The sequence below is a fragment of the Patiriisocius hiemis genome, assembly GCF_031846325.1.
GTDB classification, from domain to species: domain Bacteria; phylum Bacteroidota; class Bacteroidia; order Flavobacteriales; family Flavobacteriaceae; genus Patiriisocius_A; species Patiriisocius_A hiemis.
Genome location: NZ_JAVRHZ010000008.1, coordinates 57,672 through 172,564, shown reverse-complemented (window position 1 = coordinate 172,564; position 114,893 = coordinate 57,672). Strand labels below are relative to the sequence as shown.

Annotated in this window: 108 protein-coding genes and 1 other RNA gene (1 of these 109 only partly in view); 60 read left to right on the top strand and 49 right to left on the bottom strand. The window is 32.4% G+C overall.

Annotated elements, in window-relative coordinates:
- The first annotated feature begins 115 nt into the window (after positions 1-115).
- On the top strand, positions 116-742 hold the full coding sequence (gene trhA, locus RM538_RS12475; protein WP_311333775.1) for a PAQR family membrane homeostasis protein TrhA: 627 nt from the start codon (positions 116-118) through the stop codon (positions 740-742).
- Here trhA and RM538_RS12470 read toward each other — a convergent pair.
- Both RM538_RS12470 and RM538_RS12465 read right to left on the bottom strand, forming a co-directional pair.
- Entirely contained in the window at positions 739-1,407 is a 669-nt protein-coding gene (locus RM538_RS12470) for a ZIP family metal transporter (RefSeq protein ID WP_311333774.1), read from the bottom strand. The two genes, trhA and RM538_RS12470, sit on opposite strands and share 4 nt — an antisense overlap.
- Entirely contained in the window at positions 1,407-2,138 is a 732-nt protein-coding gene (locus tag RM538_RS12465; protein WP_311333773.1) for a class I SAM-dependent methyltransferase, read from the bottom strand. The genes RM538_RS12470 and RM538_RS12465 overlap by 1 nt, the downstream gene beginning before the upstream one ends.
- Before the next feature lie 91 nt (positions 2,139-2,229).
- On the opposite strand from RM538_RS12465, the gene RM538_RS12460 reads away from it, so the two are divergent.
- The gene (locus RM538_RS12460; protein WP_311333772.1) at positions 2,230-3,387 is read left to right on the top strand and encodes a THUMP domain-containing class I SAM-dependent RNA methyltransferase; all 1,158 of its coding nucleotides are present in this window, start codon (positions 2,230-2,232) and stop codon (positions 3,385-3,387) included.
- 11 nt (positions 3,388-3,398) lie between these two features.
- Here RM538_RS12460 and RM538_RS12455 read toward each other — a convergent pair whose 3' ends face one another.
- Genes RM538_RS12455 through rlmD form a run of 3 tightly spaced genes read right to left on the bottom strand, consistent with a single transcriptional unit; the run spans position 3,399 to position 6,014 of the window.
- A complete protein-coding gene (locus tag RM538_RS12455; RefSeq protein ID WP_311333771.1) occupies positions 3,399-4,037 on the bottom strand; it encodes a DUF6048 family protein in 639 nt (212 codons plus the stop codon).
- A 25-nt stretch (positions 4,038-4,062) separates the two neighbouring features.
- Positions 4,063-4,554 carry a DUF6452 family protein gene (locus tag RM538_RS12450; protein WP_311333770.1) on the bottom strand — a complete coding sequence of 164 codons (492 nt, stop codon included), beginning with the start codon at positions 4,552-4,554 and terminating at the stop codon, positions 4,063-4,065.
- A gap of 8 nt (positions 4,555-4,562) precedes the next feature.
- Positions 4,563-6,014, bottom strand: coding sequence for a 23S rRNA (uracil(1939)-C(5))-methyltransferase RlmD (rlmD, locus tag RM538_RS12445; RefSeq protein ID WP_311333769.1), 1,452 nt, complete (start codon positions 6,012-6,014; stop codon positions 4,563-4,565).
- A gap of 200 nt (positions 6,015-6,214) precedes the next feature.
- Here rlmD and rocD point away from each other — a divergent pair, with 200 nt between their 5' ends.
- The gene (gene rocD / locus RM538_RS12440) at positions 6,215-7,495 is read left to right on the top strand and encodes an ornithine--oxo-acid transaminase (RefSeq protein ID WP_311333768.1); all 1,281 of its coding nucleotides are present in this window, start codon (positions 6,215-6,217) and stop codon (positions 7,493-7,495) included.
- A gap of 157 nt (positions 7,496-7,652) precedes the next feature.
- On the top strand, positions 7,653-8,627 hold the full coding sequence (locus tag RM538_RS12435; RefSeq protein WP_311333767.1) for a S1 family peptidase: 975 nt from the start codon (positions 7,653-7,655) through the stop codon (positions 8,625-8,627).
- Positions 8,628-8,701: 74 nt separating this feature from the next.
- On the opposite strand, the gene fumC is transcribed toward RM538_RS12435, so the two are convergent.
- On the bottom strand, positions 8,702-10,087 hold the full coding sequence (gene fumC / locus RM538_RS12430; RefSeq protein WP_311333766.1) for a class II fumarate hydratase: 1,386 nt from the start codon (positions 10,085-10,087) through the stop codon (positions 8,702-8,704).
- A 214-nt stretch (positions 10,088-10,301) separates the two neighbouring features.
- On the opposite strand from fumC, the gene RM538_RS12425 reads away from it, so the two are divergent.
- The gene (locus RM538_RS12425; protein WP_311333765.1) at positions 10,302-10,475 is read left to right on the top strand and encodes a hypothetical protein; all 174 of its coding nucleotides are present in this window, start codon (positions 10,302-10,304) and stop codon (positions 10,473-10,475) included.
- Between the two features lie 38 nt (positions 10,476-10,513).
- Here RM538_RS12425 and RM538_RS12420 read toward each other — a convergent pair whose 3' ends face one another.
- Positions 10,514-11,734 (bottom strand): LETM1-related biofilm-associated protein, encoded by a 1,221-nt coding sequence (locus RM538_RS12420; protein WP_311333764.1) that lies wholly within the window; start codon positions 11,732-11,734, stop codon positions 10,514-10,516.
- 150 nt (positions 11,735-11,884) lie between these two features.
- Here RM538_RS12420 and RM538_RS12415 point away from each other — a divergent pair, with 150 nt between their 5' ends.
- The 4 genes from RM538_RS12415 to RM538_RS12400 all read left to right on the top strand — a co-directional run bounded on the left by RM538_RS12415 (position 11,885) and on the right by RM538_RS12400 (position 15,368).
- Positions 11,885-12,595: a DUF4331 family protein gene (locus tag RM538_RS12415; RefSeq protein WP_311333763.1), complete on the top strand. Its 711-nt coding sequence runs from the start codon at positions 11,885-11,887 to the stop codon at positions 12,593-12,595.
- A 28-nt stretch (positions 12,596-12,623) separates the two neighbouring features.
- Positions 12,624-13,229, top strand: a complete 606-nt coding sequence (locus RM538_RS12410) for a DUF4331 family protein (RefSeq protein ID WP_311333762.1) — start codon at positions 12,624-12,626, stop codon at positions 13,227-13,229.
- Between the two features lie 64 nt (positions 13,230-13,293).
- On the top strand, positions 13,294-14,580 hold the full coding sequence (locus tag RM538_RS12405) for a tetratricopeptide repeat protein (protein ID WP_311333761.1): 1,287 nt from the start codon (positions 13,294-13,296) through the stop codon (positions 14,578-14,580).
- A 101-nt stretch (positions 14,581-14,681) separates the two neighbouring features.
- Entirely contained in the window at positions 14,682-15,368 is a 687-nt protein-coding gene (locus RM538_RS12400) for a DUF4331 family protein (RefSeq protein WP_311333760.1), read from the top strand.
- Positions 15,369-15,455: 87 nt separating this feature from the next.
- Here RM538_RS12400 and RM538_RS12395 read toward each other — a convergent pair whose 3' ends face one another.
- Positions 15,456-15,731, bottom strand: coding sequence for a type B 50S ribosomal protein L31 (locus RM538_RS12395; RefSeq protein ID WP_311333759.1), 276 nt, complete (start codon positions 15,729-15,731; stop codon positions 15,456-15,458).
- A gap of 227 nt (positions 15,732-15,958) precedes the next feature.
- Between RM538_RS12395 and RM538_RS12390 the strand changes: the two genes are divergently transcribed.
- The 7 genes from RM538_RS12390 to RM538_RS12360 all read left to right on the top strand — a co-directional run bounded on the left by RM538_RS12390 (position 15,959) and on the right by RM538_RS12360 (position 23,171).
- Positions 15,959-16,489: a DUF4199 domain-containing protein gene (locus RM538_RS12390; RefSeq protein WP_311333758.1), complete on the top strand. Its 531-nt coding sequence runs from the start codon at positions 15,959-15,961 to the stop codon at positions 16,487-16,489.
- Positions 16,490-16,501: 12 nt separating this feature from the next.
- Entirely contained in the window at positions 16,502-17,455 is a 954-nt protein-coding gene (locus tag RM538_RS12385; protein ID WP_311333757.1) for a glycosyltransferase family 2 protein, read from the top strand.
- Between the two features lie 40 nt (positions 17,456-17,495).
- On the top strand, positions 17,496-19,208 hold the full coding sequence (locus RM538_RS12380; RefSeq protein WP_311333756.1) for a phospho-sugar mutase: 1,713 nt from the start codon (positions 17,496-17,498) through the stop codon (positions 19,206-19,208).
- Complete coding sequence (locus RM538_RS12375) at positions 19,209-21,035, top strand: ABC transporter ATP-binding protein (RefSeq protein ID WP_311333755.1); 1,827 nt, start codon at positions 19,209-19,211, stop codon at positions 21,033-21,035.
- A 606-nt stretch (positions 21,036-21,641) separates the two neighbouring features.
- A complete protein-coding gene (locus RM538_RS12370; protein WP_311333754.1) occupies positions 21,642-22,196 on the top strand; it encodes an RNA polymerase sigma factor in 555 nt (184 codons plus the stop codon).
- Positions 22,197-22,237: 41 nt separating this feature from the next.
- Complete coding sequence (locus RM538_RS12365) at positions 22,238-22,732, top strand: hypothetical protein (protein WP_311333753.1); 495 nt, start codon at positions 22,238-22,240, stop codon at positions 22,730-22,732.
- A 1-nt stretch (position 22,733) separates the two neighbouring features.
- Positions 22,734-23,171 (top strand): sensor of ECF-type sigma factor, encoded by a 438-nt coding sequence (locus RM538_RS12360; RefSeq protein ID WP_311333752.1) that lies wholly within the window; start codon positions 22,734-22,736, stop codon positions 23,169-23,171.
- Between the two features lie 22 nt (positions 23,172-23,193).
- Here RM538_RS12360 and RM538_RS12355 read toward each other — a convergent pair whose 3' ends face one another.
- Positions 23,194-24,234, bottom strand: a complete 1,041-nt coding sequence (locus tag RM538_RS12355; protein WP_311333751.1) for a WD40/YVTN/BNR-like repeat-containing protein — start codon at positions 24,232-24,234, stop codon at positions 23,194-23,196.
- A 74-nt stretch (positions 24,235-24,308) separates the two neighbouring features.
- Here RM538_RS12355 and RM538_RS12350 point away from each other — a divergent pair, with 74 nt between their 5' ends.
- The 5 genes from RM538_RS12350 to RM538_RS12330 all read left to right on the top strand — a co-directional run bounded on the left by RM538_RS12350 (position 24,309) and on the right by RM538_RS12330 (position 34,854).
- A complete protein-coding gene (locus RM538_RS12350; protein ID WP_311333750.1) occupies positions 24,309-25,520 on the top strand; it encodes an RsmB/NOP family class I SAM-dependent RNA methyltransferase in 1,212 nt (403 codons plus the stop codon).
- 5 nt (positions 25,521-25,525) lie between these two features.
- Positions 25,526-26,566, top strand: a complete 1,041-nt coding sequence (locus RM538_RS12345) for an endonuclease (protein ID WP_311333749.1) — start codon at positions 25,526-25,528, stop codon at positions 26,564-26,566.
- 116 nt (positions 26,567-26,682) lie between these two features.
- Positions 26,683-30,357, top strand: coding sequence for a phosphoribosylformylglycinamidine synthase (gene purL / locus RM538_RS12340; protein WP_311333748.1), 3,675 nt, complete (start codon positions 26,683-26,685; stop codon positions 30,355-30,357).
- Between the two features lie 195 nt (positions 30,358-30,552).
- Positions 30,553-32,946 carry a M14 family metallopeptidase gene (locus RM538_RS12335; protein WP_311333747.1) on the top strand — a complete coding sequence of 798 codons (2,394 nt, stop codon included), beginning with the start codon at positions 30,553-30,555 and terminating at the stop codon, positions 32,944-32,946.
- Positions 32,947-33,069: 123 nt separating this feature from the next.
- Entirely contained in the window at positions 33,070-34,854 is a 1,785-nt protein-coding gene (locus RM538_RS12330; protein WP_311333746.1) for an AMP-dependent synthetase/ligase, read from the top strand.
- 294 nt (positions 34,855-35,148) lie between these two features.
- On the opposite strand, the gene RM538_RS12325 is transcribed toward RM538_RS12330, so the two are convergent.
- Positions 35,149-36,024 carry a T9SS type A sorting domain-containing protein gene (locus tag RM538_RS12325; protein ID WP_311333745.1) on the bottom strand — a complete coding sequence of 292 codons (876 nt, stop codon included), beginning with the start codon at positions 36,022-36,024 and terminating at the stop codon, positions 35,149-35,151.
- Between the two features lie 162 nt (positions 36,025-36,186).
- Between RM538_RS12325 and RM538_RS12320 the strand changes: the two genes are divergently transcribed.
- From RM538_RS12320 to RM538_RS12305, 4 genes are all read left to right on the top strand, one after another.
- Positions 36,187-39,606, top strand: coding sequence for a methylmalonyl-CoA mutase family protein (locus tag RM538_RS12320; protein WP_311333744.1), 3,420 nt, complete (start codon positions 36,187-36,189; stop codon positions 39,604-39,606).
- Positions 39,607-39,837: 231 nt separating this feature from the next.
- Positions 39,838-41,550 carry a reverse transcriptase domain-containing protein gene (locus tag RM538_RS12315; protein WP_311333743.1) on the top strand — a complete coding sequence of 571 codons (1,713 nt, stop codon included), beginning with the start codon at positions 39,838-39,840 and terminating at the stop codon, positions 41,548-41,550.
- The gene (locus tag RM538_RS12310; protein ID WP_311333742.1) at positions 41,551-42,669 is read left to right on the top strand and encodes a helix-turn-helix transcriptional regulator; all 1,119 of its coding nucleotides are present in this window, start codon (positions 41,551-41,553) and stop codon (positions 42,667-42,669) included.
- 94 nt (positions 42,670-42,763) lie between these two features.
- Positions 42,764-44,311, top strand: coding sequence for an alanine/glycine:cation symporter family protein (locus RM538_RS12305; protein ID WP_311333741.1), 1,548 nt, complete (start codon positions 42,764-42,766; stop codon positions 44,309-44,311).
- Here the strand turns inward: RM538_RS12305 and RM538_RS12300 are convergent.
- Entirely contained in the window at positions 44,300-44,695 is a 396-nt protein-coding gene (locus RM538_RS12300) for a hypothetical protein (protein WP_311333740.1), read from the bottom strand. The genes RM538_RS12305 and RM538_RS12300 overlap by 12 nt on opposite strands.
- Positions 44,696-44,828: 133 nt before the next feature.
- Between RM538_RS12300 and RM538_RS12295 the strand changes: the two genes are divergently transcribed.
- On the top strand, positions 44,829-45,269 hold the full coding sequence (locus RM538_RS12295; protein ID WP_311333739.1) for an Lrp/AsnC family transcriptional regulator: 441 nt from the start codon (positions 44,829-44,831) through the stop codon (positions 45,267-45,269).
- Here RM538_RS12295 and RM538_RS12290 read toward each other — a convergent pair.
- The 4 genes from RM538_RS12290 to RM538_RS12275 form a co-directional block, all read right to left on the bottom strand.
- On the bottom strand, positions 45,266-46,045 hold the full coding sequence (locus tag RM538_RS12290) for a DJ-1/PfpI family protein (RefSeq protein ID WP_311333738.1): 780 nt from the start codon (positions 46,043-46,045) through the stop codon (positions 45,266-45,268). The two genes, RM538_RS12295 and RM538_RS12290, sit on opposite strands and share 4 nt — an antisense overlap.
- Before the next feature lie 10 nt (positions 46,046-46,055).
- Entirely contained in the window at positions 46,056-47,276 is a 1,221-nt protein-coding gene (locus RM538_RS12285; RefSeq protein WP_311333737.1) for an MFS transporter, read from the bottom strand.
- A gap of 215 nt (positions 47,277-47,491) precedes the next feature.
- The gene (crcB, locus tag RM538_RS12280) at positions 47,492-47,863 is read right to left on the bottom strand and encodes a fluoride efflux transporter CrcB (protein ID WP_311333736.1); all 372 of its coding nucleotides are present in this window, start codon (positions 47,861-47,863) and stop codon (positions 47,492-47,494) included.
- A 1-nt stretch (position 47,864) separates the two neighbouring features.
- Positions 47,865-48,932: an SRPBCC family protein gene (locus RM538_RS12275; protein WP_311333735.1), complete on the bottom strand. Its 1,068-nt coding sequence runs from the start codon at positions 48,930-48,932 to the stop codon at positions 47,865-47,867.
- Positions 48,933-49,019: 87 nt separating this feature from the next.
- Between RM538_RS12275 and RM538_RS12270 the strand changes: the two genes are divergently transcribed.
- Positions 49,020-51,059: a dipeptidyl-peptidase 3 family protein gene (locus tag RM538_RS12270; protein ID WP_311333734.1), complete on the top strand. Its 2,040-nt coding sequence runs from the start codon at positions 49,020-49,022 to the stop codon at positions 51,057-51,059.
- A 71-nt stretch (positions 51,060-51,130) separates the two neighbouring features.
- On the opposite strand, the gene RM538_RS12265 is transcribed toward RM538_RS12270, so the two are convergent.
- The 11 genes from RM538_RS12265 to RM538_RS12215 form a co-directional block, all read right to left on the bottom strand.
- A complete protein-coding gene (locus tag RM538_RS12265; RefSeq protein WP_311333733.1) occupies positions 51,131-51,556 on the bottom strand; it encodes a lipocalin-like domain-containing protein in 426 nt (141 codons plus the stop codon).
- Positions 51,557-51,567: 11 nt separating this feature from the next.
- Positions 51,568-52,176, bottom strand: coding sequence for a hypothetical protein (locus tag RM538_RS12260; protein ID WP_311333732.1), 609 nt, complete (start codon positions 52,174-52,176; stop codon positions 51,568-51,570).
- A gap of 174 nt (positions 52,177-52,350) precedes the next feature.
- Positions 52,351-53,040 carry a hypothetical protein gene (locus RM538_RS12255; RefSeq protein WP_311333731.1) on the bottom strand — a complete coding sequence of 230 codons (690 nt, stop codon included), beginning with the start codon at positions 53,038-53,040 and terminating at the stop codon, positions 52,351-52,353.
- Positions 53,041-53,118: 78 nt separating this feature from the next.
- Positions 53,119-53,670 carry a hypothetical protein gene (locus RM538_RS12250; RefSeq protein ID WP_311333730.1) on the bottom strand — a complete coding sequence of 184 codons (552 nt, stop codon included), beginning with the start codon at positions 53,668-53,670 and terminating at the stop codon, positions 53,119-53,121.
- 73 nt (positions 53,671-53,743) lie between these two features.
- A complete protein-coding gene (locus RM538_RS12245; protein WP_311333729.1) occupies positions 53,744-54,130 on the bottom strand; it encodes a LuxR C-terminal-related transcriptional regulator in 387 nt (128 codons plus the stop codon).
- Positions 54,131-54,203: 73 nt separating this feature from the next.
- Entirely contained in the window at positions 54,204-54,887 is a 684-nt protein-coding gene (locus RM538_RS12240) for a hypothetical protein (protein WP_311333728.1), read from the bottom strand.
- Between the two features lie 15 nt (positions 54,888-54,902).
- Positions 54,903-55,529, bottom strand: coding sequence for a response regulator transcription factor (locus RM538_RS12235; RefSeq protein WP_311333727.1), 627 nt, complete (start codon positions 55,527-55,529; stop codon positions 54,903-54,905).
- On the bottom strand, positions 55,526-57,397 hold the full coding sequence (locus RM538_RS12230; RefSeq protein WP_311333726.1) for a tetratricopeptide repeat-containing sensor histidine kinase: 1,872 nt from the start codon (positions 57,395-57,397) through the stop codon (positions 55,526-55,528). The genes RM538_RS12235 and RM538_RS12230 overlap by 4 nt, the downstream gene beginning before the upstream one ends.
- 2 nt (positions 57,398-57,399) lie before the next feature.
- A complete protein-coding gene (locus RM538_RS12225) occupies positions 57,400-59,121 on the bottom strand; it encodes a sensor histidine kinase (RefSeq protein ID WP_311333725.1) in 1,722 nt (573 codons plus the stop codon).
- A gap of 28 nt (positions 59,122-59,149) precedes the next feature.
- A complete protein-coding gene (locus RM538_RS12220) occupies positions 59,150-59,854 on the bottom strand; it encodes a hypothetical protein (protein WP_311333724.1) in 705 nt (234 codons plus the stop codon).
- A 228-nt stretch (positions 59,855-60,082) separates the two neighbouring features.
- Positions 60,083-60,271 carry a hypothetical protein gene (locus RM538_RS12215; protein ID WP_311333723.1) on the bottom strand — a complete coding sequence of 63 codons (189 nt, stop codon included), beginning with the start codon at positions 60,269-60,271 and terminating at the stop codon, positions 60,083-60,085.
- 78 nt (positions 60,272-60,349) lie between these two features.
- Between RM538_RS12215 and RM538_RS12210 the strand changes: the two genes are divergently transcribed.
- On the top strand, positions 60,350-60,736 hold the full coding sequence (locus RM538_RS12210) for a pyrophosphohydrolase domain-containing protein (protein ID WP_311333722.1): 387 nt from the start codon (positions 60,350-60,352) through the stop codon (positions 60,734-60,736).
- 22 nt (positions 60,737-60,758) lie between these two features.
- On the opposite strand, the gene RM538_RS12205 is transcribed toward RM538_RS12210, so the two are convergent.
- A complete protein-coding gene (locus tag RM538_RS12205) occupies positions 60,759-61,832 on the bottom strand; it encodes a branched-chain amino acid aminotransferase (protein ID WP_311333721.1) in 1,074 nt (357 codons plus the stop codon).
- Between the two features lie 108 nt (positions 61,833-61,940).
- Between RM538_RS12205 and RM538_RS12200 the strand changes: the two genes are divergently transcribed.
- The 3 genes from RM538_RS12200 (at position 61,941) to RM538_RS12190 (ending at position 64,182) form a co-directional block, all read left to right on the top strand.
- Entirely contained in the window at positions 61,941-62,456 is a 516-nt protein-coding gene (locus RM538_RS12200) for a DUF4920 domain-containing protein (RefSeq protein WP_311333720.1), read from the top strand.
- 2 nt (positions 62,457-62,458) lie between these two features.
- Positions 62,459-63,127: a tRNA (5-methylaminomethyl-2-thiouridine)(34)-methyltransferase MnmC2 gene (mnmC2, locus tag RM538_RS12195; RefSeq protein ID WP_311333719.1), complete on the top strand. Its 669-nt coding sequence runs from the start codon at positions 62,459-62,461 to the stop codon at positions 63,125-63,127.
- Positions 63,128-63,279: 152 nt separating this feature from the next.
- Complete coding sequence (locus tag RM538_RS12190) at positions 63,280-64,182, top strand: TIGR01777 family oxidoreductase (RefSeq protein WP_311333718.1); 903 nt, start codon at positions 63,280-63,282, stop codon at positions 64,180-64,182.
- A gap of 49 nt (positions 64,183-64,231) precedes the next feature.
- On the opposite strand, the gene RM538_RS12185 is transcribed toward RM538_RS12190, so the two are convergent.
- Positions 64,232-64,900 (bottom strand): YceI family protein, encoded by a 669-nt coding sequence (locus RM538_RS12185; RefSeq protein WP_311333717.1) that lies wholly within the window; start codon positions 64,898-64,900, stop codon positions 64,232-64,234.
- 155 nt (positions 64,901-65,055) lie between these two features.
- Between RM538_RS12185 and RM538_RS12180 the strand changes: the two genes are divergently transcribed.
- The 9 genes from RM538_RS12180 to RM538_RS12140 all read left to right on the top strand — a co-directional run bounded on the left by RM538_RS12180 (position 65,056) and on the right by RM538_RS12140 (position 74,591).
- Entirely contained in the window at positions 65,056-65,622 is a 567-nt protein-coding gene (locus RM538_RS12180) for a nucleotide exchange factor GrpE (protein ID WP_311333716.1), read from the top strand.
- 26 nt (positions 65,623-65,648) lie between these two features.
- Positions 65,649-66,770: a molecular chaperone DnaJ gene (gene dnaJ, locus RM538_RS12175; RefSeq protein ID WP_311333715.1), complete on the top strand. Its 1,122-nt coding sequence runs from the start codon at positions 65,649-65,651 to the stop codon at positions 66,768-66,770.
- Positions 66,771-67,009: 239 nt separating this feature from the next.
- On the top strand, positions 67,010-67,936 hold the full coding sequence (locus RM538_RS12170) for an ABC transporter ATP-binding protein (RefSeq protein WP_311333714.1): 927 nt from the start codon (positions 67,010-67,012) through the stop codon (positions 67,934-67,936).
- 10 nt (positions 67,937-67,946) lie between these two features.
- Positions 67,947-69,257, top strand: coding sequence for an ABC transporter permease (locus tag RM538_RS12165; protein WP_311333713.1), 1,311 nt, complete (start codon positions 67,947-67,949; stop codon positions 69,255-69,257).
- 1 nt (position 69,258) lies between these two features.
- Positions 69,259-70,182, top strand: coding sequence for a mechanosensitive ion channel family protein (locus RM538_RS12160; protein ID WP_311333776.1), 924 nt, complete (start codon positions 69,259-69,261; stop codon positions 70,180-70,182).
- Between the two features lie 13 nt (positions 70,183-70,195).
- Positions 70,196-71,083 carry a DUF6268 family outer membrane beta-barrel protein gene (locus RM538_RS12155; RefSeq protein WP_311333712.1) on the top strand — a complete coding sequence of 296 codons (888 nt, stop codon included), beginning with the start codon at positions 70,196-70,198 and terminating at the stop codon, positions 71,081-71,083.
- A 1-nt stretch (position 71,084) separates the two neighbouring features.
- Positions 71,085-72,248: a sigma-54-dependent transcriptional regulator gene (locus tag RM538_RS12150; RefSeq protein ID WP_311333711.1), complete on the top strand. Its 1,164-nt coding sequence runs from the start codon at positions 71,085-71,087 to the stop codon at positions 72,246-72,248.
- Positions 72,249-72,254: 6 nt separating this feature from the next.
- The gene (locus RM538_RS12145) at positions 72,255-73,133 is read left to right on the top strand and encodes a PPK2 family polyphosphate kinase (protein WP_311333710.1); all 879 of its coding nucleotides are present in this window, start codon (positions 72,255-72,257) and stop codon (positions 73,131-73,133) included.
- Positions 73,134-73,178: 45 nt separating this feature from the next.
- Positions 73,179-74,591 (top strand): M20/M25/M40 family metallo-hydrolase, encoded by a 1,413-nt coding sequence (locus RM538_RS12140; protein WP_311333709.1) that lies wholly within the window; start codon positions 73,179-73,181, stop codon positions 74,589-74,591.
- Positions 74,592-74,620: 29 nt separating this feature from the next.
- Here RM538_RS12140 and RM538_RS12135 read toward each other — a convergent pair whose 3' ends face one another.
- From RM538_RS12135 to RM538_RS12125, 3 genes are read right to left on the bottom strand one after another with little or no spacing between them, the layout of a single operon-like run.
- Positions 74,621-75,415, bottom strand: coding sequence for a DUF1853 family protein (locus RM538_RS12135; protein ID WP_311333708.1), 795 nt, complete (start codon positions 75,413-75,415; stop codon positions 74,621-74,623).
- A 4-nt stretch (positions 75,416-75,419) separates the two neighbouring features.
- Positions 75,420-75,758, bottom strand: a complete 339-nt coding sequence (locus RM538_RS12130; RefSeq protein WP_311333707.1) for a hypothetical protein — start codon at positions 75,756-75,758, stop codon at positions 75,420-75,422.
- The gene (locus RM538_RS12125; protein WP_311333706.1) at positions 75,755-76,210 is read right to left on the bottom strand and encodes a DUF1801 domain-containing protein; all 456 of its coding nucleotides are present in this window, start codon (positions 76,208-76,210) and stop codon (positions 75,755-75,757) included. Before RM538_RS12125 ends, RM538_RS12130 begins: the two co-directional genes overlap by 4 nt.
- Before the next feature lie 120 nt (positions 76,211-76,330).
- On the opposite strand from RM538_RS12125, the gene RM538_RS12120 reads away from it, so the two are divergent.
- The 3 genes from RM538_RS12120 to RM538_RS12110 are packed head-to-tail and all read left to right on the top strand — an operon-like array spanning position 76,331 to position 78,503.
- A complete protein-coding gene (locus RM538_RS12120; RefSeq protein ID WP_311333705.1) occupies positions 76,331-77,704 on the top strand; it encodes an MATE family efflux transporter in 1,374 nt (457 codons plus the stop codon).
- A gap of 3 nt (positions 77,705-77,707) precedes the next feature.
- Positions 77,708-77,938, top strand: a complete 231-nt coding sequence (locus RM538_RS12115; protein ID WP_311333704.1) for a DUF8828 family protein — start codon at positions 77,708-77,710, stop codon at positions 77,936-77,938.
- Positions 77,931-78,503 (top strand): phosphatase PAP2 family protein, encoded by a 573-nt coding sequence (locus RM538_RS12110; RefSeq protein WP_311333703.1) that lies wholly within the window; start codon positions 77,931-77,933, stop codon positions 78,501-78,503. The genes RM538_RS12115 and RM538_RS12110 overlap by 8 nt, the downstream gene beginning before the upstream one ends.
- Here the strand turns inward: RM538_RS12110 and RM538_RS12105 are convergent.
- The 3 genes from RM538_RS12105 to RM538_RS12095 are packed head-to-tail and all read right to left on the bottom strand — an operon-like array spanning position 78,490 to position 81,459.
- Positions 78,490-80,127, bottom strand: coding sequence for an ArnT family glycosyltransferase (locus RM538_RS12105; protein ID WP_311333702.1), 1,638 nt, complete (start codon positions 80,125-80,127; stop codon positions 78,490-78,492). The genes RM538_RS12110 and RM538_RS12105 overlap by 14 nt on opposite strands.
- On the bottom strand, positions 80,108-80,752 hold the full coding sequence (locus tag RM538_RS12100) for a lipid-A-disaccharide synthase N-terminal domain-containing protein (RefSeq protein ID WP_311333701.1): 645 nt from the start codon (positions 80,750-80,752) through the stop codon (positions 80,108-80,110). The genes RM538_RS12105 and RM538_RS12100 overlap by 20 nt, the downstream gene beginning before the upstream one ends.
- Positions 80,749-81,459, bottom strand: coding sequence for a glycosyltransferase family 2 protein (locus tag RM538_RS12095; RefSeq protein ID WP_311333700.1), 711 nt, complete (start codon positions 81,457-81,459; stop codon positions 80,749-80,751). Before RM538_RS12095 ends, RM538_RS12100 begins: the two co-directional genes overlap by 4 nt.
- Positions 81,460-81,568: 109 nt before the next feature.
- Between RM538_RS12095 and RM538_RS12090 the strand changes: the two genes are divergently transcribed.
- A complete protein-coding gene (locus RM538_RS12090) occupies positions 81,569-82,513 on the top strand; it encodes an NAD-dependent epimerase/dehydratase family protein (RefSeq protein ID WP_311333699.1) in 945 nt (314 codons plus the stop codon).
- Here RM538_RS12090 and meaB read toward each other — a convergent pair.
- Complete coding sequence (gene meaB / locus RM538_RS12085; RefSeq protein WP_311333698.1) at positions 82,499-83,575, bottom strand: methylmalonyl Co-A mutase-associated GTPase MeaB; 1,077 nt, start codon at positions 83,573-83,575, stop codon at positions 82,499-82,501. The two genes, RM538_RS12090 and meaB, sit on opposite strands and share 15 nt — an antisense overlap.
- A gap of 91 nt (positions 83,576-83,666) precedes the next feature.
- Between meaB and RM538_RS12080 the strand changes: the two genes are divergently transcribed.
- Positions 83,667-84,095 (top strand): Ohr family peroxiredoxin, encoded by a 429-nt coding sequence (locus RM538_RS12080; protein WP_311333697.1) that lies wholly within the window; start codon positions 83,667-83,669, stop codon positions 84,093-84,095.
- A gap of 221 nt (positions 84,096-84,316) precedes the next feature.
- Here the strand turns inward: RM538_RS12080 and acs are convergent, their stop codons facing one another.
- Both acs and ssrA read right to left on the bottom strand, forming a co-directional pair.
- The gene (gene acs, locus RM538_RS12075; RefSeq protein ID WP_311333696.1) at positions 84,317-86,227 is read right to left on the bottom strand and encodes an acetate--CoA ligase; all 1,911 of its coding nucleotides are present in this window, start codon (positions 86,225-86,227) and stop codon (positions 84,317-84,319) included.
- A 272-nt stretch (positions 86,228-86,499) separates the two neighbouring features.
- Positions 86,500-86,899, bottom strand: a transfer-messenger RNA (tmRNA) gene (gene ssrA, locus RM538_RS12070).
- A gap of 315 nt (positions 86,900-87,214) precedes the next feature.
- Here ssrA and RM538_RS12065 point away from each other — a divergent pair.
- Together RM538_RS12065 and RM538_RS12060 are read left to right on the top strand one after the other, a co-directional pair.
- Positions 87,215-87,424 (top strand): hypervirulence associated TUDOR domain-containing protein, encoded by a 210-nt coding sequence (locus tag RM538_RS12065; protein WP_311333695.1) that lies wholly within the window; start codon positions 87,215-87,217, stop codon positions 87,422-87,424.
- Between the two features lie 59 nt (positions 87,425-87,483).
- Positions 87,484-88,689, top strand: coding sequence for an NAD(P)-dependent oxidoreductase (locus RM538_RS12060; protein ID WP_311333694.1), 1,206 nt, complete (start codon positions 87,484-87,486; stop codon positions 88,687-88,689).
- Positions 88,690-88,774: 85 nt separating this feature from the next.
- On the opposite strand, the gene RM538_RS12055 is transcribed toward RM538_RS12060, so the two are convergent.
- The 8 genes from RM538_RS12055 to RM538_RS12020 form a co-directional block, all read right to left on the bottom strand.
- Entirely contained in the window at positions 88,775-89,356 is a 582-nt protein-coding gene (locus RM538_RS12055) for a hypothetical protein (protein ID WP_311333693.1), read from the bottom strand.
- Between the two features lie 202 nt (positions 89,357-89,558).
- Positions 89,559-91,529, bottom strand: a complete 1,971-nt coding sequence (locus RM538_RS12050) for a DUF3858 domain-containing protein (protein WP_311333692.1) — start codon at positions 91,527-91,529, stop codon at positions 89,559-89,561.
- 11 nt (positions 91,530-91,540) lie between these two features.
- On the bottom strand, positions 91,541-92,212 hold the full coding sequence (locus RM538_RS12045; protein ID WP_311333691.1) for a DUF1361 domain-containing protein: 672 nt from the start codon (positions 92,210-92,212) through the stop codon (positions 91,541-91,543).
- Positions 92,200-92,553 (bottom strand): ribosomal maturation YjgA family protein, encoded by a 354-nt coding sequence (locus tag RM538_RS12040; RefSeq protein ID WP_311333690.1) that lies wholly within the window; start codon positions 92,551-92,553, stop codon positions 92,200-92,202. The genes RM538_RS12045 and RM538_RS12040 overlap by 13 nt, the downstream gene beginning before the upstream one ends.
- 70 nt (positions 92,554-92,623) lie before the next feature.
- Positions 92,624-93,970 (bottom strand): cell envelope integrity protein CreD, encoded by a 1,347-nt coding sequence (gene creD / locus RM538_RS12035; protein ID WP_311333689.1) that lies wholly within the window; start codon positions 93,968-93,970, stop codon positions 92,624-92,626.
- Positions 93,951-94,499, bottom strand: coding sequence for a hypothetical protein (locus RM538_RS12030; protein WP_311333688.1), 549 nt, complete (start codon positions 94,497-94,499; stop codon positions 93,951-93,953). Before RM538_RS12030 ends, creD begins: the two co-directional genes overlap by 20 nt.
- A gap of 43 nt (positions 94,500-94,542) precedes the next feature.
- Positions 94,543-94,839 carry a winged helix-turn-helix domain-containing protein gene (locus tag RM538_RS12025; RefSeq protein WP_311333687.1) on the bottom strand — a complete coding sequence of 99 codons (297 nt, stop codon included), beginning with the start codon at positions 94,837-94,839 and terminating at the stop codon, positions 94,543-94,545.
- Between the two features lie 5 nt (positions 94,840-94,844).
- Positions 94,845-95,450: a hypothetical protein gene (locus tag RM538_RS12020; RefSeq protein ID WP_311333686.1), complete on the bottom strand. Its 606-nt coding sequence runs from the start codon at positions 95,448-95,450 to the stop codon at positions 94,845-94,847.
- 282 nt (positions 95,451-95,732) lie between these two features.
- On the opposite strand from RM538_RS12020, the gene RM538_RS12015 reads away from it, so the two are divergent.
- Positions 95,733-96,092 (top strand): DUF1801 domain-containing protein, encoded by a 360-nt coding sequence (locus RM538_RS12015; RefSeq protein WP_311333685.1) that lies wholly within the window; start codon positions 95,733-95,735, stop codon positions 96,090-96,092.
- On the opposite strand, the gene kdsA is transcribed toward RM538_RS12015, so the two are convergent.
- Entirely contained in the window at positions 96,082-96,900 is an 819-nt protein-coding gene (gene kdsA, locus RM538_RS12010; RefSeq protein ID WP_311333684.1) for a 3-deoxy-8-phosphooctulonate synthase, read from the bottom strand. The genes RM538_RS12015 and kdsA overlap by 11 nt on opposite strands.
- 180 nt (positions 96,901-97,080) lie before the next feature.
- On the opposite strand from kdsA, the gene typA reads away from it, so the two are divergent.
- From typA to RM538_RS11980, 6 genes are all read left to right on the top strand, one after another.
- A complete protein-coding gene (typA, locus tag RM538_RS12005; RefSeq protein WP_311333683.1) occupies positions 97,081-98,874 on the top strand; it encodes a translational GTPase TypA in 1,794 nt (597 codons plus the stop codon).
- A 101-nt stretch (positions 98,875-98,975) separates the two neighbouring features.
- The gene (locus tag RM538_RS12000) at positions 98,976-99,185 is read left to right on the top strand and encodes a hypothetical protein (RefSeq protein ID WP_311333682.1); all 210 of its coding nucleotides are present in this window, start codon (positions 98,976-98,978) and stop codon (positions 99,183-99,185) included.
- Positions 99,169-100,572 carry a class I SAM-dependent methyltransferase gene (locus RM538_RS11995; RefSeq protein ID WP_311333681.1) on the top strand — a complete coding sequence of 468 codons (1,404 nt, stop codon included), beginning with the start codon at positions 99,169-99,171 and terminating at the stop codon, positions 100,570-100,572. Before RM538_RS12000 ends, RM538_RS11995 begins: the two co-directional genes overlap by 17 nt.
- Positions 100,553-102,040 (top strand): sulfatase-like hydrolase/transferase, encoded by a 1,488-nt coding sequence (locus RM538_RS11990; protein ID WP_311333680.1) that lies wholly within the window; start codon positions 100,553-100,555, stop codon positions 102,038-102,040. Before RM538_RS11995 ends, RM538_RS11990 begins: the two co-directional genes overlap by 20 nt.
- Positions 102,041-102,042: 2 nt before the next feature.
- Entirely contained in the window at positions 102,043-103,569 is a 1,527-nt protein-coding gene (locus tag RM538_RS11985) for a hypothetical protein (RefSeq protein ID WP_311333679.1), read from the top strand.
- A 1-nt stretch (position 103,570) separates the two neighbouring features.
- Entirely contained in the window at positions 103,571-105,031 is a 1,461-nt protein-coding gene (locus tag RM538_RS11980) for a sulfatase-like hydrolase/transferase (protein ID WP_311333678.1), read from the top strand.
- Between the two features lie 2 nt (positions 105,032-105,033).
- Here the strand turns inward: RM538_RS11980 and RM538_RS11975 are convergent, their stop codons facing one another.
- Positions 105,034-106,179 carry a glycosyltransferase family 2 protein gene (locus RM538_RS11975; RefSeq protein WP_311333677.1) on the bottom strand — a complete coding sequence of 382 codons (1,146 nt, stop codon included), beginning with the start codon at positions 106,177-106,179 and terminating at the stop codon, positions 105,034-105,036.
- Between the two features lie 747 nt (positions 106,180-106,926).
- Here RM538_RS11975 and RM538_RS11970 point away from each other — a divergent pair.
- The 6 genes from RM538_RS11970 to RM538_RS11945 all read left to right on the top strand — a co-directional run bounded on the left by RM538_RS11970 (position 106,927) and on the right by RM538_RS11945 (position 113,095).
- On the top strand, positions 106,927-107,211 hold the full coding sequence (locus RM538_RS11970) for a hypothetical protein (RefSeq protein ID WP_311333676.1): 285 nt from the start codon (positions 106,927-106,929) through the stop codon (positions 107,209-107,211).
- 537 nt (positions 107,212-107,748) lie between these two features.
- Positions 107,749-108,483, top strand: coding sequence for a GNAT family N-acetyltransferase (locus RM538_RS11965; protein ID WP_311333675.1), 735 nt, complete (start codon positions 107,749-107,751; stop codon positions 108,481-108,483).
- Positions 108,480-109,580 carry a DegT/DnrJ/EryC1/StrS family aminotransferase gene (locus RM538_RS11960; RefSeq protein ID WP_311333674.1) on the top strand — a complete coding sequence of 367 codons (1,101 nt, stop codon included), beginning with the start codon at positions 108,480-108,482 and terminating at the stop codon, positions 109,578-109,580. The genes RM538_RS11965 and RM538_RS11960 overlap by 4 nt, the downstream gene beginning before the upstream one ends.
- On the top strand, positions 109,581-110,864 hold the full coding sequence (locus tag RM538_RS11955; RefSeq protein ID WP_311333673.1) for an O-antigen translocase: 1,284 nt from the start codon (positions 109,581-109,583) through the stop codon (positions 110,862-110,864).
- A complete protein-coding gene (locus RM538_RS11950; RefSeq protein WP_311333672.1) occupies positions 110,865-112,343 on the top strand; it encodes an oligosaccharide flippase family protein in 1,479 nt (492 codons plus the stop codon).
- Between the two features lie 2 nt (positions 112,344-112,345).
- On the top strand, positions 112,346-113,095 hold the full coding sequence (locus RM538_RS11945) for an acyltransferase (RefSeq protein WP_311333671.1): 750 nt from the start codon (positions 112,346-112,348) through the stop codon (positions 113,093-113,095).
- 4 nt (positions 113,096-113,099) lie between these two features.
- Here RM538_RS11945 and RM538_RS11940 read toward each other — a convergent pair whose 3' ends face one another.
- Together RM538_RS11940 and RM538_RS11935 are read right to left on the bottom strand one after the other, a co-directional pair.
- Entirely contained in the window at positions 113,100-113,588 is a 489-nt protein-coding gene (locus RM538_RS11940; RefSeq protein ID WP_311333670.1) for a DapH/DapD/GlmU-related protein, read from the bottom strand.
- A gap of 77 nt (positions 113,589-113,665) precedes the next feature.
- On the bottom strand, positions 113,666-114,893 hold the 3' portion of the coding sequence (locus RM538_RS11935) for an HTTM domain-containing protein (protein WP_311333669.1). It continues 113 nt past the right edge of the window; the window shows 1,228 of its 1,341 coding nt (coding positions 114-1,341); its start codon lies beyond the right edge, outside the window; its stop codon occupies positions 113,666-113,668.

Below are 114,893 nucleotides of genomic sequence, written 5' to 3'. Positions count from 1 at the left end.
GCAATAAATGCAATAACGATGGTAACGATATCCTTTTTATACAATAGCTTTGTATAAAAAGATACAAGTGTACAGCGTGACTTTTTTGTAGAACAAAAAAGATTGCCCAAATGGTATGAGTGAACAAACAGAAAGAGAAGAAAAATTAAATGTAGTTACACATTCTATTGGTTTTGTGTTATCTGTTATTGGTTTTGTATTATTATTTGTCTACATGAAGCTGAATACTTTTGAAAGTATTCTTGCCATTGTATTATATGGTAGTTCATTAACAACCTTGTACTTATCTTCTTCTTTATATCATTATCAAAAAGATCCTATAAAGAAATTACTGTTTAGAAAGTTAGACCATATTAGTATTTATCTTTTAATAGCGGGCACTTATTCTCCAGTTTTGTTGTTAGCGTTGCAAGATTCTTTAGGCTGGACTCTATTTTATGTAGTGTGGGGTATTGCCATAGTTGGCAGTATTTTAAAAATATTTTTTACTGGGAGGTTTGAAATACTATCCCTTCTGTTTTACCTTGTTATGGGATGGTTAATTGTATTTGACTTTTCAGCGTTAAAGGCTACTGTTCCCATTGAAGCAATCTATCTTTTAATTGCTGGGGGATTGGCTTATACTGTAGGAATTGTATTTTATGCTATTGAAAAAATTCCTTTTAATCATGTGATTTGGCATCTCTTTGTATTAGCGGGAAGTATATTTCACTACTTATTTATACTACTTTATATTATCTAAATAAAGTATGCAATAACAGCGGCTATTATAACAGCTGTCATTTTTGAAAAATTAAAGCTATGATTTTTTGAACTTTCAAATAGAATTGTGGTGGATACATGTAAAAAGATCCCTATCACAATAGCATTAATTTCTTGTTGATATCTTGAAAGTGATGATGTTTCTGAAGTAATCCAACTCCCAAGGGGTGTCATTAAAGCAAAAAGAAATAAAAATAATATTGTAGTTGTACTACTAAAAGCAGCTCTTTTAAAAAATAATGAGAGAATAATAGCAATTGGGATTTTATGAACTATTACCCCCCAAAGCATTGCGTCATGACCCGTTATAGGGTGTCCCTCTAGAAGCGCGTGAATAGAAAGACTAATAAAAAGTAACCATGGAAATGCTTTTTTTTCTGAATGAATATGAACATGCCCATGTTCTGCTCCTTTTGAAAAGAAATCTAAGATAATTTGTAATAGAATTCCTCCCATAATAAACAAGCCAATCTTTTTCGATGGAGTTGTAAATACCTCAGGAAGTAATTCGAACAAAGTGGTAGAAAGTAAAAATGAACCACTAAATGCTAAGAGTATAGGTAAAAAAGCCGGTTCTTTTGTTTTTATAGATACGGCTATTATATACCCTATTAAAACGCTTGCTATTAATAATATATAAACCATTACTTAAAAATAAGGATTAATCTTTGAGAAGTATCTTCGTTATAATTTGACAAATCATAACTACCCAAAATATATTTTAAATCTATTGAAGCCTTTTTAAAATACTCTTTAAAATCACTTAAAGTAAGTGCTTTTACTTTTTCTTGAAAAGTATAGTGCTTTCCATGATCTTCAAACTGTATAGTTTTAACTATGTAGCCATTTTGTAATTTTTTTGTGATATTAAATGTAATTCCCTCTACTACTTTTTTTTCTTCAGGAATTAATGTCTTCTTTACATACTCAGTATTTAAAAAATCAATAACTCCATAACCATGCGGCTTTAATTGTTGTTTAATTGCTTTTATAGTTCTGTAGTTGTCTTCTTCACTTTCAAAATAACCAAAACTAGTAAACAAGTTAAATACAGCATCAAAAGTTTTGTTCATGGGAATACACATATCGTGTACTTTAAAATGAAGTGTTTTATTTTCAAATTGTTTTGCAAATAAAATGTTAGAAGGTGATAAATCTGCACCTAAAACATTGTAGCCTATTTCATTAAGGTACTTTGAGTGCCTTCCTCGACCGCAAGCAAGGTCTAAAATTTCTGCATTGGGCTCAAGTTTAAGAAAAGCCGTCAATTTTTTCATAAAAGTAGCGGCTTCATTATAGTCCCTATCCTTATAAAGGATGTGATAATACGGAGTGTCAAACCAAGAAGTAAACCAATGTTGGTTATCTTTTTGCATAGAGGTTCTTTTAAGGTGCTAAAATACTTTATTTTTGTTCCATCTAAAGAAAGATACCTTTAAAAAAACCTTCATATTTACAGAGATTCTAATGGGAAAAAACTTTAAAATGCTTGCTAAAACCCTTTATGGGCTTGAAGAACTCTTAGCACAAGAACTTAGACAATTAGGAGCTTCTAATATTGAAATAGGAACAAGAAATGTTTCTTTTGAAGGGGATACTGGGTTTATGTATAAGGTAAACCTGTGTAGCAGGACAGCTATTAAAGTTTTAAAACCAATTACCGGTTTTAATATTTTTACTGAAGAAGATTTATATAAAAAAATATATCAAATTCCGTGGGAGGAGTATATGGATGCTAACGGATCTCTTGCTGTAGATGCAACTGTATATTCTAAATACTTTACCCATTCTCAATACATTGCTTTAAAGACTAAGGATGCTATTGTCGACCGATTTAGAGATAAAGAGGGAGAGCGCCCTAATGTAGATTTAGACCATCCTACCCTTCGAATTAATATTCATATTGACAGAAATATTTGCACAGTTTCTCTAGATAGTTCTGGGCAATCTTTACATAAGCGTGGATATAAAATAGAAAATACAATTGCTCCCATTAATGAAGTCTTAGCAGCTGGAATTATTATGCTTTCTGGATGGTCTGGACAATGCGACTTTATGGATCCTATGTGTGGAGGAGGAACAATATTAACTGAAGCTGCTATGATAGCCTGTAATATCCCGCCTAATTTAAACAGAGATGAGTTTGGTTTTGAAACTTGGCCAGATTTTGATGTTGATTTATATGAGGTTATTGAGGATGCAGCCTTAAAAAAGGTTAAAGATTTTCATTTTAAAATCTACGGAAGTGATACAGATGGGTTTGCGGTTAGAAAAGCAAAGGAAAATATTAAAAATGCTAACCTTTCTGAATTCATAGAAATTAAGGAACAAGACTTCTTCTCTTCTGAAAAAGAAACGGGGCGTCAATTGCATATGGTGTTTAACCCACCGTACGATGAACGAATTTCAGTTGAAGATATTGAAGCTTTTTACAGTAATATAGGAAACACTTTAAAAAGAGGTTATGCTGGAACAAATGCTTGGATGATTACCAGTAATATGGAAGCGCTAAAACATGTTGGACTAAGGCCCTCAAGAAAAATTAAACTCTACAATGGTAAGCTTGAAAGTAAGCTAGTACGCTATGAAATGTATGAAGGAAGTAGAAAGTTTAGTAAACAATAAATAGATTAGCGTTACTTTTTAAAAATAGGTATTAAATACGAAATTGTATATCCGTATCCAGCGCCAAACTCAGAGAAGTCATTAGTACTGTTAAATCCTGGAATAAAAAGGTTACCAAAATTATTAGGCACATCTTCACTAATTTTTCGTTTTAACTGCAAATTGATGGATAGGTATAAATTATTTAATACTTCGGTTTTAATACCTACTTGGAGCTCAGCCCAACTACCAGTTAAGCCGCTAAATTCTTGATTAATTTCTCTTTCGGTAGGAAAGAAAACTTGATTGTTAGTGTAAACCGTGTACGATTCTAATTCTTGCGTGAATGTTGAAAATCCATAACGGAGTCCAATAAAAATGGCGTTGTTTAATCCAAACCAGTTATTGTAAGCATTATAGTCAGCTCCTAATTTTATATAACTTCCAGTAGTATTAGCTTTGAGATTTTCTTCATCAAAGTCTTTATCTTCAGTACCTATTTCCCCAGCGATATAAAAGGCATCACTAATCCTAAAATCACCTAGAATTTCGAAACCAGTATATCCTTCTTCAGCAAAGGTTCTAACAGGTTTTGCTAGGTCAACCCCAAGCCTTAATCCATACTTTGTTTTTTGGTCAATAGTATCGGTTGCTTGTTCTTGTTGTGCCATTGTTGAAATTGACACACCAATTATACTAATGAAAAATAGTAAAATGTGCTTCAATTTCATTTTCAACAGTTGTTTTTTCTTCATTAAAATCTATAATCCAATCATCGGTATCTTCATCACTTCTAGTTGCTTCTAGATTGCTGTAAATGCTTTTAAAAGCACAGGCTCTGTTTACGTAAATATCTTCGGTATTATATGTAAAGGTAAGTGCATCAATAATTTCTTCGGTCTCACTTCCTGTGTTAATAGTAAAGAGGTAGCGAGTGTTTACATTCCCAGCACGTAACGGAATTGCAATTGAATCTGTACTTACCGAATTAATAACAAGAGTCTCATCGTCGTCTGAAGTTTGAACAGTAAGATTAGGCACCTGTTTTGCAAGGGTAGGGCTAGCAAAGTCTTTAAAAACAATAATCAAGAGCGGTGTAGTAGCAGTATTTGGGTCACAAATATCATCTCTGGTACAACCATTAAGGACTATAAGAAGACTAGCTAATAAAAGAAATTTTCTGGTCATGAACCCTGTTATTTTTCTAGTAATACTACGGTTTCTATGTGAGCCGTATGTGGAAATTGATCTACTAAACTAAACTTTTTAATCTTATATCCAGCAAGGTATAATTGCTCTACATCTCTGGCTTGTGTCGCTGGATTGCAAGATACATAAACTAAACGTTCTGCTTCTAGGCTTATTATTTTTTTTAGTGTTTTTGGTGCTATTCCAGCACGTGCAGGATCTAGGATAATGGTTTTAATATTGTTTTGATATTGTGGATAATCTGATAAAAATTTACCTACATCTGCTGCATAAAATTCAAGCCCTTCAATAGTATTTAGTGAAGCATTCTTTTTTGCATCTTCTATAGCCGAAGCTACAATATCAACCCCAATAATTTTTACATTTTCAGCTTTACTAGCTACAATTTGACCTATAGTTCCTGTGCCACAAAATAAATCTAATACTACAGAATTATCTATAGTTTCTTTTTTCTCTAAGGCATAGTCTGCAACTTTTGAGTAGAGCTTTTCTGCACATTTAGGATTTGTTTGAAAAAAGCTCTTCATGCTTATTTCAAACTGTAGTCCTAAAAGGTGTTCTACAATTTTGTCTTCTCCATAAACCAAATTAATACTTCCAGAGGTTGCAATAGTTCTATCACCTATTTCATCATTAATAGTATGCAGTAACCCTGCTACTCGTTCTCCAAAAAGTTGTACTAGATATTGAGCAAATTTATTTAAATCGAATTCTGGTAAGTCATACGATGTAGTTACTAGGTTGAACAATAACTTGTTAGAGTGATATGACTTCCTAACTACTAAGTACCTAAAAAAACCTTCTTTTTTGGGTGCATGCCAAGGAGCTAATCCGGTTTCTTCGCAATATTTTCGGATATTTTTTAAGTTGTTTTCAACTTCGGCATCAAATAGACCAGAGTCTTTTTCTAAGTTATCTCCCATCCACCAAGTACCTCTTCTTTTAAAACCTAGGGTAAACTCATCTACATCGGTTTTTTGCTTTCTGTCATATCCAATAGCGGAGAAACCATATTCCATTTTATTTCGGTAATAGAATGTATTGGGAGATTTTACAAAAGCATCAAATTTTGAAGCAATATCTTCCACTTTCCCTATCCTTTTAAAAAGCTCTAAGGTGCTCTCTTTTTTGTAGTGGTGTTGTTTTTCAATAGGTAATGCAATATAAGGGGCACCAGGAATATCTTGATAATCGACAGCGATTTCATCTTCAGAAGGCTGTAAGACATCAATAAGTTTGCATTCGGCATATTTTTTACTCGACTTTTTTACTTGCGCTTTTACCAATTGACCGGGTAGCGTATTAGGAACAAAAATGACAAACTCGCCTTCTTCATTTCTAATACGACCTATGCCTTTTCCTCCATAAGCATAATCTTCAATTAAGATTTCTATAATTTGACCTCGTTTTACAAAACGATTGCGTTCTCTTCTAGGCATAAAAATTTTTAAGATGTAAAGATACTTTGCTTATAAACAATTGCCAAGATTTTTGTAATTTGCAGACTTCTAGGGATGATTTCTCTCCCACGCTGCTTTTTCAGGGCTTCACCATAACTTCAAAATGGGTACGCAGAGTCTAAGAAAAAATAAAGGTAATGAAGGAATGGACATTTTATTCACATTAAAATTATTTTAAAATGGCTGTTTTAGACCAATTAACTTCGCAACAAGCGATAGATTTAGAAAACAAGTATGGTGCACATAATTACCATCCACTACCTGTAGTATTAAGTAGGGGAGAAGGTGTGCATGTTTGGGATGTAGAAGGAAAACAATATTACGATTTCCTCTCTGCATATTCTGCAGTAAATCAAGGACATTGTCATCCTAAAATTGTTAATGCGATGACCAAGCAAGCACAAACCTTATCTCTTACCTCAAGAGCGTTTTATAACGATATGCTTGGTAAGTATGAGAAGTATGCAAGTGAGTATTTTAATTTTGATAAGCTGCTGCCTATGAATACAGGTGCCGAAGCTGTTGAAACGGCACTTAAAATTTGTAGAAGATGGGCGTATGAGGAAAAAGGAATAGAAGAAAATGACGCACAAATTATTGTTTGTGAAAATAACTTTCATGGAAGAACAACTACCATTATTTCTTTCTCAAATGATGCTGTTGCTAGAAAGAATTTTGGTCCTTACACACAAGGTTTTATTAAAATTGAGTACGACAATCTTGCTGCGTTGCAAAACACTCTAGAAAAGAACGATAATATAGCTGGGTTTTTAGTAGAACCTATACAAGGGGAGGCTGGGGTTTATGTTCCTTCTGAAGGATATTTAAAAGCTGCAAAAGCCTTATGTGAAAAACATAATGTGCTTTTTATTGCAGACGAAGTACAAACTGGAATTGCTAGAACTGGACGTTTATTGGCTACCTGCGGAAACTGTAGCTGTGCTGATAAAAGTTGTAGCGGAACACCAGATGTAAAACCAGATATTTTAATTTTAGGAAAAGCGATGAGCGGTGGTGCTTATCCTGTAAGTGCTGTATTGGCAAACGACCCGATTATGAATGTTATCACACCAGGTTCACATGGTTCTACCTTTGGCGGTAACCCTATTGCAGCAGCCGTTGCAATGGCAGCGTTAGATGTGGTAAAAGAAGAAGAGTTAGCAGAAAATGCATACCAACTTGGAGAGTTGTTTAGAGAAGAGATGAATAAATACATAGAAAACTCTAATATAGTAAATCTTGTACGTGGTAAAGGGTTGCTTAATGCCATTGTGATAAATGATGATGAAGAAAGTGAAACGGCTTGGAACATTTGTATGCGATTACGTGATAATGGTCTATTGGCAAAACCAACGCATGGAAACATTATCCGTTTTGCACCACCTTTGGTTATGACTAAAGAGCAATTACTAGACTGTGTGTCTATTATTATAAAGACATTGCAGGAGTTTGAGAATTAACTGTCATTACGAGGAGTTTACGACGAAGTAATCTCTCTAAGATACTAAGAACAAAAAAGCGACCCATGGGTCGCTTTTTTAGATTTATGATTAAATTAATTACTTTTATTAAGACTACTTTTTGTGCTAAAATATTTTAATGAACAGAATATAAGAAATGATATTTGACATTTTAAAGCTTAAGTTTAAAGATTATCCTTTTTTTGCTGAGTTGGCTTTGAATTTTTTCACCTGCTTACCTCCTGACGAAAAAATTTATCTTGATATTGAAGAAGTTCTAAGGGGTAGGAAAGATAGATACTCTGCAATTTACTCCTTAAACGATTTTATGTATTACTGTTTTGAGAAAAACTATTGCAAAGGTGGGTTTCCAGGCGGTGTTGCAGATAAGATTGTTAATAGACTTGTTGAAGTTTCTGTCTTAACAAAATATAACGATTTAATTAAAGAAAATAGAGAAGAAAAATACATTGCAACTAATTATGAATACCTTCAATTTTTAAAACAAAATAAACTTTTAAAAAATTTATTTTTTGGATTTAACTATATAATAGATGAATATAAATATGCAGTTCCTATAATTGAGATTAAGTTGCCAGATAAATCAATTTCTTCTGGAACTGGATTTATTATTTCTTACAATAATGATTTTTTTGTTATTACTAATCGACACGTTGTAAGTAGTGCAATAGAGATTAAAGTATTAATTGAAGATGTTGAAATTAATTTTGACACTTTTATTTTAAGTGATGACGCTGATATTGCTATCTCTAAGATTAAAAATTATTCAGGAATATCTTTTTATTTAAATACGAATATCCAAATTTTGGATAGTATAATTACAATAGGATACCCTTCAATACCAATGACAAAATCTGCTTATCAAGTATTTCATCGAGGGGAAATAAACTCATTTGTTGATGACTATTTTGGAAATAATTTGTTTTTATTTTCTGCAAAAACATCTTCTGGAAATAGTGGAAGCCCTGTAATAGATAAGCATGGGTCTGTAATTGGGATTGTTTGTCAAGAGTTATTTGAGAAAGATCAATTAGTTGAAAGAGGTATATTGCCTTACTATGCTGCAATACCAAGTTCAATTATTATGTCTGAGCTTATGAAGCTAAAATAATATCCCCTAAATATGGTTCAGAACTATATTTTTTATAATAAACTTTAATAGTATTTCATATTAAAAAGCCAATGTTAAACCATATCTTCTGGTTTTACCCAAGCATCAAATTCTTCAGCAGTAAGGTAGCCTAAATTAACAGCTTCTTCTTTTAAGGTTGTTCCATTTTTATGTGCCGTATTAGCAATCTCTGCTGCTTTGTAATACCCTATTTTAGTATTTAGTGCCGTAACTAACATTAAGGAGTTATTAAGTTGTTTCTCTATCACTTCTTTATTAGGCTTAATACCTTTAGCACAATGTTCATCAAAAGAAACACAAGCATCTCCTAACAATTGCGCCGATTCTAAAAAGTTAGCTGCCATCACAGGTTTAAATACGTTTAACTCATAATGTCCTTGCATACCACCCACAGCGATTGCCATATCGTTTCCAATAACTTGTGCGCACACCATTGTTAAGGCCTCACATTGTGTTGGGTTAACTTTTCCAGGCATAATAGAAGAGCCAGGCTCGTTTGCAGGGATGGTTATTTCACCAATTCCACTACGTGGACCACTTGCTAATAAACGTATATCGTTTGCGATTTTATTTAAAGAAACAGCCAATTGTTTTAATGCGCCATGCGATTCTACTATGGCATCATGTGCTGCAAGTGCTTCAAACTTATTGTGGGCTGTTATAAATGGTAGCTCTGTAAATTGAGCAATATATTTTGCTACAGTTGAAGCATAGCCTTTTGGAGTGTTAATCCCTGTACCTACAGCAGTACCTCCAAGTGCAAGTTCAGATAAATGTGCTAGCGTATTTTTTAATGCAATAAGTCCATGCTCTAACTGCGATGCATAGCCACTAAACTCTTGCCCCAAGGTTAAAGGTGTTGCATCCATAAGATGGGTTCTTCCTATTTTAACACAGGTGCTAAACTCTTTAGATTTTTTTTCTAAAGTAGCATGAAGTTGCTCAACTCCAGGAATGGTAACTTCTAGCAATTTTTTATATGCCGCAATGTGCATACCAGTAGGAAAAGTGTCATTAGACGATTGCGATTTGTTTACATCGTCATTAGGTTGTAGGGTTTTTTCTCCTTCGCCAATCGTTTTACCTGCCAATTGGTGTGCTCTATTGGCAATTACTTCGTTTACATTCATGTTACTTTGTGTACCACTTCCCGTTTGCCATATTACCAATGGAAATTGGTCATCATGTTTACCATCTAAGATTTCGTCACAAACTGCAGCTATAAGGTCTCTTTTTTCTTCAGTAAGTATTCCAGCATCACAATTGGTATAGGCAGCAGCTTTTTTTAAATAAGCAAAACCATACACAATTTCTAGCGGCATAGATGCAGGGCGGCCTATTTTAAAGTTATTTCTAGAGCGTTCTGTCTGTGCACCCCAAAGTTTGTCTTGAGGTACTTTAACCTCACCCATTGTGTCTTTTTCTATTCGGTATTGCATGATTATGTTTTGTTTGTGGCAAAGGTACAAAATGGTAGTTGGGTGTTCAAAGTAGTACGCTTTATTTATTTAAATACTTTTTTGGTAAGTGTTTAAATAAGAGTTTTTATGAACTATATAAAACGTGGATAAACTGTAAATAATTTAAAACTAATCTTTGTTTTTTCTTAAAAAAACCTTTTATCTTTGTAGCAAGTTTATTAAACAAAGTATCATGTTTGAATTTGACCAGTATTTAGGATTTTTAGCGTTCTTAACCATCTTAACCATAGGTTTTTGGTTAATGATTTTTTTAATATCTTTTATTCCTTACTGGATAGGAGGAGCATTAATTGAAAACATGAAATTAAAAAGAGAAGCAAAGAAAAAAGAAAAAGAAGGTAAATAACTTCATTTTTATAAATAAATAATTTTAAGAGAGGAGCTTTATGGTTTCTCTCTTTTTTTTGGATCTAATCGGTTTTCATTAAACGATGAAGGTAATAATTGAGGGATTAATTTTACAAGTAAAGGTAATAATACAGCCCCTCCAGGTAACAGGAAGATAGTAAGAGACGGTACAGATTTGCAGATGTCTAATAACTGTTCTTTAACCTTATTTTTTTCTTCAGTATTTAGTTCTCTTATCGTAGACTGTGTTAATAAAACTAAGAGCTCGCCACTTTCTTCAATTTCTTTGATAAGTCTTTTTTGGTTTCGTAAAATAAGTAGCTTAACGGTTGCTGTAGAATGTTTGTAAAATTGTTTTACAGGATTGGAGTATTCAAATAACTTTAACCCTTCTGAATAGTTATCTGAAAACTGTGCTAAGGACTGAAGACTTTTTCCTAATTCGTCATTAGTAAAGCCTAATTTTTCGGTTAATTGATGTAAAAATGTAAATTCGCTTTCGTCCATTTTATAATCATCCCATACAGCAATAGAGCAAATGTCTAGAATGTATTTCTTTTCAGAATAATGATGTTCTTTTATAGAATCTATAACATCGAGCGATACTATTTTGGCATTTTTGGAAGCGCTAAGTAAATATTCCGAAGACCCTTCAAACAACTCAATTAATAAGGTATCATATTTGCTTTTTTTCTTTTTAGACTTTAAAGCTAAAAAACAACATGTGATAACAACACTCTCTAATGCTTCTAGGTAGTTTTTGGTATTAGTGGGTTTACTAATCCACATTCGGTAAGCTAATACGTCTATATAAAGTAAAGCGTATGTTAATACAGAGGTAGTATTCTTTTTTAAAACAGTATTTGTTTCTTGTAAACGTGCCGAAAGTATGTCTTCAAGATTATTAACATCAGAATTAACAAGAGAAAGCTTTTTTATAAAACTCTTTTTGCCTTTTTCAATATGAGTATAAAATGCAATACAATCTTGTATTATTTTTTCAAAAGAATGATTTGGAAATATTGAAAGATGTGTCCTTACTAATGCATGAAATAAATTAATTTTAGTAATCTCATCTTTTGTAAGCTGTAATGTACTAATGGGTTCTCTTATTATAGGTGTGACTGAAACCCCATATATAAAACCAACGTCAAGTAATCTAGTGTAAAACACCTCTTCACTAACAGTCTTTTCGGCTATTAAAGGGCCGAAACGGTTCAGGTATTTTGGGATCCAATCTGACGCAGAGGGATTCATAGGCACATTTATAACAAATTTCAAAGCTAAGAAATAACTAAATAGTAGCGCCTTTTTTTTCGTTAACAAAATATTAACGCAACTCTTAAAACCATACAGTACCTTTGAACGTATCTATTGTGTAAATAATAATCGAAAAAAAATCTAATTATGAAAAAAACAAAAATTTTTGCAGCTATTGGTGGTATTGCAGTTGCAGTACTAGCAGTATTTTTAGTGTCTGCAGACCACATTGACGCTCCGGCAGTTGCAGGAACCAGCTCTGATATAGCTGACCTTTACGCATTTGAGGGAGACAATCCTAACAACACAGTATTTGTAGCAACGTTACAAGGGCCATTAACGCCTGGTACAGCTACCAATAATGCAACTTTTGACGAAGACGTTGTAATTGAGTTTAATATTGATAACACAGGTGATTTTGTAGAGGATTTAGTAATCCAAGCAATCCCAAGAGGTGACCAGATGTTCTTTTTTGGACCAAATGAGCCAACTCAAACAGGTTTAAACTCTCAAATTAACACAACAGGTTTATCTAATAGTGTTTTAATTTCTACTTCTACAGATGTACAAACATCTAATGGAGATGGAATGACATTTTTTGCAGGACCAAGAAGAGACGCTTTTTTCTTCGACTTTAATAGATTTAATGAAGTAGTAAGCGGAAATGCAGCTCCAGAAGGATTTTTACCTCCAGGACAAGCATCAGACTTATTTGCAAACTTAAATGTATTAGCTGTAGTAGTAGAAGTACCTAACTCTTTACTAGGAACAGCACCGCCACACGTAGCTGGCGCTGTTGGAATTAATGGTCTACCAGATGCATATAATGTTTGGGTTACTACAAAAAGAAAACAATAATTAGATATAAACTATAAAAACTTACACAATGATTACACATAGATTAAAAATAGCTTTTATTGCAGTTTGTACTACCTTATTGTTCGTACAATGTAGCAATGACGATGATACAATTGATGATGGACCTCAGATAGATTTCTCCGGTACTTTTACACAAGAAGACCATATGGGACGTCCTGGAGTTAATACCGTATTTAGTGGTATGGATGATGTTAAAAACAACTTTAATACTACTATAACTAGTGATAGAGCGGCTTTTCAGCCAACTTTTGAGGGTACCTTAGAAGCATATCATGATGTTTATGGTGCAGCTCTAGGAGTAGATTTAGATTACGAAACAAATATTCTAGGTCTTGATGCTCCAACTTTTACAACAGTTTTAGCACAATTTGATGCCTTACAAGTAGCGCCTAATGCAGATGCTACAACGTATTTTGATGGGGTTAATGCTTTAACTGGAAGAAACCTTGGAGATGACGTGATTGACATTTCACTTACACTTATGTTTGGTGGAATGAGCGGAACTCGTTTTGATGGTAACAATGGGACACCACAGCTTACAAGTGATGGTGTAGATGCAGGTGATAGAGATTTCACACTTGGATTCCCTTACCTAGAGAACCCAAATCAATAATTTAAAATTAACTTTTATAGAAAAGAGCAATTTATTGCTCTTTTCTTGTTTATATACACGAATTATGAAGAAGATACTTTTACTACTAATAACTATAGCATTCTTTAGTTGTAAAAATGAAGAAGCTAAGAAGGTAGAGATTACTTCAGTTACAGATTATAATGAGTATTTAAGTGCTCCATTGGCTTCATTAAAAGAAGCAGAACAGACTAAAGATTTTTGGTCAAAACGACTCAATAATGATACTACTGGAGTTGGTGATATAGGGCCACTTGCAGGAGTATATGGTGTTCTATTTTCAGAGTCTGGTAATGTAGAAAACTTAAAACATGCCGAGACTTTATATAAAAAGGGAATGCAATATTCTGCAAACAATAAAGATGCATTTGCGAGAGGCTTAGCACGTAATTATATTTCACAGCACAAATTCAAAGAAGCAAAAACAGTACTTGAAGAAAGTTACGCAGGTGTTTCAAAAAAACATGAAACAGAGTTAATGCTTTTTGACGTGTATATGGAACTAGGAGAATATGAAAAAGCAAATAAGTTTCTTGAAAAAGTAAAAAACCCTAGTGATTATAATTATTTGATAAGACTTTCTAAGTGGAGTGATTATCGAGGTGATTTAGACGCTGCAATAAAATATATGGAGCAAGCAAAGAGCATAGCCGAATCTAGAAATAGTAAAGAATTAAAAATTTGGACTTATAGCAACCTTGGTGATTATTATGGACATGCCGGTAGAATTAAAGATGCTTATCAACACTACCTAATGACATTAAAATTACAACCAGATAATGCCTATGTTAAAAAGGGAATCGCTTGGATTACTTATGCTGCTGAAAAGAACACAAAGGAAGCTAACAGAATTCTTGACACTCTTGCAAAAAAACATCCAGTACCAGACTACTACCTTTTTAAAGCTGAGTTAGCTGAATATGATGGAGATGCTTCAAAAAGCAATGCATTAACTGAAGCATTTTTAAATGCTGTTTCTTCAAACAAAACATACGGTGATATGTACAATGCGTACTTAATTGAGATTTACGCAGACTCAGATCCAGAAAAAGCATTAGCACTAGCAAATAAAGAAGTTACTAATCGAGCTACCCCAGAAACGTATCACTTACTAGCATTAGCACAATTATCTAACGGAGATAAACAAAATGCTTTAGAGACTATTGAAAAATATGTTGAAGGAAAAACATATGAACCTATGGCTCAGTACCATAGCGCCTTAGTTTATAAAGCAAATGGATTAGACGATAAAGTAAAACCAATTAAAGACGAACTACTTGACGCTTCATTTGAGCTAGGGCCAGTACTTATGAAAGATATAGAAAAGCTCTAATTTTAATAAAAATTTAAGATATATCCCCAAAAAATGAACTGTAAAAATTAGGCAACGCTAGTTTTTCAGTTTATTTTTGTTTATTACAGAAAATAAAATTTATGACAACTACAAAATTTTCAATAATAGCTTTTGCTTTTTCAATGGCATTGCTGTTTGTACAATGTGATGATGATGAAAATGGAAATGTAATTGTACAAGAAACATGTGATGATGGAATTCAAAATGGAGAAGAAGAGGGTATAGATTGTGGAGGACCCGCCTGCGAACCTTGTACAATGATGTTAGACTTCTCAGGAACATATGTACAAGAAGATCATATGGGCCGTCCAGGAATAAATACTGTGTTTAGTGGTAGTGACCCAGTAAAAAATGATTTCAATATTTCTTTAACCTCAGATAGAGCAGCTTTTCAGCCTACCTTTGAGGCTACATTAGAAGCCTATCATGACGTTTATGGTGATGCGTTAGGAGTAGATTTGGACTATGAAACAAACATTCTTGGTTTAGATGCGCCTACATTCACAACAGTTTTGGCACAATTTGATGCACTACAAGTTGCTCCAGATGGGACAACTACCTATTTTGATGGAACTAGTGCGTTAACGGGTAGAAGACTTAGTGACGATGTTATTGATATATCTCTTACACTTATGTTTGGGGGTATGAGTGGTACTCGTTTTGACGGTAACAATGGAACGCCACAGTTAACTAGTGATGGAGTAGACGCTGGAGACAGAGACTTCAGCTTAGGGTTTCCTTATCTAGAAGCTCCTAATCAAGAATAAAGTTCTTAAAAAATAAACATAAAAAAATCCAGTAGTTTTTAACTACTGGATTTTTTTATGTTATAAATCAGTCTAGGACTGGGTGATTTATTTTTCTTCTTCTTTCTTAGTTTCCTTGCTAAACTTCTTATACTTATTTTTAAACTTGTCAATACGTCCTGCTGTATCAATAAGTTTAGACTTACCAGTATAGAAAGGGTGTGAAGTTCTAGAGATTTCCATTTTAACTACAGGATACTCTACTCCATCTACTTCAATAGTTTCTTTTGAATGTGCAGTTGACTTAGTAATAAAAACATCGTCATTAGACATGTCTTTAAATGCTACTAGTCTATAATTCTCTGGGTGAATTCCTTTTTTCATCTTCTTGTAATTTTAAAACACATTACTACCTGCTAGAAATGCGAGTGCAAATTTAGAAATAAATTCTAAATCCACAATGCTATTTTTCAAATTATTTATTTAAAAAATTGTTTAATTTTCATATAAATAGTGAACTAAAAAAAATGCTTTGTATATTTACTTTAACAAAGTTGTAACATTTTAATTCTTGTTGTAACTAATACACCGAACCAAAAAAACAAAACAAAATGGAAACTCAAAAAGCTTCAGTAAAAAAAGTAGCATTAAGTTATGGTCTATATTTAGCATTAGGTACAATAGCGGTATCTGTTATAGTATATGCTATGGGAATGACCTATGAACAGCCTTGGTGGCAAAGCGTTTTAAATTTCGCTATTATGTTAGCCTGTATTGTATATGGACTTAAGGCATTTAAAAAGGACAATGAGGGATACTTGTCTTTAGGTGAATCTCTAAAGACCGGATTAGCAATTTCTCTAATTGCTGGACTAATAGGCTCTTTATTTACATTGCTATTTATTACTGTTATAGAACCAGACTTTACTGCAAATATGCTTGATGCAACTGCAGATAAGATAATAGAACAAAACCCTAACATGACAGAGGAACAATTAGATATGGCACTTGGTATGAGTGAGACATTTATGAGTCCTGGAATTATGTTTGCTATGGGACTTATCGTTTCCTTATTTTTTGGATTTATTATCTCTCTTATAACAGGATTAATAATGAAAAACCCAAGACCAGAACATATTTAGTATTTTTGCTATATGCAACTATCTATTGTTATTCCACTTCTTAACGAAGAAGAATCTTTACAAGAATTATATCATTGGATTGCAACTGTTATGCAATCCAATGATTTTTTATATGAAATCCTCTTTATAGACGATGGTAGTACCGATAATTCGTGGAAAATTATTGAGCAACTATCTCAAAAACACCACGAGGTAAAGGGAATTCGATTTTTAAAAAACTTCGGAAAATCTCAGGCACTACATGCTGGTTTTGCAATTGCAAAAGGAGATGTGGTGATTACTATGGATGCAGATTTGCAAGATAATCCTGAAGAAATACCAGAGCTTTATAAAATGATTATACAAGATGAGTATGATTTAATTTCTGGCTGGAAAAAGAAACGCTACGATCCAGTTCTCGGTAAAAACTTACCTTCTAAGTTATTTAACTTTGCAGCTAGAAAAACTTCTGGAGTAAAGCTACACGATTTTAATTGTGGACTTAAGGCCTACAAAAATGAAGTAATTAAAAATATTGAAGTAACTGGAGAGATGCATCGTTATATTCCTGTGTTAGCAAAAAATGCAGGTTATGATAAAATTTCAGAAAAAATAGTACAACATCAAGCGCGCAAATATGGTACAACCAAGTTTGGTATGGAACGCTTTATACGAGGGTTTCTAGATTTAATAACCATATCTTTTTTATCTCGATTTGGAAAAAGACCTATGCACCTTTTTGGGGCTTGGGGAGCCTTTGTTTTGTTAGTTGGTTTTTGTTTTGCTATTTACTTGGGAATTGATAAGCTATTTATAAATCCAACAGGAAGGTTAATAACAGATAGGCCTCAATTTTTTATTGCACTAACGGCTATGATTTTAGGGACACAGTTATTTTTGGCTGGTTTTTTAGGTGAATTATTGCTTAAAACCAAAAAGAACTCTAAGAACTATACTATTAAAGAAGTCCTAAACTTAGAAGCGTAACGGACAAACTTTCACTATTTTTGCATCATAATTACAGACTATGATTTATGTAGACCCTGCTATCTTAGAGCGTGTTAACAAGTGGTTGACGCCTTTTTTTGATTCTGAAACCCAGCACACAATTAAAGAGATGATTGCTCATGACCCAGAAGGTCTGGAGGATAGTTTTTATAAAAACCTTGCCTTTGGTACTGGTGGTATGCGTGGTGTGATGGGGGTTGGAGATAACCGCATAAATAAGTATACCCTTGGCAAAAACACCCAAGGACTTTCTAATTATCTCAAGAAACAATTTGCAAACCAAGAAATTAAAGTTGCCATTGCATACGATTGTAGGCATAACAGTAAAAGCCTTGCTAGAGTGGTTGCAAATGTGTTTTCGGCTAATGGGATTAAGGTATATTTATTTAGTGATCTTCGTCCAACTCCAGAACTTTCGTTTGCAGTAAAACATCTTAATTGCCAATGCGGAATTGTACTAACTGCTTCGCATAACCCACCAGAGTATAATGGCTATAAAGTATATTGGGAAGATGGTGGTCAATTAGTGCCCCCTCAAGATGGAGAAATAATTTCTGAAATTAATGGGCTTGAATATACAGATGTAAATTTTGAAGAAAATTCAGATTTAATAGAATATATAGATGAAGAGGTTGATACTGCTTTTGCTGAAGCTTCTCTTAAAAATGGTAGTTTTAATACCTCTCAAAAAGCAAAAGATAATCTCAAAATAGTATTTACTTCATTGCATGGTACTTCTATTACTATGATACCAAGAGTGCTTGAGGATGCTGGGTATAAAAATGTAACAGTCGTAAATGCACAGGCAACTCCAGATGGTGATTTTCCTACGGTTGTTTCTCCTAACCCAGAAGAACCTGAAGCTCTAGAAATGGCTCTAGAAATTGCAAAAAACCAAGATGCAGATATAGTAATTGGTACCGATCCTGATTGTGATCGACTTGGGATTGCTGTTAAGAATAACGAGGGCAATCTTGAAATTTTGAATGGTAATCAAGCCATGATAATAAAAACACATTTTTTGCTTGAACAACATAAAAAACAAGGAAGTCTAACAAATACAGATTTTATAGCTACAACAATTGTGTCTACACCTATGATGCAACAAATTGCTAGTGATTATAATATTGACTGTAAAATTGGACTTACAGGCTTTAAGTGGATAGCTAAAATGGTAAAAGACAACCCAAGCCAATATTTTGTAGGTGGAGGTGAAGAAAGTTTTGGTTTTATGGTTGGTGATTTTGTACGAGATAAAGATGCTGTTACTGCCACTTTATTAGCATGCGAAATTGCTGCACAAAAAAAAGAAATTGGTTCAAGTGTATATCAATACCTTTATGAGTTGTATGATAAGTATGGCTACTATCAAGAAAAGTTAGTATCACTAGTAAAAAAAGGGAAAAAAGGGGCCGAAGAAATTTCAAAAATTATGAAAAAAATGCGTGAAGCGCCATTTTTTGAAATTGCTGGAAGTAAAGTAACCATTATAGAAGATTACTTAAATGGCACTTCGTTACATACAGAAACTAAAGAAGTATCTTCATTAGATATTCCACGATCAAATGTGCTTATTTATTACACAGAAGATGGAAGTAAAATAGCAGCACGACCTAGTGGAACTGAGCCAAAAATTAAGTTTTATTTAAGTGTTTGTGCAAGCAACCCAACTCAAAAAAAACATCTTGAAAGTAGAATACAAGAAATACTTTCTCATTTAAACATTTCGTAATTGAATTATTTTAAAAAAATTATTAGATACGCATTGCCTTATAAAGGGTATGGTATCGCAAATATAATATCTAATATTTTTTACGCACTCTTTGGTAGTTTGGCATTTGTGTCCCTAATACCTATGCTTAAAGTACTTTTTGATGATAAAAAAGAAGTTACAGCGGCTCCAGAATATACAGGGATTATTGAGCTTGGTGATTATCTTGAGGGGCAACTTAATTACTTTATTAATGAAAAAATAGCAAGGGATGGTGAAATGGATACCTTGATGTTTATGATTATTTTGGTGATAAGTACTTTTTTGCTCAAAAATTTATTTGGGTACCTAGCGATGTATTTTATTACCTTTTTACGTAATGGAGTTTTAAAAGATCTTAGAAACGATTTGTATAAAAAAACAGTAGCACTTCCAGTTTCTTTTTATTCTGAGAAGCGAAAAGGTGATACAATTTCTAGGATTACAAGTGACGTTTTAGAGATTCAACATTCCTTTTTGTCTATTTTAGAATTGATAGTAAGAGAACCTTTAATGATACTTTTTACTATTATTTTCATGCTAACTATAAGTGCGAAGCTTACTTTGTTTGTTTTTATTTTTATTCCTGTTTCTGGATTTATTATTTCAAGGATTGGAAAAAACCTTAAAAAGAAGTCGGATAGAGTACAGAGAGAGCAAGGGTATTTTTTGTCAATTTTAGAAGAAACACTAGGTGGATTAAAAATTATTAAGGGGTTTAATGCTGAAACTATTTTCAATACTAAGTTTAAAAACTCTACTTCACGATTTTATAAATTTTCAAATAGTTTATTAAATAGGCAAAACTTGGCATCCCCAACAAGTGAGTTTTTAGGAATTGTAGTCATAGCTATTTTACTTTGGTTTGGAGGTAGAATGGTTCTTGTAGAAGGCACATTAGAACCTGCTGCATTTATAGCGTATATGGGATTGGCATATAATATTTTAACACCAGCTAAAGCAATAAGTAAAGCTAGTTATGCTGTAAAAAAAGGTAATGCAGCAGCAGCTAGAGTGCTGGAAATTTTAGAAACTAAATCTACCATTGTTGACAGTCCAGATGCAATCTCAAAATCAGATTTTAATGATGAGCTATCCATAAACAACATAAACTTTAAATACGAAGACGAATGGGTCTTACAGGATTTTTCTTTAAAAGTTCCTAAAGGCCATACCGTTGCACTAGTAGGTCAAAGCGGTAGTGGGAAAAGTACCATTGCAAATCTTATTACTCGTTTTTATGATGTTAATAAAGGAGACATTAGTATAGACGGGAATAATATTAAAGATATCACACAACATTCATTACGTGGGTTATTAGGATTGGTAACACAAGACTCCATTCTTTTTAATGATACTGTAGCTGGTAATTTAAAAGTTGCAAACGAAAACGCTACAGAAGAAGAGATTATTGAAGCCCTTAAAATTGCAAACGCTTGGGAGTTTGTTTCTCAACTTCCAGAGGGTATCAACACTAATGTAGGTGATAGTGGTAATAAATTAAGTGGAGGACAAAAACAACGCTTAAGTATTGCTAGGGCAGTTTTAAAAAACCCTCCTATCATGATTTTAGATGAGGCTACCTCAGCATTAGATACAGAAAGTGAGCGTTTAGTACAAGAAGCATTAGAAAATATGATGAAGAATAGGACTTCCGTTGTAATTGCACATAGGCTTTCTACCATACAAAATGCCAATACTATTGTAGTATTATCTAAAGGTAAGATTGTTGAACAAGGAAAGCACCAAGAACTACTTGATAAAAAAGGGGTATATCATAGCCTTGTAGAAATGCAATCACTTAGTTAATGAACTCCTGCGAAGTCATGTCTGCTGCTAAATTAATTTCTACGAACCTTACGTAGATATAAAATATGCTTACAAAGTAACTTCAAATAAAACTGCCTTGAACAATCCATGCCAAGGTACGTTATTTAAATTTTAGTATAAAAAAAGAGCGATTTGGGGCTTCGCTCTTTAACTTTTCATCGTAAGAATTGGGGCTCTTAATGATGTTTAATACATAAGTATATATCAAAGATACATTATATTTTCAATTACACAAATAAACTATGCTTTTTATCTGGTTTAAAATGCTTTTAATCGATAAAATTTTATTCTTGTTAGTAATGTGTTAATGTAATTCCTACAAATTTTTTGTTTTCACAAATGCTTATTTTTAGATATTAAAAAAACGGGTCAGCCCCCGCTTAGACCCGTTTTAAAGTGTTCTATGTCTAGTGTAATAGAACAAATACATAAGAAGTATGGTGCTAAGATATAAAAAAATTCCTACAAAAATAACAAAACTTGCATTTAATCGAATATTTATGTTTTTTATCTATATTTTAACATTTATTCCATTTAATTAAACCTTTGTAACTTTAAAATGTCAAATATTCAAACAATATCTAATTGGTAGTAGAAGAACAAGACTTAGTTATTGCATTGCAGTCAGCTCAAGAAAGAGAAGAAGCTTTTAGAATCTTAGTTTCTCAATACAAAGAGCGTTTGTATTGGCATGTGCGTAAAATGGTTTTGAGTCACGATGATGCCGATGATGTTCTGCAAAATACCTTTATCAAGGTTTATAAAAATATTGATAAATTTAAAGGTGATAGTAAGTTATATACATGGATGTATCGCATTGCAACTAATGAGTCTATTAATTTTTTAAAGAAAAAAAGCAAGCGATTAAATAGCTCAATGGAGGAGGTAAAAGAAAAAGCTATTAATAATTTAACTAGCGATGTTTATTTTGAAGGTGATGTGATACAGTTAAAATTGCAAAAAGCAATAGCAACTTTACCAGAAAAGCAACAACTAGTATTTAACATGAAATATTTTGAGGAGTATACTTACGAAGAACTTTCAGATATTTTAGAAACATCTGTTGGGGGGTTAAAAAGTAGTTATCACATTGCAGTAAAAAAAATTACCGAAATTTTAAAAACAGATGAAACCTTTTAGTAATTAGATAGTCAAACATATGACCCTTAGTTAAATCCAAGATGAAAAGCAATAAATATAAACATGGTTTTAAAGTTCCTTCAAACTATTTTGATGAGTTTGAAGAAAAGCTTTTTAATACATTAGAGTCTCAAACTTTACCCAAAGAAACTGGATTTAAAGTGCCAGAAGGTTATTTTGATAGTTTTGATGTTTCTATTCCTTCTAAGACAATAGAAGTTATAGAAACCAAAGTAGTGCCTTTGTACAAAAAGCCTTCGTTTATAGTTGCTGCTTCAATTGCTGCTTGTATTGCTATCATTTTTTCAGTTATAAATTTTGGGAATACAACATCTTCTATAGATACTATAGATTTTGCTTCATTAGAAAGTTACATTGAGACCGGTAATTTAGATATAGAAACTTATGAGTTAGAAGCTATGCTAGATCAAGAAATTATAGAAGACTTATCAAATACTATGGTTACTTTTTCTGATGAAAACCTTGAAGACTATTTACTTAATAATATTGATGACACAACACTTTTAATTGAATAAAATGAAAAATTTCATACTACTCTTACTGCTTATTTGTTCAGCTTCTATTGTAGCGCAGGGCGGCGATAGAGATGAAAAAATAAAAGCTTTTAAAACTGCTTACTTTACAGAAGCTTTAAGCTTAACGACTGCTGAGGCAGAAAAATTTTGGCCAATTTATAATAAATATGATGACAGTATGGATGCTCTTCGAAGTAAAGAAAGGGCTGAGGTGTGGAGTTATTTTAAGAGAGGGTTAGATGAGGTTTCTGAGGAAAAAGCGAATACGCTTATAGATAAAATTGTGTTTTATGATTCTGAAGAGTTAAAATACAAACAGCAACTTTACCAAGACCTTAAAAAAGTAATTTCTTCTAGAAAGATTCTTAAACTTAGAAAAGCAGAGCATGACTTCAAGCGTAGATTACTAGAGGAGTATAAGAAACGAAGACGGGATTAAAGTTTTGCCTCTCTGGCTAGCTTTATTTAAAACTTAGTTTCGCAATTTTATTTCTTCCGCTTGCAAAAGCAACACTATCGTTTACAAATTCTAAGGCGTAAAAACCTTCATTAGAGAGTTCTTTCCATGTTTTACCCTGGTCAGCACTATAGGATATTCCGGGAGATCCTAAAGCTACAATACCATTTCCATTTGTATTAGGTACAAAACGTACAGAAGAACGATACCCAGGTCCTTTTCCATTACTTAAGAGCTTCCATGTTTTACCACCATCATAAGTAATGGCTTTATTACCTTCATTAAAGTCCTTTTGTTCCCAATCACCACCAAAAATGACACCTATATTTTCGTCAAAAAAATCAACAGTATAGATACCGGTCATAGTTTTTCCTTGAATAATAGGCGTATTATAAACCTCCCAAGTTTCACCCTTATCTGCCGAATGAAATACTCTAGCTTTTTTTCCACCAGAGACAATCCAAACCTTGTCTTTTACAATTGCAATATTAGAATTACTAGCCGCAAATGCAGCTTCTCCATTTTCAGTTTTAGGAAGTTCATCACAAGGTATTTTATTCCATGAACTTCCTCCATCTTTTGTTATAATGATAGACAAGCAATCTTCAGTAGGATCACCCATTGCAATACCTTCTTTGTTATTAAAAAATGCTATGGCGTCATAAAAAACTTTCTCGCCCTTTTCAGAATATACTTCCTCAATGTTGGTAGCTTCAGTACCATTATATCCTATTTTGTATAATACTGCTGGATTGGCAATGCTTAATACAAAAGCAGCATTTTTTCTGGCTGCTATTGCTCTAAAGTTGAGCAGTGAATCTTCATACTTAATTGTTGCTAGTTTAGGAGTGGTTTCATCAATAATTCCAACAATACCATTATTTGCAGCAAACCAAACTTTATTGTTATCAATTGGAGCGATAGCACGAATGCTAAGGCTATCTTCAAAAATAGGCTCAATAGTTACGCTTTTAAATTCTTTTTTTGAAATAGAGGTACATGAGACTAATATAATGGTCAACAAAAAAGTAGTAAAATATCGCATATATTTTTTTTGTAAAAGTAACTAAAACAAATCGCATGTAATATGATACCTTTGCCACAAATTTACAACTCACCATGAGGCTACATCGTAACTTAGTTTTTGCAACTATAGATTCTTTACACTTGATTTTCAATGAAGAAAAACAGGCAGATAAGGTACTTAAAAATACTCTTAAAAGAGATAAGCGTTGGGGATCTCGCGATAGAAGTTTTATTGCCGAAACAACCTATGATATTGTGCGTTGGAAGCGTCTTTATGCCGAAATTGCTGAAGTTAAAGAACCATTTAGTCGTCCAAACCTTTTTAGACTGTTTACAGTTTGGGCAACTCTTAATGGAATTAAAATACCAGATTGGCCTCAATTTGAAGATACTCCTACAAGAAGAATTAAAGGTAAGTTCGATGAGTTTTCTAAAATTAGAAAGTTAAGAGAATCTATTCCAGATTGGTTAGATGAACTAGGTGTAAAAGAACTAGGAAAAAAATGGGATGGAGAAATATCAGCATTAAATCAATTGGCAGATGTAGTACTTCGAGTTAACCCGTTAAAGGCTACTGTAAAACAAGTCCAAAATGAGCTATTGGATAATGATATTAGAACAGAAGCTATTAAAAACGTACCACATGCTTTAAAGTTAAAAGAGCGCGCTAATGTTTTTACAACAGATGCCTTTAAAAATGGTTGGTTTGAAGTTCAAGATGCTTCTTCACAAAAAGTAGCTCAATTTTTAAAGCCAGAACCTGGAATGCGAATTATTGATGCATGTGCAGGTGCGGGTGGTAAAACACTTCATATTGCAGCTTTAATGGAAAACAAAGGGCAAGTAGTTGCAATGGATTTATATGAAAACAAATTAACAGAACTTAAAAGAAGAGCAAGGCGTAATGGTGCACATAATATTGAAACACGTGTTATAGACTCTTCAAAGGCCATAAAAAAATTAATTGGAAAAGCAGATAAAGTATTGCTCGATGCACCGTGTTCAGGTCTTGGGGTGCTTAAAAGAAATCCAGATAGTAAATGGAAATTGCAGCCAGAGTTTTTAGAACGAATTAAAAATACACAACAGGAAATTTTAACTTCTTATTCAAGAATGGTAAAACCTGGTGGACAGTTAGTATATGCAACCTGCTCTATTTTGCCTTCAGAAAATAAAGAACAAGTTAATTTATTTTTAACATCTGAAGCGGGAAAAGACTTTACCTTTGTAAAAGATGAAAACATCATGCCTAGTACTTCTGGATTTGATGGTTTTTATATGGCATTATTAGAAAAAACAAAATAATTAAAATGAATAAATTTTTACTTTCCTTATTAACATTCGCTATCACTTTTATTGCTGTAGCACAGCAACCATATTATGATGATGTAGATATAACACTAACAGGGCAAGATTTGTACTTTGAGCTGCAAAATAAAATTGACATAAGTAATAATACATTTACCTATGGTGATGTAAGAGATAGTTTTTTGGTAACAGATGAAGATACAGCTAACTCTAATAATGTGCTACTTATATATGGCCACACTAATGATAGTAACTGTACAACAGATCGCTCTAGGGATAAAGATGATTTTGGTGGCGGAAACTGTGAGTATAATAGAGAGCATGTTTTTGCCAGAGGTAATGCAGATCCAGATATGGGAAGCGCAAGTAATGGTAGTACTGGAATTGTTGCAGACCCACATAATTTAAGACCTAGTGATCAGCAAATGAATAATAATAAAGGAAACAAGAAGTTCGCTGCAGGATCAGGAAACGCAGGAGATGTGGGTAGTGGTAACTGGTACCCTGGAGATGAATGGAAAGGAGATGTTGCCCGAATGATGATGTACATGTACACTCGTTATGGTGATAGATGTTTACCTTCTTTAAATGGTGTGGGTTCTACACAAGGAAGCACAGATATGTTGCAAGTATTTTTGCAATGGAATGCAGAAGATATGGTAACTCCTTTTGAAGACCAACGTAATGAATTTCTTGAAACAGAATATGGAAATAGAAATCCCTTTATAGATAACCCAGCGTTAGCAACAATTATCTGGGGAGGACCGCAAGCAGAAGATAGATGGAATACACTTGGTGTCGAAAATTTTGAGGAAACAATTGTTGAGGTTTTTCCTAATCCAGCTACAGATACAGTATGGGTAACAAGTAAGTACTCTTTAGAGTCTATAATGCTTTATGATGTAAATGGAAAAGAAGTGTTTACCACAAGTAGCATAGACTCTGTTTTAAAAGTAGATGTAAGTAGCATCACTCCTGGATTGTATTTGTTAAAGACTATTTCTAATGGGGTTTCAAGTACTAATAAAGTTATTATTAAATAATTGCTTTATTAACAAATCACTTGAATAACTAGCTTCTTTTAATGTAAAAGTAAAACTTAAATTTTAGAAAATTGAGTATCTTTGTCACTTAGAAATCCACTCAAATTTCCGTAAGAATGATTCACTTTTTTGGAGACGTAAAAAACAAAGTTTTTGCTGTCCAAACGCAAGCCGAACTATCAAAAGATGATATAAAAAAACTTACTTGGCTTTTTGGAAATCAAAATAAAATAGAAAAATCCGTACTTACGGATTTTTTTGTTGGCCCTAGAGCGGCAATGATAACGCCATGGAGTACTAATGCTGTAGAGATTACACAAAATATGTGCATTAGTGGGATTCTAAGAATCGAAGAGTTTTTAACGGCTTCAAAAGATTTTACAGACTTTGATCCTATGTTGTCCCAAAAGTATAGTGAATTAAATCAGGAGATTTTCGCAATAGATATTGAGCCAGAAGCTGTAAAAGAGATCAATGATATTAGTGCTTATAATATTGAAGAAGGATTGGCATTGAGTGGAGAAGAAGTGGAGTATCTTGAAAAACTTTCAGTAAAATTAAATAGAAAACTTACGGATAGTGAGGTTTTTGGTTTTAGTCAAGTAAATAGTGAACATTGTAGACATAAAATATTTAATGGGACTTTTATTATTGATGGAGAAGAAATGCCTTCTTCATTATTTAAATTAATTAAAAAAACCTCTGCAGTAAACCCAAATAGTATTGTATCTGCATACAAGGACAATGTAGCTTTTATTGAAGGTCCAACTGTTTCACAATTTGCGCCAAAAACACCAGATAAGCCAGATTATTACCAGACAAAAGATTTTAATAGCGTAATTTCTTTAAAAGCCGAAACTCATAATTTTCCAACTACTGTTGAGCCTTTTAACGGGGCTGCAACAGGAAGCGGAGGAGAAATAAGAGATCGTCTTGCTGGTGGAAAAGGTTCATTGCCTCTAGCAGGAACAGCGGTCTATATGACTTCTTATTCTAGGCTAGAAGAAAATAGACCCTGGGAACAAAAAATGGAAGAAAGACCATGGTTGTATCAGACTCCTTTAGATATTTTAATAAAAGCCAGCAATGGAGCATCAGATTTTGGAAACAAATTTGGGCAACCTCTTATTGCGGGTTCTGTTCTAACTTTTGAGCATGAAGAAGAAGCAAGAAAATTAGGCTTTGATAAAGTAATTATGCTTGCAGGTGGTATCGGGTATGGAAAAGCTGAGCAAGCAATTAAAGATGTGCCAAAAGAAGGTGATAAAATTGTAATTCTTGGTGGTGAGAATTATAGAATTGGTATGGGAGGTGCTGCTGTTTCTTCTGCAGATACCGGTGAATTTGAAAGTGGAATTGAATTAAATGCAATACAGCGTTCTAATCCAGAAATGCAGAAAAGAGCTGCAAATGCTGTAAGAGGCATGGTAGAAAGTGAAGAAAATAAAATTGTATCAATACATGATCACGGAGCAGGTGGACACCTTAACTGTTTAAGTGAATTGGTTGAAGAGACCGGAGGTAATATAGACTTAGATAAGTTGCCAGTTGGAGACCCCACACTTTCGGCAAAAGAAATTATTGGTAATGAATCCCAAGAAAGAATGGGACTTGTAATTGGAGAAAAAGATATAAATACACTTCAAAAAATTGCAAATAGAGAACGGTCTCCAATGTATCAAGTAGGAGATGTTACCAATGATAATCGTTTTCTTTTTAAAAGTAAAGCTACTGGTGAACAACCAATGGACTTTATGCTGGAAGATATGTTTGGGAGTTCCCCCAAAACCATAATGACCGACGCTACTATAGTTAGAAATTATGAAAACCCTATGTACGATACTTCAAAAATAAAGGAATATATCTCGCAAGTATTACAATTAGAAGCCGTTGCTTGTAAAGATTGGCTCACTAATAAAGCAGATAGATGTGTAACTGGGCGTGTTGCAAAACAACAATGTGCAGGACCTCTACAATTACCTTTAAATAACTGTGGAGTCATGGCGCTTGACTACCAAGGCAAGGAAGGAGTTGCAACATCAATAGGACATTCTCCTATCTCTGGGTTAATTGATCCAGTTGCAGGCTCTAGAAATAGTATTACTGAAGCACTTACTAATATAATTTGGGCTCCATTAAAAGATGGTTTGCAAAGTATTAGCCTTTCTGCTAATTGGATGTGGCCTTGTAACAACCCAGGTGAAGATGCTAGACTATATAAAGCTGTTGAAGCGGTAAGTGATTTTTCAATAGGATTGGGTATAAATGTTCCTACTGGAAAAGATTCCCTTTCAATGAAGCAAAAGTATAAAGATGAAGAGGTAATAGCGCCTGGTACTGTTATTATATCTGCTGCTGGAAACTGTAATGATATTACTAAAGTTATAGAACCAGTATTACAAAAAGGAAAAGGAAGTATTTATTATATAAATATTTCTGAAGATAATTTTAAACTAGGAGGTTCATCATTTGCACAAATTGTAAATACCATTGGTAACGAGGCCCCAACAGTACGTAATGCAACCTACGTAAAAAATGTGTTTAATACAGTCCAAGAATTAATAAAGCATGATTTAATTGTTGCTGGTCACGATATAGCATCTGGCGGGTTAATTACTACTTTATTCGAAATGTGTTTTGCAGATAGTAAACTTAGTGCAAAACTTGATTTAACAAATCTAAATGAAACTGATACTGTAAAAGTGCTTTTTTCTGAAAATTGTGGAATAATAATTCAAGCCTCAGATGATGCACATCTTGAGGAAATTCTTTCTAACAATAAGATTCATTTCAATAAAATTGGAGTAGTTAGTACTGCTGAAAAACTTCATATTAAAAACCACTCAGACAACCTTACTTTTTCAGTTCCAGAAATGAGGGATGTATGGTATAAAACATCATATCTACTTGATCAAAAACAAAGCGGAGTAGAAAAAGCTAAAGAGCGTTTTGAAAATTATAAACAACAACCACTTCAGTTTAAATTTCCAAAGAATTTTACAGGAGTTTCTCCAAACCATAATTTACCAGAAACAAACAAGCCAAGAATAAAAGCTGCTATTATAAGAGAGAAAGGAAGTAATAGCGAACGAGAAATGGCAAATGCAATGTACTTAGCTGGTTTTGATGTTAAAGATGTGCATATGACAGATTTAATAGAAGGGAGAGAAACGTTAGACGATATTAAGTTTATTGCTGCAGTTGGTGGTTTTTCTAATAGTGATGTATTAGGAAGTGCAAAAGGTTGGGCAGGTGCTTTTTTGTATAATGAAAAAGCTAATAAAGCATTAAAGAATTTCTTTTCAAAAGAAGATACTTTGTCACTAGGGGTTTGTAATGGTTGCCAATTATTTATAGAGTTGGGCTTGTTAACTCCAAATGACGTTGAAAAACCAAAAATGCTTCATAACGATACGGGTAAATTTGAGTGCTCATTCACATCCGTAACAATACAAGATAATAACTCTGTCATGCTATCCTCTCTTGCAGGTAGTACCCTTGGAATTTGGGCTGCACATGGAGAAGGTAAATTTAAATTTCCAAAAGAAGAAAAGCATTATAATATAGTTGGTAAGTACGGTTATGATAAATTACCTGCAAATCCTAACGGGAGTGATTATAATGTTGCTATGATGACAGATATTACTGGAAGACATTTAGTAATGATGCCTCATCTAGAAAGATCTACATTTCCTTGGAATTGGGCACATTACCCCAAAGAAAGAACCGATGAAGTAAGTCCGTGGATTGAAGGTTTTGTAAACGCTAGAAAGTGGTTAGAAAATAAGTAGTAAAAACGCATTAGCCTATAATATTACTAGGTTTTGTAGGGTTTTGTAATTGGTGTTTTGTTTTGAAATGTCAATCTAAACCCCTAGATTTGAGGAAAAATTGCAACCTTTTTTTGATAACCCTTATCAAAATAACAATAATTGTAAGTTTCCTCTACAATTATAGACGTAATAAGATATACCCAAAAAATTGCTATGAAAAAGATATTATTCTTTTGCCTGCTGTTATTTGCAGTTACATTACATTCACAAATAGTCTCAGAAAAATACCAAAGAGCTAAGATTAGTTATAATGGTGTTGAAGATTTCGAAAGACTAAACCAGCTTAATATTTCACTTGAACATGGGGTACATAAGCGAGGATATTTTATAATTTCAGAATTTTCAGCTTCAGAATTAGAAGCAGTTAGAAATGCTGGTTTTAAAGTAGATGTTATAATTGAAGATGCAAAAGCTTATTTTTTAGAACAGAATAGAAATCCAACTCAAGAATATAGAAACCCAACATGTAGTACTCAAAATACTACAGATTATGCTACACCAACAAATTTTAATTTAGGATCTATGGGTGGGTACTTAACGTATCAAGAAGTTTTGGATGAATTTGCTCAAATGGTAAGTTTATATCCTAATATTATTTCTTCAGCTACTAATATAAGTGGGCCTGGAGGAGATTTCTTAACAGAAGGTCAAGTTGATAATTCTGTTACACCTTCAATTGGAAATAACGGAATAAAATGGCTTAGAATTAGTGACAACCCTAACACAGATGAAGCAGAAGCAGAAATACTATATACTTCTATTCATCATGCTAGAGAACCTGCATCACTAATGCAGCTTATATTCTACATGTGGTATTTACTAGAAAACTATGATACAAACCCAGAAATAAAAGCTCTAGTTGATAATACGGAGCTATATTTTGTGCCAGTTGTAAACCCTGATGGATATCTTTATAATGAAGTGACAGATCCTAATGGTGGCGGGTTTTGGAGAAAAAACAGAAAAAATGGTAACGGAACTGATAACAATAGAAACTATAATTACTTTATAAACGGAAATCCTAATAATGGCTCATGGGGAGGTCCTGGGTCATCAAGCAACCCAGGTTCAGAAGTATATCATGGTACAGGTCCTTTTTCTGAAGTTGAAAACCAAGCCATAAAGCAATTTGTAGAAGATCACGAGTTTGTTATGGCATTTAATAATCATACTTCTGGTGAATTACTATACTATCCTTTTTCATACGCAGATGTACCAACACCAGATGAGGCCTTATTTGAAGCAGTATCTGCTGAGTTAACTTCAAGAAATGGGTACTTTCCTTTAAGAGATTTTCCGTTTTCGGGGGATAGTGATGATTTTATGTACGGAACTGTAGGAACCCATGACAAAATCTTTTCCTTCACTCCAGAGATTGGACAATCCTTTTGGCCATCACAAAACTTAATTATTCCAATTGCAAAAGAAATGATGTATCTAAATCTAACTGCTGCTAGGATGACATCAAATTATGCAAACATTGAGGATACAGCTCCAACCTATGTTGGTGACCAGCCTACAGTAAATACTACTTTTGATATTAAAAATCTTGGTATTACTGGAAATGGAAACTTCACTGTTACGTTAAACCCAATTTCTTCAAATATTGTTTCTGTAGGAGCGCCAGTTTCATTTTCTGGACTTCAGTTGCTAGAAGAGGGTGATGGGATTATTCAATATACACTTGCTGGGGGAACCACTTCTGGTGATGATATTGTTTTTGAACTCGTAGTTAATAATGGTATGTATGATGCTGCTACTTTAGTAAACAAAAAGTTTGGAGCATTAGACTCTATTTTTGAAGATCAAGGAAATAGTACAACAGCAAACTTTAACAACAACGGGTGGACTACTACAACTGCAACATTTGTTTCTCCATCAAGCTCTATTACAGACTCAAACGGGAACTATCCAAACAATACTAATGAGACAATAACACTTAGTACCCCTGTAGATTTAACAAATGCTAGTGGTGCTATTGCAGAGTTTTTTGCAAGATGGGAGATTGAAAACAATTTCGATTATGTTCAATTTCAAGTATCCACCAACGGAGGAACTAGTTGGGAAGCACAATGTGGTCGTTTCACAAACCCTGGAAGCACTAATAGCGCACAACCCACTAACGAGCCACTTTATGATGGAGTTCAGAATGATTGGGTTAGAGAAGAAATAGACCTTAGTGATTATCTCGGTTCAAATATTTTAGTACGTTTTCAATTAGTGTCAGATAATGGACAACGCGCAGATGGTTTTTATTTTGATGACTTAAAGATAAGTGTTGTTGAAGATAGCACTTTAAGTATAGAGGATACATTTGCTTCACAATTTTCAATATACCCTAATCCTGTAAAAAACACGCTTAATATAAATACATCATTATCTAATTACGATATTGAGATTTTTACACTACAAGGACAACTTGTTGAAACACTAAGGAATAATCAAGAATCTCAGGTGGTGAACTATAATAGTTTTGCTTCAGGAATTTATTTAATGAAACTTACTTCTGAAAGTAAATCGCAAGTGTTTAAAATAATAAAGGAGTAAATTAAAACACCTCAAAATTTAATTATTTATAAATGAGACTCCTATATAGGAGTCTCATTTTTTATATCCCTAAAAATAACTGAATATTTTTTGCTATTTTGCAAGTTCACAATATTTAAAAACATGACCGATCCTAAAAGACTTTTTGACTTCCCATACTTTCAACTAGAAGCCTATCCACAAGATGCTGCTTTAGTGAGTAAAGTAAATGGAGCGTGGGTAAAAACCTCCACTCAAGAATATATAGATAAAGCCAATGCCATTAGTAGAGGGCTTATAAAACTTGGCGTACAGCCTAATGATAAAATTGCAATCATATCTATGACAAATAGAACTGAATGGAATATTTGCGATATTGGAATTCTTCAAACTGGTGCTCAAGACGTTCCAATTTACCCTACTATTTCTGAAGAAGACTATGAGTATGTTTTAAACCACTCAGAATCTGTGTATTGCTTTGTATCCTGTCAAGAGGTTTTCGATAAGATTAATAAAATTAAAGGAAACGTACCTTCGCTAAAAGAAGTTTATTCTTTTGATGAGCTAAATGGGTGTAAAAATTGGAATGAAGTTTTAAAGTTAGGAGACGACAACAAAGACTTACAAGAAGAAGTAGATAGAAGGAAAGACGCAGTAAAAGAAGATGACTTAGCTACGCTAATTTATACCTCTGGTACAACTGGAAGGCCTAAAGGTGTGATGCTCTCTCACAAAAATATTGCTAGTAATGCGAAGCACAGTAAAGGTCGCTTACCTATTGAAATGGGTAAATCTAAAGCATTAAGTTTTTTACCAGTATGTCATATATACGAAAGGATGTTACTCTACATGTATCAATATTGTGGGGTAAGTATTCATTTTGCTGAAAGTCTTGAAACTATAAGCGATAACCTTAAGGAGGTTAATCCAGAAGTAATGACAGCTGTACCTCGTTTATTAGAAAAGGTATATGATAAAATTATTGCTAAAGGAACTGATTTAACCGGAGTTAAGAAAAATTTGTTTTTCTGGGCAGTAGAACTAGGTTTAAAGTGGGAACCGTATGGACAAAACGGATGGTTGTATGAAACAAAATTGAAACTAGCACGCAAATTAATATTTAGTAAATGGCAAGAAGCACTTGGTGGAAACCTTAAAGCAATAGCTTCTGGAAGTGCCGCTTTACAGCCAAGACTAGCTCGTGTTTTTAATGCTGCTGGTTGTCCTGTAATGGAAGGCTATGGCTTAACAGAAACTTCTCCTGTTGTAAGTGTAAATGATATGCGAGATGGAGGATTTAGAATTGGAACAGTTGGTAAAGCATTACCAGATACAGAGATTAAAATTGCGGAAGATGGAGAAATACTTATTAAAGGACCACAAGTAATGCAAGGGTATTATAAAGATCCTGAAAAAACTGAAGAAGTACTCAAAAATGGATATTTCCATACTGGAGATATTGGAGAGATAGATTCAGATGGTTTTTTAAAAATAACAGATCGTAAAAAAGAAATGTTTAAAACTAGTGGTGGAAAATATATTGCACCACAGTTACTAGAGAATGCAATGAAACAATCTCGTTTTATTGAACAGATAATGGTTATTGGAGATGGTGAAAAAATGCCAGCTGCATTAATACAGCCCAACTACGAATTTATTTCAGACTGGAATGAAAGAAAAGAAAAAGGGTTGTCGAGTGACCCAAAAGAGTTAGCTAATGACCCAGTTTTAATAGCTAGAATTCAGAAAGAGGTGGACAAGTTTAATGAGCGTTTTGGGAAGTGGGAAAAAATTAAAAAGTTTGAACTAACTCCAGATATCTGGAGTATAGAAGATGGACACCTTACTCCAACTATGAAGATGAAGCGAAAAATTATTAAAGAAAAATATATCTCACTTTATAATAAAATTTATGAGCATACTTCATAAAGTAGAATAACACACATATCCATAATTAATTAAAAACGCCCTATCTCCATAGGGCGTTTCAACTAACAAAAAAACTCTGAAAAAACCGGATTAACCGGTTTAGTATCTATCTAGGGAGATAGATAACCAACCTTTCATATATATGTACGAAGAAAAAGTGTATGTGGTTTTTAAGATAAAATAATACATGCTTTACTGTAGATAGTAAAACCATAAAAAAGAGCGAAGGTTCAATGATATCATTGAACCTTCGCTTTATAAAAATTAAATTATGTGATACTATTGTAACTACAATTATTTAATAACTTTTATAGTTTTTGATGCACCGTCAATAGTAACTTTAACCATGTATGCACCTGAGTTAAGACCACTCATGTTAATACTTGGTGAAATTGCATCAGGACGAGATTGTAATACCACTTTTCCTAATACATCATATACTACTACTTCATTAACTGCAGCAGCAGATTTAATGTTTAATACATCTTGTACTGGGTTAGGATATACACTAAATACATCTGCAGAGAAATCATCTATTCCTAAAACTCCTTGCTCTAATCTAACGTCATCAACGTAGTAAGAGTTTGTAGCACTATCTGCAAAATAGTCAACTCCACCAAAACCAGATACTCCTGTGATTGGGGCTGCTGGTGCAGCAACACCGTTTATAGATAGCTCATAAGTAGCAGCATCTAAATCAACTACTGCTTTTAAAAAGAACCATTCATCTTCTGGGTATGTAAGTGTAGCTCCGCCATTTGCATCTGTTAATGTTCCAGAAACTAATGTTATATCACCAGATAAAAACTCTAGATTTGCATTTGCATTAGGAGTTACATCTCCTTGTAAATTAAAGTATCCAGTACTACCACTCTCAATATACATGCTCCATAAAATGGTCCAAGTACCTGAAGTAAGTAACCCTTCAAAATCTAATACAGCATCTTGCCCACCAGAGTCAGGTCCAATAAAAATTGAAAAGATTCCTGAACTAGCCTGAGCTGTAGAAACAATAGCATTTTGTGCACCATCGTTTGTTCCATCCCATGTTGTCCAACGTGGAGTAAATAATGGTCCTGGCGTATAGCTTTCTATATCGTCTGTAAATTGTGCGTTAGCAGAAGCTGCTAAACCAAATGCAAAAATTGCTAATAAGTAAAATTTTTTCATAATGTTTAAATTTTGTTGTTTAATATTGATTAGCAATATACTAAAAAAAATGTTAAAAATTATTTTTTTGCTGACTTTTGTCAAATTAGAAATTGATGATAAAACACTTGTTTTAATGCTAATTTCGTAAATTTGTATGTTTAATTTATACTCTTTTTAGAAATGCAACAAAAACCTCCATATACCCCAAAAAATAAAGTTAGAATAGTTACGGCAGCTTCTCTTTTTGATGGGCATGATGCAGCAATTAATATTATGCGCCGTATTATTCAATCTACAGGTGTTGAGGTGATACATTTGGGTCACGATAGGAGTGTAGAAGAGGTAGTAAATACTGCAATACAGGAGGATGCTAATGCTATTGCAATGACATCTTATCAAGGAGGGCACAATGAGTACTTTAAATATATGTATGATTTGCTTAAGGAAAAGGGAGCTAGTCATATTAAAATTTTTGGCGGCGGCGGCGGTGTAATTCTTCCAAGTGAAATTAAAGAGTTAATGGACTATGGAATTACACGTATTTATTCCCCAGATGATGGACGTGAGATGGGGTTGCAGGGAATGATAAACGATTTGGTAAAACAATCAGATTTTCCACTTGGTGAATCTCTTAATGGAGAAGTAAATAAACTTTCTGAAAAAAACCCTGGCGCTATTGCTAGAGTTATCTCTTCGGCAGAAAACTTCCCAGAAGTTGCCAAAAAAGCTTTAGAAACTATTCACGAGAAAAATAAAACATTAAATACTCCTGTATTAGGTATTACAGGAACTGGTGGAGCGGGAAAATCATCCTTGGTAGATGAGTTAGTAAGACGTTTTTTAATTGATTTTCCTAAAAAAACAATTGGTCTTATTTCAGTAGACCCTTCAAAAAGAAAAACAGGAGGTGCGCTGCTAGGAGATAGAATACGTATGAATGCTATAAACTCACCTAGAGTTTATATGCGTAGTTTGGCTACAAGACAGAGTAATCTAGCATTGTCAAAATATGTTGCAGAAGCTATTGAAGTTATTAAAGCTGCAGAATATGATTTAATTATTTTAGAAACTTCAGGAATAGGACAAAGTGATACCGAAATTCTAGAGCATAGCGATGTTTCTTTATATGTAATGACACCAGAATTTGGTGCTGCCACGCAGCTCGAAAAGATTGATATGCTTGATTTTGCAGATTTAGTAGCTATAAATAAGTTTGATAAAAGAGGTAGTCTAGACGCTTTACGTGATGTGAAAAAGCAGTACATGCGTAATCATCAACTGTGGGATACTCCACAAGATGAACTTCCTATTTTTGGTACAATTGCGTCTCAATTTAATGATCCTGGGATGAACCAACTATACAAATCCATAATGGATGCGTTAGTTGAAAAAACCGAGACAGACCTAAAAAGTACGTTTGAAATAACAGACGAGATGAGTGAGAAGATTTTTGTAATTCCTCCTGCTCGTACTAGATATCTTTCTGAAATTTCTGAAAATAATAGAGCTTATGATAAAAAGGCACTTGAGCAAACTGAAGTTGCTCAAAAATTGTATGGAATATTTAAAACATTAGAAACGGTTTCAGGTAAAGCCCCTTCTTTAGACAAAGCAGGTATCGATTTTGAAACAATTCAATCTTCAGAAGAAAATAAAGAACTATTAAAGTTATTAGTTGCTGAGTTTGACAAAGCAAAAATGGACTTAGATCCTTACAATTGGGAAATTATTACTACTTGGGATGAAAAAGTGGAGCGCTATAAAAATCCAGTTTATACTTTTAAAGTACGTGATAAAGAAATTAAAATAGATACACATACAGAGTCACTTTCACATTCACAAATACCAAAAGTTGCTTTGCCTAAATACCAAGGTTGGGGTGATATTTTAAAATGGTGTTTGCAAGAAAATGTTCCTGGAGAGTTTCCATATACCTCAGGTTTATATCCTTTTAAACGAACTGGGGAAGACCCGGCACGTATGTTTGCTGGAGAAGGAGGACCAGAGAGAACTAACAGGCGTTTTCATTACGTAAGCCAAGGAATGCCAGCAAAACGATTGTCTACTGCTTTTGATAGTGTAACACTATATGGTAATGACCCCGGTTTACGTCCAGATATTTATGGGAAAATAGGAAATGCAGGGGTTTCTATTTGCTGTCTTGATGATGCAAAAAAACTGTACTCAGGATTCGATTTAAGTCACCCAATGACTTCTGTGAGTATGACAATTAATGGACCCGCTCCAATGTTACTTGGCTTCTTTATGAATGCTGCAATTGACCAAAATTGCGAGAAGTACATTAAAGAAAATGGCCTTGAAAAAGAGGTAGAAGCAAAAATTTCAAAAATATATAAAGATAAAGAACGACCAGCATATCAAGGAGAATTACCAGAGGGTAATGACGGACTTGGACTGCTTTTATTGGGCGTAACAGGAGATCAAGTATTGTCCAAGGATGTTTATTTGAAAATTAAAGCAGATACTTTAATGCAAGTACGAGGAACTGTGCAAGCAGATATATTAAAAGAAGATCAGGCACAAAACACGTGTATTTTCTCTACTGAATTTGCCTTGCGTTTAATGGGTGATGTTCAAGAGTATTTTATAGAAAAGCAAGTACGTAACTTCTATTCGGTTTCAATTTCGGGGTACCACATTGCAGAAGCCGGAGCCAACCCTATTACACAACTGGCATTTACATTGGCAAATGGATTTACCTATGTAGAATATTATTTAAGTAGAGGGATGGACATCAATAAATTTGGTCCTAACCTTTCGTTTTTCTTTAGTAATGGTATTGATCCTGAATATTCTGTTATAGGTCGTGTCGCTAGAAAAATATGGGCAAAAGCACTTAAAGAAAAGTATGGTGCAAACCCTAGAGCACAAATGTTGAAGTATCATATCCAGACTTCAGGTAGATCTCTACATGCTCAAGAAATAGATTTTAATGATATAAGGACAACGCTTCAAGCATTATATGCTATTTACGATAACTGTAATTCTCTACATACAAATGCGTATGACGAAGCAATTACAACTCCTACTGAAGAAAGCGTGCGTCGTGCAATGGCGATTCAGTTAATTATTAACAAAGAACTAGGTCTTGCTAAAAATGAAAACCCAATTCAAGGAAGTTTTATTATTGAAGAACTTACAGATTTAGTAGAAAATGCAGTACTTGAGGAGTTTGATAGAATTACCGAAAGAGGAGGAGTTCTTGGAGCCATGGAAACTATGTATCAACGTAGTAAGATACAAGAAGAGAGTTTGTATTATGAAACCTTAAAGCATACAGGAGAGTTTCCAATTATTGGAGTAAATACTTTTTTAAGTAGCAAAGGTTCACCAACTGTGTTACCTGCTGAAGTAATTAGAGCTACTGAAGAAGAGAAACAATACCAAATTAAAGTTGTAACAAACTTAAATAAATCTCATGAAGAGAAAGTAGCCGACTTGTTGAAAGACTTACAGCATAAATCCATAAATAACGAGAATATATTTGAAGCTTTAATGGAAGTTTGTAAGTATGCTTCGCTAGGGCAAATAACCAATTCGTTGTTTGAAGTGGGAGGACAGTATAGACGTAATATGTAATTTTTTTATATTTTTATAAAGAATTTATAGTGCTCATAGTCTTATTGATTTTGCTTGCGATCCTGCAGCAGTTTCGGAGTGGTATACTAATATAAAATAACTTATAGAAGTATATAACTATATAACTAATAATGACTTTTATAAATAATAAGAAATTTAAAATATCAATTATTATTTTTATTCTATTGTTAATAGCTAAGGTAGAATTACTATGGGCACTTTTATAAAAAAATGGCAAAAGATTTTCTTCAAATATCTACAAAACAAGAACTAGCCATTTATCTTGGAATTAGTAAGAAGAAGTTACTTTATAACGCATATAAGACTGATCTTAGATATAATTCCTTTACAATAAATAAGAAAAATGGGAGACAAAGAGAAATTTCCTCTCCAATTCCTTCCTTAAAAAACATTCAAAAGCAAATTTCTTTAGAATTAAATAAACACTATAGGCCAAAAAAACAAGTACATAGTTTTATAAAGAAAAGAGGTATCAAAACAAACGCAAAGAAGCATATTAAGAAGAAGTTTGTTTTAAATATGGACTTAGCCGATTTTTTTTCAACGATTAACTTTGGAAGAGTCAGAGGTGTTTTTTTAAATTATCCTTTTTTTTTTAATGAAGAAATTGCAACAATTTTAGCTCAATTATGTTGTCACAATAACAAACTACCACAAGGGAGTCCTGTTTCCCCTGTTATTTCTAATATTATTTGCAGAAGTTTAGATAAGGAATTAGTTGTTTTTTCTAAGAAAAACCAATGTTATTATACTAGATATGCCGATGATATTACATTATCTACTAACCTGAAGAAGTTTCCATCTAATGTGGCAGAATTAAGTAATAATGAAGTTTATTTAAGTGATAGTTTAATTAGAATAATTAATAATAATGGGTTTACAGTTAATAAAGAAAAGACTTCTATTCGCTCCCATTATGAACATCAATATGTAACTGGTTTGACAGTTAATAGAAAAGTAAATGTTAAGCGAAAAATTTTGAAAAGGGTAAGAGCGATGTTGTACGCTTGGGAAAAATTTGGCTTAAATAATGCTGCAGAGGAACACTTTACTAAATATTCTAAAAAACATAAATTAAAAAAAGACTATAGTTTATTTATAAGAATTGTTGAAGGATATCTTTTTTTTATAAAAGATATAAGAGGTCATGATGACTTGCTTTTTAGAAGTCTAGTCAAGAAATATAATAAACTTTCTTCAAATTCTGTTTTAAAAAATATATTATTACATCAAGGTGAGAAAATATTAGTATATACAGAAGGAAATACTGATTGGATGCATTTAAAAGCTTCTTTGTTAGAACTTTCGAAAATTGACATAGGTTTAAATAGCCTTAGTAATATGATAAAGTTTGTAGAATACGATCCAAATTATGCTGTTGGTGATCTAAAACTTGTTAATATTTTGGAAGGTATTTTGGTTTCAAAATCAAAAAAGCCAGTTATAGCTATTTTTGACTCAGATAATTTACAAAAAATTGGAGAATTTGGTTCTAAAAGACAAAAAAGATACAACATCTTTAATAACACAGTTTATACATTTTCTTTACCTAAACCATTTCATAGAAGCACAAACCTAAATTGTATTGAGCATTTTTATTATGATAAGGATTTACTTAAAAAGGATGAATTTGGTAGAAGATTGTATTTAAGTGATGAATTTGATAGTCAAAATGGTAAGTTTATACAAGATGATAAAATCAGATGCTTTGCTTCATTAAAAAAATTGCAAAAAAAGGAATTCATTATAGATTCTATGGTGAAAAATGATGACAATGATAGTTTAGCTTTAACAAAGAAAGATTTTGCATTAAATATATATAATACCACAGATGAATTTAAAAATATAAATTATTCAAATTTTAAATTAATATTCAGCTTAATCCAAGATATAATTAAGTATCATCAATTAGTTAATAAATAGATGCTCGCTACCATAGAATATACAGTTACCGCCATAGTTTGTTTAATTACTGCTATTGTAATCCAACGTATATTTGCTAAAGAGATAGCTAGGGGCACGATTGCGAAAAACACCCAAGGTATAAAATGGTTTGGATTGGCAATTTTTGTTTGGGGATTAGGGGCGCTACTTAACCTTTTTTTACGTCTTTTTCTAGATTTTACACCCACAAGTAGACTTATTATTTATATAGGAGTGGTAATCTCCTTAGCAAATTCATTATTTATTTTATTATCGCTTCCTTCAATAGAACATCAAAAAAGAAGAGGAACCGTTGTCCAATTGGTAGAGCGCTTTAGTACTCGCGAGTTTATAAGCTTGTATTCTGGTGTCTTGGGTATGATAGCATTTGTTTTTATAACAACCTCTTACAGTAATCAAGAAATTAGCAATAACTTTATTTGGCTCATCGATATTCCTATTTCGGTACTGGTTGCTATTTCTCTTTTATTAGAACTTAATAAGGCATTTGCTTCAAGAAAGATGAAGTTTATGTACTTACCCACATTTGCACTTTTTGTGCTAATTATTGTTGCAGTAACACATCGTATTATTCCGCAGGATAAACTAATACAAGTAATTGATCAAGAATTTTGGTCTGTGGCTGGAAGTATTACCTCAATATCGTTTAAAGTTCTATTTATCTTATTGTTTTCTATACTTCTTTACAGTTGGAAATTTCTTTCAGAAAAGGAACAACAACAATCTATTGCAACGCAATTGGATTCTGAAAATACCCTGCTTAAACAAAAAATTGAGAAGTTAGAAGTTGCAAACGAAAGTCATTTAGATACCATTAAGACAATGAAAAGCGAATTAACTTCACTAAAAGAAACTTCTAGGATTGAGTTTTCAGAAAGACAAAAAGAAGTTTTAGGAAACTTAGCTTATTTTGGCAAGGCAAAATCATACCCAGAAATTGCCGAAGCAATGCACATAAGTTTAGATGGTTTTCAAACCCATATTCACCAAATTAAACAGATGCTTAATATTAGAGGAGCTAGTGGGAAAGAACAACTAATTGAGTTTGCTACAAAAAATAATTTTATTGCCTACACTACTTTCAAACAATCTAAATAAGCATATGGTTAACCATAACCATATAAATTTTAAGTAGTGCGTAACCTTTCGGTTTTAAGTCTTTTGTAAAATATTGCTATTCAAATCAAATAGCATGTTTTTATCATTACTCAATCAATCATTAGACGAACGTATTAATCAACATTTTAGTAACGCAACCAGCTGGTTTGTAGATGCAGTATTTGCTCAAATACCAATAACAAATGACGTTGGTATCCCATGGGTATTAATAGTACTTATTTTAGGTGCTGCTTATTTTACTATTTATTTTAAGTTTATCAATTTTACAGACTTTTTTACTGCTATACGTGTAGTTAGGGGTACATATGATGAATTTGAAGAGGAGCATCAAGTAACAGTTTCAAATACTGTATCTAAAGTAGACGGTGATAATCCAGATACTATAAGAGTAGAAGGTGAAGGGGAGGTTACACACTTTCAGGCACTAACAGCTGCAATTTCTGCAACTGTTGGACTAGGTAATATTGCAGGTGTAGCTATTGCATTGGGAATTGGAGGACCAGGTGCAACACTTTGGATGGTCTTAATAGGCTTATTAGGTATGTCTTCTAAATTTGTAGAATGTACGCTAGGGGTAAAGTACCGTGAAGTAAATGATACGGGTAAGGTGTTTGGAGGTCCTATGTACTATCTTAAAAAAGGATTAAAAGAGAAAGGCTTTAAACGCCTTGGTAAATTACTAGCAATCATTTTTGCTATCATGTGTATTGGTGGTTCTTTTGGAGGCGGAAACATGTTTCAAATAAACCAAGCCTATAAATTATTTGAACATGTTACTGGGGCAGAGAATAGCTTTATTGCAGGAAATGGTTGGCTTTTTGGTTTAATCATGGCAATTCTAGTAGGGATTGTTATCATTGGTGGAATAAAAAAAATAGCAAATGTAACTGACAAGATTGTCCCTTTTATGGTAGTAATCTATATGTTGGCTGTATTTGTTGTTTTGGGATTAAACTTTGAAGCAATTCCTGGAGCATTTAAGTCTATCTGGGATGGAGCATTTCATCCAGAGGGTGTTATTGGAGGCTTTGTTGGTGTGTTAATTCAAGGTTTTAAAAGAGCAGCTTTTAGTAATGAAGCGGGAGTAGGGAGTGCTTCTATTGCTCATAGTGCTGTTAAAACAAAATACCCAGCAAGTGAAGGGTTGGTTGCATTGTTAGAACCCTTTATTGATACTGTAATAGTTTGTACGCTTACTGCTTTAGTATTAATTATCACAGGGCAAATTGTGCCAGGAACTATTTTAAGTGATGAAGAAGGGGTTTTGTTAACAGCTTCAGCCTTAGAAAGTGGAATCTCTTGGTTTCCTTATGTGCTAACAGTAGCGGTTATTTTATTTGCATTTTCTTCTATGATTTCTTGGTCTTATTATGGCTATCAAGCTTGGAGTTTTCTTTTTGGTAGAAGTCGTAAAACAGAATATATATACAAAATACTATTTTGTTGCTTTACTGTAATTGGTGGTGCTGCGACATTAGGTGCCGTAACCGTGTTTAGTGATGCTATGATATTTGCGATGATGGTTCCTAATATGATAGGACTTGCCATATTAGCACCTAAAGTGCTTGAGGAATTAAAAAGATATAGAAACTTAATTAAAGATTACAAACTACAACGTTAACATCCAGTTACGTTGTAGTTTTCTAAATTTTTTAAGCTCGTGTCTTAAAATTGAAATAAACTCTTTGCCATTACTGTTAGAGGTTTCTAACCGTTCACAGTTTTTATACAAACTATTAGTTAATCTAGAAACCGAAGCTGCATACTTGTATTTTTCTTCAGAAAAGGTCTGGCTTTCAGCTTTTAAAATTTCTGGGACTAAGGATACAGATTGCTGAACGATATCTCCTGTAAAGTAGATATGTGAATTTTCAGCTCCTTCCTCATTTAAAGGTGCTAAATCGTCAATTAAATATGTAGAGATACTTCTAGAAAGATTAAATATCTCCATAGCTTTTTGGTAAATAGGGGATTGCGGTAACTGATGTGGGGTTGTAGGTAACATTACAGTTAAATTTTTCTTTTTCTTTTTCACTCAAATTTAATAAGTAAACATCCTATCATGCAATAAGTATTTAGGTAAAAATGGGTATTTGCTTTAAAATTTATCTTAATTTTGAATAAATCTTATAATTAGTATGTTAGATAACTTAAATAAAAAAATTTTAAAGTGCCTACAAGAAAATGCTCGTATGTCCAACTCAGAGATAGGGCGTAGAATAGGGATGAGTTCTCCTGCTGTTGGGGAACGCATAAAGAAAATGGAGGATGTAGGTTTAATAAACGGGTACAAAACTATTGTTTCTCCTTTTGATGTGGGATATCAACTAAAAGCAATTATAACTTTGCGTGCTTTTATGGGAAAATTGAAACCTTTTTTATCTACAGTAAAAACCTACAATGAAGTTTTAAATTGCTATCGTATTACTGGAAATGAAAACATTGTGATGGAAGTAGTTTTAAAGAACCAAAAACACTTAGAAGAGTTTATAGATCAACTTATAGTTTTTGGAGAAACCAAAACTCAAATTGTATTGTCGCACGTTATTGCAAATAATGAGGTAGTACCGGCTAGTTAGTTTTTTACAATTAAATGAGGAACATCTTCCAGCTTCCAATCTATAACAAGCCCTCCTGCTAAGGATTGTGCAATATCTTTTCCATAAAGGTATTCACATAGGTATAGTGCAGCTTCAAAGCTTTTGGCACCTCCTGCAGAGGTTATATATTTCCCATCATGCACAAAAAGCACTTCTTTTCTAATATCCAATTCTGGAAACATAGTTCGCATAGCGTCAATATCACTTGGAAAGGTAGTAGAAACAGAATTGTATAAGAGTCCAGCCTTTGCAAGTACAAATGCTCCATCGCAATGGGAGGTTATAAACTTTGCCTTTTTATCTACTTTTTTTACAAAATCAAGCATCTTTTGGTCTTCGAGATCTGTGTCTAGATGGTGTTCTGCACTTGGAACTACTAAAATATCTATGGTAGGTAACGCATCTTCTAGATAATTAAAATCTGGAAGTATTCTCATTCCTTCAAAAGAAGTAATAGGTTCATGTGTGTTTGCTACAGTAAATACATTCATAGCTTTAATACCCTCTCTAAATATGGTATGCTGAAAAATATCAAAAGGAGCAGTAAGCTCAGTATTATACACACCATCCATAATTAAAAAAGCAACATTATATCGTGTACTATCTAGTATTGGTTTTTCAATAGGTATGGTGACCGCTCCTGTTTGCCCTTGTTTATAAGGAGTTTCATTAGAGCGTTCTATTGGTTTCTTTTCTGAAGGGTTCCCACAGGAAATTATTCCGAAGGAAATAAATAATAGTATGATACTTTTCATTGTGATTGCTTTAATATTCTACATATTCTGATGACTTTTTTAGAATTCCGTAAAGCCATAACGAAAGTAAACAAACCACTATTAATACAGCAAACATTACATACCAATTAAAAGCATAGCCATAAACGTCTGAAAGATTCATCCCTGCATTATGCCCCACTAAATGTGAGATTGAAAAACTCATACTAAAAAGCCCCATATAACTACCTTTTCTTCCTTTTGGAGCCATTGATAATGCAAGAGCACTAGAAAAGGGAGAAGCAATCATTTCTCCTATGGTCATTAATACCATACCAATTATTAACACTCCAATCCATGATGAAAAGTTTAAAATTAAAAAACTAGCTGCCAAAAATGCATTTCCCCATAGTAATGCCATAGTTTTTGAAATTTTGATACGCTCAAGCCAACCCACAAGTGGCATTTCAAAAATCACAATGATAGCACCATTTATAAATAAGAGCAACCCGATGAGGTCTTCAGAAAGTAGGTAAACATCTTTGTAAAATAAAGGCACTACAGAAAAGTATTGAACAAAGGTTATACTACTTAATACCATGATCAAAAAAAGTAATATATACAATGGGTTTTTGTAGGGTGATTTACCTTCTTTTTTTATAATTATTTTTTCTTTAAGTACTACTTTTTTTGGTTTTAAAACAATAAAGAGTAGTAATGAAGCTAATGCACAGGTAACTCCGTCTATCCAAAACAAAGAAGCATAATTAATACGAGTAATAATAATACCTCCAATTACAGGGCCTATTGAAAAACCCAGATTTATAGCTAGTCTAATTAGTGCAATTGCCCTTGTTACATTACCTGGTTTACTGTATGCTTCTGCGGCTACAAAAACAGCTGGGCGATAGGCGTCTGCAAGTAAAATAAGAAGAAACATACCTACACATATAAGGTAAAATGTATCTAGAAACTGAAGTCCTATAAAGCCAAGCCCACCCAATAATAAACTTAATACTATAGTTTTATGGTAACCAATTCCATCAGTTAACTTTCCGCCAATTATGGTTCCAAAAATAGACCCTACTCCATAACAAGTCATTATTATGCCAACTTCTGGTTTAGTAAATCCTTTCTCACTCACTAGGTAAAGTGACAAAAAGGGAAGTACCATGGCACCCGCTCTATTTATAAAAGTGACAAGGGAGAGCAACCAGATTTCTCTAGAGAGTCCAGAAAAATTGTCTATATAATTTCTGTAAATTTTTCTCATTTTGGTTAGTTGTTAGTATAAAAATAAAACGTCCCGCTCATTGGCGGGGCGTTTTTATATTGATTTAAATTATTATAGTATAGTCAATACATAGATAGCCCGCTCTTGTTTGCACAGGTTATTACTTGCTTTACAATGTATCTGTAGTTTGTCATCTTATTTTTTTGCGTGCTATAAATACTATTTTTTTAAATATTTGTTGTTAAGTAGCTAACTTAAAAAAGTTTAGAAATCCAAAGCCCTAAGAAAACAGCAGAAAGCCCTAAAACAATACTTGCTATTGTATAAGTTGCGAAAACTGTAATTTCTCCATTTTTAAGAAAATTATAATTTTCAAATGCAAAGGAAGAAAATGTAGTAAAACCTCCACAAAAACCTATAATTAGTAATAAAATAAGATCACCAGATTGCGAAGTGTTTTTAAGAGTTAACCCAAAAATAATCCCAATAATAAAACTTCCAATTATGTTTACAATAAAAGTACCGTAAGGGAATGAAGTTGTAAAACTTGCGGTATAAATACCAACAAGATATCGCAACATACTTCCCAAGCCACCTCCTAAAAAAACATAGAGGAGTGCTTTCATGTTATTGGTTGCTTTCTGGGTTTTGAGTCTTTAAAACAGGTATATAAACTTCCGTTACCCAATTGGCAGGGTTAGGCACATTGCCTGGATCTGTAGCGTAAACCTCAAACATACTTTTGGCATTATCTTTCTGTATATTATTTTGTGTTAAGTACTCTTCTCCTTTAGTGTATGCATTAGGTAAGTTTCCGTATTCACCACGCAAAGTAACCTTTAATGCAGTAGTTGGTTCCATAAAACCACAAACCACAGGACTTCCTTCTGGTGTAATTACTCTGTCTCTCACAGGTATTGCTGCAGAGAATATAAGAGTGCCATTTGCCTCGTCAATTTGATTATATATAGTAAAAGGCATCCCAGCAGTTTGTATATTATTTTCCTGCATATACCCCATTACTTGCCCCATCATTGGTGCCATTCTTGAACCAATATCACTTGATTTTGCTGAGGTGCTAGTGTACATGTAATAACCACCACCATACTCTGTAATGCCATCAACATTTACGGTAAATTGTTTCATGTCTTCCATTACAGACTCTTCAAGGTTGTTTAGGCCAGTTTCATACATTGTTTTTAATGTGGTCTCGAAATCTTCATTAGAAAATAAACCCATAAATACTTTTTCCATAAAGGTTTGCTCTCCTTTCATGCCCCAAGTTACTTTGGTCTCACTAGGGTTTTCAGTATCTTCAAAATACCAGTATACATCACTATTACTGTCTCCCATTGGAGTATTAAATGAAATTTTTTGGTCTATTTCTTTATTCGGAATAACCTTTACAGTTTCCATACTACCATCCCCCATTACCTCACTTGTCCAAGAGTAAGAAGCACCTTCACCTTCAGTTTTTTCAGCATAAGTTATTTCCATATTTTCATCTTCTTCCATCCAAGGACCCCATTCTTCCCAGCTTTTAAAATCTTTTACATTATTATATACTACCTCTGCCGGAGCCTTAATAACTTTACTTGCCGCTAAATCAAAACTTCCATCTTTAGTGCCAAAATAGATGGCGCCACCAATAAGAACTAAAAGGATAAGAAAAAAAAGATATTTTAAGATTTTCATATTGAGATGTTGTTGATTATTTCTGCTAAGATAGCAAATTTAACATCTATATTTTGCTACATTTGTTGGAAACTAAATTTTAAAATAATGAAAAATACTTTTTTTATAGTAATGGCTTTGAGCGGTTTACTATTATTTTCTTGTAAAGAAACAGATAAAAAAGAGCCTACTGGACAAGTTGAAGAAGTCACTACAGACAATTTTGATTATAATGTAGATCAATTTGCAGATATACGGATTTTACGCTACCAAGTACCTGGGTGGGAAAATCTAAGTTTACAACAGCAAAAACTGGTTTATTATTTAGTCCAAGCTGGATTAGAGGGACGTGATATTATGTGGGATCAAAATTATCGTCATAATCTTACCATACGTAAAGCACTAGAGAATATTTATACTACTTATGATGGTGACAAGAATAGTGAAAACTGGAAAAGCTTTGAAGTTTACCTAAAAAGAGTGTGGTTTTCTAACGGAATACATCATCACTACTCTAATGATAAGTTAATGCCAGATTTTTCAAAAGAATATTTGCAAGAACTATTAAGCGCTACAAATACAACATTAGAAGGAGCTGCACTTGATGTTATTTTTAATAATGAAGATAGCAAAAAAGTAAACCAAGCAAAAAATGTAGATAATGTTGCTTTAAGTGCTGTGAACTTTTATGGACCGAATGTTACAAACAAAGATGTTGAAACTTTTTATGCTAGTAAAGAATCTCCAAACCCAGAAAAACCACTTTCTTATGGATTAAATTCTCAACTAGTAAAAGAAGATGGAAAATTAAAAGAACGTGTTTATAAATCTGGAGGCTTATATGGAGCTGCTATTGATAAAATTATTACTTGGTTAGAAAAAGCACAAGGTGTTGCAGAAAACCAAGCACAAGGAGATGCAATTGGATTATTAATTGAATATTACAAGACAGGTGATCTACAAACATGGGATGATTATAATGTAGCATGGACATCCGCAACCGAAGGAGATATAGACTATATAAATAGCTTTATTGAAGTATATAATGACCCATTAGGATACAGAGGTTCTTACGAAACAATCGTGCAAATTAAAGATTTTGATATGTCACAAAAAATGGCTGTTCTATCTGAAAATGCACAATGGTTTGAAGATAATTCACCTTTAATGGAAGAACACAAAAAGAAAAATGTTGTTGGTGTAACATATAAGGTTGTTAATGTAGCTGGAGAAGCTGGTGATGCGTCACCAAGTACACCAATTGGTGTTAACTTACCTAATGCAAACTGGATACGCGCTGCTGTAGGAAGTAAGTCAGTTTCTTTAGGAAATATAATTAATGCATATAACAATGCTGGAAGTTCAGGACGTTTAAAAGAGTTTGTCCATGATGACCAAGAATATGAACTTGAAAAAGAATATGGACAATTGGCAGATAAATTACATACTGCATTACATGAGGTAATAGGACATGCATCAGGGCAATTAAACCCAGGAGTAGGAGAGACCAAAGAAACGTTAAAAAATTATGCCTCTACCTTAGAAGAAGGTCGTGCAGACCTAGTGGGACTTTACTATTTATATAGCCCAAAATTACAAGAACTTGGACTTGTAGAAGACTGGAAAAAAGTAGGTATGGCTGCTTTTGACGGATATATTAGAAATGGTTTAATGACACAATTAATTAGACTAAACCTTGGTGATGATGTAGAAGAAGCACATATGCGTAACCGCCAATGGGTTTCGGCTTGGGCTTTTGAAAGAGGAAAGGCAGATAATGTAATTGAAAAAGTAAGTAGAGATGGGAAAACGTATTTTAATATTAATGACTATGATAAATTACATGAAATCTTTGGTGAGCTACTAAGAGAAACACAGCGTATAAAATCTGAAGGTGATTATGAAGCTGTTACAGACTTAGTAGAAGGATACGGAGTAAAAGTAGATCAAGAAATACATGCTGAAGTCTTAGAACGTAACAAACAATTTACATCTCCCCCTTATGGCGGGTTTGTAAATCCTGTTATTGTTCCTAAGATGAGTGATGATGGAGAAATTGAAAGTTTTACAATTGAGCAACCTGCTACTTTTGAAGAACAAATGCTTATGTATGCTGAAAAGTTTAGTAATCTTCCAGCTAAAAATTAATACTTAGTATTATATACTTAAAAAGCGGCTAATTCATCATTAGCCGCTTTTTTTAGATTAAAGTTTATTTGTTATCTACTGAAATAAAAGTTCTCTTTATAAACAAAACCTTCACCCTCTGGAGTTTCTAGCTCTATTCTTAAATTCGAATTTGTAAGTGTTCTTATAAAAGCTCTAGTATCATCAGGGTTAGGGCCGTTAAGTGGAAGTATTTCGTTACCATCTAATCTGTAAGAAGCAGTAGAATCATCATCTATAGCACCATCACAATCATAATCCCATACAGCACGAAGAGTATCTTCTGTAAACTCCCAAAAGTTGTTGCAGCTACTATCATAAGTTTCGTCAAATCCATCATTGTCTGTTTCTCTGTCAAGATTCCAAGTTCCAATTAATAGATCTAGTTCTACAGAACCATCTCCGTCATTATCATCTTTTTTACAACTTGTAGCAATTACTAATACTGCTAAAGCGACAAATATATTTTTAATATTCATAGTATATATTATTATAATTCTTCAGAGAAATCATCTCCATCTGTTAAAACTCTACCTGTATTGTTTTCAATAAAGAAACCGCCTGGGTCACCATTATCATCAATCATTATTAAAGCTACTTGCAAGTTTGCAATTCCATCTGCTTCTTTTGTACCAGAAATAGCAAATGTTACTTCGGCAGTTTCACCATCTCTAGTAACTGTAATAATTAAAAAAACTGAAAATTGATCGTCACTACCCGATACGAACGACCCTGCTCCATCATATGTTTCGGATCCAGAAGCACCATCAAAATCTATAGTTAAAGTACTATTGTCTTGATTTCTGAAGTTTAAAAATAGATCTGGAAATTGACTTCCTATCACATCATTAGGCACCGATGTAGCCTCTAGTATTGATGGGGTACATAAATAAGAACCCTCTATTGTAGGTGGGTTATTCCCTGTATTAATTTCAAACCCTAAATCTATAAGAGCATCTACAACATCACTATTGTAAAAGCTTTCTATATCCTCTATAGAGCCGTCAAATGATTGATCATTGTCCCCATCGTCGTCTTTTTTACAAGCTGAAAAAACTAAGAAAAGACTTAATAAAAATAAAATTTTGTACTGTTTCATGGTGTGTAGTTTTTAGTTAATGTTTTGATCCAAATCTATTTCTATTCTCTAGTAAATAAAATACCCATTGGAGGGTATTTATTCAAAAAAACCTCTCCAGAGGAGAGGTTCTAAACAACCATAATTAAAACAAAACAAGGGTTAGCTAATTCAAATAATTTTGAAAAATCATGCTTATTTAAGACGTGCTTGGAATTCTCCAATTACGTCTGAGTAGCTTCGTAACACACGATCCCACTCTTTATATAGTTCATCACTCTTTACACTTGTCGTAGGTCTTCCAGAGGCTTCACTTACAAGCTTTACTTTAAACACCAATGGATCTGTAGATGATTCTTTAATAATTATTCTTGTACGAATAGTATTTTGCTTAAAAGTTTTTAAAGACCATGCTGTACGTAAGTAACCAGTTTCTTTATCTGTCATTTCAATTACATCGATATAAGAAAGTACAATTTGGTTTATAAGCTTCCAAGCTTGATCTTTTTCCATAGTATTACATACCATTTCTATGTCTACATTGGCAATATCTGTTTGTATGGATGCATCATATGCATCATCACGCTTCATTTCTATGTAATAAGTCTTAGGTGGCTTAGTCATATCCTTTTTATTGCAAAATTCTATTTGCTCTGTTAGATAGCCAATTTTCTTGGCAATTACAGTTACACAGTCGTCTTTTGGTACAGTTACAACTGTACTCCCTTTACCTACTTGTTTTCCATTTACATAGATTTCTGCATCATTTTCTGAAGCTCCAACCTCAATTTTCTTTTTACCAAAGTCATCAATAACTGTGATTTTTGGTGTTGCAACCGCTATTGCAGAAATGAATAATGCGAGGAATAATAATTTAGTTTTCATAATTGATAGTATTTTAAAGTTATACGTCAAATCTAAGGGGATGGGTGTCTTAAAAAAATACCCATTAGTGGGTAATTTTTATAGGAAGCTAAATCCAAAACCAAAATTGAGTACTATAAGTCCAGAGTTGCTAATCCCCGGAATTTCTGGAATTTCTTCTTCTGTTGTTTCGTTAGAATCATTACTCTTAATAGTTATATTATCTGGGATAGACCCAAAACCATAACCTGCTTCTATTCTAAAATAAAATGTACGTCCAAGTTTGGCTCCTATTTTTAAATTTAGAGTGTTAAACTTTATAATTCCCTTACCATCTCCAAAAGAGTCTTCATTAAACTCTACATCCGGGTAATCTCCTTCGCCATCAAAAGAAAAGTAACTTATCCCTGCATACAGCCCTTTACCTTTGTTGTTAAGGTATATGTTAGAGCCAATTTCAAAATTGTTATACTTTATAGATACATCATCTACAGTATATGAAAAAGGCATATAATCTAATGTGGCAGCGACTCTATTGTCTAGTAGAGGTGTAACGTATTCTGCATTTACAGTTAATATGTTTGGCGCTCCTATACGTGCACCTATCCTTAAAGGTTTTACACTTTCTTTTCTAGGAATGGTTTCTGTCACTTGAGCACTTGTATTGAAACAAAATAAACAAAGTAGTATAGGTAGAAATATTTGTTTTAAATTCATAATTGTATTAATTGTTGTTAATAATTTCTTGTATTTTTTTGAAAGCTACATATTGCAATTGTCCAGCACCTTTCAGGTTTAATTTCTTAATAATATTTTTACGGTGTGTGCTCACAGTCTCTTTACTAACATTTAATAAGTTTGCTATTTCTTGAGATGTGTATTGAGAACCAATAAGACTAAAAATTTTGGACTCTCTTTTAGTAAGACATTCTGTTTCTAATAAGTTTTTTTCTGTAGAAACGAATAAAAAAATAATTTTTTCTAGGAGTATTTTTGATTCTGAAATTCTCTTAATTTCACTAATTAGTTGAAGTGTTTCTGCCGCAGTAAGAGGTTTATAATCCTTCTTGTATGTATTAATTTGTTGTAGTAGAGGCTCTAATTTTGACATACTCAAAACTAGTTTGCGAAATAGCCAAAAAAAATACCCTTTGCAGGGTATTTATATTTAGGCAACTATAATCTTACTTGGTTAATTTATAAATTATTTTTAAGGAAAAGGTATTAGCATACCTATCAAAAAAGTATCTGTTGTCAGATATATCTAGTGAGTTAACTGGGTTTCCATTTTCGGATATTGAATTACCTTCATTATTGATTAAAAAATCTTTAGGTTTTCTGTATGAGAGTAACTCATAAGTTAGACCAATAGAAACATCTTCAGTAAAATTATAAGCAACACCAAGTCCTCCACTAATTTTTTGATTAAATACTGAGCCACTTTGGGCTCCTTGGAAAGTAGCAATATTTAAAGCGGCAATTAAACTCCATTCTGAAAGTTTATGATATGGACCGTATAACTCACCGTTTTTTCCAGAATACCTATAAAGAATATTTCTCTTAAATATAATTGGAACAGAAAGAACTGTCGATAAAACAAAGCTAGTTCTTTGTTCCTCACTAATAATTATTTTATTGTCAATTGGGGAGATAGATGCTGTACTAATTTCTTCTAGAGCATTATTAAACCCAACACTTATTCCAAATGATATATTTTCTGAAATTGTCCCTAACTCATCATTTTCTGTCATAATATCCTCAACTAAGTTTGCTTCTCCTTTTGTAGGTTTCTTTTTTTGAAAAACCTTTTGTTGAGAATAACTAGTTATAAAAAATAGGAGTATGAGAGTGTTAATGATTGTTTTCATAATAAATGGGTTTGGTTAGTAATCATATTTTTTTTCAAGAGCATACCTTAATAATTCTCCTTTTCCAGAAAGGCCTAATTTGCGAATCATATTTTTTCTATGCTTTTCTACAGTTGAGGTTGCTGTAAAACGCAATGCAGCAATTTCACTTGTGCTTTTACCTTCTCCAATAAGCTGTAATATTTCTCTTTCACTTTTTGATAATAAAGGTTTTTTGTTTGTTTTTTCTGAAGAGTCATCTATTGCTTCAATATCTATAGAGGCATCAAAAAAACGTTGTCCAGTTATAACTGTTCTAATAGCTCTAAGAACTTCTTCTAAGGGAGAGTTTTTTAATAAATACCCCGAAGCTCCCACAGCAATCATTTGTTTAATTGCTTCGTCTTGATCAAACATTGAAAAAGCTATAATTTTTGTATTGGGGAATTCTCTTTTTATTATTCTCGAAGCTGCAACACCATCTATCTTAGGCATTTTAATATCTGTTAAAACTACATCTGGCTGTTTTGCTTTTACTATATCTATTAGTGCTTCACCGTCGTTAGCATTACCAACAATTTTAATATCTTCTTCATATTCTAAAAGTAAATTTATCCCATCAACAAGTGATTGATGGTCTTCTGCGATAGCTACGGTTATCATAATGGTATATCTATTAATGCAGTTGTAGATTTTCCGGGATTAGAATCTACTTCTAGGGTGCCTAGAAGTTGTTCAATTCTTTTTTCAACATTGGAAAGTCCTATACCGCTGGTAAAACTTAAATTTTTGCTAGAAAAACCAACTCCATTATCTTCTACAATAATATTTATAGAGTTGTCGTGTTGTGTTATTGATATTGTTGCCTCTGTTGCCTGAGAGTGTTTTATAATATTTGTAACGAGTTCTTGTATTATTCTAAATATTGAAATTTCTAAACTATTCTCTAATCGTTTTTCGAGCCCAAAGTGGACAACTTCTACAGATAGGTTATTAATACCAGAAACATTTTTTGCTAGATTTTTAATGGCAGGCAATAGGCCTTTTTTTGCAATAACTCCATTGTTTTTTTCATGAGCCATTGTTCTTACTTCTTTATAGGCATCATCTAGTAAAGAAGCAGTTTTTGTATATAACTCATCTATTTCTTTCCCTTTTTCTTTTTGCTTTTGTATGTGCTCAAATTGCAACTTTGCAGCGGCGAGTGTAGCTCCAACGCTATCATGTAATTCACTAGCTAACCGTTGACGCTCTTTTTCTTGTCCAGAAATCATAGCGTCTATTGTATTTAACTCTTGTTCTTTTAAAAGCTTTTCAGTTTTTTGAAGTTCAATTTGCCTTTCTTTCTCTACTAACTGTTGCTTCTTTTTGGTGTTTTTGTAAACCAAGAAAATAATTATAGATAGCACAACAAATAATCCAAAAAAGCCAATAAGTAAATATCTTTTTTCGGCTTGTTTTTGCTCAATTTCTTTGTCAAAGGCTAGTTGTGTTTTATAATCTTTCTCTACTTGTACAATGCTGTCTTTGAGTTTTTGTTTGTCAAACTCAAATTGGAGTAGTCTCTTTTCGGTTTCTAAAATATCTAAACTGTCTAGGTACTGTATCCCAAGTTCATAATGATATAAAGCTTTGTTGTAGTTGTTTTTTGCTTTATAAGCCTCATATAGATAGTAGTTAAAATCTTTTTGAAGCGAAGTTCGCTTTAATTGGTTTGCAAGCTCAAGCCCTTGTTTAGATGTTTCAATAACATTATTATAGTTTTTTATTTGAAAATAGGTACTTGATAAAGCTTCATAAACATGGACTAGGTTATTTTTGTTATTTAATTCTAATGCAATTAATCTGGCATTATCATAACATGCGATGGATTTTTCATAGTCTTCTTTACGTGTGTAAGCTATACCAAGGTTTAAAAGTGCAATTCCTTCTCCTTTTTTAAAGTTAATTTTTTTACAAAGCTGTATTGCTTGTAGATAGTATGGAATTGCTTGATCTACCTTAAAGCGAGTTAGGTTTATGTTGCCTAGATTTGTTAAAGTACCGGCCTCATTTACAGTGTCTAAAGCTTCTTTGCTCTTCTTTAATGCTTGCTTATAGTATTTTTCTGCTTCGTCAAAATTCCAACGTAGTTTATAGATTTTACCTATGTTGTTTAAAACAATGCCCTCACCTTTAAGATCTTTTAATTTTTGATATAAGAGTAAACTTTCTTCGTATTTTGAAAGCGCTTCTGCAACTTCACCTTTGTGAAGTAACGAATTTGCAAAAGTATTAATGGCATCTGCCTTTTGAGGTTCTAATTTTTTTTCTGAAGTAAAGTCAAGTAATTTTTTTACTAAAACTATTGCACTATCTGGCTTACTATCTGTGAAATGTTCAAGTATTACTTGATTTAAAGTATTAGCTCTAAGACTATCTGTAATTGTTGTGTTTTCAAGAATAGAGTTAATTGAATCTTTACTAACTTGACCGTATAACGAAATATTTCCACAAAAAATAACAAATAATAGTAAGTATTTTTTCCTCATAATTAAAGTGGTATATCTATTAAAATAGTAGTTCCTTTTCCTTTTGTAGCGTCAACCTCAAAAGAACCTTCAAGGTGTTCAATTCTTTTTTCAATACTAGATAACCCCATGCCCTCGTTAAAATTTAAGTGTTTTGAGTTAAACCCAACTCCATTATCTTCTACAATTATATTTATAGAATCTTCGTGTTGCGTTATAGAAATACTTGCTTCTGTTGCTTTAGAATGCTTAATGATATTAGTTACTAATTCTTGTATTATTCTAAAAATTGAAATTTCAAGACTGTTTTCAATACGATTCTCTAACCCAAAGTGTTGAACTTCTATTGAAAGGTTATTTACCCCTGATGCATTTTTTGCTAATTTTTCTACAGCAGGTAATAGTCCATTTTTTGCAATAACTCCACTATTTTTAATATGTGCCATAGAGCGAACTTCGGTATAGGCATCATCTAATAATTTTCCGGTTTTGGCAAATACTTCATCAAGTTGAGCGGCTTTTGCCTTGTTTTGCGCAAGGTGGTCAAATTGCATTTTAGCAGCAGCCAGGGTAGCCCCTACGCTATCGTGTAAATCACTAGCCAGTCGTTGTCGTTCTTTTTCTTGACCAGCAATCATAGCATCTATAGTAGTGAGTTCTTGTTCTTTTAGTATTTTTTCGGTTTTTTGTATTTCTATTTCTCGTTCTTGCTCTGCTATAAATTGTTTGCGTCTAGTATTCTTAAAAACTAAAAAAGCTATTATGGATACTGCAGCAAGTGAGCCAGCGAGGCCAATAGCTATATTTCTATTCTGTTTTTTTTCTTGGTTTGAAATAAGCAATTGCTTTTCCTTTTCTGCTGTTTGATATTTAGTATTAATCTCAGAAATTGTCTTGTTCTGCTCTAGTAGGTTAATACTATCCTTAATTTCTATATAATCTAATAAGTAATTGTCTGAGTTTTTAAAATCTCCTAATTCCCTGTAAGAGTCTTGAAGGTGGTAGTATAAAAGACGTTTTTTATTTAATGAGTATTTTTTAATAGGCAAGCTATCTGCTTTTAAATAATACTTGATTGCTGTGTTATAATTTTCTTGAAATTTATAGGTGTTTCCAATATTTAATAAAACATTCCATTGTGTATTGATATTCTGTGTGGTTTGTGAAATGTCTAATGCCTTATTGAGATAAAACCTTGAGGAATCTGGTTTCTTAAAATTGTTCAAAAACAGTAACCCTATATTTGAGTAGGTGCCAGCAATTCGATTTGTGTCTTTTAGGGTTTTAAAATGTTGTAATGCTTTGTTAAAATAGTTATATGGTATTTTGGGGTCATTATTATTAAAATCTTTTATTGCTAATTGATTATTCATTTCCGCTTTCCATTCACTTTTATCACTCTCCTTTGCATACTTTAAAAAATTATCAAAATAATTTGTTGTTGTTGTTAGAAGGTTTTTTTGGCTATCTAGTAAGGAATAGATTTTAAAATAAGTTTCAGCTAAGTATTCGGTTTCGTCTGTTTTTTTAAAATACTGTAATGCTTTTTCATAAAAGAAAAGTGCTTTATCCTCATTATTTATATTTTCATAGGAAGTGCCAACTGTAAGTAAAAGTGAGCCACTAGGATTGTTAATTTCATTTTTTTCCCAAAGGGAGACAGCTTGAGTAAATAACTCTTTATTATTTAGCTTTTTAAGCTGTATTAATAAAGAGTCCTCTTGAGCATATACACTTATACTCAAGAGAACAAATAAATAAATAAAAAGTTTTTTAGCGACCTGTAATAACACCACCATCAATTTCTTTTGGTTTATCTAAAACAGGCTTTATACTATCACACGATGCTCTAATTTGCTCTATATTAGTCCGGGTGGCAGGATCAATAGATTTAGGGTAATTGCCAGCAGGAAGTTTATTCATTTCTGCTTTTAAGAATGTATTTACTTGAGTTGAGTCTTTATCATAACACTCATCATGTATTACATAAACCTTAATTGCATCATGGTTTTTTAGCATACTTTCATTAAAATTTAAGTCCTTAATTGTAAGGTCTCCTTTTAGTAATGCAAGTAAAGTATTACTAGTTGTATTTTCGTCTCCTCGGGTAAGAACAACTAGTAGTATATTATGATTGCTAGTACTAATGTTATATTTTTCAATGTTGTTTAAATCAAAATCTTTTTCAGAGACTGGGATGTCTATAGAAATCAAATTATCATCTACACTAAACTCTCCTAAAGCTTGATATTTGGACATTTCTGTGCCAGGATTTGGAAATCTTCCAGAATTCAAAGTGTCAAACCAAAAGGTGTCCTTTACAATAGTACTTTGCATTTCTTTTGATTCTTTCTTTTCAACTTCGGCATTATTTTCAACTAAGCTTTCAGTTTCAGTTTTGCTCTCATTTTTGCATGAGAAAACACCAAATAAAAGACAAAGGGTTAATAAGAGGGGGGTAACAGCTACTTTTTTCATAATGGTTAGTATTTAAAGGTTTAGTTTTAACTAATTTAAAGAAAACTATAAAACCAATGTTCCTATGATTGTCTATGGGATTAGTCCCAAATTAGATAACGTAAATTTCAGTAAATCAGTTAGTGTAAAACATACCCACTACAGGGTATTTTTGTCTAATATAAAAGGAAGAAATATAAACTACAATTTGTATCTAATGCAATTTTTGCTTACGTGGATGATTGAAAATTATCCTTTTAGTAAATATTTTGCGGCTAATAAAAGCCCCACAAATAAAAGAAATCCAACAAGAATCCAGATAGTACCTTTGTATTGTTTTTTATGAAGTTTTTTGTCTTTTTTGTAACTAATTACTACAATAGATATAAATACAATAGCAAAACAAATAGCAAAAATCAATTGACCGGTAGTAAACATAAAGTTGTAGTTTTACAGTTGTAAAAATACTATAAATTTCAGGTTTTGGTTTCACTCAACCTGACAAATTAAATTAATATGAAAAACAAAATTTCTGCTGTTCACGAATTTCATTCAGCTTTTGGACTTGGAATAAAAAATGAACCTACTGCTAACTTAGGTGAGGCAAAAAACACATTACGTTTTAATTTAATGAAAGAGGAAAACGAAGAGTACTTTGAAGCAGCAAATAATAACGATTTGGTTGAAGTAGCAGATGCTTTAGGTGATATGTTATATATTCTATGCGGAACTATTATTGAGCATGGTATGCAAGATAAAATAGAGGAAGTTTTTAATGAAATACAGCGTAGTAACATGAGTAAGTTAGGAGCAGATGGAAAACCAATCTACAGAGAAGATGGAAAAGTTTTAAAAGGGCCTAATTACTTTAAACCTAATATCTCAGATATTCTAAAAAAATAACTTTGAATACGTTTATAACAGTCTAATTAACAGGATATCTCCACCCAAAAGAATCCTCTGCTATGTTATATTGAATTTCCATTAGATCCTTTTTAAATTTTGTGGCATACTTTGTTTCTTTTGTCATTTCTGGAAGTGTATATGTTTTTTCTTTATAACTAAAAGCACTTACAGGACTAATTACAGCGGCTGTACCAGCACCAAAAATTTCTTTTAAATCGCCGCTATTAGCAGCATCAACAATTTCAGAAACCAAAATAGGGCGAACTTCCACGGGTATTCCAGCTTTTTTAGCAAGTGCAATCACACTTTTTCTTGTTACACCGTCAAGTATTCTATCACTCGTGGGAGCAGTAAATAAAGAGTCTTTTATTCTAAAAAACACATTCATAGTTCCAGCTTCTTCCAAGTATTTATGCTCATTAGCATCTGTCCAAATAACTTGCTGAAATCCTTTTTCTTTAGCTAAATTGGTTGGGTAAAATTGAGCTCCATAATTACCTGCAGCTTTTGCGTATCCCACACCACCATCCGCAGATCTGCTATACTGCTCTGCGATAACAACTTTTACATCTCCTGTATAGTAAGCTTGTGCAGGAGATAGTATAATCATAAATTTATATTGGTTTGCTGGAGAAGCAGAAACGCCTACTTGTGTTGCAATAACAAATGGTCTTATATAAAGAGAATTTCCTATGCCTGGCTTAATCCAGTCTTTATCTAACTTTAAAAGTGTTGTTAATCCCTCAAAAAAGATATCTTCTGGAAACTCTGGGATAGCCATTCTTTTGGATGAACTGTTTATTCTATTAAAATTCTCCTTTGGTCTAAACAAAAATGTATCACCATTACTATCCTTAAAAGCTTTCATGCCTTCAAAAACAGCTTGTCCGTAATGAAATACTTTAGCAGCAGGAGAAATAGATAAGTTCCCGTAAGGACGAATAGTAGGGTTTACCCATGCACCATCAATATAATCACATTCAAACATATGATCTGTAAAGACATTCCCAAAAACCAAATTGTCAAAATCTATTTGATTAATTTTTGAAGCCTCAGATTTATTTATAGTAATATTATTGGTCGTTATATTCATAGGTAAGTTGTTAGGCCACAAAATAACTAAAAAATAGGGTATAAAAAACGTAAAAAATTCATAAAATTGCAGTATATTAATAGGATGTAGAATTATTAAATAATAAATATGAAAAAGTTAGTTTTAGTATTATTTTCAGTAGTACTTTTTACAGGTTGTAAAAACGAAAAAAAAGTAGATGAGGTAGCAGTTGTTGAGGAAGCAGTTCAAGAAAAATACACTATCTATGGTGATGAAATATCAGATACAGAAGTGCTTACAAAATCTCAAATAATTGAAAAATATAATTTACTTACACCAGGCGATACTGTTGCTGTAAAATTTAAGACTAAAGTAAACGAAGTGTGTCAAAACAAAGGATGCTGGATGAAAATGGATATGGGTGACATCGAAGCAATGGTTAAGTTTAAAGACTACGCTTTCTTTATGCCAAAAGATCTAGCCGGAGAAGAAGTGATTGTTGGAGGAAAAGCTTTTGTTAGTGAAATGAGTGTAGAAGAACAGCAGCACTATGCAGAAGATGCAGGAAAAACAAAAGAAGAAATTGCAGCTATTACAGAACCAAAGAGAACGCTTTCTTTTCTTTCTAATGGAGTTTTAATTCCTGTAAAAGAAGAGCAATAATAATGAAACGTGAATTCCTTAAGACAGGTGATGGTTCTATAACTATTCACCTGCCTGATTGGAATGAACAATACCACTCTAAACATGGTGCTATTGCAGAAGCAAATCATGTTTTTATTCAAACCGGATTACATCACTTTATTTCAACAGAAAGACCAAATAAAGTCTCAATCTTAGAGATTGGCTTTGGTACTGGACTCAATGCTTTTTTAACCTATTTGTTTTCTGAAAAGAAATCATTAAAAATAGATTATACTGGTGTTGAAGCTTATCCAGTAGATACTTCTGAAGTTACTAAATTGAATTATGCTGAAAATCTTTCAGAAGAGAAGGATGCCTTCCATAAATTACACGAGATTACTTGGGAAGAAGCCCATAAAATTTCAAAAAACTTTATTATCACAAAGCAAAAAAAGTTTTTTGATAAAATTGAAGATATCTCATTATACAATCTAATTTACTTTGATGCTTTTGGGGCAAGAGTACAGCCGGAGCTTTGGACCGAGAGTATTTTTGCTAAAATGTTTAAGGCACTTAAACCTAATGGCGTTCTAGTTACCTATTCTGCTAAGGGAAGCGTACGTAGAGCAATGCAAGAAGTAGGATTTGATGTAGAAAGGCTTCCTGGTCCTCCTGGCAAACGCGAAATGTTAAGAGCTTCGAAGAAGTAGCAGTATTTGAGTTTTTTAAAAACAATCTATCTATAACTTTCAAACTGCTAATCTTCCGTTAAAGGCTTTGTTGTTTTCATAATAATCTGTAGCTTTTAAAATAAAAAATAAAAAATAAAAAATAAAAAATAAAAAAGAAAAAAGAAAAAAGGATGATTGTATTAATTACTGGCGCAACGGGCTTAATTGGGAGTGAGCTTTCTAAGCTATGCATAGAAAATGGAAATACAGTCCATTATCTAACAACTAGTAAATCTAAACTTAAAAATGAACCTAATTTTAAAGGTTTTTATTGGAATCCATCCCAAAATGAAATTGATCATAAAGCTTTTCAAGGTGTCTCAGCCATAATAAATCTGGTTGGTGCTTCAATTTCAAAGCGATGGACAAAAAGTTATAAAGAAGAAATAGTAGATAGTAGAGTTGATACTGCAAATTTAATTTGTGCAACCTTAGAGAAAATAAATCATACTGTATCTTACTTTATTTCTGCAAGTGGTATTAGTGTCTATCCAGCTTCAGAGACAGTTCTCTATACCGAAGAAAACCTAAAAGTTGATACTTCTTTTTTAGCTAATGTTGTTGTTGCTTGGGAAGCCGCCGCCAATCAGTTTAAAAAACTAGGAATAGAAGTTTCTATAGTCCGTACTGGAGTTGTATTCGATAAAGATGAAGGTGCATTTCCTAAGTTGGTAAAGCCTATTAAAAATAATGTGGGAGCTACTTTAGGTAATGGTGAGCAATGGCTTTCTTGGATACATATAGATGATATTGTTGGTATTTATTATCATATTCTTAAAAATAATCTAGAAGGTATTTTTAATGCGGTAGCGCCAAATCCAGTAAAAAATAAAAAAATAACAAAACTTATTGCAAGAGAATTGAATAAACCTTTATGGTTGCCTAATGTTCCTAGTTTTGTTTTAAAACTAATATTAGGAGAAATGGCTAGCTTAGTTTTAGAAGGTCAATTGGTAAGTAGCACAAAAATTGAAGAGCTAGGATACCCCTTTAAACATTATAATATAGAGTCTGCTTTAGATGAGCTATTATAAAAAAAGGGAAACATATGTTTCCCTTTTTTTAAATGTGATTTATTTAAAACTAAGACTTAGTTGCATATAACTCAATCTGGATTTCCATATCATCATTAATAAACTTATCTCCTAAGTTATCAAAAACTGACTTAGAACCGTAATTAACATCCCACTTTGTTCTATCTATTGCAAACTCTTCACTTAGTAAGCTCATTTCATTGCCAGTAAACGAAACTGCAGCAGGGAATTCAATATTGTTAGTTTTATCTTTAATTGTTAAGTTTCCGCTTACCATTGTTTTTCCTTCCTTTTCAGAAATACCAGTTAACTCAAAAGTTGCTGTTGGATATTTGTTTACATTAAAGAAATCACCTTCTTTTCCTTCAACAGTCCCCATTAAGTGTGATTCAAGGCTCTCTTTTCCTTTTCCTTCAAGGTCAAGACTAACAATACTAGTCATATCTATAGTGAACTTACCACCTTCAACAGCTCCATTGTTTACGGCTACAATACCTTCAGATAAATCAATCGTTCCATAGTGAGTTCCTGTTGGTTTTTCTCCTTTCCACATGATGGTAGATTTTTCAGTATTTACTTTATAATCTACAGCAGTTGCGTCCACTTCTGCAACTTCTTTTTCCTCAGTAGTAGTAGCTTCTTTTTTATTGTCTTTACAACTTGTCATTACTATTGCTACACATAAAATTGCTGCAATACTTAAAATTTGTTTTTTCATTTTTTTTGAATGTATTTAGTTTATGTTTCACAAAAGTATCTAAGTTAAAAAAATTTTTCTCTTAAATTAATATTAAATAAACCAATGACATTTTGACATTTTTAACCAAATGGCAGTACTTTTGCAACCTCAATTGAAAATTGAATTTTTGGAACATGAGTAAGAAAAATAAAAATACAGACACAGTTATTGAAGAAGAAGTAAAAGACACTAATATTTCTTCTGAAGAGAGTAAAAAAGATAAAAAAGAAAACAAAAAGGAGTCTAAAAAAGATCCACTAGAAGAAGCAAAAGCTGAGGTTGAAAAGGAAAAAGAGCGCTATTTACGTCTTTTTGCTGAATTTGAAAATTACAAAAAGCGTACTACAAAAGAGCGAATAGAGCTTTTTAAAACTGCAGGACAAGAAGTAATAACTGCATTACTTCCAATAATGGATGACTTTGACAGAGCACTTAAAGAGTTAGAGAAAAACAAAGAAGATGAGCACTATAAAGGCATGTCTTTAATTAACAGCAAGCTCAAAGAAACACTCCGTTTAAAGGGACTTCAACTCATTGAAACAAAGCAAGGAGATACCTTTGATGCAGAAATTCATGAAGCTATAACACAAATACCTTCACCAAGTGATGATTTAAAAGGAAAAATTATTGATGTTGTAGAGAAAGGGTATTCACTTGGAGATAAAATAATTCGCTATCCTAAAGTAGTGATAGGACAATAAAAGACACCTAATTTTAGGGCAATATTATGAAGGAAGATTATTATGACATATTAGGCATTTCTAAAAATGCTTCGGCAGCTGAAATTAAGAAGGCGTACCGTAAAAAGGCAATTGAATTTCACCCAGATAAAAACCCTGGAGATGCCAAGGCTGAAGAAATGTTTAAAAAAGCAGCAGAAGCCTACGAAGTATTAAGCGACCCAAATAAAAAATCTCGTTATGACCAATTTGGTCACCAAGCTTTTGAAGGTGGCGGCGGCTTTGGTGGCGGTGGTATGAATATGGATGATATATTCAGCCAATTTGGAGATATTTTTGGAGGCGCTTTTGGTGGTGGAGGCGGTTTTTCTGGCTTTAGTGGTTTTGGTGGTGGACAGCGTACTGTAAAAGGAAGTAACCTAAGAATACGCGTAAAACTATCCCTAGAAGAAATAGCCAATGGTGTTGAGAAAAAAATTAAAGTAAAAAGAAAAAAAGTAGCACAAGGAACTACCTATTCTACATGTGGTACCTGTAATGGATCTGGGCAAGTAACTCGCATTCAAAATACTATATTAGGTAGAATGCAAACCTCTACTACTTGTAGTACTTGTGGTGGAAGTGGCCAAAGTATAGATAAAAAACCAGCTAATGCAGATGCTAATGGTATGATAAGTACCGAAGAAACTGTTTCTATTAAGATTCCTGCAGGTGTTGTAGATGGTATGCAGCTTAAAGTATCTGGAAAAGGAAATGACGCGCCAGGTAAAGGAATTCCTGGAGATTTACTAGTTGCTATAGAAGAGCTGCCACACCAAACATTACAGAGAGAAGGAGACAATCTACATTATGATTTGTACATTAATTTTTCTGAAGCTGCTTTAGGAACTTCAAAAGAAATTGATACCGTTACGGGTAAAGTTCGAATTAAAATTGAATCTGGAGTACAAAGTGGTAAAATTTTACGTCTTCGAAATAAAGGTATCCCAAGTATTAACGGATATGGTTCTGGAGATTTATTAGTACATATTAATGTTTGGACTCCAAAACAACTTAATAAAGAACAGAAAGAGTTTTTTGAAAAAATGATGAAGGATACTAATTTTGAGCCTAGTCCTGAGAAAGGTGACAAGTCATTTTTTGAAAAAGTAAAAGATATGTTTTCTTAAAACAAAGTTAATATTTAATATAATTTACATATATTTGAATATCACTTAAACTTTTAGGTGATAATTTTTCTTTTTCATAGCAATTTTTTTCCCACCCTTTTTTTGTTAAAAAAGGGTGGGTTTTTTTATGCCATTTTGTAACGAAAATGAAATATTCTATACTTACATACAAAGTTTCTAGCTTTTACAATTTATAACCAAAAGATTTAAAATACCTTTACTTCTCTATAACAAAAACTATGAATAAACTCTTACAAGTCAATAACGTTTCAAAAAACTTTGGAGACTATAAAGCACTAAATAATGTAAGTATAGAAGTGCCAAAAGGAAGCATTTTTGGACTCTTAGGTCCTAACGGGGCTGGAAAAACTACTTTAATACGTATTATTAATCAAATAACTATGCCAGATACTGGTGAGGTGCATCTTGACGGTGAAAAATTACAACCCCACCATATACAACACATTGGTTACCTTCCAGAAGAAAGAGGTTTGTATAAATCTATGAAAGTAGGAGAACAGGCACTTTATCTAGCACAACTTAAAGGCTTATCTAAAACCGATGCGAAACAACGGTTAAAATCTTGGTTTGAGCGTTTAGAAATTGGAGATTGGTGGGACAAAAAAATTCAGGAATTGTCTAAAGGTATGGCGCAAAAAATACAATTTGTTGTTACTGTCTTGCATACCCCAAAATTGTTGATTTTTGATGAACCTTTTAGTGGTTTTGACCCTATTAACGCAAACCTAATTAAGGACGAAATATTAAAGCTTCGCGATGATGGTGCTACAGTAATATTTTCAACCCACCGTATGGAATCTGTAGAAGAGTTATGTGACCATATTGCATTAATACATAAATCTAATAAAATTCTTGATGGAAATTTGCTAGATATAAAAAAAGCATACCAAAACAATACATTTGAGGTTGGCCTATTGAGTCCTACACCAGAGGAAACAGCTACTCTTCTAAAAGAGAAATTTGATGTACAACCTACGGTTTTTAAAAGTATAAACAATGAATTACAGTACCGTATAAAGATTGATGAAAATGCCTCTGCAAATGATTTAGTTTCTTTTTTAGTTTCAAAAGGGCAACTTACTCATTTCAAAGAGGTAATACCTAGTGCAAATGATATTTTTATAGAAACTGTAGCAAAAAACTAAACTAACTCTTATGAATCATCTTTCGTTAATTATAAAAAGAGAATACCTCAATAAAGTACGTAATAAGTCTTTTATTATCATGACTTTTTTGACGCCACTAATTATGGTGGGTATATTTACGCTTGTTGCTTATTTATCTAACTTGAATAGCAATGATGTTCGTGAAATATCAATTTTAGATGAGAGTGGACTTTTCACAAATTCTTTTGAAGATACATCCTCATTAAAATATACTTTTGTTTCTGGTCAGTCTTTAAATGAAGCAAAGAAGGATTCAGAAGAATCAAATAATTATGGGTTGTTATACATTCCTAAAGTAGACGATATTCAAGAACTTGCTGAAGCTACTGTTTTTTTCTCTGAAGATTCTCCCTCCCTTGGTGTTATGGATGATATAGAAGATATTATTAGAGACGAGGCAAATAAAATAAGACTTTCTCAAGCTAATATAGATATTAATAAAATTGAAGAACTTCGAATTAGAGTAGATACTAAATTAGAAACTTTTGAAGGAGAAAAAACTTCAAAGCTTGGGTCTGGTTTAAAATTAGCATTTGGAGGATTAGCAGGTTATATACTATTTATGTTTATCATTATTTATGGTAATATGATTATGCGTAGCGTAATCGAAGAAAAAACAAGTAGAATTATAGAGGTTATTGTTTCTTCAGTAAAACCTGTAAAATTGTTGCTTGGTAAAATTTTTGGGACCTCCTTAGCTGGAATTACACAGTTCTTAGTTTGGGTTATATTAATTGGAGTACTTATGACAGTTGTTCCGTTAATTCTTGGCATTGATGTGTCCTCAGTACAAACTCCGCAACAAGAAGCACTTACCCAAGCAGGTGGCGGAGATATTAATAACATTATGAGAGATGTTCTAATAGAGTTTAATAACCTACCTATACTTAATTTGGTTATTATGTTCATTTTCTTTTTCATTGGAGGCTATCTATTATACGCTTCATTATATGCTGCTATTGGAGCGGCTGTAGATAGTGAGACAGATACACAACAGTTTATGCTCCCTATTTTAATGCCCTTAATTTTAGCTGTATATGTAGGCTTCTTTACGGTAATAGACAATCCACATGGTACAGTTTCTCAAATATTCTCATACATTCCATTTACATCACCAGTTGTAATGTTGATGAGAATTCCATTTGGTGTTCCAATTTGGCAACAAATTTTATCAGTTGTCATTTTATTTGCTACATTTATGGGGACGGTTTGGTTTGCCGCAAAAATATATCGTGTAGGTATATTAATGTATGGCAAAAAACCAACTTATAAAGAACTATTTAAGTGGCTTAAATACTAATATGCTTCAAGAGGAAAAAGTAACTGAAAAAATTGAAGAAGTTGTAAAAACAGACATTTGGGGAGCAATAAAAGAGTTTCTCAATTGGGGCTTTCATTTTGGAGAAGGAGATAAACAAGTTCATATTACAGTTGGGCTTATTCTTCTAGTTCTATTTTCTTTTTTTCTTGCAAGTTTTATTTTAAAGTGGGTACGTCTTTTATTCACTAGAAAAATGAATGAGACGGATAAGCTTAAATTTATTAGTGTTTTTAAGTTTATTAAATATGTAACTTATATTATAGTTGTCTTTGTAGTATTAAGCTTAGCAGGATTTAATATTACACCTGTATTAGCTGCTTCTGCAGCTTTGTTGGTTGGTCTTGGTCTTGCGTTACAAGAGCTTTTTCAAGATGTTATTGGAGGCATTTTTATTATAGTAGATAAGTCACTCCTCGTTGGAGATATCATTGAAGTAGAGGGCAAAGTAGGTCGTGTTATTGATATAAAATTAAGAACTACTAGGGCACTTACTAGAGATGACAAAATAATAATTATACCCAATCACAAGTTTATAAGTGATACTATTTATAACTATACGCAAAACCATAAAACTACACGTGAGTCTGTAAGAGTGGGTGTGGCTTATGGAAGCGACACTCAGAAAGTTAAAGAATTGTTATTGCAAAGTGTAAATGAGCAGTCAGGAGTGTTAAAAAACCCTAAACCTTTCGTTCTTTTTGAAGATTTTGGGGACTCTGCACTTATATTTGGAGTGTTCTTCTTTATAAGTGACAGTTTTGTAGATCCAAGAATAAAGAGTGAAATACGCTTTAGGATTGATAACTTGTTTAGAGTACATAATATTACTATTCCATTCCCACAACGAGATGTACACCTGTTTAATAATGCAGGAACATCAAAAATAAACATGGGAGAAGATTGATTAATGCTATTTTATGATTAAAAAACTTTTTTGTTTACTATTCTTTGTTTCAAGAATAACTTGTTCATTAGGGCAAACTACAGATTTAGCAAGAATAGAATATACTTACGCACCACAATCAAGCTCAGATAATTCTTTTAGAAGATTTAGAACATTCCTAAACTTTCCAATTCCAATTGCAGAAGACGATTATCTAGTTGCTGGTATAGAATACAGGAATATTAATATACTACTTAAAGATGACCTCCCTTTTAATAATGAAGGGTTTGAGAGGTATCAGTCCTTTAAGTTTACAGTAGGGTATACTGCAAAAATGAAGAATGACTGGCGTTATGCTATTAAAGCTGAAACAATAATAGCTTCAGATTTTAGTAGAAGAATTAATGGAGACGATTTTATTTATGGTGGCTCTTTATTTTTTATCAAAGATAGAACTGGAGGTGACGAGGTAAAGAATGTTAAAAAGCCGTGGAGAATTATTCTAGGAGCAACTTATGGAACTAATGCAGGAAGACCTTTTCCATTACCAATAATTAATTATTTTAGAAAAATGCATCCCAATTGGTCTTATACCCTTGGGGTTCCAAAAACAAATCTTAAATACTACATAACAGATAAACATATATTACAAGGATTTGTAACTTTAGATGGTTTCTTTGCAAATATTCAAGAAGACATAAATTTACCAAATAATAAGGCAGGAAGTACCATTTCTATGACTACAGTTCTTTCTGGCATGGGTTATGAGTACTTATTCACTAAAAACTTATTGTTTTATTTTTATGGTGGTCATACACTTATTAATGATATTAGGCTTAGAAATGATAACGCAGATGATGTATTAACTCTAAACGATGCAAACACCTTTTACTTACGTTCAGGTATAAAATTTAAAATATAAGATGTCAAAAATATTAATTATAGAAGACGAAGCTGCAATACGAAGAGTACTTGTAAAAATTTTAACTGAAGAGAATGATTCTTATCAGGTAATTGAGGCAGAGGATGGTCTTTCGGGAGTTGAGCTTATTAAAAAGGAGGATTATGATCTAGTTCTTTGTGATATTAAAATGCCAAAGATGGACGGCGTAGAAGTTTTAGAAGCTGTTAAAAAGATAAAACCAGAGGTGCCTATTGTCATGATTTCTGGTCATGGTGACCTAGATACTGCTGTAAATACAATGCGTCTAGGCGCTTTTGATTACATCTCAAAACCACCAGACTTAAATAGGCTTCTTAATACTGTTCGTATTGCACTTGATAGAAAAGAGCTAGTAGTAGAAAATACACGCTTAAAAAAGAAAGTGAGTAAAAACTACGAAATGATTGGTGAGTCTCCTGCTATCTCACAAATAAAGGAGATGATAGAAAAAGTAGCTCCTACCGAGGCTAGAGTACTTATTACAGGACCCAACGGAACAGGAAAAGAATTAGTGGCACATTGGTTACACCAAAAAAGTGATAGGTCTAAAGGGCCTATGATTGAAGTAAATTGTGCTGCCATCCCTGCAGAGTTAATTGAAAGTGAACTTTTTGGGCACGTTAAAGGTGCCTTTACTTCAGCAAATAAAGACAGAGCAGGAAAGTTTGAAGCTGCTAATGGCGGAACTATATTTTTAGATGAAGTTGGAGATATGAGTCTCTCTGCACAAGCAAAAGTGTTACGTGCCCTTCAAGAAAATAAAGTACAACGTGTGGGTAGTGATAAGGACATAAAGGTAAATGTTAGAATCGTTGCTGCTACTAATAAAGACTTAAAGAAAGAGATTTCCGAAGGTAATTTTAGAGAAGATTTATATCATCGCTTAGCAGTTATTTTAATAAAAGTCCCACCTTTAAATGATAGAAGAGAGGATATCCCTTTACTAGTAGATTATTTTACAAATAGAATAGCATCAGAACACGGTACTTCACAAAAAAAGTTCTCGGATAAAGCATTAAAGCTTTTACAAGAATACGACTGGACTGGAAACATCAGAGAGTTGCGTAACGTTGTAGAAAGATTAATTATCTTAGGTGCTGCAGAGGTAAGTGAAAACGATGTAAAACTATTTGCTTCAAAATAGAGATTTATGAAGAAAGTTACCATTTCAGATTATAAAATTGAAGGTAAAATAGAACTCAATAATTTACCTTCTTTTATTGACTTCAATGCTTCTAAAGATGATATTGAAGATACATTAGAAGATACTAGAGAAGAGTTAGGTGAGCTGCAAGATACGCTATATGCACATGGAAAATATGCTGTTTTAGTTTGTTTACAAGGTATGGATACAGCTGGAAAAGATAGCCTTATAAGAGAAGTCTTTAAAGACTTTAATGCTCGTGGGGTAGTAGTCCATAGTTTTAAAGTACCAACAGACTTAGAAAGAAAGCATGATTATTTATGGCGTCATTATATAGCGCTTCCTGCGCGAGGTAAATTTGGAGTTTTCAATAGAACGCATTACGAAAATCTATTAGTTACAAGAGTACATCCAGAATATATTCTTGGTGAAAATTTACCAGATGTTAACTCAATTTCAGATATAGACAAAACCTTTTGGGATAAACGTTTTGAACAAATAAACAACTTTGAAAAAACCATTGCCGATAATGGCACTATTATTTTCAAATTTTTTCTCAATTTATCAAAAGAAGAACAAAAGCATAGACAACTTAGAAGGTTAAGAAAGCCAAATAAAAATTGGAAATTCTCAGCTGGAGATTTAGACGAAAGAGATTTGTGGGATGATTATATGAAGTGTTATCAAGATATTTTAAACAGAACTTCAAAACCACATGCACCTTGGTATAACATACCGTCTGATGATAAACCAACAGCAAGACTTATAGTTGCAAGTATTATGTTGCAAGAGCTTCAAAAATATAAAGATATTAAAGAGCCTGAACTAGACGCTAAAACAAAGGCACGTATTGATGAGTTTATTGATAGACTTGAAAAAGAATGAAAACTGTTACGTTGAACACAGTCAAAACGTGTTAAAAAGACGCTTATGAAAAAATTAACTGTATTGCTTATTACAATAACTTTTGGACTTCAACTACAAGCCCAAAAAGTAAATCAAGAAGACTCCTTAATGCTTCGCAATATTTACGATATGTCATTACTTAATGGGAAGAGTTATGATTGGTTAGATTATTTATCAAATGAAATTGGAGGGCGACTTTCGGGTTCTATACAAGCAGAACAAGCAGTAAACTATACCGAGAGTGAGTTAAAAGAATTGGGTCTTGACAAAGTTTGGTTACAACCCGTAATGGTTCCAAAATGGACTCGTGGTTTACCAGAGTATGCCTACATAGAGACAGGCCCAGGAAAGACAACCATAACAAATATTTGTGCGTTAGGTGGCTCTGTACCAACACCAGATGGTGGTATAAAAGCCCAAGTTATTGAAGTACAAGGGCTAGAAGACTTAGCAAATTACGGTAGAGATCAAATAGAAGGTAAAATAGTATTCTATAATAGACCTATGCAAGCAGATTTAATAAACACCTTTGAAGCGTATGGAGGTTGTGTAGATCAACGATATGCGGGAGCAATGGAAGCTGCTAAATATGGTGCGGTTGGGATTATTGTACGTTCTATGAATTTAAGAAATGACGATTTGCCGCATACCGGAGCTATGAGTTATGGAGATACACCTCCTGATCAGAGAATACCAGCTGCAGCAATTAGTACTAACGGTGCAGACTTCTTAAGTAGTACGCTAAAAATCTTACCTACCTTAAAGTTTTATTTTAAACAGAATTGTAGAACGTTTGATGATGTGCAAAGCTATAACGTAATTGGAGAGATAACAGGTAGTACCTACCCTGACAAATATATGGTAGTTGGGGGACATTTAGACTCTTGGGATTTAGGAGATGGTTCTCATGACGATGGAGCAGGCTGTGTTCAATCTATGGAAGTACTTCGTATTTTTAAAGAACTTAACTATAAACCAAAGCACAGTATTAGAGTAGTTTTGTTTATGAATGAAGAAAATGGTTTACGTGGAGGTAGAAAGTATGCCTCAGAAGCAAAGCTTAAAAATGAAGAACATATTTTCGCTCTAGAAAGTGATGCTGGCGGATTTACTCCTCGTGGTTTCTCTTTTGATACTGATGCCGAAAATTTTGCGCAAATTGAAAGTTGGAAGCCACTCTTTGAGCCTTATTATATACATAGTTTTACAAAAGGCGGAAGCGGTGCAGATATTGGTCCGCTTAAAGATGGAAAAGTGGTTTTAGCTGGATTACGTCCAGACTCTCAACGTTACTTTGACCATCATCATGCTGCTAGCGACACTTTTGATGCCGTAAATAAAAGGGAATTAGAATTGGGTGCTGCCACTATGACAAGCCTTATTTATTTGGTAGATAAATATGGAACTACAAATGAAGTGACTAAGGTTAAGAACTAAATTTGTGTATTAGTTTATATTTTAACTAATCACCACCATACTACAAAAAACTGCTCCACATTTTGAGCAGTTTTTTTGTACACTAAAGGGGACCTTTTTTCTGAAATTGATTGAGAGATTGTTTTTTGAGCATTTTTAGCATCAAGCCAATGCTTAATTGAAGCAATAGGTTGCAACCATTCTCTTTTTGAAGGTATGTAATAGCTTGCATTACTCTCTAGTTGAAGCACATTATAATTAACCCAATATCCAACTATACACTTTTGGAATGCTGATGTAAAACCGTCTTTTTTTAATTCTTCAGGGATAAATAAAAAGGCTTTTAAACATAACTGTTGCTCTATACCTGAAGAGTTTAATCCATACTTATCTAATACAGGTTTTGTTTCGTCTTTATAAAGTATTGGAAACTGTTTTGTAGTGAGTTTGTCTACCTTTTCCTGTAAACTATCTTTCCTATTAGGACCAATCCATTTTGCAAAGCGGTCTTTTTGAGAGCCATCAAACAAATAAAATTTACAGGCTAGTTCTATATGTAAGGTTTTATGTAAGAGTGTATCTTTAACTAAGTAATCTATTTCTCCAAGTGTTTCAGTTGCTCCTTGTATTTGTATGTTAGATGCAATTATGTTGTATCTTTTTGAAACGTTGAGGTAACTCTCAAACAAAAATTCTGCTTGTTTTCCAAGCATAAAATTTTCGGGGATATTAATTGTACTTTGCCTTATGTTTTCTTCAGAAAAAATAAAAGAAGAAAATAATGAGTTTTCAAATTTTGAAAGGTCTAAACTTGGATTAAGAATAAAGTGTTGGAGTTGAAACATTACATTAATATAAAAACCTTTCTACGATAAAAAAAAGTAATATAATTGTGATTATTAGTATCGCAATTAGTAAACAGATTTTAATAAATTTTCTAGTGTCCCTAAAGTCATTATAATTACCATCATTAGTGTTTGCAACTATATGATTTTCAATTAATATTTTATCAATAATTTCAAAATCAGTTTTTAAAATAAAATAACTAATACTAGAAGTTATTTGCGTTTCCTTAATCTTTTTGTATTGTAATCCTCTTTGATTTACCTCAGATTCAAAAACTATATGATTCTTTAGAGGTATATCAATTTTAAAATATTTCTGAAGGTTTATTTCAGTCTTAATCAATTTTTTATAACACTTTCATATGTTGAAATCCATTCATCAACGGTCATTTTAGTAACCAATTCTCCCATTAATTCAAAAGGAATTTTTTTAGGGTTTTTAAAACGAATACAGCTTTTTCCCATGTCCAATTTTGTAGATACATGTTTAGGCCATTCATTAGTAAACCAATCTAATAGTTTTGGGTCACTATAAATACCAGAATGGTAAAAACCAATATGGTTTTTTTGGGAAGCAAGATTAATAAAGGGCAGAGGTAGCTTAGGGTCACAATGATACCCGTCTGGATATTTAGAGTGTGGAACTACATATCCTAGCATTCCATAATTCATTGTCTCTTGAAACCCTTCAGGAATATTGTCAAGTATAGTCTTCCTTAGTTTTGAAATAACTTCTTTGCGTTCTTCAGGAAGTTCTGCAATGTATTGTTCTGGAGTTTTAGCTTTAGATTGCATATTATTTTGTTTTTAATAAAAATAAGTAAAATTTCAAGATAAAAATGGTGTTAGCAAGTTTACCATAAATGGTTAGAATAGCATCCTTCACTTTTCTAACTTTGTTTAAAATATGTCTCCGTGTTTTTATCTCAATACACAAAAGAATTTAAATATAATATATCCTTAGCAACTCCAGTTATTTTGGGAATGCTGGGGCACACCGTTGTAGCATTGGTAGATAATATAATGGTAGGGCAGTTAGGGACAGCAGAACTTGCAGCAGTTTCTCTAGGAAATAGTTTTATGTTTATTGCAATGTCTTTGGGGATAGGTTTTTCTACTGCAATTACACCCTTAGTGGCAGAAGCAGATGGAGAAGGTAATTTTGAAAAAGGGAAATCATCTTTTAAGCACGGCCTTTTTTTGTGTATGGTACTAGGGATTGCTCTTTTCTTACTAGTTTTTGTTGCAAAACCATTAATGTATGTGATGAATCAACCACAAGAAGTGGTGGATTTAGCTATGCCTTATCTTACGCTAGTTGCGGTCTCACTTATTCCCCTAATAATTTTCCAGGCATTTAAACAGTTTAGCGATGGTCTTTCTATGACCCGTTACCCTATGTATGCAACTGTAGTGGCAAATATTGTAAACATTGTTCTAAACTACATTTTTATTTTTGGAAAGTTTGGAGCACCAGAGCTTGGAGTAGTGGGAGCAGCTATAGGTACCTTAGCTTCACGTGTTATAATGGTGGCTTACTTATGGTATATTTTATCACAGAAAACAAAATCTAGGGCATTTGTACTTAATATTAAACTGTTTACTTTACGCAAAACAATGCTTAAAAAACTAATGGGTTTAGGTTTCCCTTCGGCTTTACAAATGTTTTTTGAAGTTGCCATTTTTACGGCAGCTATTTGGCTTTCCGGAATTTTAGGAAAAAACCCGCAAGCCGCGAATCAGATTGCTCTTAATCTCTCTTCAATGACCTTTATGGTTGCCATGGGGTTTGGTGTTGCAGCAATGATTCGAGTAGGAAACCAAAAAGGACTTGTTCGATTTAGAGAGCTACGTCGTATAGCCTTTTCTATCTTTTTGTTATCAACTTTACTAGCCATTGTTTTTGCAATTTTCTTTTTACTGTTTAATGATATTCTTCCAAAATTATATTTGGATTATGATAACATGGAAGAGTTTCAAGATAATTTTCAAGTGGCAGCTATTGCTGCTAAGCTGTTATTAATTGCTGCTATTTTTCAAATTTCAGATACGTTACAGGTAGTTGTTTTGGGAGCACTACGAGGGATGCAAGACGTGAAAATACCAACGGTAATTACATTTGTAGCGTATTGGTTAGTTGGTTTTCCTATCTCTTTTTATTTAAGTATGTATACAGAATATAAGAGTTCTGGAATTTGGATAGGGTTACTGGCAGGATTAACAGTTTCTGCAGTCTTACTTTTTATCAGATTTAACTATCTTTCCAAAAAAATGATAGAAAACTCATAATCTATGGAATTTCCAAAATACTTACTAGGCGACAATACAGATTATCCCGATGCTATTTTTGTAATTCATACTGAATTTCCTCGCTTTATAATCAATTTAGAAAATGACGAAGTAGAATGGTTAGAAGAGTTTGACAATCATGATCAAAAAGAGCTAGAAACTGAAACTGAAAACTACATAAGAGAAGCTAGTGAGTTTTATGATAGAGAAATGAAACGCTACGAAGATGATTGAAGAATTATTACGTTATGATACCGAGTTGTTTTTATTCTTAAATAGTTTTGGGAGTGAATCTTGGGATGAGTTTTGGCGTATTGTAACCCTAAAATGGACTTGGATTCCGTTTTATGCTTTCTTACTTTTTTTAATTTTTAAAAAATACGGACTCAAAAGTACTTTAGTAGTAATGGTATGTGCAGCACTAATGATTACTGCTACAGACCAGCTATCTAATTTATTTAAAAATGGTTTTGAGCGTTTGCGTCCTTGTCAGTTAGATGAGCTTAGAGAAACAATGCGATTTGCCGCAGTACGTTGTGGAAAATACGGTTATTTTTCTGCCCATGCTGCTAGTTCTATGGCAGCTGCTGTTTTTATAGGATTACTTTTAAAACCCTTTTATAAATATGCTCCTTTTTTGCTACTATTCTGGGCAGTATTTGTAGCATATAGCAGAATATATTTAGGAGTTCATTACCCTTTAGATATTATTACTGGGATGTTTTTTGGAGCTAGTATAGGTTTGGGTGCTTATAAACTGCAAGGGGTTCTTCGGAAAAAAAATCTTACTGCCTCTTAACTAAAAACACATTACGGTACAATCTAACTTTATGAGAGCTACTCTCTTTTGGGTGTGGATTCATGTCAATATAATCTACTTTTTCTAGGCTATATCCTAAATTGTAAAAAGTATTAATTACTCTTTTGGTGTCATCTGTAGTTACTAAAAGAACAAAAGATTTTTCAGTTGGAATCGTAATACCTTCTTCGGTATTTAAAACTGGAATAGGCTTACCATAATTCCAAATTAGTTCTGGGGTAAAACCAGCAAAATCGTATGCCTTCAAGTCCTTCCCATTAGTTAACTTGAGTATGCTTTTCATGTTTTTAAACTCCGGATTTACAGTTAGGGTTTTAGCAAGCGGCATCCCAAAGCAAAGTATTACTGTAATAAAAACAATAGTTAAATAGAATACTTTCTTTATGTTTTTTTTCAGAAGAAAACGGAACATTAAAAACCCTGTTACACTTAATCCAACTGCTAATAATATAAACCAAAACCAGTTGTTGCTTAGTTGGTCTTTCAGAAAAAAGTATCCTCCAATTGGAAACACCAATCCAATAATTGCTATTAACCCAAAATTAAAATATACAGGGATTGTCTCCCTTTTATCTTTCAATTCTGAAAATTTGTTAATTAAATATTCTATATAAAAAGCTGCATTAAGTGCAAGAGGTATTAATACAGGTAGTAAATATCTAGATTTTTTTTCAGGAATAATAGATAGTAACACCAATGACCCAAGCGTCCATAGCAATGTAAAGGTGTATGCTTTTTTATCACTTACACGATTTTTAAGGTAGGGGTAGAGTAAACTTATAAAAGTGACTATAGTCCAAACACCGCTTTGTGTGAAAAAACTCCAGTAATAATAGAATGGTCTAACGTTATAACCTGTCCAGTTTGCAGCTTCTTTTTGCGTTATTTTGGAAATGGTTGCCGCATCAAACGTATAGACATACCAATACCAACTCCCAGAAACTAGTATTGCTAGTAGTAAAAAAAGTAAGATGGGTGTTCGCTTTACTTTAAGTTTTTTAAACTTGTATGTTACACCATATGCAATTAAGAAAGGTAAAAACAGAGCATATAAGGATACTGGGCCTTTACTTAAAAAAGAAGCTCCAATACACAGTCCAGCAAGTAAGGCATATCCATATTTTTTACTCTCTTTTGTTAATAACCTAAAAACAGAGTAAATACCCAACATCATAAAAGCATGTGTGTAAATATCCCAATTTGAATCTCTACTAGCAGAAACAACATAAAAGGAAGTAGCCAAGATTAATCCTCCAATAAAACCAAGTTGCTTATTTCTAAAAATTTTTAAAGAAAATTTATAGGTGACAAGTACCAAAAGTATTCCCATTAAAGCAGCAGGGAGTCGTAAAAAAATGATGTTTTTTAGGCTAAAAACAAATCCAAAAGCAGCAGTAATCCAAGTAGGTAATGGGGGCTTTTGGTAGCGAGGTTCACCATTTAATGTTGTAAAAATCCAGTTGCCATCTTGCAACATTTCTCTAGCTGTAATAAAATTTCTAGCCTCCATGATGTTCACAAATAGTGCGTCTAAATTCACAACAAAAAGTGTGATACTTAAGAGAGCTAAAACGAGCAATTTGTTATTCCACAGGGTTTTCATCTACTTGTTTTTTCCAGATAAAGATATTTCTAAGATAGACAAATAGTCCAACACCGTGGGCTACCATTAAAACAATGTCTACACGTAAAATTGCATAGGTTAAAATAAGGAGTGATCCGGCAAGGCTTATTCTCCAAAAGCCGATAGGTAAATGGGATGTTTTCTTTTTTTCTGAAGTAATCCATTGATAGATAAATCGAAAAATAAAAACTAGCTGTGCTACAATACCTAGGGCTAGCAACCAAGGCGCGATATTCTCTTTATTGAGTAATTTGTCAAGGTCATAAATACCATTATTGAAGGCATAAATAATAATAAAGCCTGGAAAAGCATATAATAATAGCTGAAATGATTTGTGAAGCTTTTTCCATTCGTCTTGCAACTGAAGGTTTCTTATGTATATAAAATAAGTAAATGTTTGCCCTAACATGATTGAAAAATCTTCTCTTAAATAACCATAGACAAAGAAAATAACCGAAGCTAGTAAACTTAGTTTCCAGAAAACAGAAGGTGTAATAACACGTTTATGTTTTTCAGATAGAAAAAGCTGTACTGCGAACCTAGAAAAGAATAAGCCCTGTCCTATAAAACCAATGAGTGTAATATAATTTAGATATTCACTCATCCTTTTTCGGCAACATTATAATTAATATACTTTCTCTTCATCCATAGATATGCAAAACAATCCATAAGCGGTCCTAATAACCTATTCCATAGTCCAAATTTTGCAGTTCCTGCAATTCTTGGAAAATGTTGAACAGGTACTTGTAATACGTTCCCGTTTTGTAATAAAATCATTGCTGGTAAAAAGCGGTGTAGGCCCTTAAACATTGGTATTCTTTGGGCAAATTCGGTCTTTATTACTTTTAGAGGGCATCCAGTATCATCCATGCCGTCATGAGTAAAAGCACGTCTAATTCCATTAGCAATTTTAGAAGACATATTTTTTACAAAACTATCTTTTCTGTTGGCTCTAACGCCTGTAACTAAGTCGTATTTTTCTATATGCTCTAATAGAAGATTAAAGTCCTTTGGAGTGGTTTGTAAATCGCTATCAATATATCCCAGAAGTGGGGTTTCAACATAATCAAAACCTGCTTTTATAGCTGCACTTAATCCTCTATTTTTATCAAAACTTATATAACTAAAAGCATCATTATCAATGCAAATAGACTTAATGGAAGTTAAACTTTTATCTGTAGAGCCATCATTTACAAATAGCACTTTTGTTTTTTTAATTGCAATTTTAAAATATGCTAAAAACTCGTCTTTAACTCGTTGTAAGTTATCCTCTTCGTTATATACAGGTACAATAACTGTAAATTGATACATGGCATTAATTATGGTTTAGTAGCTGCAAAAGTATTTCTTTTTTAAGAATGAGACACTTTTAAAAAAATAAAGCGAAAAAGATGTTATTTTGCAAGCTCTAAGAAACCTTATGAAGATATTAATTACAGGTGCTGCAGGATTTATTGGGTCGCATATAGCAGAGCGATTAGCTACTACAAGGCATAATGTCTTTGGAGTAGATAATTTTTCTCCTTATTATAATGCTACCCTAAAAAAATCTAATGCATTATCCATCCAAAACAAAGGTGTCACCTTTCAAGAACTTGATTTAAGAACAGCTAGTTTAGAAAATCTTCTTTCTGAAAAATTTGATGTTATATTTCACTTTGCAGCTCATCCTGGGATTTCAAGTAGTAGTACTTTTGATGATTACTTATCTAATAATGTTATAGCAACCCAGCGTCTTTTAGACCTAATTGCTTTACAAAATAAAAAGCCATTTTTTGTAAATATTTCTACATCATCAGTTTATGGATTAGAGGCTACTTTTCCAGAAACACACCCTGCAAAACCTGCTTCTTGGTATGGTGTTACTAAATTAGCAGCAGAGCAACTGGTGTTATCATATCAAAGAAGAGGTGTTATTAATGCAACTTCATTACGTTTATTCTCAGTATATGGACCAAGAGAAAGACCCGATAAGTTATATACGCGTCTTATAGATTCTGCTATTAATAATAAACCTTTCCCCTTGTTTAATGGCAGCGAAAAACATTTACGAAGTTATACTTACGTACAAGATATTGTAGATGGAATTTGTAGTGTATTAGATAAACAAGAAATATGCAATGGAGAAATATTTAATTTAGGTACTGAAGTAGAGAATAGTACTTTAATGGGTATTAAAACTGTTGAAAAACTATTAAACCTTTCTATTACAATACAAAATATGCCAGCTAGAATTGGTGATCAATCTAGGACACATGCCAATATCGAAAAAGCTAGAAAGTTACTCAACTATAATCCTACTACTACTTTAGAAGAAGGCGTTGCTGCACAAATAGAATGGTTTAAAGGGTTATCTAAGTTCTAGAATTTTTTGCGCTGCTTCAAAAGGAGTGGTTTCCTGCCTTTGTAATTTATTAAGTTGGAGCTCTAACTCTTTTTTTACTGAAGGTTTCTCAAAAAAATCACGTTGTAACGTTTCTTTAATAGTTTGTAAAAACCAATATTTGTTTTGCTGATTTCTCTTCTCTTGGAAATATTTATTTTCTTTTACTTCGGTAAAATAAAGTTGAAGCATTTTAAAAATACTATCTACGCCTTCTGAAGTAATTGCACTACAGGTTAGTGTTTTGGGCACCCAACCACTTTCTTTAGGTGGATAAAGGTGTAAAGCTCTATTAAACTCAGTTTTTGCTAATTTGGCAGCTTTTACATTATCACCATCCGCTTTATTAATTACTATGGCGTCTGCCATTTCCATAATACCTCTTTTAATTCCTTGTAATTCGTCACCTGCACCTGCCAATTTAAGTAACAAGAAAAAGTCTGTCATACTGTGTACCGCAGTTTCACTTTGCCCCACGCCTACAGTTTCAATTAAAATACAATTAAAACCGGCTGCTTCACATAAAATAATGGCCTCTCTTGTTTTTCTAGCAACGCCACCTAGAGAGCTTCCAGAAGCTGACGGTCTAATAAAAGCATGGTCTTCTTTTACTAGTTCTTCCATTCTAGTTTTATCACCAAGAATACTTCCTTTGCTTACAGAACTACTAGGGTCTACTGCTAACACTGCAACTTTATAGTTTTCTGTAATTAGGAGTTTTCCAAAACTTTCAATAAAAGTACTTTTTCCAACTCCAGGAACTCCAGTAATACCAATTCTTATAGCATTATTAGAATAAGGTAAGCATTGCTCTATAATGGCTTTTGCAATAGCTTGATGCTTTATTGCAGTACTTTCTATTAATGTAATTGCTTGGCTTAGTGCAGTTTTGTCGCCTTCAATAAGTTTTTTTGTAATTGTAGAAGCTTCTTTTACCTGTTTGCGCTTTTCTTTAATTTTTGCAGCAGCGTCTTGACTCAAAGAGGGAAGTTTTTCTACTCCTTGTTTTTCAGATAACGCTTTAGACTTCTTTTTTGCTGCCATTGGTTTAATTTATGACAAATTTATGAGAATTGGTTTTAATAGAATAACGAGTCATAGTATATTAGAGAAACTAATTATAATATAATATACAATGAAAACTTTATATGAAGGAGTTTCTGTAGCCGAAGGCGGTAGAGCAGGACACGTAGCCTCAAAAGATGGACCTTTAGATTTGCCATTATCTGTTCCTAAAGGAATGGGCGGTGATGGCGGTGAAGGAACCAATCCGGAGCAATTGTTTGGAGCGGCTTATGCAGCTTGCTTTGGTGGTGCTATGCAAGCAGTAATGGACCAAGAAGAAATAAAAGCAGATGCTAGTGCTATTAGTGTAACAGCAACGATTGGTTTTTGTAAAGATGAAGATGGATTTTTCTTAGAAGCCACATTAGACTGCTATGTTCCTGAGGTAGACCTAGAAACGGGAGAGGATATCATAAAAAAAGCACATGAAATGTGCCCTTTTAGTAAGGCAACAAGAGATAATATTACTGTTACTCTTAACTTGCTATTAGACGAGTAATAGAAGTCATATTTATAAAAAAAAAGCCTCAATATTGAGGCTTTTTTTAATTTAATAGAGTAGACTATGTTCTTTCTTTAAGTTCAATTAGTAAACCTAAAAATAAACATAATAGTATTGTTCCAATTACGATTCCACCAACGCCCATGATATTATTTTTTAGTGTTAAAGATGTTTCAAAGATATAAAAGTTTATGATAATAAATGATAGTAATCGTTAATTATACCAATGCATTATCAATAATATTTTGTACTACTTCAGGATTAAGCAACGTACTAGTATCACCAAGGTTATTTGTGTCTTTTTCAGCTATTTTACGTAAGATACGCCTCATAATTTTCCCGCTTCGAGTTTTTGGAAGTCCAAGTGTAAACTGAATTTTCTCAAGCTTGGCAATAGGGCCAATTCTTTCAGTAATTAATTGATTTATTTCTTTTCTAAGATTGTCATGATTTCTACTCTCTCCAGTTTCTTTTAAGGTAATATAACCATAAAGAGCATTTCCTTTTATATCATGTGGGAAACCTACAATAGCACTTTCGGCAACTGCTGGGTGTTCGTTAATAGCATCTTCAATAGGCGCAGTCCCTAGGTTATGACCACTTACAATTATTACATCGTCCACACGCCCAGTAATCCTGTAATAGCCAACAGCATCTCTACGAGCGCCATCACCAGTAAAGTACATGTTTTTAAAAGCACTAAAATAGGTTTCTTTATAGCGTTGATGATTTCCGTAGATAGTTCGAGCCATAGAAGGCCATGGAAATTTAATGGCCAATTTCCCTTCTACTTGATTGCCTTTTAACTCCTCTCCATTTTCATTAAGAAGTGCAGGCTGAATGCCAGGTAGTGGGAATGTTGCAAATGTAGGTATAGTTGGGGTTGTATAGGGGATAGGGCTTATCATAATTCCACCTGTTTCGGTTTGCCACCAGGTATCTACAATAGGACTATTTTTCTTACCTATGTTATCATTATACCAATGCCAGGCTTCTTCGTTTATGGGTTCTCCAACCGTACCTAACACTTTTAGACTAGAAAGGTCATATTTCTCAACAAAAGATAGGTTTTCTTTTGCTAAAGCGCGTATCGCTGTTGGAGCGGTGTAAAACTGATTCACTTTATGTTTTTCTACAATTTCCCAGAAACGACCAAAATCTGGATAGGAGGGAACACCTTCAAACATGACTGTTGTAGCACCATTTACAAGAGGGCCATAAACTATATAGCTATGTCCGGTAATCCAACCAATGTCTGCAGTACACCAATATATATCTTGTTCTGTATACTGAAAAACATTTTTAAAACTATAGGCTGCATACACCATATAACCACCCGTAGTATGCACCATTCCTTTTGGTTTTCCAGTAGACCCAGAAGTGTATAATACAAAAAGAGGATCTTCGGCATCCATAATAGTAGCTGGACAAGAAGTATCTGCTACATCTAGCAATGGTTGTAGCCAGATATCTCTACCTTCTTTCATGGTTACGTTTCCGTTAGTTCTTTTTATTACTAGTGATTTAGAAACACTTTGACAGTCTTCTAAAGCCTCGTCTACAATGCTTTTTAAATCGATAGTTTTTGCACCTCTATAAGAACCATCACTACAAATTATAAGTTTACAATCACAATCATTTATACGAGTAGCTAATGCAGATGCACTAAAACCAGCAAACACAACTGAATGGACTGCGCCAATTCTAGCACACGCTAAAACCGCTATGGCTAGTTCTGGTATCATAGGTAAATAGAGACATACCCTATCGCCTTTTGTAACTCCTTGTGCTTTTAATACATTGGCAAATTGACAAACTCGCGCGTGTAGTTGTTTATAAGTAATGTGTTGTGCTTCTTCTTTTGGATTATTGGGCTCAAAAAGGATGGCTGTTTTATCTCCTCTAGTTGCTAGATGCCTGTCTATACAATTTTCGGTAATATTAAGTTTTGCACCTTTAAACCAGCTTACCTCTGGCTTACTAAAATCCCACTCCAACACACTATCCCATTTCTTTCTCCATAAAAAATGCTCTTCTGCTATCTCTTCCCAGAACTGTTCAGGATTTTGAATCGATTTGCGATACACCTGCCAGTATTCTTCAAGGTTTTTTATATGGTAGTTACTCATGATAAGGTTTTAAAAGTGTTTTTAAAAATAGTTGAAAGCGATAAAGAATGCAAGGATATTTATTAAAGTGGATTTCAAAGTTTTATATAGCTAAAAGTAATTTAACTCCTGTATGATACTTTTAAATCTATAGTAACCTATTATTTATGCATGGGTGTTAAGAACAACGAAGTGGCCTACCTCCACCGTATCCCTATTCTAAATTTTTAAATAGTCTATAAATTATAAAGCCCTCCTAAGCTTCTTAATATTCTCGAAGCTTAGGAGGGCATAGGTGGAGCCGGAGGGATTCGAACCCTCGTCCAAACGTGCAATTATAGAGCTTTCTACATGTTTAGTTCTTGTTTAGGTTTTCGAGAAATTGCCGGTCAAAAACTACCAACGCATTCCTTATCCTCGCTTAAGTGTCTTAGCCATATCAAGGCACTATGGCTAATAGGTTTACTTTTACGAAGTCACTATATCAACAACCGTAAACCAAGGTGGTTGAGTGACTTCCTGCTTGTCCGCCTTGCGGACCGAGGCGTAATCTTACTATAATTCAGATTATGCAGCTAGGGCGTAGTTATTCTCGCCGTTTAAAAAAGTTTGAATATGATATTTACGAGCTATATCCCAGCGCTCGACATGCTTACCATACAATTAGACCCGCTGTCAAAACCAGTCGGCCCCTATTTGAAAGTAATTTCCAAAATTTCAAATAACATTTCCCAAAACTAATCTTAGTATTTTGTTTTGGTGGGCGTGTCCTCGCATTTGCTCGGTCGGGCTATTCACTTTATCACCCAATCAAGTTGGGTGGATGCCGCTACTATCCCTCACGCATTTAATAATTATACTTCCTTAAAAAGGAGAGCAAATATATAGCAAACAATGCTAAATGTTGCTACTTTATAATATAATACATTCAAAAGTCATTCCATAAGGTTTTATAACTCTTTTAAGACAAAATGTCGTTAAACAGCACTAATTTTAAATAAAAAATTTATGATTAAAGAAGGAACTACCGTAACATGGAAATGGGGAAACGGAACAGCAAAAGGAAATGTAATAGAAACTTACATAAAGAAGGTTTCTAAGACTATTAAAGGGAACTCTGTTACACGTAATGGAGAACAAGGAAACAAAGCCTTATATATAAAACAAGAAGATGGTGATTACGTGCTTAAATTAGAAAGCGAAGTTTCAAGAGAATAAATACTTATACTTCTTGGTATAGATAATAAATCCGCATATTTTCGTAAAAAAAGTTTACCATGAAGTTCGCTATTATAAAAGAACGTAAAAATCCACCAGATAGACGTGTTGTTTTCTCACCAGAAAAGTGTTTAGAAGTAATAAACACCTTTCCTGAAGCTTCAGTAATAGTAGAATCTTCGGTTATACGAGTATTTAATGACGCTTCGTATTCAGAAAAAGGAATTGAAGTTTCAAATGATATAACGAGTGCAGATGTGCTCTTTGGGGTAAAAGAAGTGCCTATAGATGCTTTAATTCCAAATAAAAAATATTTCTTTTTTAGCCATACTATAAAAAAGCAACCTTATAACAGAAAGCTGTTAAAAGCTATTTTAGATAAAAAAATAGAGCTTTACGACCATGAAACTATTGTTAAGGAGAATGGCGCAAGGCTTATTGGTTTTGGTCGGTATGCTGGCTTAGTTGGTGCCTATAATGGATTTAGAGCTTTGGGACTGCGTGATGAATTATTTGAGTTACCAAAAGTAGAGCACTTAAAAGACCTTGAGGAAGTAAAAGCAGAACTGGATAAAATTACAATACCTACTATTAAGATTACACTTTCTGGTACTGGTAAAGTGGCTATGGGAGCCAAAGAGATTCTGGATCATTTAGGTATTAAAGAAGTAAGCGATACGGTTTATTTAACTTCTAAATTTACAGAGCCCGTTTATTGTATGATAGATGTTATGGAATACAATAAAAGAAAAGATGGAAAAGCTGGTGATAAGTACGAGTTTTATGAGGATCCGTCAGGATATGAAAGCAATTTTATGCCGTATGCAAGGGTAACAGACTTTTTTATAACAGGACATTTTTATGGAGATGGAGCACCCTACTTTTTTACAAGAGAAGATGCTAAGCGCCCTGATTTTAATATTAATCTTATAGCAGATATTTCATGTGATATAGATGGACCTATTGCAAGTACAATTCGCCCTTCTACTATTGCAAACCCCTTTTATGGGTATGACCCAAATACAGAAACTGAAGTTGCTTTTAACGCTCACAATGTCATTACAGTAATGGCAGTAGACAACCTTCCTTGTGAACTCCCTAAAGATGCTAGTGAAGGTTTTGGTGATATGTTTATGGAACACGTAATTCCAGCCTTTTTTAATGGAGATAAAGACGGAATATTAGAACGAGCAAGAATGACAACCCAAGAAGGAACATTAACAGAACGCTTTTCTTATTTGCAGGATTATGTAGATGGTAAATAAATACTAGAGGTAATTTTTATAAGAAAAAAGAGTGCTACTGGTTATAGTAGCACTCTTTTGGTTTTTAAAGGAATAATATTAAACCTTAAAGGTCAAAATACATTTGTAACGATTGATAGTTTGTTACATCTACTCCATTAGCAAGAAGTTCTTGTTCAAGTTCTTGTGCGGACCTTCCTCCGGTTGCCTCTACAATTACAACTCGTAATAACTGCAATGTACCAGCAGGCATATCGTATGCAGTCTCATCGGAAGCTAGATTAAATCGCATGTTAAACACACCAGTTTGCATAAAAGTTCTAATCCTGAAAATAGTTCCATCTGGGTTTACTGTATTAGGAATAGGATACACTAAGGAACCTGCATGCACAAAAGCATATACCAAGTCGTTAGCAAGTACATCTTCGGTTAATTCTGGTATAGATTCACTATATGAAGTACCAGTAGCAGTAGAGATATCAAATGTGAGGTTTTGCACATTAGCATTTCCATCCTGTCCATCTTGTCCGTCCTGCCCATCTTGACCATCAGTTCCAGATGGTCCTTGAGGACCTACTTCTCCTTGTGGTCCTTGAGCACCATCTTGTCCATCTTCTGGACTACACGATACAAGTGCTATAACCATAACCATTGTCGCATACTTAAAAATTGTTTTTAGAGTTTTCATCTTATTGTTTTTTTAAAGATTAATATGGGACAAATATATTTTTAGTATTGAAGTCTGTAAAAGATAAACAACTGATTATCAGAAGTTTTTCACTCCTTTTTTTTTGAGTAAATAACGGGTAAGGATTATTAAAAAGACTTTAAAGAAAAGGGGATTTTTAAGTGTGCTTTTTATAAATAGTAGTATGTGTACTAAATTAGATTTACTTTTTTTCAATAACAATAACCTCTTGCTTTTGAATTTTAACTACATTATCAAAAAAGTCTTTAAGGTTTTTATAGTCTGTTTGTTGAAAATTATACCTAGGTAGTCTTAGATTAAAACGCACATTTATTGTAGACCCACTTTGAGAATATAAAATACTACATTCTCCTTGGTTGCCATTTAGCTTAACAGCTTTTGATTCTGGTAAATTAGTTACATTATAATCCTCACCAATATCTATTGAAATTAGATAGGTATTAACAATTGGATACCCAAAATCTAATGGAAATTGTCTTTTTTCTTGTGTAAATGGGTTTTTCTTGAAGTAGGTTTCAAAGCAAATAGGATTAAAATAAATTTTATTACTTACTTCTTCAGTTTCAATAAGTACATCATAAGTTTCTTTTAATGGTTTTGAAAGTTCGTACTCATTTTCGATAGCTAAATTTGTAACTTCAGAAACGTATTGATTACTTTCTTTTCTTTTTAAGAAATTGCTTTTAGAAGTTTTTGATAAGTCTTCTCTAATGCCACTTGCAATGTATCCTGTGTAGACACCATTAACAGAACCTTCAAACTCATTAATTTCATTAAGTTTCAGCTTTGTATTTATATAGTATACATTTTTTTCTATAGGAACTATTGGTAACCAAAAGCTTCCTTTTTTAAAATCCATTACTCTTACTTTTCGATTTAAATCCTTAAAGGGAACTTCTCCAAAAGGAGTAAACTTATTTGTGGCATCAAGTAAATATGTGCTAGTTCCTATGGTAGCGTAAGCGATAGAGTGGTTAAAGTCTGTCATTACAGGGTTTAGCTCTGTTGGTAAACCATTATTTCTAGTAGATAGAAGCGCAATTTTAGCATCTATATTTCCTGCTTCAAGCGCGTTAATAAGTGATAAGTTTATTTCGGTATTATTTCCAGAGCCCTTTTCGAAGGCTTCTTTAACCCGTACGTCACTAAAAATTCTATAATATCCATCCCACGTATAATGATTTTGAATAAAAGTATAAATAGCTTTTGCTCTTTCCAGGTCCTCTTTTATTGAAAGGATATTTCCAGGCAATTTGTCTTCAAAGAAATTAGAATACTTTAATTGACGTCCCATATCCTTATCTAACTTAAACTCTTTATCTACATCTTTCCAAGTTTTTGCATAGCGTTCTTTACTTCCGTCAAAATTTAAAACCTCTCGCAATTCATACTTAATTTTTGAAAGGAAGTTTTTTTCTGAGAGCATATAAGGCTCTTCTTTAAATGATGGAATATGGTTTATTGCATAAATAGATTTTTCACAATCTGCGGCAGTTTGAGCTCCAGGAACATCTAGACAATATTTTTCTATTGTTGCCTCATCAACATCAAGTTTTAAGAAACCAACTATTATCTTATTATAAACATAATTTCCTGGAATTGTTGTGCTAAATTCACTATAGACTTTTGGAAGATCCTCTTGAAATGTCCACCCATCTAAACTCCCTAAGTATGGCGATTCTATTGTATAGGTGTATTCTAAAATACTTCCGTCCTTGACATTTGGGAACGTAAACTTTGTAATTGTCCAATTTTCATCTTCTTTTGATTCAAAATAAGCATCATTTGAAACATATGTTGGAGTATCACCATTATGTGTAATTGCTTTAATTTCAGTTATTTTTTCTTTACTGTTTTTTGAGTTGTAAAGCGGAATGAAGACTTCTGTTTTATTAAATTCATCTGCATTAAAGACTTTAATTTTTTTATGTACTTTTTTTACTAATCGGATATAATCATTAATAAGTTTTATTTGATAATCCCCTTTTTCAAATAATACAACTCCTGAGGAATCAGGTTCTTTATCATATGTTTTCATTTCTTTCTCACTATCAGTAGGGGCTCCAAACTCTGCAATTTGCCGTATTTGTGCAGAGATTAAAGAAGAAAAAGTAAAAGCAATAATAAAGACAGCGTATTTAATTATGGTCATGTTAACTTATTTTATTCAAAAGTAAAGAGATGATTTCTTTTCTTAAAATTTAGTATTATTTCTTCAATAATTAATAATCCAATACCAAAACCAAATGTTACAAACCATGCAAGTCTATGCTCACTTGGGTATAGAATGATATTTAGAATTTCGATGCCTAACGACAATGGATCTTTAATAATATCCCAAGAGTTAAAACGTAAAAAACGGCCTAGGTAAATACCAAAGCCAACTAAAAAGTGGATGCCAATTATGAGCAGAGAGATTACTTTTTTTGATAGTTTTACTGAAATAATGTTTTTAAAATCTTTAAGCGAATTAAAATAAAAGCATAAACCAGCTATTGCAAAACTTCCTACAAGTAGTGTATCTAGGATGCCACTTTTACTGTGTTGTAAATGAATAATGTCTGTAATAATATACGGTGCGTTAGGCAAAAACAATAACCACATTAGTAACATTAACCATAACCTTATTCCTTTTATTTTCTTCTTAGTTTGTATGTAAGTGGTAATTGCAAAAGGGATCATTGCTAAAAATAAATTCCATACAAGAAATAGGAAGAAGTAAGAAGATGTTAACTTCATTCTAACCATTAGTAGTATAATTGAAATAGTACTTATTGCACCCAATATAAAAAGGGTTTCAAATTTTGATATAAATAATTTTTTTATGTGTTCCATAGTTTTGAGCTTAGTAGGAGTAACCCAAAACCAATGGCATACGCTAGAATATCCCACCAATCAAAAGTACTACCCAGAATAATTTTTATGATTTTTGAATCTATATTTAGCTTCTCTGTGATGGAGAATAGTTGTAAAATTTCAACAATAATTGCAAAAACAAATGTTGTTACTGCTAATTTAAAAGAGGCTGCTTTAGAGAATATCTTCAAAAAGAAGTAAGCTAAAGGTACTACAAGGACATCACCCACAAAACCTCGTATAAATTTGTTAAAATGAAATAGGGCAATAACTACTTCGGTTACTAAAAGAAGCGTGAAAATTGTTAGGTGTTTTTTCATTTTAAAATCCTTTTAATCTATTTTAAAGAAACTTCAAGTAAGATTTTTTCTTGAAGTTTCTTGTCTTTGTTTAGTTTGTTCCCCAATCTATTTTTCTTGAAGTAAACATTACTATTCCTAGAATAATAAAGAGTCCTATACTGCCCACCAGTAATGCATAGTTTTCTAGTTGAATAATTACATATATAAACCCATATAGAGATGCTAATGAAGCCCCTACAAGTATTGGAAATTTAAACCCAGATAAAATGGCTCTAGAGTATAAAACTATTAAAGCCAGTACTGAAATAGCTGCAATTATATATGCTTTTAAAAATGAACTATGTTCTGAGATTGAAATTAGGAGTGTATAAAACATTACCAATGCCAAACCAATCATAACATATTGAAAGGGATGTATATGAATTTTACTTACCAATTGTATTAATAAAAACACCAAGAGTGTTAGCCCTATAACCATGAAACCATACTTGGCAGTTCGTTCACTTTTTTGATATTCATCTACAGGAATAATAAGCTTAGTGCCAAATTTAAACTCAGTTAAATTTGGAATATTTTTAAGAAAAACTTGTTCAAACTGTCTGTTTATTTGCAAGACTTTCCAAGAAGCACTAAATCCATCACTAGTAATTTCTCTTGAGCCATCTTCAGGAAGATATTTGCCGTCAAAACTTGGTGAATGCCAATTTGAAGACATAGAGGCTGTAGTTTCTTTACCAATAGGGATAAACTCCAAAAGTTCACTACCATTAATTTTTAGATCAATTGAAAAGGGTATTACTTTGTTTTTCTCTAAGGAGAACTCTTTAATGAACTCACTTTCTATAGTATTTAGATATTCTCTATCATATCTGGGTGTCATAGCTAGTGATTGGTTGCCCATATTTATTTTAGGAGTGTTTCTTATTCCTTTAAGATTTGATGTTTTTACTAATACTGAAACCTTATCCCAAATAATATCTTCATTTTTTATGTCAAGTTCCTTTAGATTTATTTCCGGAAAGTTTCCTTTTACTTTTATATCTGCTGTGTAAACAACAGATTTATAAATGCTTCTATTTAATGGTTTTGTGTCTACATTTGAATCAATATCTAATACATCTGGAAATACAAAAGCATATTTTGTATTTGTGATAGTCTTTGTAGTATACTTTTTTGTTTCTTCATTAAAATTACGCTCTTCAGTATATGTTTTATAAGGTACTTTTAAGATTGGGCCAGAGAGAATTATATTATTTCCCCATTTACTATTTATCTCTTGTACTACTTCTTTTTGTCTATAGGACCTTTCAGAAATTAGAGACTTTACATATTGTAATGGGATTAGTAAAATGACTAATAAAAACCCCACTATCAGCATTCTTGCTGTAATTGAATTTCTAATCCAGTTTCGTACTCTACTCTTTGCTTGTTCCATAATTGAATGTGTTACTTGTTTGTAAATTATTTTCTTTTTGTAAGCAGCTTAATTCTTGCTGTGTTTTTTTAGAAAAAATGGTGTCTTTAAAATTTTGATAGTGCAGAAGCAACAGTAACTTAAAATCAAAGTGATGAAAAGTATTGCTCTGTTTCCCTAGTGTATATGCCTTTTTGTAATATTGAAAGTATTCTGGAAGTAAAACAGTACCTAAAAACAAAACCCCAAATAAATATTTACTGCGTTTTCCATTCCCATAGCATAGATATTGTAAAGCGATTTCATCTTCTACTTTGGTGCCAAACCCTGTGAGTACATGATAGGCGTCATGACGTTCTACCTTAGGTAATAACTCAAAACCATTTTGTTTTAAAAAGAGCCCTAACTTATAACCAAATGTAGTCTTGGGATAGCCGCAAAGTTGCTTTACAGTAAGATTCCAAGGCGTTTTATTTTTTTTAAAATTCTTGGTGTAAAACACTTGTGATTTTTCAAATAGCCAATTGATAATTTTTTTTCTTGTTTTCATATTTAAAGTACTTTGTATTTCAAAGTAAAAGAATAAATTTTTTTTATGGTTTCTTTTTTATTAAGCTTTCTAATGCATTAATATGTTTTTTAAATTCTGCTTTACCCAGCTTTGTAGCACTATATTTTGTATTTGGTTTTCGGCCAATAAATTGTTTTTCAACTAAAATATACTCTGCTTTTTCTAGGGCTTTTATGTGGCTTGCTAAATTACCATCTGTAACATCTAGTAATTCTTTAAGCCTATTAAAGTCTGCATCATCATTTACCATAAGAATAGACATAATGCCAAGTCTTATTCGGTGATCAAAAAGCTTATTTATGTTATCTATAATTCCCAAGTTGGTTATTTTTTTTCTTGAATATACATCAAGCTACCATATATAATATGCATTACTCCAAAGCCAAGTACCCAAAGCCAAAAACCATAGCCAGGGAAGAGTGCACAGATAAGTCCTAAGATAATTTCAGTAATTCCAAGATATCGTACATGCCCAATACTATATTTTGAAGCATTAAGTAAAGCTAATCCATAAAATATAAGCATTAAAGCTCCAGTTTGCCCGTACTTTTGTTGCTGTAAAATTATGAGAATATATAAACCTCCGGCAACTAAAGGGATTAAAAAATTAATTAGTAATCTTCTTGAGGAAGCGTCCCACACTTTTTCTCCATTTTTTTTGGCTTTGCGAGTCGTGAGAATAATGGCTGTAATAATACTTAAAGCTGCTATTAAAAATAAGTCTAATAGAATTAACCTAAAAACATATCCATCTAGTATTAGATATTCTCTACCAGAGTTTGCAACTAGCCAGTACGCAACAGCCGCACCTATTATGGCATATACTCCAGCCATAATTCCTGCCATTCCGCTTAGTGATATAAAACGGGAAGACCGGTTCATTAAATTTTTAATCTCGCTTATATCTTTTAGATAATCTTGTTCGCTCATAATAAAGTACTTTGAAAAACAAAGTAATGATATTTTAAGTATCAAAGCAAGTTAATATTTGTTAATTTTTATAAATAGGGGAAAAACCCCCTACTAAAAAGGGGAAAAACCCTGCCTGTTTTTTTTTAATAAATAGTCACCTTTGAATTGTCTTATTGGAGAGTTCGGTTTTAGCCATAAGATAAATTAATCTAACCAAATTTATATTAATTGGGGAGTTAATAGGTAAGGTTATTATGAAAAAGAGTCGTTAATTAACGACTCTTTTTTTATTTTAGACGTATGAATCCTGCAGAAGAATATATATTAAGACAAGTAGATCCTTTTAAGTCTATGTTACTGGAGGTTCAAGTAATTATTGAGCAAACCTTGCCAAACCATCAACTATTATACAAGTGGCGACTACCTATATACTATAGTCATGATTGTCCTATATGCTATCTTAATGTAACTAATGGTTATCTAGATGTATGCTTTTGGGCTAGAAAAGAATTTAATGTACACCTAGACAAACTAGTTTCTGAAAAGCGAAAATTTGTAAAATCACTACGATATTATACTCCAGAAGAAATAGATTTTAAAGTTTTGATTGAGTGTCTTGAAGAAGCATACCGTACCCGCAAAAAGAAGTTTACAGCGTAGTAATTACTTTTCGTATTGCAACTAAATCTGATAGTAGTTTCTCAAGTTTGTTGAGGTCTAACATATTGGCTCCATCACTTTTTGCATTAGCAGGGTCAAAGTGTGTTTCTATAAATAATCCATCTACTCCGGCAGCAATACCAGCTTTTGCTATTGTTCCTATCATTTCTGGTCTTCCTCCTGTAACACCTACGCTTTGGTTGGGTTGCTGTAAGCTATGGGTAACATCAAGCACAGTTGGTGCATATTGTTGCATCGTTGGGATACCTCTAAAATCAACAACCATATCTTGGTAACCAAACATAGTTCCTCTATCTGTTATCATTACTTGAGTATTACCACTATCCAGTACTTTTTGAGCAGCATGTTGCATACTTTCAGGACTCATAAATTGTCCCTTTTTAAGATTAACAACTTTACCAGTTTTAGCAGCTGCAACTACAAGGTCTGTTTGTCTTACTAAAAAAGCAGGAATTTGTAATACATCCACATATTTTGCAGCCATAGCCGCATCACTAACCTCATGGATATCTGTAACCGTTGGTACGTTAAAAGTATCAGACACTTTTTTTAGAATTGCAAGTGCTTTTTCGTCTCCAATTCCTGTAAAACTATCTATGCGACTTCTATTTGCTTTTTTAAAACTCCCTTTAAAGATGTATGGAATTTCAAGTTTGTTAGTAATCTTAACAATTTGTTCAGCAATTTGTAGCGCCATTTCTTCTCCTTCAATCGCACAAGGGCCAGCAAGGAGAAAAAAGTTTTTGGAGTTTAAGTGATTTAAGTTAGGTATATCTTCAAGTCTCATCTTTCATTTTTAATGATTCCAAAGATACTTAATTTACTATAGTAAAATATAATACTATAAATCCTTATATATCCACTAAATAGCAGTACTTTTGCACCGCTTTTAACAAAGGCAGGTTAGTTACCTTATATTAAATTTCTTAGTTAACCTTAAAAAAACCGTTTAAGACGGCTATATACTATGGATATTAAAAACATTGCAATCATTGCTCACGTAGATCACGGTAAGACTACTTTGGTAGATAAAATTATGCACCATTGTAGCCTATTTAGAGAAAATGAAAAGACAGGAGAGCTTATTTTAGATAATAATGATTTAGAACGTGAACGAGGTATTACAATTACTTCAAAAAACGTATCTGTAGTTTATAAAGACACAAAGATTAATATTATAGATACTCCTGGTCACGCCGATTTTGGAGGTGAAGTTGAGCGAGTGCTTAACATGGCAGATGGTGTACTATTATTAGTAGATGCTTTTGAAGGCCCTATGCCGCAAACACGTTTTGTACTCCAAAAAGCTATTGATTTAGGTCTTAAACCTTGCGTTGTAGTAAATAAAGTAGATAAAGAAAATTGTACTCCAGATGAGGTTCACGAAGCTGTTTTTGATTTAATGTTTGAGCTTGGAGCAGAGGAGTGGCAGTTAGATTTTCCAACTGTATATGGTTCTGCAAAGAATAACTGGATGAGTGATGACTGGAAACAAGAAACAAATAACATAGAACCATTATTAGATATGGTTCTAGAACACATACCTTCTCCTAAAGTTGAAGAAGGAAGTGTACAAATGTTAATTACCTCTTTAGATTACTCTTCCTTTACAGGTAGAATTGCTATTGGACGTCTACAAAGAGGAGTCCTAAAAGAAAATATGCAGATATCTCTTGTTAAAAGAGATGGAAAGGTTGTAAAATCAAAAATTAAAGAGCTTCACACTTTTGAAGGATTGGGAAGACGTAAAGTAACCGAAGTTCATGCTGGAGATATTTGTGCTATCGTTGGGTTAGAGGGCTTTGAAATTGGAGATACTGTTGCAGATATAGAAAACCCAGAAGCATTACAAACTATCGCAATAGATGAACCTACGATGAGTATGTTATTTACTATCAATGATTCTCCATTTTTTGGTAAAGACGGAAAGTTTGTAACCTCTAGGCATATTAAAGAAAGACTAGAAAGAGAACTTGAAAAAAATCTTGCACTTAGAGTTGAAGAAACAGATAGTGCTGATAAGTTTATGGTTTTTGGACGTGGTGTACTGCACTTATCTGTTTTAATTGAAACTATGCGCCGCGAAGGATATGAGTTGCAAATAGGGCAACCGCAGGTAATTATTAAAGAGATTGGTGGTGTAAAATGTGAACCAGTTGAAGAGCTTACCATAGACCTTCCAGAAGAGGTGAGTGGTCGTGCTATAGATATGGTAACATTGCGTAAAGGAGAAATGCTAAGTATGGAGGCAAAAGGAGAACGAATGATTTGTCGTTTTAATATACCCTCTAGAGGTATCATTGGACTCCGTAATCAATTACTCACAGCAACTGCCGGTGAAGCAATTATGACGCATCGTTTTCTAGAATATCAACCGTTAAAAGGTGGGATTCCTGAACGTTTAAATGGTAGTTTAGTTTCCATGGAAAATGGAACAGCAATTCCTTATTCAATAGATAAACTACAAGACAGGGGACGTTTCTTTGTAAACCCTAATGAAGATATCTACGAAGGTCAAGTGATAGGTGAAAATACACGTCAAGATGATATGGTAGTTAATATTACCAAAACAAAAAAACTATCTAATGTACGTTCTGCTGGAGCAGATGACAAAGCAAGAATAGTTCCTGCTATTAAATTTTCTTTGGAAGAGGCTTTAGAATATATTCAAAAAGATGAGTATGTTGAAGTGACCCCTAACCACTTACGACTTAGAAAAATCTACTTAAAAGAAGTAGATAGAAAGCGTAATAAGCTATAACTAGTTTTAAATTAAATAGTAAAAAAGCCTGTGTTTTACAGGTTTTTTTATTTATTTGTTACCTAATTGTAAATTAGAGTTTAATTTATAGTAAAATTATTATGACTATACATTTTTTATATTTTGATCCAGGCCTTGGGGCTATGATTGCTCAAGCTGTAGTTGCCGCCGCCGCTGGTATGTTGTTATTCTCAAAAAATGCGTGGTATAAGTTTAAATTATTTTTCGGTCTTCAAAAAGATGAAGATGATACTTACGATTCAATAGATATTGATGAACAAGAAACCGAAAATGATGAAACAGCAAAATAAAACACACGAAGCTTCATTTAGAGATCCGTCAGGTTATATCTTTTATGACAAAGATGGGGTTTTAAAAAGAGTTATTAATCCAATATACTTCCCTCAATATAAAAAACTTACCGAATCAGGTTTTTTTAAAACTCTAATAGATAAAAAGCTATTAATTGCTCATGAAGAAACATTTTCTTCAGAAGAGAAAATAGAGATTACTCCAGAAGTAATCCCCTTTATTACAAATCCTTACGAGTGGAGTTTTGAGCAATACAAGCATGCAGCATTACATACACTTAAGATTCATAAATATGCTTTGTCTAAGGGGTTTGTGCTTAAAGATGCTTCAGCATATAATGTAACTTTTTATAGTGGTAAGCCAATCTTTATAGATACACTTTCTTTTGACTTTTATGAGGAAGGAACTCCTTGGAGAGCTTATAAACAATTTATTACTCACTTTTTTGGACCACTTGTTTTAGCAAAATATCATGGTACAGATATTTTTAAAATGATGCAAACTCATATTGATGGTATTCCTGTAAAGCTAATTTCAAGTTTACTCCCTGGAAAATCTAAATTGAGCTCAACTCTTTATACAAATATTCACTTACTTGCAAAAATGGAGGCAAAGCATAGTGAAGATTATAAAGTAGAAACTAAAATTGCTAGTCTTTCTAAAAGGGCGCAAAATAATATCATTGAGAACCTCTTTAATTACATTAAAAATTTAAAAGTTTCTGAAACTACAGAGTGGGGTAATTATTACACAAAAACTAACTACGATGAAGAAGCATTTAATTCAAAAAAACAACTTATAAAATCTTGGATAACTCCATTGCAACCCAAGCACCTTATTGATGTGGGGGGTAACGATGGTACATTTGCGAGAACGGTATTGGCAGAAGTGCCGCATGTTATTGTGACAGATATTGATGCAGAAGCTGTAAATCATAACTATAAACAAAGTATTAAAAATAGTGAGAATAACATGCTTCCTTTTGTTTTTGATGTATTACAACCTGCTCCCGGAATAGGATTTAATAATACTGAGAGACACTCTGTTATAGAGCGCTTAAAAAAATATAGTCCAGATGTAACTATGGCATTGGCATTAATACATCATATTACACTCTCTGGTAATGTTCCTTTTGAAAAATCTGCAGCTTTCTTTTCATCTTTCTCAAAACTTTTACTAATAGAATTTCCTACGAGGGAAGATACTTGGGTAGCTTCATTATTGGCTAGAAAAAGAGAGTTTATAAATCATTTTGACTTTTACAACAAAGAAAATTTTGAAGAAGCATTCTCAAAGTATTTTATAATTGATAAAAAAGAATCAATTAAAGGTTCCAAGAGAGTTTTATATCTTTTAAAACGAAAAGATGAAAACGCCGGTACGTAATACATCTAGAACAAAAATTAAAGAGCTTCCTTTTTATATTTTGGGAATAGCTACTGGGTTATACCCTATTTTATTCTATTATTCTAATAACTATTCTTTAATTAACTCTTGGAAACACCTTGGGTTCTTTATTGCACTTTTTATTGTAGTGCCAATAGTTGCTTTTTTTTTCTTACAATATATTTTTAAAAAATACAGCAAGCTTGAAAAATACAAAACTAGCGTATTTGCATTTTGTAATGCTTTAGGTTTTTTACTATTTATACAATTGTGCTTATATGCTAGCCTTAGACTTCTCTTTACTGTAGCTTGCTTTATTATCGCTTTTTTAATTGCAAAATTTTTAAATAAGCATTTGTTAAAGATTGTTGTATTTCAGTTTTTAATAGCATTTGCCTCTCTATTTACTTTAATACCTACCATTATTAACCAACTTTCTTATAATGAAGAATGGTTAAAACAGCCTGATAATATTGAAGAAGCTGTATTTACAAAAAGACCCAATGTATACTATATACAGCCTGATGGCTACGTTAATTTTTCTGAAATTAATAAAGGATACTATGATATAGATAATAGTAAGTTTAAAGATTTTTTGACAACAAACAATTTTAAATTATATCCAGATATCCGTAGCAATTATACTTCTACTTTAGTGTCTAATAGTGCTACATTTTCTATGAAGCATCATTATTATAACAGGGGGTTTAATTTTTCTGAAACTGCTAATGCACGAGAAATAATTATTAGTAAAAATCCAGTATTAGATATTTTTAAGAATAACAATTACAAAACTCACTATTTAGCTGAAGTTAGTTACATTTTAAATAATTTCCCTAAAATGGGATACGATGCTTGTAACTTTAGTTATGAAGATATTTCTTTTATAACCGATGGGTTTCAATCTGAAGAAGATATTACTGTACCTTTAATAAAATACCTTAATGAAGATGAAGAAAAATCTAAATTCTTTTTTATTGAAATTTTTAAGCCAGGTCATGTAGAGTCTGATAAAAATAAAACCTTAGGTAAAGAAGCTGAATATGAGAAGTATAAAACCAATTTAAAAATGTCTAATGAGCGATTGGTTAAAGTTATAAACTTGATTAATGAAAAAGACCCTAATGGTTTAATAATAATAATGGCAGATCATGGAGGCTATGCAGGAATGGAATATATGCTAGAGGTTTTTAAAAAAACAAACGATAGAGATAAGCTGTATTCTGCATTTAGTACAATACTAGCCATTAAATGGCCAGATAATACTGCTCCAGCAATTGACAAAAACTTTAAAACAGGTGTAAATTTATATCGTATTCTGTTTTCTTATTTAACAGATAATACTAACTACTTAAAACATTTGCAAGAAGATGCAAGCTATAGTATTATTGATGGAGGAGCACCTAAAGGAGTTTATAAACGTATTGATAGTCTTGGAAATATTGTTTTTGAAAGAGTAGAGCAATAATTATGAATGATTATTTCACTTTTTTTAAAAGAAACTTATCTGTCAACTCATTTTTGATATTTATTGGTTTTATACCATTAGTTTTTTGGGTATGTAATTACATTAATTATGATTTATGGTTTGATGAAATATTTTCATTAAAAGATTATGCTTTAGTAGATTATAAAACAACTTTCTTTTATTACCCAGGGCCAAATAATCATATTTTTTTTAATTTTTTAAACCAAATAGTATCTAGAATATTTCAGCTTAGAGATATTAACCTAGCCACAGATTATATTTATGTTTTTAGAGTATTTCAGCTTTTAATTTCCATTTTAACAGTTCTATACGGAACACTAATTTTAAAGAAACACTTCAATGTAAAATACTATGGTTTGTTCGCTATTGTTTTGCTAACTACAATACCTTTTTTAAACTTTTCTTTACAATTAAGAGGTTATAACTTAAGCACACTTTTGCTTGTGATGTTATTGTTTTATGTTTTTAATTACCTAAAAAGAAAAACATACGTATCTGGCTTTATGGTATTTTTATCAAGCCTTTTACTATTATATACTATTCCATCCAATGTATATGTTCTTGCATCATTATGGATTTTTGTATTAATCTATGCTGTTTATAATTTTAAAAAGAATAAAAATTGTTTTGGTATAGATAACTTCAGAAACGTCTTATTGCTTATTGCGATAGGTGTTATTACAGCGTTTATTTTTTACCTTCCCATTATTGAAGATTTAATATTTAATAAATACTCTAGTAGATCATATCCAGGTACTTTTTATATTGTATCTATAGTTGTAGAGACAATCCCTGCTTTTTTATCTTCTAGATACTTACTAGTTCCCTTAATTTTTGTTGGGGCTTATTATTTTTGGAAAAGACAAGTGCATGAGCAAAGGTTTTTCTTGCTTTTATTACTAGCTGTTTTAATACTACCATTTGGTTTAGCATTTTTACACCAAAAAGCACCATTTCCTAGAGTGTTTTCTCCATTGGCACCAATCTCTATTTTGTTAATTTTAATAGTACTGGATACTCTATTACAAAGAGTGAGGAATACCAAGATAGCAAGCATTTTTGGGTATCTTATCTCTCTCTACTGCTTATTTACATTTTATACTCAATATAAATCCAATCAATCTCTAGTTATAAAAGAGAATCAACTTGAAAAAGAATTCCCGCCACAGGGATTATATAGAAATTACTATTTAGCAAACAATTTTAATCCTAAAAGTACTTTGTCAAGTTTTTCAAAACTTTATGAAGGCAATACTGTTTTTATATTTGAACAATACGACAAGCCAGCAGTTAGGTTATATTTAGATAAATATAATGTGCCGTTTATAGAAACGGATGATATTAATGACATTATTAAAACTGTTAAACAAGAAAAAGAAGTATATATTCTTACTTCAAAAAAAGAAATAGTATTTAAACAACTTAACTTAACTGCCGAAGTTTCTGTAACTAAGGTTTCTGGTGTTGAAAACTTCCCAATAATATTCAAATTAGAATTGAACAAGTAAAATGAAAAGGAAAAGTAGTAATTATATTCTATATGGTGTGGCAGCTGGATTATACCCGGCTCTATACTTTTTTTCAAGAAAGCCTGATATACTTACATCACTAGAGCACTATCTTTTTATTTTTTCATTTTTTCTCTTATTACCTACAGTTTCGTTTTTAATTATAGAGAAAACATCAAATTATAGTAAAAAATATGATAAAGAAAGGTTGTTAACTTTTTATGGAGTATTTAGTTTTTTGGTACTTGTACAACAAATTACGTTTGTACAGCACCATAAAAAACTGATTATACTATCAGGAGTAGTTGCATTAATTATTTCTTACTTTTTTTATAGACATTTTTTAAAAATTGTAGTGTTACAATTACTGCTTTCTATTTTAACTATACCATTACTATATGATACAATTAAGCTTAAAAATTCATATAGCAAAAATTGGATTAAGACTAGTGACACTATAGAAGAGGCTGTTTTTAAAAAGAAACCAAACGTCTATTTTATAGAAGCAGATGGCTATGCTAATTTTTCAGAACTAGAAAAGCCATTGTATAATGTAAAAGTAGATAGCTTTAAAGAATTTGTATTTAGTAAAGGTTTTAAGCATTATCCAAATTTTAGGAGTAATTACCCAACTACAATCTCTTCAAACGCCTCTCTTTTTGCAATGAAGCATCATTATTATAATTTGGATTTAAAAAGTGATGAGGTTCAACATGGAAGAGATATTATAATGCATGATAACGCCACAATAAAAGCTTTTGTGAATAATGGTTACAATACTACTTTAATTACAGATACACCTTACTTACTTGCAAATAGGCCCAAAACATTATTTAAACAGTCTAATTATGGTTTTTGGAATGTTTCTTTTTTAGACAACGGAATTAGAAAACACAGAAATAATATTTTAGAATATTTTGATGAAGTTTTGTCAGAAGATTTTAATAAAGAGCAATTCTTTTTCATTCAATTTTTAAACCCTTGGCATATTAGAACAAAATCTAAAAACTCTAAAGGGGGAGATATTGAAAAAGAAAAATGGTTAGAGGGACTTGAAGAATCTAATGAAATTCAAATAAAATTAATCAATAAAATAAAAGAAAAAGACCCTAATGCTTTAATTGTTATTACTGCAGACCATGGAGGCTATGTGGGATATGATTACACCAATCAAACAAAAGTTAAAACTACAAATAGAGACTCTATAATGACAATCTTTAGCAGTAACCTATTAATACATTGGCCTAATGGAAATAACCCCGAGTATGATACAGAATTGAAATCATCTGTAAATCTATTTAGAGTCTTAATAAGCTATCTTTCTAATGAAAAAAGTTACCTTTCTAATTTACAAGACAATAGTAGTTACATAATACTTGATGAAAACACCCATAAGGGAATATATAAATATATTAATGATAGTGGTGAGGTGACATTTGAGCCCTATTATATTCCAGATTAGTATTACTTCTTAAGACCTAGAATGCTAAAAAATAAACTAAATAATATAACCTGCACTCCAAGTAAAATAGTCGTTACGGCCACTATTACAATCCTAAAAGTATTATGATTATTAATATCTCCAAAGTTTAAGCTTTGCCAATTTGTATATGCCCAAATACTTAATAAGAGACCTATAAGCAATAAAATAAGACCGCAAACAAGGCCTTTTTCAAGGTTAAAAATCTTAAAAAGAGAGTTGTAATTTTTTGGTTTTGGCAAAAGCTCATTTTCTATAGTATAGACTTTTGTTAAGCCATAAAATAGAAGAAACTGAAACCCTACTAGAAAAAGTGCCGTGCTAAATAGTAACGTATGTACATCAAAGGTTAGATTACCTACTTCAACAGGACCGCTAATTAATAAAGCGGAAGTAATAAACCCTACTAAACAAAAGAGTATACTTGGGTATAAAAATAACCAATTAGGGCTAAAGAGAACTAAAAAGCGCAAATGTCTCCAACCATCTCGCCACGTATTTAGGTGTGGAGGTCTTGACCTACCATCTTTAGATAGGGTAGTAGGTACTTCGGCAATTTTCATTTTTTTAAGACTTGCACTAACAATCATTTCACTTGCAAACTCCATTCCTGTAGTTTTTAGCTTCATTTTGTTATATGCTTCTTTACTAAAACCTCTCAAGCCACAATGAAAATCACCAATTTTGGATTTAAAAAAAAGTCTTCCAAGAAAAGATAGAACAGGATTTCCTAAGTATTTATGTAAAAAAGGCATAGCTCCTTTTTCAATACCTCCTTTAAAGCGGTTACCCATTACCAGATCATACCCTTCTCTTAACTTTTTTAAATAAGGCATCATATTGCTAAAGTCATAACTATCATCTGCATCTCCCATCATCACATATTTACCTTTTGCAGCACTAATGCCACCTCTTAAAGCACTACCATACCCTTTCTCTTGGACTGAAATTACTCTGGCATTTAATGAATTGGCAATTTCTTGTGAACCATCTGTACTACCATTATCTGCAATAACAACTTCTCCAATGATATTATTCTGATCTAAAAACCCCTTTGCTTTTTTAATACAAGTAGCAAGTGTTTCTGCTTCATTAAGACATGGCATTACAACAGATAATTCTATACTCATCTTGTAAATTTTAGTTTCCTCAAAAGTAGAACTATTACTATGAACCCTAAAAAATAATTATAAAATAAATACCTCATTATAGAATGAGATGCAAATGCTACAATAAATGAATTACTTAAAAGCAGAAGTGTAGTAGTTAAGATAAAACTATTTTCTAAAGTAGCATTTTTAATACACCTAATAAAGTAAATAATAGCAAGTAAGACTATAAAAAGAAATATAAATACTGAATAGTACCCATGGAACAATCCAGTAAAATAGAGTGATAAATAATTCTTTAGATTATTTTTTATAAGTATTCCAGTTAGGTTTTTACAACTCTTTTCTGTGTTAATAACATGAAAACTTCTTTCTTGATTTTGTTGAAAATGAATTGCCTTTCCCTTAACAAATATATTTTGGTTACAAATAAGAGGGAAATTGTTATGAAAGGTTTTATACTTTTCTCTATAGTTTCCAGTTACTTTTGAACTCAGTAAATTCATACTATCTATATGTTTAATAGATTGTATAAAAATTTCTCGATCAGTTAGGTTTTTTATATGAACACTATCCTCAATCTTTGATGTATATAATGGTAAAGTGACAGCGTTAACAAATGTGTAAGGAGGCGAAACAAAGTGACTGTGCACTAATTTTCGATATGTTTTTTCACTTACGTTTGTTATTAATGGAATTAAAAGAAATAAGAATAGTATTAAAACATTTCTCTTTCTTGTTATTTTTTTTCCATGCTTCAAAAAAAATATGAAGCCAAAAATTATTGGCACAATTATAAACTGGCCTCTCGTTAAAATTAGAGCTACAATAGAAATGAAAAATAGAAGTAAGTTCTTTTTACTCTCCTTAGTTATAAATAAAATCCCATTAGTTACTCCAATTAAAAAGAAAGCATATGACAATGACTCAGAGGTAACATTATTTGCAATCTCTAAGGGAGGAAATAGAGGGAATATTAAAACTAAAAATAAGAGGATTCTTGGAAGAAGTCTTAACTTAAATAGTCTAGAAAACGTTTTAAGTGTGGTGTAGATAGCGATCAAACAAAAAAGTGTCTGAAGACATACTGCAATAACATCAAACCCTTCTTTGAACACAAATTGCAATCCTCTCAAAAAAAGGACATAACCTGGAGATCGTACAATATCTGCTCTAAGATAACTATATGAGTCTGGATAAAATAGCGGCGGTTGTAATACAAACCAGAAGAAAACTACACCCAAAATAGTAAGTAGAATATAATCTTCTAAGACTAATTTTTTTAAATGCAATTTTATCAAAGAGTTTTATTTAAAGTACCTAGCTCGCAAGATAAAACAAAAAATAGTTTTAGTTTTACAGTTATCGTTAACACATTAAAAACGAAAACTAATTTATACAGTAAAAAAATATCAACCTAAAGACAAAGACACTTGGGATACTTTTGTAGAGGTAAGTAATATAAACTCTTTTCTTTTTAAAAGAGATTTTATAGAATATCATGGAGAAAGATTTAAAGATTACTCCCTTTTATTTTATAAAAAAAATAAGCTTATAGCTTTACTTCCTGCACATAGGGATAACAACATTTTGATTAGTCATGCAGGACTTACATATGGCGGAATAATACATAAGCCAAATGAGTATCTGGAGGTAGTTGAGTCAGTATTTCATTGTTTACTTGAGTTTTTAAAAAGTAATGATTTTTTAGAGCTTAGGGTTAAGCTGCCACCTTATTTCTACCATACTAAGTATACAACAGCACAAGATTTTCTTTTTTTTATAAATGGAGTCAACAGCTATAAAAGAGATATAAACTTCGTTGTTCCTCTTAATAATATTAATTTACATAAGTCCAAAAGTAAAGCTCAAAAAAACGGGACTTTTTCTTCTTTAGAGTTAAAGGAAGAAGACTCTCTCGATGCATTCTGGAATTCTGTATTAATTCCTGTTTTAAAGACAAATTATAATTCAACTCCAGTTCACAGTCTAGAAGAAATAAAGCTTCTAAAACAAAAATTTCCCACAAACATAGTTCAATTTAACGCTTATCAAGGTGAAAATATAGTAGCAGGAATGACGTTATTTATTTCTGGAAAAGTAGTTAAATCACAATATGGAGTAGTGACTACTGTCGGGAAAAAATATAAAGCACTAGACTATATATACCTAGAATTATATAAAAAATATAAAGAACTTGGATATTTATATTTTGATCTAGGGACCACTACTACAAAAGATGGTTACAATAGTGGATTAACTAGGTATAAAGAAGAATTAGGCGGAAATCCAGTAAACCTAGACTACTATAGCTTAAAAATATGATTCCATTTTTAGACTTACATAAAATAAATGCAAGGTTTGAACAGAAATTTAATGAATCGTTCAAGGATTTTTTAGATTCTGGATATTACATTTTGGGCAATCAAGTTTCACTTTTTGAATCGTCATTCGCCGCATATTGTGGTACAAAACATTGTATAGGAGTTGGAAATGGATTAGATGCCTTACGACTAATTCTTGAAGGGTACAAAGAGTTAGGTAAATTAGCTATAGGTGATGAAGTTTTAGTAGCATCTAATACGTACATTGCCACAATTTTGGCAATAAAACAAGCTGGTCTTACACCAGTTCTTGTAGAGGCAGAAAATACCTTATACAATTTTGATTTAGAAAAGTTAGAACAAGCAATTTCTTCAAAAACAAAAGTCATAATGCCTGTGCACTTATATGGCCAATTGGCTCCCATGAAAGAAATCAAAAAAATAGCAAACAAAAAGAGTTTAATTATTATTGAAGATGCAGCCCAAGCTCATGGCGCTAGAGATGCAGATGGAAAGTTAGCTGGTAACTTAGGAGATGCAGCTGGATTTAGCTTTTACCCATCCAAAAACTTAGGCGCATTAGGAGATGGTGGAGCTGTAACCACAAACAATACTGAGTTGGCATCAATAATTAGAAAGTTGAGAAACTACGGTACATCTTCAAAATATATAAATAAATACGTTGGTATTAATTCAAGATTGGATGAAATACAAGCAGCTTTCTTGAGTTGTAAACTTCCTGAACTTGATGTTGATAATAGAAAACGGAGAAAGGTAGCAGCTCGTTATCTTAAAGAAATTAAAAATGAAAAAATAAGATTGCCCTTTTTTAGCAAAACAGAAGACCATAATTTCCATTTGTTTGTAGTAGAAGTGGAGGATAGAGAGCATTTTATGTTGTATTTAAAAGAAAACTCTATAGGTTTTTTAATTCATTATCCTCTTGCCCCACATAATCAAGAAGCATTAAAAGAACACAACCATTTGTGTTTTCCTGTATCTGAAGAAATACATAGACGCATTATAAGTATCCCTATAAGTCCGGTGATGGAAGCCAATGAAGTGACTACTGTAATTGAAGTTTTAAATAACTATTAATTGAAAGTACCAGAATTTATTAGCAAAAATTTATTATTAAAAATGACTTCGGTAAATGGAGTTGTTATTAGTATAAGGCTCATAATTTCTGTTTTTGTTCAAAGGTTATTAGCAGAAATAGTTGGAGAAGCGGGAATATATAAAATTGGCCAACTACGTAGTTTAAGCCAGATTTTAAGCTCAATAACTTCACTTGGTGTTTTTAATGGGGTTGTAAAATATGTAGCAGAGTATAAGGACGAAAAGCCTCAACTACAAAAGTTATTTTCTACTACATTAGTATTTACCATTTTTGGTACTGTTGTAACTGGAGCGTTATTGTTTTTTGGAGCCGATTTTTTAAGTACCTACCTTTTTGGGAGTAGTGATTTTACATTTGTTGTTAAACTAGTTGCGGTAGTAGTTCCTTTTATAAGTATACAACGTGTTTTTAATGGAGTTATAAACGGCTTGTCTAACTATAAAAAGTTTGCAACCGTAGAGCTAATAAGTTATATACTTAGTGCTTGCTTGCTTGTATACCTATTATATCAAAATAATATTACTGGAGCATTAATGGCAATTGCATTAACTCCAGTTATACAAGTTGTAGTTATGCTCTTTTTAATTTTTAAAATTTTAAAAGAGTATGTTCAGTTTAAAAAACTAACTTTTTCTACCCCATTAGGAAAAAGCTTATTGGCATTCACACTTATGTCTTTTGTTTCTACAGTTTTACTGAATTATATAGAAATAGATATCCGAAATATGTTAGCCAATTCTTTAAGTGAAGATGATGCTGGAATCTGGACTGGGATGACTTTCATATCAAAAAATTATATGGTTTTTTCTGGAGCAATGTTTACGCTTTATGTAATTCCGAAGTTCGCAAGCATAAACTCTAAATCTGGTTTTTTAAAAGAATTATTGTCTATTTATAAAACCTTATTACCTCTCTTTGGTATCGGGATGATATTAATATTTATTTTTAGAGATTTTGTCATTGAGTTAATTTATCCAGGATTTACTGAAATGGCACCTTTGTTTAAATGGCAATTATTAGGTGATTTTGTAAGATTAGGCGCTTTGGTTTTAATTCATCAGTTTTTAGCTAAAAAACTCGTGCGTAATTTTATTTTTACTGAAATTGTTTCACTAGCTTTATTTTATGGCTTTGCAAACTACCTTGTGATTGATTATGGAGTAGAAGGTGTTGTTATGGCACATTTTATAAGATACATTCTTCTATTTTTTATTGTTCTGTTTTTAGTTTTTAGATATTATAATAATTTAAAAAAGTCATAAATGCTGAAAGAGAAAAATGCATTTAAGGGCGTAATTGTAGCTACTTCAATCTTTGGAGGGGTTCAATTTGTAAAAATAATTATCTCCCTTCTCCGTTCTAAAGCAATTGCATTTTTAATTGGTCCTGCAGGTATTGGTATTTCTGGATTATTTGTAACTGCTTTAAACTTAATAACTGAATTAACAAGTATAGGTCTCAATAAAAGTGTAGTTCAGGAGATTGCAATTGCAAAAGAAAAAAAAGATCAAGAAAAGGTCTCTAAAACTATTGGAGTATTAAAGAAGCTAGTTTGGCTTTCAATTTTTGTTGGTTGCTTATTAATGATAATTTTTTCACCTCTTTTAAGTGAGATTTCATTTGATTCTTCTGAGTTTACTTACTCTTTTATTTTCCTTTCTATAGCCTTATTGTTTAATCAGCTCACACGATCTAACTTAGCAATTTTGCAGGGTTTAAGAAACTTAAAAGGCCTTTCTAAGGCTACGGTTTATGGAAACTTATTAGGCTTATTTATAACCTTGCCACTTTACTATTTTTTTAGAATTGAAGCCATAGTGCCAGCGATAATAATTGCACATGCAATAGGTTTTTTTATAGCACTTTATTTTACAAGAAAGGTACAATACCTTCCTATAAAAGTCTCACTTAAACAAGCTGTATATTCTGGAGGGAATATGATGAAGCTTGGTGCAGCTTTAAGTTTAGGTGGTATTATTTCTATCTTAGGTATGTATCTATTACAAGTATATATTTCAAACTATGGGGGTATTGATGAAGTAGGTTTTTATATTGCTGGTATTGTAATACTAAACACTTATGTTGGGGCGGTTTTTACAGCTATGGCAACAGACTATTACCCTCAACTAGCAGCCATTTCTAGTAATATTTCTAAAATTAAAGATAAAGTGTTTGAGCAAGCCTATATAGGTGTGTTATTGTTAGTACCCATTGTTGTAATTTTTATAGCTTTTGCACCCTTTTTTATAGAACTACTTTATTCTGAAGAGTTTCTTTCAACTACTAAGCTAGTTAGTTGGGGAATTTTAGGCATGATATTTAAAATGGGATCTTTTTCAATGGGGTATATTATTATTGCAAAGGCAGATACAAAGTTATTTGTAAAAACTATTATTGTTTTTAATGTTCTACTATTTAGTTTAAATATAGTAGGATATAACCTATACGGGATAGAAGGTTTAGGTATTAGTTTTTTAATACATTTTATAATTCACTTTATTTCATTATTAATAATAACCAAGTGGCGTTATAACTTTACTTTTAAGTCTGAGTTTTACCCTATTTTCATAGTTGCTAATGTAATTTGTATTTTAACATTAGTCTTTTCTAATATAGATGATAGCACCCTTAATTTATTAGTTATGATTGCTATGACCATTATATCCGTTACTTTTTCGTTTATTTACATTAATAAAAAAGTGGATATTATAAGTTTTTTAAAAGATAAGCTGAGAAAATAATAATGAGTTTTTTAAAAGAAAAGTATAGAAAATTTAAAAGGGTTTTTAAAATAATTCGTTCAGTAAATTGGATTAAAACGCTTTATTTCAACTTTAAAAAACTACCTTTTTCTGAAGCAAAAAAACTACCTTTTTTCTTTTATGGGAGTGTAAAATTTACCAATATTTCTGGCGATTTTATTCTTGAAGGCCCCTTGAAAATGGGAATGATTGGTTTTGGGTTGCTTTTTGAAAAGATGACACGTCAACGCGGGATAGCCGAAATTAACATGCAAGGCAAAATGTTATTTAAAAACCACGCCCACTTTGGAAAGGATGTTATTATTTATGTTTCAAAAAATGGGTATTGTGAATTTGGGGACATGGGCTGCCTTGGGTCAAATGTAAAGCTTATTTGTACCAATAGAGTTGTTATTGGAAATTGGACAGGTATTGGTTATGAGTCTCAATTAATTGATACAAATTCGCATCCTATGATGGATACAAATACCAAAACTCACTTTCCAATTGAGGGAGAAATAAAAATAGGAGACTATAACGCTATTTCAAATAGAGTAACCATTATGTTAAATACAAAAACTCCAAACAATTGCGTTATTGCTTCAAATTCATTGTGCAATAAGGACTATTCAAGTTTAGGAGAGAATATTTTGCTAGGAGGAATTCCGGCAAAACTCATAAGAAATAACTTTGCTAGAGACTGGGAGTCTGAAAAAGAAATGCTTAAGAAGTATAAGATACTTCAATGGTAATTTTTTAAAGTTTTTTATAGCATTTTGCAGGGTTCCCAAACCAAACTTCATTTTCAGGGATACTTTTATTTAAAAAAGAAAGCGAGCCCAATACGCTATTATCGCCTATTGTAATACCATGCTGTATAACACTACTAGTTCCTATAAATACATTTTTGCCAATTTTTGGACCACCTATTTGATCTTTTTCTGTGTTAAGGTTGTTAGTCATAACTTTAGGACATATATAAGTGTTATCACCAATTTTACAACCTCTAGCAATTATACTATCGTATCTTAAAGTTACATTATTACCAATCTCACAACTTCCAGAAGATGTTACTCTTGAGTCTATGTAACAATCATTTCCAACAATTGTATTTTCACGGAGTTCTACATAGTTTTTTATTACTGTATTATCACCAATAACTACATTGTCCCCTATTATACAAAAGTTGCCAATGGTAACATTCTTGCCTATTACTGCCGAATTAGAAATTATACTAGTATTCATTAGTTTAAATTATTACGTTGCTAAAGTACGTATTATGGCTTGAGTATTGAAGTGTTATTTTTAAAGATTTTAATTACTTACCAGAGACATTCGTTATTTCCTTTTATCGGAATTTTTCTGAAATGTAAATATTTATGCCACCAGTTTGTAGTACTAAAAGTGCTGTTCTTTAAATTATCTATTTGTAATGTATCCTTTTTGTAAACAACTGTTGCCGGTATTGGGTTGTTATATTTTTGCTTCCAGAATCCTACTTGCGTCTTAAACTCTATATAGGGTAAGTCATACCCTTCTAATTTTTCAATACCATTCCATTTACAATAATCTGGCAATTCTAGTATCGTTACATAATCATCTTCAAAAAAAAATAATTTTGTTTTTTTAGTATTAATTAAAAAATGATTACTTCTACTACTTTCAGTAATAAGATTACTAAACATAGTGAGATTACCTGTATTTGATAACCCTATATAAGCTTGACTTGACCACAGAAAAACAAAGAAAACAGGAATTGCAAGCTGCCACGAGAGCTGTAAGTTTTTAGTGTTAAATTTTATGCCTTTTACCAAATTATAAAAGAAATAAACCCAACCTATATTATAAATAAGCCCATTAATAAAAGCTATTTTATAAAAAGACAGGGTTGTGTAGTTTCTTAATACAAAACCCGTAATAACAGCTATTACAGCACTTACTGTGTAGATAATTAGATGCTTTTGTTTTATTTTTTTAAGACTTAGTAAAGAACCTAAGAGTAAGAAACCTGCTAACGAGCTAAAGTTAGAAAACCCAACAAAAGATAGATATATGTGAAAAGCAAGTAAAATTAAAACAGCAATTTTTCTGGTTTTCCTAAAAAGTAAGCCAAAAGGGATAAGCATTTCTATAAGGATTGTTCCTACTTGAAATACTAATGCAATAGTTGTATTGGTTAAAATTTCAGTAGAAAAAAAACCTTGATTTATTAAAAAAGTACAGCTCTCATTGATACTGAAAAAACCACTATTTAATTTATGAAACCCTGCAAAAAAATAGATGCTTAGTAGTGAAAACCTAAAGAACCATGTAATATTTTTTACAGATAATGTATTGTTTTTTATGTCTTTATACTTTAGTAGTAGAAAGCATATAATAAAGAGACCAATAAAAAATTCTAGATTACCATGGTTTGCCATTCTAGGAAATGAGAAACCGTAAAGTAAAACTGCAATAGAAGCTATAAAAAAAGAAATCAACCAAAATTTTTGCTTAAAAATCAATAGCAATAAGGAAATGATAAGTGCTACGACTAATGCCGGATAAATC

Coding starts and splice junctions, on each gene's coding strand:
- RM538_RS11990 (WP_311333680.1), top strand. CDS start 100,553: ATGAAAACGCCGGTACGTAATACATCTAGAACAAAAATTAAAGAGCTT.
- RM538_RS12275 (WP_311333735.1), bottom strand. CDS start 48,932: ATGAAAATCTTAAAATATCTTTTTTTTCTTATCCTTTTAGTTCTTATT.
- RM538_RS12260 (WP_311333732.1), bottom strand. CDS start 52,176: ATGAAACAGTACAAAATTTTATTTTTATTAAGTCTTTTCTTAGTTTTT.
- RM538_RS12455 (WP_311333771.1), bottom strand. CDS start 4,037: ATGGCACAACAAGAACAAGCAACCGATACTATTGACCAAAAAACAAAG.
- RM538_RS12135 (WP_311333708.1), bottom strand. CDS start 75,415: ATGTTTCAACTCCAACACTTTATTCTTAATCCAAGTTTAGACCTTTCA.
- RM538_RS12155 (WP_311333712.1), top strand. CDS start 70,196: ATGATTAAAAAACTTTTTTGTTTACTATTCTTTGTTTCAAGAATAACT.
- RM538_RS12415 (WP_311333763.1), top strand. CDS start 11,885: ATGAAAAAAACAAAAATTTTTGCAGCTATTGGTGGTATTGCAGTTGCA.
- RM538_RS11950 (WP_311333672.1), top strand. CDS start 110,865: ATGCTGAAAGAGAAAAATGCATTTAAGGGCGTAATTGTAGCTACTTCA.
- RM538_RS12060 (WP_311333694.1), top strand. CDS start 87,484: ATGAAGTTCGCTATTATAAAAGAACGTAAAAATCCACCAGATAGACGT.
- RM538_RS12325 (WP_311333745.1), bottom strand. CDS start 36,024: ATGAAAAAATTTTACTTATTAGCAATTTTTGCATTTGGTTTAGCAGCT.
- RM538_RS12350 (WP_311333750.1), top strand. CDS start 24,309: ATGAGGCTACATCGTAACTTAGTTTTTGCAACTATAGATTCTTTACAC.
- RM538_RS12330 (WP_311333746.1), top strand. CDS start 33,070: ATGACCGATCCTAAAAGACTTTTTGACTTCCCATACTTTCAACTAGAA.
- dnaJ (WP_311333715.1), top strand. CDS start 65,649: ATGAAGGAAGATTATTATGACATATTAGGCATTTCTAAAAATGCTTCG.
- creD (WP_311333689.1), bottom strand. CDS start 93,970: ATGGAACAAGCAAAGAGTAGAGTACGAAACTGGATTAGAAATTCAATT.
- RM538_RS12125 (WP_311333706.1), bottom strand. CDS start 76,210: ATGCAATCTAAAGCTAAAACTCCAGAACAATACATTGCAGAACTTCCT.
- fumC (WP_311333766.1), bottom strand. CDS start 10,087: ATGCAATACCGAATAGAAAAAGACACAATGGGTGAGGTTAAAGTACCT.
- RM538_RS12400 (WP_311333760.1), top strand. CDS start 14,682: ATGACAACTACAAAATTTTCAATAATAGCTTTTGCTTTTTCAATGGCA.
- RM538_RS12265 (WP_311333733.1), bottom strand. CDS start 51,556: ATGAATATTAAAAATATATTTGTCGCTTTAGCAGTATTAGTAATTGCT.
- RM538_RS12270 (WP_311333734.1), top strand. CDS start 49,020: ATGAAAAATACTTTTTTTATAGTAATGGCTTTGAGCGGTTTACTATTA.
- RM538_RS12240 (WP_311333728.1), bottom strand. CDS start 54,887: ATGAAAACAATCATTAACACTCTCATACTCCTATTTTTTATAACTAGT.
- RM538_RS12040 (WP_311333690.1), bottom strand. CDS start 92,553: ATGAAAAAACACCTAACAATTTTCACGCTTCTTTTAGTAACCGAAGTA.
- mnmC2 (WP_311333719.1), top strand. CDS start 62,459: ATGAAACGTGAATTCCTTAAGACAGGTGATGGTTCTATAACTATTCAC.
- RM538_RS12335 (WP_311333747.1), top strand. CDS start 30,553: ATGAAAAAGATATTATTCTTTTGCCTGCTGTTATTTGCAGTTACATTA.
- RM538_RS12065 (WP_311333695.1), top strand. CDS start 87,215: ATGATTAAAGAAGGAACTACCGTAACATGGAAATGGGGAAACGGAACA.
- rocD (WP_311333768.1), top strand. CDS start 6,215: ATGGCTGTTTTAGACCAATTAACTTCGCAACAAGCGATAGATTTAGAA.
- RM538_RS12200 (WP_311333720.1), top strand. CDS start 61,941: ATGAAAAAGTTAGTTTTAGTATTATTTTCAGTAGTACTTTTTACAGGT.
- rlmD (WP_311333769.1), bottom strand. CDS start 6,014: ATGCCTAGAAGAGAACGCAATCGTTTTGTAAAACGAGGTCAAATTATA.
- kdsA (WP_311333684.1), bottom strand. CDS start 96,900: ATGAGACTTGAAGATATACCTAACTTAAATCACTTAAACTCCAAAAAC.
- RM538_RS12170 (WP_311333714.1), top strand. CDS start 67,010: ATGAATAAACTCTTACAAGTCAATAACGTTTCAAAAAACTTTGGAGAC.
- RM538_RS12320 (WP_311333744.1), top strand. CDS start 36,187: ATGCAACAAAAACCTCCATATACCCCAAAAAATAAAGTTAGAATAGTT.
- RM538_RS12020 (WP_311333686.1), bottom strand. CDS start 95,450: ATGAGCGAACAAGATTATCTAAAAGATATAAGCGAGATTAAAAATTTA.
- RM538_RS12030 (WP_311333688.1), bottom strand. CDS start 94,499: ATGAAAACAAGAAAAAAAATTATCAATTGGCTATTTGAAAAATCACAA.
- RM538_RS12210 (WP_311333722.1), top strand. CDS start 60,350: ATGAAAAACAAAATTTCTGCTGTTCACGAATTTCATTCAGCTTTTGGA.
- typA (WP_311333683.1), top strand. CDS start 97,081: ATGGATATTAAAAACATTGCAATCATTGCTCACGTAGATCACGGTAAG.
- RM538_RS12360 (WP_311333752.1), top strand. CDS start 22,734: ATGAAAAATTTCATACTACTCTTACTGCTTATTTGTTCAGCTTCTATT.
- RM538_RS12470 (WP_311333774.1), bottom strand. CDS start 1,407: ATGGTTTATATATTATTAATAGCAAGCGTTTTAATAGGGTATATAATA.
- RM538_RS11940 (WP_311333670.1), bottom strand. CDS start 113,588: ATGAATACTAGTATAATTTCTAATTCGGCAGTAATAGGCAAGAATGTT.
- RM538_RS12460 (WP_311333772.1), top strand. CDS start 2,230: ATGGGAAAAAACTTTAAAATGCTTGCTAAAACCCTTTATGGGCTTGAA.
- RM538_RS11945 (WP_311333671.1), top strand. CDS start 112,346: ATGAGTTTTTTAAAAGAAAAGTATAGAAAATTTAAAAGGGTTTTTAAA.
- RM538_RS12230 (WP_311333726.1), bottom strand. CDS start 57,397: ATGAGGAAAAAATACTTACTATTATTTGTTATTTTTTGTGGAAATATT.
- RM538_RS12290 (WP_311333738.1), bottom strand. CDS start 46,045: ATGAAAAGTATCATACTATTATTTATTTCCTTCGGAATAATTTCCTGT.
- RM538_RS12150 (WP_311333711.1), top strand. CDS start 71,085: ATGTCAAAAATATTAATTATAGAAGACGAAGCTGCAATACGAAGAGTA.
- RM538_RS12140 (WP_311333709.1), top strand. CDS start 73,179: ATGAAAAAATTAACTGTATTGCTTATTACAATAACTTTTGGACTTCAA.
- RM538_RS12295 (WP_311333739.1), top strand. CDS start 44,829: ATGTTAGATAACTTAAATAAAAAAATTTTAAAGTGCCTACAAGAAAAT.
- RM538_RS11960 (WP_311333674.1), top strand. CDS start 108,480: ATGATTCCATTTTTAGACTTACATAAAATAAATGCAAGGTTTGAACAG.
- RM538_RS12285 (WP_311333737.1), bottom strand. CDS start 47,276: ATGAGAAAAATTTACAGAAATTATATAGACAATTTTTCTGGACTCTCT.
- RM538_RS12115 (WP_311333704.1), top strand. CDS start 77,708: ATGGAATTTCCAAAATACTTACTAGGCGACAATACAGATTATCCCGAT.
- RM538_RS12190 (WP_311333718.1), top strand. CDS start 63,280: ATGATTGTATTAATTACTGGCGCAACGGGCTTAATTGGGAGTGAGCTT.
- trhA (WP_311333775.1), top strand. CDS start 116: ATGAGTGAACAAACAGAAAGAGAAGAAAAATTAAATGTAGTTACACAT.
- RM538_RS12365 (WP_311333753.1), top strand. CDS start 22,238: ATGAAAAGCAATAAATATAAACATGGTTTTAAAGTTCCTTCAAACTAT.
- RM538_RS12205 (WP_311333721.1), bottom strand. CDS start 61,832: ATGAATATAACGACCAATAATATTACTATAAATAAATCTGAGGCTTCA.
- RM538_RS12110 (WP_311333703.1), top strand. CDS start 77,931: ATGATTGAAGAATTATTACGTTATGATACCGAGTTGTTTTTATTCTTA.
- RM538_RS12165 (WP_311333713.1), top strand. CDS start 67,947: ATGAATCATCTTTCGTTAATTATAAAAAGAGAATACCTCAATAAAGTA.
- RM538_RS12410 (WP_311333762.1), top strand. CDS start 12,624: ATGATTACACATAGATTAAAAATAGCTTTTATTGCAGTTTGTACTACC.
- RM538_RS12235 (WP_311333727.1), bottom strand. CDS start 55,529: ATGATAACCGTAGCTATCGCAGAAGACCATCAATCACTTGTTGATGGG.
- RM538_RS12160 (WP_311333776.1), top strand. CDS start 69,259: ATGCTTCAAGAGGAAAAAGTAACTGAAAAAATTGAAGAAGTTGTAAAA.
- RM538_RS11980 (WP_311333678.1), top strand. CDS start 103,571: ATGAAAAGGAAAAGTAGTAATTATATTCTATATGGTGTGGCAGCTGGA.
- RM538_RS12305 (WP_311333741.1), top strand. CDS start 42,764: ATGTTTTTATCATTACTCAATCAATCATTAGACGAACGTATTAATCAA.
- RM538_RS12390 (WP_311333758.1), top strand. CDS start 15,959: ATGGAAACTCAAAAAGCTTCAGTAAAAAAAGTAGCATTAAGTTATGGT.
- RM538_RS12255 (WP_311333731.1), bottom strand. CDS start 53,040: ATGAAAACTAAATTATTATTCCTCGCATTATTCATTTCTGCAATAGCG.
- RM538_RS12095 (WP_311333700.1), bottom strand. CDS start 81,459: ATGTATCAATTTACAGTTATTGTACCTGTATATAACGAAGAGGATAAC.
- RM538_RS12465 (WP_311333773.1), bottom strand. CDS start 2,138: ATGCAAAAAGATAACCAACATTGGTTTACTTCTTGGTTTGACACTCCG.
- RM538_RS12220 (WP_311333724.1), bottom strand. CDS start 59,854: ATGAAAAAAGTAGCTGTTACCCCCCTCTTATTAACCCTTTGTCTTTTA.
- RM538_RS12015 (WP_311333685.1), top strand. CDS start 95,733: ATGAATCCTGCAGAAGAATATATATTAAGACAAGTAGATCCTTTTAAG.
- RM538_RS12105 (WP_311333702.1), bottom strand. CDS start 80,127: ATGAAAACCCTGTGGAATAACAAATTGCTCGTTTTAGCTCTCTTAAGT.
- RM538_RS12080 (WP_311333697.1), top strand. CDS start 83,667: ATGAAAACTTTATATGAAGGAGTTTCTGTAGCCGAAGGCGGTAGAGCA.
- RM538_RS12395 (WP_311333759.1), bottom strand. CDS start 15,731: ATGAAAAAAGGAATTCACCCAGAGAATTATAGACTAGTAGCATTTAAA.
- RM538_RS12405 (WP_311333761.1), top strand. CDS start 13,294: ATGAAGAAGATACTTTTACTACTAATAACTATAGCATTCTTTAGTTGT.
- RM538_RS12215 (WP_311333723.1), bottom strand. CDS start 60,271: ATGTTTACTACCGGTCAATTGATTTTTGCTATTTGTTTTGCTATTGTA.
- crcB (WP_311333736.1), bottom strand. CDS start 47,863: ATGAAAGCACTCCTCTATGTTTTTTTAGGAGGTGGCTTGGGAAGTATG.
- RM538_RS12300 (WP_311333740.1), bottom strand. CDS start 44,695: ATGTTACCTACAACCCCACATCAGTTACCGCAATCCCCTATTTACCAA.
- RM538_RS12425 (WP_311333765.1), top strand. CDS start 10,302: ATGTTTGAATTTGACCAGTATTTAGGATTTTTAGCGTTCTTAACCATC.
- RM538_RS12100 (WP_311333701.1), bottom strand. CDS start 80,752: ATGAGTGAATATCTAAATTATATTACACTCATTGGTTTTATAGGACAG.
- RM538_RS12145 (WP_311333710.1), top strand. CDS start 72,255: ATGAAGAAAGTTACCATTTCAGATTATAAAATTGAAGGTAAAATAGAA.
- RM538_RS12000 (WP_311333682.1), top strand. CDS start 98,976: ATGACTATACATTTTTTATATTTTGATCCAGGCCTTGGGGCTATGATT.
- acs (WP_311333696.1), bottom strand. CDS start 86,227: ATGAGTAACTACCATATAAAAAACCTTGAAGAATACTGGCAGGTGTAT.
- RM538_RS11975 (WP_311333677.1), bottom strand. CDS start 106,179: ATGAGTATAGAATTATCTGTTGTAATGCCATGTCTTAATGAAGCAGAA.
- RM538_RS11985 (WP_311333679.1), top strand. CDS start 102,043: ATGAATGATTATTTCACTTTTTTTAAAAGAAACTTATCTGTCAACTCA.
- meaB (WP_311333698.1), bottom strand. CDS start 83,575: ATGGCAGCAAAAAAGAAGTCTAAAGCGTTATCTGAAAAACAAGGAGTA.
- RM538_RS12435 (WP_311333767.1), top strand. CDS start 7,653: ATGATATTTGACATTTTAAAGCTTAAGTTTAAAGATTATCCTTTTTTT.
- RM538_RS12090 (WP_311333699.1), top strand. CDS start 81,569: ATGAAGATATTAATTACAGGTGCTGCAGGATTTATTGGGTCGCATATA.
- RM538_RS12315 (WP_311333743.1), top strand. CDS start 39,838: ATGGCAAAAGATTTTCTTCAAATATCTACAAAACAAGAACTAGCCATT.
- RM538_RS12450 (WP_311333770.1), bottom strand. CDS start 4,554: ATGACCAGAAAATTTCTTTTATTAGCTAGTCTTCTTATAGTCCTTAAT.
- RM538_RS12355 (WP_311333751.1), bottom strand. CDS start 24,234: ATGCGATATTTTACTACTTTTTTGTTGACCATTATATTAGTCTCATGT.
- RM538_RS12055 (WP_311333693.1), bottom strand. CDS start 89,356: ATGAAAACTCTAAAAACAATTTTTAAGTATGCGACAATGGTTATGGTT.
- RM538_RS12245 (WP_311333729.1), bottom strand. CDS start 54,130: ATGTCAAAATTAGAGCCTCTACTACAACAAATTAATACATACAAGAAG.
- RM538_RS11995 (WP_311333681.1), top strand. CDS start 99,169: ATGAAACAGCAAAATAAAACACACGAAGCTTCATTTAGAGATCCGTCA.
- RM538_RS12045 (WP_311333691.1), bottom strand. CDS start 92,212: ATGGAACACATAAAAAAATTATTTATATCAAAATTTGAAACCCTTTTT.
- purL (WP_311333748.1), top strand. CDS start 26,683: ATGATTCACTTTTTTGGAGACGTAAAAAACAAAGTTTTTGCTGTCCAA.
- RM538_RS12050 (WP_311333692.1), bottom strand. CDS start 91,529: ATGACCATAATTAAATACGCTGTCTTTATTATTGCTTTTACTTTTTCT.
- RM538_RS11970 (WP_311333676.1), top strand. CDS start 106,927: ATGAAGCCAAAAATTATTGGCACAATTATAAACTGGCCTCTCGTTAAA.
- RM538_RS12310 (WP_311333742.1), top strand. CDS start 41,551: ATGCTCGCTACCATAGAATATACAGTTACCGCCATAGTTTGTTTAATT.
- RM538_RS12345 (WP_311333749.1), top strand. CDS start 25,526: ATGAATAAATTTTTACTTTCCTTATTAACATTCGCTATCACTTTTATT.
- RM538_RS12180 (WP_311333716.1), top strand. CDS start 65,056: ATGAGTAAGAAAAATAAAAATACAGACACAGTTATTGAAGAAGAAGTA.
- RM538_RS12420 (WP_311333764.1), bottom strand. CDS start 11,734: ATGAATCCCTCTGCGTCAGATTGGATCCCAAAATACCTGAACCGTTTC.
- RM538_RS12380 (WP_311333756.1), top strand. CDS start 17,496: ATGATTTATGTAGACCCTGCTATCTTAGAGCGTGTTAACAAGTGGTTG.
- RM538_RS12185 (WP_311333717.1), bottom strand. CDS start 64,900: ATGAAAAAACAAATTTTAAGTATTGCAGCAATTTTATGTGTAGCAATA.
- RM538_RS12385 (WP_311333757.1), top strand. CDS start 16,502: ATGCAACTATCTATTGTTATTCCACTTCTTAACGAAGAAGAATCTTTA.